This is a genomic window from Paenibacillus shunpengii (genome assembly GCF_042684905.1).
In the GTDB taxonomy this organism is placed as follows: domain Bacteria; phylum Bacillota; class Bacilli; order Paenibacillales; family Paenibacillaceae; genus Paenibacillus; species Paenibacillus shunpengii.
The window spans coordinates 1-115,343 of sequence record NZ_JBHUMJ010000003.1 but is presented as its reverse complement, the minus strand read 5'-3'; the positions used below and the strand labels follow the sequence as shown (position 1 = coordinate 115,343).

The following is a 115,343-nucleotide window of genomic DNA, read 5'->3' as shown; positions in this document are numbered from 1 at the left end:
TGGTATCGCATACGGGATAATGAAAATCGTCCGCCACATCGTCTTGAAGCGAATACCGTGCTGCTGAATGAGCAATGCGACCAGGATACCTCCAAAATACGTCGTTACCGTAGCCACAATCGCCCAGATAATAGTCCAGATCAATACGCCAAAGAAGGTATTGCTCCAAGCCGTCAGCGTAAAGAGATTCTTAAAGGTATCGAAGCCGACCCAATCCACAAGATTCTTCGGCGGGATATGGTCAGGAGCGGAATAATTCGTGAAGGCCATCAGGACCATGAACAAAATCGGTAATATAGTAAAAAAGAGCACACCGATGGTCGGAAGTGACAGCAGCAGATACGGGAAGCCTTTGTCCAGCAGCTGCTTTACCGTTTCGCGGAAGGATGGTGCCTGCTTCCCTTGATCACGGAGCTGTCCGATACGATGAGCATCCTTAATATTTCCAATGTAAAAAGCAATAAGAAGCACGAAGTATATCAATGCCACAAGCCCATATATCATCATGAATATGGAATGATCGCCCGGCACATTTTGATATAGTCGTCCTACCTTCTCCATTCTGGCAGGTGAATCTCCAAGTGTTACGAGCCCCCATAAATTGGCCCCCAGCTGTGTAATGATCAAATATAAACTAATGACTTCGACTAGAAAAAAGATTGCGCCTTTTACCCATTGTCTGTGATACCATTGCCCAAGCCCCATGAATACTGCTGATAAAATAGCGCCTGTGCGGGCATGGCTCCCCGAAGCCGACTGCGGCTTCCCGGTTGACATCATTGCCGGTGATTGTCCTCTACTCATGTATGGTCCCAGCCCTTCCTTCCGATAGATGGTATGGAGCCACCGCGAGAAACTCATGTTACTGAAGTCTCACGCGATGGCCTCTTTTCTTTTTCTACATATTAATCTACGTATTAAGAACCTGTTTGAATGTTGCTCTTCATTTGTTCTACCATGCTGTCCATCGCTGCTTTAGGATCTTTGTTGTTATTCCACAGCTCGGACAGAGCTGCTTCCATTGGGGACCAGAATTGTGCCATAGCCGGAATGGAAGGCATAGGAATGGAATTCTCGAATTGTGTAAGGAAGGCAGACGCAATCTCATCGCTCTTCACCGCTTCACTTGCTGCAGCTTCAGTATTTGCAGGAAGCGCACCTGTCATTTCAAAGTTCTTCGTTTGGTTCTCAGCATTTGTAATATAGTCAGCGAACAGTTTAGCCGCATTCGGGTACTTCGTATTTGCATTTACAAAATAGCTCTTCACGCCAGAGAACGGCTTCATCGGCTCACCATTAGGCAGGTTAGGATATACGCCAACTCCGAGATTAGCTACACCTTCCTTCAGAGAACCCACATCCCAAGGACCTGATACGTTCATCGCCAGCTTGCCTTCCGTGAACAAGGATTTACGGATGTCACCATTAATGTTGGAGGAATTAAGCGGCAGGATTTCTTTCAGACTTTGCAGGAAAGTCGCTGCTTCAATTCCTTGCTCATTGTTCAAGCCGATATCTGTAGGATCTGTACCATCACTTCCAAATACATAAGAACCATATCCGCCAAAGAACGGGAACGCGTTATAACCATTACCTACATCCCACATAATTGCGAATTTATTGCTCTTCGTATCATTAAAAGTGCTTGCAAACTCCTTCACACCATCCCAGTCAGCAGGAACAGCATCAATCAGATCTTTGTTGTAGAATACAGCCGTTGTTTCAACCGATTTTGGATAACCATATAAAATTCCGTCATATGTCAGAGCATTAACAGCCACTTCGCTGTTTCTCGCTTTGGTCTCTTCTTCAAACCAGTCATTTGGCATAATAACCCCTGCAGTAACCCCTTGACCAATCTGATCATGTACGCCTGCGAATACGTCAGCGCCTACACCAGCAGGTCCGTCCGTTACCATCTGGCTCATTGCCTTGTCAGCTCCAAGCTCAGTGAAGGTGACTTTGACTCCATGCTTCTCTTCAAATGCTTTCGCCACTTCTTCAATAAATGCTTTTTGATCGCCGCCATCCCATACGGTAAGCTCAGCGCCTTCTTCAGGAAGCAGCTCCTCTACTTCAGCAGGTGGTGTCTCTGCCCCAGGTGCTGGTTCAGTTTCGGCCGGTGCATTGTTACCGGTGCCGCATGCAGCCAAAAAGACCGTCATGGCAAGCGAGAGTGTCATAAAGCTAAATTTTTTACCTTTTTTCATGTGTAAATCATCCCTTCCCCTTTTTGTTCTGCATGCGCTTAACCCGATCAAGCCCCTGTTCAGAATTTTGGATTTCATACAAATGTTTGCGTTTTTGTTAATCTAGAAATTGTGCAAACGTTTGTCCCAATCGTAAGCATTTTCCTCTTTCAATAGGCACTTGACTCAAATTTCAGAGGTTATTGATAAGTTTCAGGTTAAGTAAGCGCTTTATCAGCAAGCTAATCATAACCGAGAATTCAAATTTGTTAAAACGTTTGCACATGTCGTTTTCAGCCAAATTTACTCATTTTATTCATACTTTCACCTTGTTATCTTCATTATCCGTTTCTATACTTCTATTTACTTGATTTATTACTATTTATACTTGTAAAACCTAGGTATTTTATACCAAAAATTTTTATTATGCCTTGATCAGGGGTAAATATATGGTGTGAGTTTCTAGGATTTATTACGGGGTATGTATTAAATCGACTTAATTTTGATGATGATCTCCACAGCGGGCAAAAAAATCTCATTTACAAACATGCAATTCATGGATTAACATAATCGGTAAAACGCAAACGGTTCCATGGAGGAGGTGAAATAAATGGCGGTAACGATCAAAGACGTGGCAAAGATGGCAGGGGTATCACCATCCACGGTATCACGTGTCCTGTCTGGGCACCCGAGAATCAGCCAGAAGACAGCCAGTAAGGTTCGTACGATCATGACGGAGCTGGGTTATCATCCGAACATGATGGCAAAAAGCCTCGTATCCAAAACAACCAAAAGTATTGGTGTCATATTACCCAAACCGGCAGAAGAGCTGTTCCTTAACACCTTCTTTATGGAGCTTATTCGTGGAATTGTATCCCAGGCCAACAAGTCAGGCTACGATATTGTGATCAGCTCGGGAGCCAATGAGCAGGAGGAAGTCGAAGCTGTTGGAAGACTGGTCCATGGCGGACGAATTGACGGTGCGGTACTACTTCACTCCAGGCAAAATGATCCCGTTGTAGAATATTTGCATAATCTGGACTTTCCATTTGTACTTGTGGGACGTAATGAACAGTATCAGGATGTATTATCAGTCGATACGGACAATGTACAGGCCGCCTATGATGCAACCCGTCATCTCATATCCTTCGGCCATGAACGAATAGGCTTTGTCAGCGGTCCAAAGAACCTCATTGTATCCAAAGACCGGATGAAGGGCTATAAGAAAGCCATGCATGAAGCGGGACTCTCTACCAAATCAGAATGGATTGTCGAAGATGATTTCCTGCAGGAGAGCGGGTATCGAGCAATGTCATTTTTCATGACGCTTCCCGAACGCCCAACCGCCCTTGTCGTCATTGATGATGTGGTGAGCTTCGGTGTTCTTCGCGGGTTAAATGAATTAGGCTATAAGGTCCCTGAGGACTTATGTATTGTCAGCTTTAACAATAATGCAGTCTCCGAGCTGTACAGCCCTCCACTGAGCAGTGTAGACATCGGGATATACCATCTTGGATATGTGGCATCACAGGCACTCATCCAGGCGATTCAAGGAGATGACAAGTCGCTGTTCTGCAAGCGCCACATCATTCCACACCGATTAATGGTTAGACAATCCTCCATGCACAATGTGATGAGAACCACATAATGATGTGTTGAAATTTGCGAAACAAATGAAGCCCTACCCAAAGAATCGGCTTCGGTTCAAACGTTTGCATAACGTTAACAACTTATTATTAATATTGAAATAGCGACATATGAGCAAACAACTTTATTTGCACTATTTTACTAATAGTAGCACAAAAAATAGTGTACCCGCAGTCCTCCCGGGCAGCGGGTAATTCGTGCAACAAATAACTACCATAATGACTAAACTTCCTCCTCTACTCCTTCTCTTCCGAGCCTTTCTTCTCGTTACGCTCCTCTTCATACTGGGTGCTGTTTCTGATCAGCTCAATTAATTCGAGCTTCATACTTTGCAGCGCATCCTCCTTGGGCATCGGAATATACCGGCTTAAGAGCCGCATATCTTCTTCGAACATCTCGATAATGCGGGCCATACTCTCTTCATCTCCTTGCTTAACTCCTGCCACGAGCCTTAGGAACTCATTCTCTGGGATATGCTCTGGATCGATTTTCTTTTCCATTTGTTCACCGCCTGCTGGCTTATATTCATTCGTTTGGATATTTCTGCTTCACTGTGACCTTCTATATAGAACAACCGGACCACTCGCTTGCCTGTCTCGGAGGGAATCAGCCCCAGCAGATATTCAACGTACAGCTTCGAGTCGACTTCCTGCTCAGGAGAGCTTGCAGACAAATGCACATGCTCCAGCATGATAGGTATCTCCCTGCGGCGCTCCGAGCGGGCCCGATAACCAAGACGCCAAGCGATACGTTTAAGCTCCTGTTGATAATACTGAACGGTCTGAACCATATTCATACCACCTTTCGATTTAGAAAAACAAGAACATGTGTTCTTATTTTTATGCACATTATAATCGATCCCCCTCTTTCTTCCAAGTCCCAAAAATAGAGTTCTAATCTCCTACCGCTTGAGTGTACAGCTGCTTGGCTGTTCTTTCTTGAATTTTCGCCATATCCTCGATGTAGAAAAATGTTTTAAAACTTTTTTTGTGTAATAGGTTGTAAAAAGAACGGTTAAAACTCCTTTATAAGTGAAAACAAATTCATAGCTCATTGCAAAAGGTACTATGAAATTGTTTCAAGGAACAACAAAAAAACATTGTAGGAGGATGAACATAATGAGCTGCAAACAAACCAATCTGCCTGTAGAAACTTTAACTGTACCGGGGAACATCAACATCGATATCGCTTCGGCTTCAAGAGGAGACGAACGACGTTTAATGGTGAGCGATAACCCCGAAACTCTGACTGCCGAGAGCTTCCCGGTTGAGTACGGAACACTGTGGCATGATGTTGTCCAAACATCAAAACGTTCCATGAAGCATCGTATATTTGGATGGCACTACAATCGCACGGGTGCTCCCGTTAAGCTGGGTGTTACGATTGAGAATAAAGACAAGGAACGGATTGAAGTACGTCATATTGAGAGAGATCTAGTCCTCGGACCGTCTACGGTCAGCTGGATTATAGATGTTGGGCAATGCATTGCTAAATCCTGCCTTGGCGGAACACTTGACCGGATCAAGCCCGTTGATCATAACAAATTTGGGACTGGGGTTGCACTTATCGAGGAATTTATTGTAGAGGAGGATGTACTCGCGGGATTTATCTATGAGTTCACAGTGGAGCATGCGGATGGAAAGGGAAGTCAGGATTATGAGATTCGTACCGTCGCATCCAAACTGCTGGACAAGGATCTGCGTGAAATTACGACAGAGCCTGTACCTCCCCGCCCAGCGCCTCAAGCACATCCTCGCGGCAGCTGGACATTCTCTGAAACAGATGCCGTTACCCCTGTATACCGGATAGGACAAAGTGCGAACTACCGCACATGTGCAGGAACCAAGCTCACGGGAGAAGCGCCCGCTGACCTGCTGTTTACCGCCGAGAACAGTACATTGCCGAACTCACTGACGAATCGCGGACAATTTGGTGCTGTCTATCAGGTGACCATTCCCATTCTGAATGAGACGGACAGTGAAGCGTCCGTACGTATACGTGTCAATCCTCGAGGCGGGGCCTTTGCTGGAGCTGCCCTGATTGATGGCAAGACCTATGGAATTCCGCTGCTGCGTAACAACACCCAGCTCAGCCCGATCGCGGATATTACGGTTCCGCCGGGTGAGAGCTCCTACAGCTTCAAATACATGACGGCAGGCAGTGCAAGCACGCCGCTTGGCATCTACGTAACCACCATTGTCTAGTTCAATGTCTAAGTGTGCCGATCGACGCATCTGAACAGAGATCAACACATCTACGTTCAAGTACTGCTCTTCCTCAATAGAAATCCTCCCACACACAAGAAAACGTACCCGCTGGCCAGCTCCTGGCTCCTGCGGGTACGTTTCCTTAGTTTCATTTCTGCATCTTACGATGCAGGGATAATAATTTTTTGTCCTATTTGCAGCTTATGCACATTGCTTATTTTATTTGCCTTGGCGATTGCATTCCAATCAACGCCATATTTCAGACCAATTCGGTACAGGTTGTCCCCTTTCTTGATGACATACACCCGTTCCTTGCCCGCTTCCGGTTTCACAGGCTTAGGCTCCGGCTTCGGTGCTGGAGTTGTCGGTTTTGGTTCCGCCGGCGTCTCTTCCGCTTCCGGCTCTTGAGCTTCTGGTGCAGCCGTGTCTGTACCGCCGGATAAATCTAGGGAATACTTGCCGAAGCCATCCTTATTGTCACCAAGATAAGTCATTGCGCCGCTTAGCTCCGCATCGGCAGTAACTATGCTGCTGGCTGCAGGAGAGGTATTGAAGATAATTTCCGGCGTACCGGATACCTTGGCGAATGACCAGTTTCCATCAGCAGACGGGTTAATCGTCTTGTTCTGTGCAATATAGTCAATAATGACTTGACGGCTCTCATCTGGAGCAGCCATAATAATACGCTTACCGTCCGGATTTGCCAACTTGCTGGAGCCTGCACGATAGTTATTTGTCGCTACAATAAATTTTTGCTCAGGATCGATCGCTTTGCCTTCGTATTTCAGGTTCTTGATCCGGTTTGAAGAGGCACTCACGACGTTGCCTTTGCTGTCATATTTCGCTGGCTCGGTCACATCAATCTCGTAGGTTACACCATCAATGACATCATAATTGTATGTCGGGAAGTCAACATTCACGAGTTCCTGCTCACCACTCTTAGATGGATCAATGGTATTGAACTGTCCTGCGGACCATTCCAGCCATTCCTTCACTTCTGCTCCAGTCAGCTCAACTGCATGAACGGTATTAGGGTATACATATAGGTCAGCGACATTCTTAATTGCGATTGTACCTGCCGGAATATCTGTGTAATAGTCCGGGCCCATGCGTCCGCCTGCCTTAAATGGAGCTCCTGCGGACAGAACTGGAATTCCCTCATACTCTGTGCCTTTTAGCTTGTTCTCAACATACCATTTCTGTGCATTGGTTACGATTTGAATGGATGGATCATCCTGTACCAGCGCAAAATAACTCGTGATCGGCGCGGTCGTTTCCCCTACCGGACCTCGCACGTATTCCACAGTTGCTTCGTGTTCCGCTTGTACCGCGGCCGCTATTTCTTTTTCTAATGCTGCAAGCGATTTAGCATTGGCTGAATCGTAGATTGGACGGGATACAGCTGCCGAATTGACTACCTCCCATTCTCCATTCACCTGCGTAAGCTCCAGATCAATGACTCCAAGATTATCTCCCCAAGCTCCCGGCTCAACGGCTGCAACACCATTAATCGTGCCTTTCTCCAGATCAACGCCCTTCATTCCTTCAAAAGCAGCACTAGGGAATATCTTATGGGCATGTCCGAACAGAATCGCGTCGATGCCTTCGACCTCACTTAGCGGAAGCACAGCGTTCTCCGCCATATCTGCTGGTGGATTCTCATCATAGCCCGTATGTGCCAAAGCTACGATCAGATCAGCCCCTGCCTCCTCAATCTCGGGGATGAACTTCTCAGCTGTTTTGACAATGTCCTTGGTGATGACTTTGCCTGTTAGGTATGCGCTGTCCCATTGCATAATTTGAGGAGTAACAAGACCGATGACCCCGACCTTAAGCGTGTGCTCCTTACCTGACTCATCCGTTACTTTCTTCTCAATAATCTCATACGGTTTATAATAATTCACATCATTGCTCTCATCCTTATCGCCGTCATCCTTGTAGATGTTAGCATTCACATAAGGGAAGTCTGCCCCTTTTAGCACCTGATCAAAAAACTCCAGTCCATAGTTGAACTCATGATTTCCAGGAGTTGCCGCATCATAATCAAGCAGATTCATTGCTTTATAGACCGGATGGACCTCTTCCCCCTTCAGCGGCTTAACCTTGGCTACATAATCACCCAGCGGCGTGCCTTGAATGAGATCCCCATTATCAAACAGCATGCTGTTCTTCGCTTCACTGCGTGCTTGCTTGATCAGCGTTGCCGTTCTTGCCAGACCATAGGTCTCAATGGCTTTATCCGTATAGTAATCATAGTCTATCAAGTTGGCATGAATATCTGTCGTTTCGAGAATACGAAGCTTAACCTTCGCGGCTTCCTCTGCGGAGACCGGTTGTCCTGGAATGGCAAAGAGCTGAAACAACAGGGCTGCCGTTGTCATCCCTGCCAATAATGTATTTCTCTTCTTCAAATGTACCCCTCCTGTATTAGGTCCTTCTTTAACCTTGCCACAGTTGCTGTCATCAAGCCTGACGACTGGAAGAAATAAACTGCTAAATGATATTTTATACCAATAATTAGATGTGTTAAAGAGAGAAGTTTTTGATCAGTGCACAATATTTATACTTATTTTTATTAAATACACACAAAAATGACTTTATCCTACAATGAGTAAGTAATGTAATTTGACATTACGATGTCGGTTATTTATGTATTTTGTCCCTGTACCCCTATCCATCCTGAGTCATCATCAAACAAAAAGAAAAGCAAGAGAAGCTCCATACCGCCTCCCTTGCTCTTCCATCAATACTCATATGGTCCTCTGCTGCTTAATGATCGCTGATCATACGACCCACCAGATTACGCTTCCCATACCTGCAATTCCTGACCCTTGCCCGTATACTCAATCCGTTTAGGCGTGATATCCAGGATGACGTAATTGGGATCATCAGGTCCTGTGAACCATTTTTCCATATTGTTATTCCACAGCTGCTTACGGAGTTCACCATTACGGCTCACTTCTGCTGTACCTTCGATCTCGAGCAGGTCCTTCGTTCCGCCTGATTCGTAGCCGAGCAGCAGGCTGACATTCGGATTATCCTCCAGCTCCTCTACTTTGTGGGTACAACGGTTGGTCGCCATATAAATGCTCAGACCGTCATTATAGACAGCCATATATCTCGCTTTCGGCTTACCGCCCTCCACCGTTGCAAGCGAGCAATACGGATTGTCCTCAATAGCTTGTATAATATGTTGTTCCAGATCTGTTTTATTCATCGCACTTCAGGTCTCCTTTCAAAAATACACTCTATTATTAGTGTACCCTGCTCCTGAAAGTTGAACCCATGGATTATATAAGTAAAATCTACTGAACAGGAAGGAGTCTCTCTCGATTTCCCATGTAAGGACGGAGCGCCTTCGGTATATAAATGCTGCCATCCTCCTGCTGGTGATTCTCGAGAAGTGGAATCAGGATTCTTGGCGAGGCCACGGCCGTGTTGTTCAATGTATGGCAATACCTCAGATGACCTTCGTTATCCCGATAGCGGATATTAGAGCGGCGTGCCTGAAAATCATGCAGGTTCGACGAGGAATGCGTCTCCCCATAGCTGCCCCGGCTAGGCATCCAGGTTTCAATATCGTACTGTTTATATGTCTTTTGCGACATATCGCCTGTGCACACTGCCACGACCTGGTATGGAAGCTCCAGCGCCTGAAGCAGCTCTTCTGCGTAGCCCGTTATTTCCTGGAGCACCTGCTCCGACACCTCCGGATCAGCCTCTGTTAGTACGACCATCTCTACTTTGGCAAACTGGTGCACCCGATAGAGCCCGCGCACATCACGTCCTGCAGAGCCTACTTCGCTCCGGAAGCTTGTCGATACGGCCGCTAGCCGAACGGGTGCTGCCACATCAATGACTTCCCCTGCATAATACGAGATGAGCGGAACCTCTGAAGTACCGATCAGGAATTTGTCCTCTCCTGCAAGCTCATAAGTCTGGTCTCGACCAGTTGGAAAAAATCCTGTGTTCTCCAGCGCCTCTTCCCGGACCATGATCGGCACCTCCATCGGCACGAAGCCGTGCTTCATCACGATATCCAGCGCAAGCTGCTGAACGGCACGATGCAGCAGGACTCCGTCTCCCTTTAAATAGTAGCTGCGCGAGCCGCCAACCTTGACGCCACGTGGAGCATCAATGAGCTCATGGAGCTCTCCAAGTTCCATATGGTCCTTGATCGGGAACAGAGGATCACTGACCTCTCCGACCTGTCTTACAATGACATTATCCTTATCGCTCTGTCCTCTAGGCGTGTCAGGAGATACCATATTCGGGACGAGCAGCCGCAGCGCATTATAACGTTCCGTCACTTCGGCTAGCCTTGCTTCTGCTTTTTCAATCTGCCCATTCAACTGCCGCACTTCTTCACGGGCCGCTGCTGCCTCCTCCCGATTCCCCTCTCTCATCAGCTGTCCTATTCTCTCCGAATCCATATTTCGCTGTTGCCGGAGCTTCTCCACTTCCGTAATCAGCTCTCGACGTACATCATCACATGTCAGCAGCTCGTCTATAGATACGTCTATCTTCTTCCAATCCGCTGCTTCCTGAACCTGTACAGCATGGTCCCTTATCCATTTCATATCCAGCATTGTCGTCACCCCTAAGTTAATTTGGTCAAGCTAAAAAAACATAGAGCGCCCTCATCCGTTGGGACGAGGAGCGCTCTATGCTCGCGGTGCCACCCAATTTATTGAAGCAGACCTCATGCGGTCAGCATTAGGTTCCACTTCAATCACTTTGGTTCCGCGATAACGGGCGGTGCCGATTAACTTAGGGGAAGGCTAGTGCCTTCCCTTGGCGAGAATACCTCCGAGTTGGATGCTCTTCACAGGCATTTTTTCACGTTTTCAATTAAAGGTATTATAATTTAGACATTTCCATATGACAATGATTTTATTCTTGATTATGCTGTACTTTCCAGCCAAGGAGGGCTATAATTAGCTTCTGAAATGTCCTAAACTTCATATTCAACCTCAAGGGGTGCTGGGTTAGCCGGCTGAGATAGTATCCGTGAAAGCGTGTTAGATACGTACCCTTTAAACCTGATCTGGGTAATGCCAGCGTAGGAATGGAGAGAATTCGAGTGTGCTGTTCTATTTTACTGACAGCCCTTAGCCCTTACGTCTGCATGCGTCCCTTATCCGGGACGCTTTTTTTATTATGGTCGCAAGAATGCCATTGCACTCTATCCGATCTCCCTTATCAGTATGGCTGTCAAGGAAGCCTCAATTGAAATTATAGGAGTTATTATGGAAATTTCGTCAAGAATAGGGGTAATTGAAAAGGAGAGAGAAACGTGTACAAAAAATTAGGAATGTTGTTACTGGCGGTACTCATGATGATCATCACTGCCTGCGGCAATAGCGGCACATCGAATGAGGAATCTGGTGCAGACGCGGAGGAGCCGGCAGCGAGCGATAGCCTCCGCGACATCAAGGTCGTCCTGGACTGGACGCCAAATACGAATCATACCGGCTTATATGCTGCAGTAAGTCAAGGCTTCTACGAGGAAGAAGGTCTGAATGTCGAGATTATTCAGCCCGGCCAGGCCGGTGCAGATACGATGGTCGCTTCCGGAGAGGTGCCTTTTGGCGTAAGCTATCAGGAAGGGGTCACCCAAGCACGGACACAAGGCGTGCCGATCGTATCCATTGCTGCTGTCATTCAGCATAATACTTCCGGCTTTGCAGCTCCTGCTGACCGTAATATTGAATCTCCGAAGGACTTCGAGGGTAAAACCTATGGAGGATGGGGCAACCCAATTGACTCAGCGGTTCTTGATACAATTATGGGTCTCGAAGGTGCGGATGTAAGCAAAGTGAACAATATAAACATGGGGGATGCAGATTTCTTCACCGCAACGAAGCGAGACATCGATTTTGCCTGGATCTTCTACGCCTGGACGGGTATTGAAGCCGAGCTTCGCGGGGAACCGATCGATATGTTCTACGTTAAAGACTATTCCGAGAAGCTGGATTACTATACACCTGTACTTATTACGAATGAGGCAACCATTGACGAGGATCCGGAGCTGGTCAAAGCCTTCATGCGCGCAACGACCAAAGGCTATGAATATACGATTGATCATCCGGAGGAAGCCGCGGCGATACTCAGCGAGGCCGTGCCTGACCTCGATAAAGAGCTTGTGCTTGAGAGTCAGAAATGGCTCAGTCCGAAATATCAGGATGATGCCGCTCGCTGGGGCGAGCAAAAAGCAGAGGTATGGCAGAACTATTCCGACTGGATGGTTGAGCACGAGCTGCTGGACCAGCCACTGGATGTCGAGAAAGCTTTTACGAATGAATTTCTGCCACAACAATAATTACTGAAGAAAGCGTTGGTGACCCATATGGCTCAAACATTGCTAAGTATTCAAGTCATTCCGAAGACACCGAATGGAGAAGATTCGATCCCTTATGTAGACCGTGCCATTGAAGTGATACAGCAATCCGGGGTGAAATATCAGGTCCATCCCCTTGAAACGACGCTGGAGGGCGAGCTTCCTGAGCTGCTCCAAATTGTGCAGAGAGTTCATGAGGTACTCGTTGAGGCTGGCAGCCCGAGCATTATTTCACAAATCAAGATTGCCCATTACCCAAGCGGAATCAGCATGGAAGGACTAACGGAGAAGTATCCATCATGAAGCGTGTTGTAAGAAGTGTGCTGCCGCCTGTCGCGGCGGTCATTCTCTTTTTGGCGGTATGGCAAATAGCCGTGCCGCTTTTTCACATTGAGAAGTGGATTCTGCCAAGTCCTGTTGATATTACCCGTGAAGCAGCTGCACAGGCTGCAAGTCTTACTGAACATACTTGGGCGACTGTACAGCTCACCCTGCTCGGCTTCGGCATTGGTGCTGCCATTGGTCTTCTGACAGCCATGGTGCTGCATCTGGTTCCATTTATGAAAACGGCCCTGTATCCATTGCTCATTCTTAGCCAGAATATACCTACGATTGCACTCGCACCGCTTCTGATGATCTGGTTCGGATTCGGTCTGCTGCCCAAGATCATCGTTATTACACTGGTCTGCTTCTTTCCGATCGCAGTATCTGCTATGGACGGACTGATGCAAACGGACCGCGCGATGCTGAGCTACATGAGAATGGCCGGGGCCAGCAAGGGGCAAATCTTCCGCAAGCTGGAGGTGCCTCACGCGCTCCCGTCCATCTTCTCAGGTCTCAAGATCGCAGCCACCTACAGCGTCATGGGTGCAGTCATCGCCGAATGGATCGGGACAGACAAGGGCATCGGCTATTATATGATGCTGCAAAAATCGGCCTATCGGACAGATCGGGTATTCGTCGCCATGGCTATCATCGTTCTCTTGAGCCTGCTCCTCTTCGCCATCATCGCTATGCTGGAGAGAGCACTCGTCCGCTATAAGACAGATGATCATAGAAAATCGGGTTCATAAGACGGTTTGAGTCGATGAATCTTGATCCAATTACGAAAGGAGGATATCCTAATGCATCCTTTATTAGAAGTGTCAGACATCCGCTTATCATTTCGTCAGAGAAAGCAGCAGCTTCATGTCCTTGATCACATATCACTTACGGTCGGCCAGGGTGAATTCGTCTCGATTATCGGACCCTCGGGCAGTGGAAAGAGCTCTTTATTTCAAATCATTGGCGGACTTCTACAGCCCGATGCAGGAACAATACGCCTGGATGGAGAAGTGGTAACAGGAACTCGTGGCAATATCAGCTATATGCCACAGCAGCCAGCCCTGCTCCCATGGCGGACCATCGCGGATAACATCAAGCTCGGCAGCGAGGTTGCCCCTGCTAAATTCCGCAGCAGACAAGGAGCAGATGACGACATTACCACGCAGCAATGGATTACTAAGGCTGGTCTGAGCGGCTTTGAAGATATGTATCCGCACAAGCTGTCAGGTGGAATGCAGCAGCGGGCTGCCTTTTTACGCGCGCTTTTAAGTCCACAGGAGCTTATGCTGCTCGATGAGCCGTTCAGTGCGCTGGATGCACTGACGAGAAGCGAGATGCAGGAGTGGCTGCTCGGAATATGGGAGCAATCGAAGCGTTCGGTGCTATTCATTACGCATAATATTGAAGAAGCGCTTCTGCTCTCAGATCGGATCTATGTATTTTCAAATCGCCCGGCAAACGTACTCCATGAGGTGAAGGTTCCATTCGTCCGTCCAAGACAGGAAGCGTTGACAGAGGACCCCCAATTCCTCCGCTTGAAGCGTGAAATATCTGAATGGATGCGGGAGGAAAGACGTAAACAGCCGGTGACTGCCGGCTCTTATCCGAACACGAAGTAAATCAAGCTAGGAGGTGATAAAGTAATGCAGCAGTCTGAAGAGGATTTAGCGCCTGTCATTGACTCGCATATTCACCTGGACCAGTATGAAGACGAGAAGCAGCCCTTGCGTCTGTCGTTCGCACAGCATCAAGTGGAGGCTGTAATTGCTGTATCCACCCATCTTGTCTCCTGCCAGAGAACGGAGAAATTAGCGGCCTCCTCTCCTTCAGTGATCTATCCTGCGTATGGATATCATCCTGAGCAGCCCGTCCCTTCTGAGTCGGAGCTAACAGCATTATTTGAGTGGATGGAAGAGCATCTGAACCACATGATCGCCGTAGGTGAAGTCGGCCTGCCCTACTACACGAGATTGGAAGCCGAAGCCGATGGTAAGTCTCTGGAGATGCAGCCTTACATCGATATGCTGGACAAGTTCATCGGGTTCGCCAAGAAGCACGATAAGCCGATCATTCTGCATGCAGTTTATGAGGATGCAGACATTGCCGTCGAGCTCTTGGAGTCTCATCGCTATGCCAAAGCGCATTTCCACTGGTTCAAGGGTGCAGAGCACACAGTCATGCGCATGGCGAAGAACGGATATTTCATCTCTTTTACACCAGACATCGTATATGAAAAAGAAATTCAGGATCTTGCCAGCATCTATCCTCACGAACAGATTATGGCAGAGACTGACGGCCCATGGCCTTTTGAAGGCCCTTTTGCTGCGCATAAAACACATCCCCGCATGGTCAAGGACGTAATCCGCGCTTGGTGTGATGTTACAGGAATGAAGCTGCAGGCAGCATTTGATTTATTTTATAACAATACCAAACGCTTCTATGGCATTTGAGACCCAAGTAGAAACAAGTCATGCATCTTACATATCAGCCTGCCCCTGAGGATTCAGGGGTTTTTTCAGCTTCATGCTGAAATGATCTTCTACATCTCTTTGTCCATTTCGTTCTCGTAATTCCCCTTTTCATGCAGCCATTATTTGAACTATTGTCGTAAACGCAGGAAAGAATTAAAATTTGAGAGCATGCAGCATATTGGCACAAGAAACAGCTGAAGGAATGGACCGTAACACATGCTCCGCTCACTTCCGTCTGATCTTATTCCATTTTGTCGCCTTCAAAAATGTAAGCACTTTCAAAAAATGAAAGGAAACGTGGATTATATGCTGGGCTCCCGTTACTTTAATACACTTCGCAGCCAAATATTTATAGGTTCTTTGATCGTTATGCTGCTCGTTCTCGGCTCCATCGCACTTATCGTATACAACCAAATATCTGTACTCCTCCGCAGCAACGCAGAGAGCCATATTCAGCAGACCGCTGTTCAGGCATCCGGCAAGCTGGATGTCCTTCTGAATCAGATTGAGAACTGGACATCCCAGGTGGCAACCGATGCCACTGTTCAGCGTGATCTGGCACTTGAGGCCGCAGGGCAGCACATCAGCTTCTCACAGCGGCAGCAGCTGCAGGAGGAGGTTCGCAAGCTTGAGGCGTATGCCACATCGATTCGTTCTATTGAAATATATACTGCCGATTATCGCAGAATGCTTCCGCTTGATGATGCGGAGCTTGATGATCGTGTGCCTGCGGGATGGATTACGAGGACGGATGAGGCTGAAGGCCGGCTTGTGTGGTTTGGCATTGATGCCAGAGATCCGGCCAGCGTTGTTGCCATTCGAAATATACGAATTATTAATCAATCCTACCAGGCGGCAGGATATGTCGTTGTTCGTATTGATAAGAGCTTCTTCCAGCTCACAGACAATGACTCCGGGAAGCTTGAATTCCTGAATTTGTTTGATCATGAAGGGAAGCCGATCTCCCTCGCAGCTATGCCAGGGGTGAGTCCTGATATCCATCTTCGGGAGCTGCAGTCCTCTGTAGAGCTGGATGGTGAGCCTTATATCACGGTTGAGCGGCAATCCGAGAAGACCGGCTGGAATCTCGTCATCTTGTCTCCTGCCGATTATCAGGCAGAGGGGATCAGCCTGCTACTCACCGTTATGATAGTTTCCGTGATCGGCGGGGCTTTGCTGTTCGTCATCCTCTCCTTCTTCCTGTCGACGATGATTACACAGCCCATTCTGAATATGATTAAGGTGATGAGGACCTCTAAGTTCGGCACGCTCAAACCTAGTAAGGTCACTTCCGCTACGCTTGAAATTCAAGAGCTAAGCAACACATACAATCAGATGGCGGACCGAATGAATGAGCTTGTTGAGGTCGTATATCAGAAGGAGATCCTGCAGAGCCGCACGGAGCTCAAAGCGCTGCAATCGCAGATTAATCCACACTTCCTGTTTAACACGCTGGAGGCACTGTACTGGGCTCTCGATGAAAAAGGAGAAGAAGAGCTTGGCGAGGTCGTCATTGCGATGTCCGGTCTGTTCCGGTATGTCATCAGCCGGGGCGATGATGACGAGTGGGTAACGATTGATGATGAGCTCAGCCATGTAGAACGTTATCTAACGATTATGGATATCCGCATGGGAGACAGACTCTCCTGGAGGATCACTTGTGACGAATCCATGAGATCTGTGCCGATCCCCAAGCTGCTGATCCAGCCGCTCGTGGAGAATGCCATTCTTCACGGACTGGAACAGCAAGTCGGTGCGGGAAGCATTGAAGTTCTCGTTGCTCCCTCCGACCGTGCGGGTTATATCGATGTCATGATCAAGGACAGCGGCCCCGGCATGAGCGAAGCGAAGCTTCGCTCCCTGTACACGGCTATGGAGGGGGGGCATTCCGCTTCCTCTAAGGGAACGGGCATCGGCATTGCCAACATCTACAGGAGACTAAAGCTCAGCTACAACCGGGAAGGAAGCGGACTTCACATTGCCAGCGATTTAGGCATAGGCACGGTTGTTACAATGACGATACCCAATGAACCAGGAGGTACTTTTTATCATGAAAAAGATACTTATCGTGGATGATGAGCCCAGAACGAGAGAAGGGATTCGCAAAACACTGGAATCCTGGTCTTCCGGGCAGCATGAGATTGAGACCTCGGCCAGTGCGGTGGAAGCCCTCGAGCGGCTTAAGATCAATAACGCGCATCTCGTCATTACGGATATTCGCATGCCCGAGATCAGCGGACTTGATCTGATTGAGCAGATTCATGACTCCCCTGTTCCACCCGTTGTCATTGTCATCTCAGGTCATGCTGAATTCGATTATGCACAGCGAGCGCTGAAATATGGTGTGGTGGAATATTTGCTCAAGCCGATTGACAAGAAGAAGCTGGTTTCTGCTGCAGAGCTTGCTCTTCAGCGTTATGAGGATCAGAACCAGATTAAGAAGATGAAGAAGCTCGTCGATCCGAAACTGATGGCGACCACGCAGGAAGAGCGCCAGTACAGCCTCCCTGTCCAGGAAGCGATTGATTATCTGGAGCAGCATTTGCATGAATCTGTCTCCTTACGCGATCTATCGGAGGTGCTCCACATGAACACAAGCTACCTGAGCGCCTTATTCAAGGAACAGACCGGGCTTACATTCAGTGATTATCTGACACGCAAGAGGCTTCAGCGGGCCAAGGAGCTGCTGCTAAATACCAGGCACTCTATCAATGAAATATCGGAGATGGTTGGATACCAGACCCCCAAATATTTTGTGAAAGTGTTCCGAACCGCCGAAAATGTAAGCCCCGGGAGATACAGACAGCACATGCTGGAGGGTTCAGAGGAAAAGATCCAATAAAAGTGGTATTTAACCCAAAACCTGTTACGTTATGCGCTTACAAAAGCTTTGCTACAATTCAACATAGAGACAAATAAAGCGGTTTCAATAACCGACTTAGATCATAAAGCAAAGGGGATGTAAACGTGTTTAAGACAAAAAAGAAGTGGTCATTCATGGCTGTGACTCTCTGCTGTGCTATCGCACTTGCAGGCTGTGGAAACAGTGAATCCGGCGGTAGTGCAGAAGGAACAGATAGCGGAGATAAAACAACGATTAATTTCATGCACTTGTGGCCGGAAGGCGTGTCTGCCGGACAGAACAAGATCGTAAATCAAATCATAGAAGACTACCAGACAGAGAACCCGGATATCACCATCAAGACAGAGGTTCTCGATAACGAGCAATACAAGAATAAGCTTAAGGTCCTCTCTGCTTCCAATGAATTACCCGATGTCGGCATTACTTGGGCAGCAGGCTTCATGACACCTTACGTCGAAGGCGGATTGTTTACCCCTATTGATGATCTGCTTGACGGCGAGCTGAACGGCAAGTTCGTAGAAGGAACGACCGAAGCCTTCAACATTGACGGCAAGACGTACGGACTTCCACTGGAGTTTAATATTACACCTGTGTTCTATAACAAAGCGATCTTTGAGCAGTATGGACTCGAGACTCCGCAAACCTATGAAGAACTAAAGGCAATCATTTCGACCCTTACCGAAAATGGAGTAGCTCCGATTGCACTGGGGAATAAGGACCGCTGGACGGGGTCACTGATTTATATGTTCCTTGCTGAACGCTTTGGCGGACAAGAAGCACTCGCCAGCGCCATTAATGGAGAAGGCTCCTTCACAGACGAAGGCCTGACAAAAGCGGCGGCAGAAGTACAGTCCCTTGTAGACAGCAATGCATTTATTAAAGGCTTTAACGGCCTGTCTAATGAAGAAGCCAAATCAGAGTTCCTGAACGGCAATGCAGCCATGTACATCATGAGCACATGGGAGCTTCCTAATTTTACAACGAATGAAGAAATTCCGCAGGAGTTCCGCGACAGCGTAGGATTCTTCAAGTTCCCTGAAGCCGAAGGCGGTAAAGGAAATGTGGACAGCTGGGTTGGCGGCCCTGGGGTTGGACTCTTCGTGTCGGAGAATTCAGAGGTCAAGGATGAAGCGAAGAAATTCGTTGAATACTTTGTATCCCAATGGGGTGAGCAATCCGTAACCGGTGCAGGCGTAATTCCTGCAACCAAGGTTGATACAGCATCACTTGAGCTTCCTCAGCTGTATATCGACCTGTTCAATGAAATGAACAAAGCAACCAGCATCACCTTGTATGCCGATGTGCAGATGCAGGCATCTGCTGCAGAGACGCATCTGAATCAAATCCAGGCATTGTTCGGCAAGGCCGTGACTCCTGAAGTATTCGCGGAAGAGCATGACAAAGCCATTTCCGGAAACTAACCAAACACAGCTTAGAATAATCACATAACAGGTGAACTGGCCCGGTCCTGTACCGGGTCAGCTCGTTATATAACGGAAAGGAGTTTGATTCCTATGGACAAAGTGATGTCTAACAAGAAAATCATTGCCCTATACGTGCTTCCAGCCCTGCTGCTGATCTTAACGCTTGTATATATTCCGATCATCTTGACCGGCTATTATGGTCTGCATGAGTGGAACGGCATTGGTGCCATGAAATTTATTGGATTCGATAATTATGCTAATCTGCTTCAAGATAAAACGTTTTGGGATAGTGCCTGGCACTCCCTGCTGCTTGCGATATTCTCCGGCCTGAGTCTCCTTGTCTACTTGGCTGTGGCGATGGTCGTGGCGGGACGCATCAAAGGAGCCAATCTATTCCGCAAAATTTATCTTGTGCCAATGCTCCTGTCATCGGTTGCAATTGCACAGCTATGGCTTCGGATGTACCATCCAACAAACGGTGTCATTAACAGCTTCTTAACCTCTATAGGCATTGATAACCCTCCTGCATGGCTGGCAGAGCCTTCACTTGTACTGATTGCGCTCTTCATCCCGATCCTGTGGCAGTATGCAGGTTTTTATATCTTGATCTACTACTCTGCACTGAAGAATATCCCTACTTCACTTGAAGAAGCGGCCAAAATTGACGGTGCTACCGGAATTCAAATTGCACTAAGAATCAAGCTTCCGCTCATTATGGAAGTGATCAAGGTTACCATCGTGCTTTCTCTAGTCGGTTCCCTTAAATATTTCGATTTGATCTACGTCATGACAGGCGGCGGACCCAATGGTTCTAGTGAAGTTATGGCCTCCTATATGTACAGTGAGGCGTTCAAATCCTACGACTTCGGCTACGGCAGTGCCATCGGCTTCTTCCTGCTCATTATCTGTCTTGTCGTGACCTGGATCATTCGTAAGCTGACAGCGACGAAAGATACGATTCAATACTCATAAGGAGGTAACCTTCATGATGCACACATCTGCTCAGATCGGCGGTACCGTAAAGTCCGGGTCCAGCATACTGAGAAAAATCGGCTATGCGCTGCTGTACATTATTCTCATCGGCGTGGCCGCATTTCAGCTGTTCCCGCTGCTATGGCTGCTGCTCTTCTCGCTTAAAAATAATCAGGAGGTCTTCAACCTGCCTCCCCTATCCCTCCCGCAGAATCCGAAGTGGGAGAACTACGCAAAGGTCTGGAATTCAGGTAATATCGATGTCTATTTCTTCAACAGTGTCTGGATAACGGTCGCGGCAACGGTCATCACGGTCGTGCTTGGAAGCCTTGTGACCTTCGCCATTACACGGATGAAATGGAAAGGCAGCTCTCTAGTGCTCGGTCTGTTCATGGTTGCCATGATGATTCCCGTTCACTCTACGCTCATTCCATTGTTCAGCATGTTCAACAAGGTGGGTCTGACCGACCATCCGCTGTCACTGGTGCTCTCCTATGTTGCATTTAATATGCCGATCACCATCATGATCCTGTTAGGCTTCTATTATGCGCTGCCTAAGGAAGTGGAAGAGGCTGCTATCATTGACGGCTGCAGCGTGAACCGCATGTTCTTCCGCATTGTGCTGCCAATGACAAGCTCGGTTATTGCAACGACAGGCATTATTAACATGATCTATAACTGGAATGAGTTCATCTTCGTCAACACCTTTATCAGTTCAGATCATTACAAGACGCTTACGGTAGGCGTGCAGAACTTTATTGGACAATACACGACAGATTGGGGAGCCATCGGCGCTACGCTGATGATCAGCATTCTGCCCATCCTCATAGCCTATATGTTCCTTAGCGACCGGATCGTGGAAGGTATGGCGGCCGGAGCAGTAAAAGGTTAACGGTGAGTTTTAAAAAAAGCTCCGAACCCTTCCGCATGGTGTTCATCCCATGCGAGGTGTTCGGAGCTTTTTTATGACTGAAGATATTATGAAATAGATTCGCTCTTATAGATAAAGTAATCAAAATCAGCTGGCAGGCTCTGTCCCGACGTATCCTGGCTGCGCATGCCGACGAACGCTCCTGTGAAGAAGCCGCCGCCCTGAATGTAATCATCAGACAGCTTATGAGATTGGAATTGCACCGGAATGGTCGTCCAGTCCTCTCCATTCCAAGAATAGGAGTACTCATAAACGTCATATTTTACATCTACACGGAGGTATACGTATTCTACCTCATCTGGAATGACAATTTCATTCCCCTGCAAAGGCTGGGAGAAGGAGAAGTTATCGCAAGCGACGAGCTCGAGGATTCTTCCCTTCTCCTCGTTCCATGTGATCTGGCAGGAAGTCCAGTTCTGCGTATTGTAATAGTTGCTGAGTCCTGCAGACTGCTGGAATGTCGTCGGATTAAATGCCACCTTGGTCTCTGCTGTGAACCGGAAGTGCTGCCAGCGTCTCGCGATAAATGCCTGTGTGAACTTCGATGAGAACGACTCTTTGCCGTACAGTCTTAAATGTCCCGGACGATCTGTGAGTGACATAATCTCACTTCCGAGCGGAATCCGCAGGCTTTGGAAATGCAGGTTCAGCACTTCGCTGTCAAAATCGTCCTTCTCCGGGAAGTCCGGACCCCAAATGACCTCTTCCATATTCGGCCCTTCAATCTGAAGCGAAGGCTGGTTGCCGCCGACTACGTAAGGCCATCCATCTCTCCATTCGAGACGCTGAATCGCCGTTTCGCGGCCGAGCGGACAGTATCCTCTTGGATCAAGCAGCGGTTGTCCTTCTCTCGAGAGTGGTCTGCCGGTCAGATGCACCAGGAACCATTCATCTGTATGGGTATGCACGATCGAGGAATGTCCTGCCTTCTGCAAAGGATTGCGCGGATGAGCAAAGGAAGATATAAGCGGGTTCTCCGGATGCACCTCATAAGGACCACGCAGGTCTTTGGAACGCGCAAGTGTCGAGCAGTGATCATACTTCGTTCCGCCTTCTGCCGTGAGCAGGAAGTAAGTACCGTCAATTTTGTATAAATGCGGAGCTTCTGTCAGCTTAATGTCGGTTCCCTTAAAAATAATCTCAGATTTGCCAATAAGCTTCTGCTGCTCAGGATCATATTCTTGAAGCGCGATACCATAGAAAGGGTGATTCGAGGCCCGTTGATCCCATACCATGTTAACCAGGTACTTCTTGCCATCCTCATCATGGAATAACGACGGGTCAAAGCCGGAGCTGTTCAGGTAGATCGGCTCAGACCACTCTCCATCAATCGTGTCACAGGTTACCAAGTAGTTATGGGAATCCTTCCACTGCCCCTCTGTCACTTTGACATCGGTGTAGATGAGCCAGAATTTGTCGTCATGATAGGACAATGCAGGTGCCCATATCCCTCCAGAGTCGGGATTACCCATCATATTCAGCTGACTCAAGCGATTAAGCGGTCTTGATACAAGTCTCCAGTTCTTAAGATCTCTTGAATGGTAGATTCCCACACCAGGAAACCACTCGAATGTCGATACGGCAATATAATAGTCATCCCCGGCACGGCAAATGCTTGGGTCCGGGTTAAATCCCGTCAAGATCGGGTTCTGGATTGTAGCCATCGATTATGCTCCTTCTCATTACGGTCCATGCTGTTGTTTCTATAGTTATCATTTACCCAACTTATTCAGCATGATATCCCCCGTATATTTTTAGTAGTATGCTATAATCATAGCAAGGTTTATCTCGTTTACCCATATCCAGAAGAAGTCACAATTTATCCAAATCGAGCAAATAAAAATCAAATTATAAAGAAGGTTAAGAAGGTGAATCCAGCATGAACAATAGCAACGAACGCAAAAACGAGCAGCCCAAACATCGGCTCAAGTTTCCGGCGGCAGAGCTTGGTCAGGACGAGCACAAGCGCACGGAATTTATGCTGCCGGATATGAATTCTACATTCCGTGTCTTTGCCGCCCATTACCGCACTGTAGACTCCAATTGGAGTTACCCTGCTCATTCGCATCCCTTTTTCGAGGTTAACCTCGTTCTATCCGGATCACAGCGTATGAAGGCAAACGGGCAGCCTTACCTTCAGCAGCCCGGCGACTTGATGCTGCTCATTCCTGGTGAGGAGCATGAGAGCTATGCAGCTTCTGCACAGGGAATGACCTATTATTGCATTCATTTTGACGTGGATGAGCCTGCATTCAGAGAGCTGCTATGTGCCCGAAGCGGTCCTTTCTTTGATTCGGGAAGTGAACTCAGCAAGCAGATCCGGCCTGCACTGGACAAGCTTATTATGCTTACCCTGGATGAAGCGGGTATGCGTGTACAATCACGAATGATGATCCTCTCGGCCTTGTTCGAGCTGTTTGGGGCACTCAGTCATGTGCTGTCCCAGGAAGAACACAGTACGCCTTCGCAGATTAACCCGACTGCGTCTTACGTAGCCTCCAGACTGGAACAGATGGTAGGAGATATTGAGAATGAGGATGGGGATGCCTTGGCGCATGATACCGTGGAGTCCATCGCTCAGGAGGTCGGCTATAGCACATCTTCGGTGAATCGGATGTTTTCCCGTGCGTTTGGCTTATCGCCAAGACAGTATATGTCCATGTTAATTCTTAAAAAAGCCAAGCTGCTGCTGATGGATCCCGATCTGTCCATCGAGGAGATCTCGATGAAGCTGGGATATAAGAACATCGCTCACTTCAGCAGACAATACAAGCGGTGGACGGATGAATCGCCCAGCCAGTTCCGTGCAAGATTTCATAAATAGGACAATAAATTGGCATACCGACCGTAGTAACTAATAGAAGGCACGCATTACAACTCAGAATTGTTCATTATAAAAAAGACACTGTCCGTTTAACGCAGGGACAGTGTCTTTGGTTCGAAGTATATACTTAACGCTTCATAAAGCCCTTGCTCTCAAGAAATGCCTTCAGCTGCAAACGGGCAGGCTGCGTCAGACGCTTCGCCATCATTTCAGACCATGTTGCGGTCTGCTTACCGGAGGAACGTTCTTGCATATAAGACGATAGTGTCTTGTCGTATTCCTTGACCTGTACCCTGGTCTCTTCACGGTCATATCCGTTCTTGTGAAGCACTGCAGGCAGCGGCAGGCGGGGCCGAAGCAGCGGCTCCTGATCCGGAACACCAAGGCACATACCGAACACGGGATATACCAGCTCAGGCAGACCCAGCAGCTCAGCAACCTCGGCAATTTGATTGCGAATGCCTCCAATATATACGATACCGAGACCGAGTGACTCGGCTGCAATCGCTGCATTTTGTGCAGCAAGCGCGACGTCAATCGTCGCCACCGTATAATTCTCCGTCGTATCCTCATAGGTCTCCTCGCCAGCTGCCTCCGAAACGGCCGCTTCGCGAAGTCGATACAAATCGGCACACCAGACAAGGAAGACCGGACATTCCTGAATATAGGCTTGGTTGCCGGCAAGCGAAGCCAGCTCATTTTTCAAGCCTGAATCTGTGACGGCGATAACGCTGTAGGCTTGCACATTACTGGATGAGGAAGCCATTTGAGCCGCAGCAATGATCGTGTTAAGCTGCTCATCCGTGACAGGCTCATTTTTGTATTTACGGATCGAACGATGATTCATTAACAGGTTAATCGTATCATTCACTACTTCTTTCACTCCGTTTTCTATGTAAATTTTCATAGGCGATAGTTACGTCTTTAAGTCTACTCCCTTGCCGGGACCCTTTCAAGGCAGGCCCCGGCCGTTCATATAAGCCTTTGATCACTCTGCATCACAATGATTATACAATTCCCGGTGCGGACAAAAGAATCGCGGCAATAAACACCAGCTGGAGCAATGTTCGGACAGGCAGTGTTGGAACGGGCCGCCCGCCAATCGTTAGCCTTTCATTCGCAGCCTTCATGTTGGCGGGGAACATGGCAGCCAAGAGTACGACCAAGCAAACCGCCGCCAGCGTAGAGAGAGCGGGAATTACGAGTCCAATTGCACCTGCGATTTCCAGCAATCCGGTAATTGTCACTACCCACTCAGGCTTTGGCACCCAGCTTGGCACCATCCTGACGAGATCACCACGCTTGCTCCCCCAATGGGCAGAAGCCCCGAGCAGAAGCATGATGCCGGATGCTGCCTGAAGGGCATGCTGCCAGCTGTCGAAGTAATCCCACCCTGCCAATCCTAAACATCTCAAGACGATGAATGAAACAATAAGAGCATAAAACGGTATCATACCCAGCTCCACTCCTTTTCATGATTCATATCAATTGATAATTATCCGACAGCTAATCCCTTTTCAACATGCTCTGGATCAACGATGTAAAATCATCCGCTCTGAACAACCCCGGAGCAATTCCAGGAATAGACGACCGCAGTCGTTGGCCGAGTGAAATAAGCACCAGCAGCTCTGCCATCCGGTTGGCATCGACCGAATCGTGAATGACACCTGCTTGCTGCCCGGTAACTATCCACTCCCGGGAATAGCGGAATGTCTGCTCATAAAAAGCCTGCAGCACCTCCGCAACCGCCGGCTCCTGCTCCTTGCCCAGCAAATACATCAGAATTTGGTTCGTTACGTTTTTTCCGTCCTCGAGTGCAGGAAAACTTTCCGCTATGCGGCTCATCGGCCCGTCAAACGTCTTCCCCCGCTCCTCTACTTCAGCCTCAAAACGGGCATGTGTTTCGGCCACAGCCTCCTGCAGAACCATTGCAAAAATTTCATCCTTCGTTTTTACATAATGGAAAATTGCCCCCTTGGATAGCTGTGAACGCTCCATGATGTCCTTCATTTTAATCGTCTCACACCCTTGCTCCCGCACAAGCTCCTTCGTTGCATCCAGCAGATTCCTGACCGTTTGCCTCTTCCGTTCCTCCTGCTTCACTGGCTTCCTCCTAATCGTTACATTGTAATAATTTGGTTATAATCTCATTATAAAAACCGACCATCGGTTTGTAAATTGTTTTTTTCATGCCAGTTTACCTTTGATTGATTCCCCCCACAAAGGATCCTCCGCACTGTGGAGAACCAGCCGACCGAATAACCTCTGTCTTAAGCGTAAGTAGAATGAGCAAGGAGGCTTGTTTTTCATGGATGATCTCTCCCTTCTTCAAGTATCTTCCGATATGCTTATCCGATTCTTAAGATTAAAATGAAATTGCTGATCAGGTTGAATCAACCGCCTGTTGTAGTCCATGCCTCTTCTGAGGAGAGGCAGCGTACAAGCGAAGGTACCCATACCCCAGCGAGTGTTTACACGCAGAGCGACTTTTGGCTTTGGATGCTCTGTTTTCACTTCGAGAAAATGCTTCGCATCCAAAACAACCCGGAGAGAGGCAGGCAATACAGGAGCGACTGGAACTTTTTGCGCGATTCCTAAGTCTAATGGGAAGAGAGGTGACGCACTTGGACTCAGATCATCAGATTTTATATAAACTCATGGACGAGTATGGCAACGACGTCTGGAATTACGCCTATTTTTTGACGAGAAACCGCGATCACGCAGATGATATCTCCCAAGAAGTTTTTATCAAGGTATATCAAGGGATGCATACATTTCGCGGAGACGCCTCTACGAAGACATGGCTGTTTACGATTACTCGAAATACCGCTTTTTCCTATCGAAGATCCCGCTTCTTCAAGCAGGGTCTGCTTGGCGGCCGGATCGCTTCATTGGATTATCCGGTGGAAGGCAGCAGCGCTGCAAAATACAGTACAAGCACCTCACCTTCTGCCGAGACGGAGGTTATGGAGCAGCAGTACGCTGATGCGATATGGGACATCATTATGGAGCTTCCCGACAAATTCAGGGAGGTTCTTGTGCTGTCATTAAAATATGACATGAAAATAAAAGAGATTGCAGAGCTGCTGAACATCTCGGAAGGCACCGTAAAATCCAGACTGTCCCGTGCCAAGCTGAAGGCGCAAAAAGAATTAAGGAGGCTCGAAGAATGACCGATCAACATGAAGACTGGCAGGAGCGATTGAAGAAGGGGCCTTTTACAGAGGAGCCTTTTACAGAAGAGCATAAGCAGCGAGTCATCCAAACGGTACAGAATCTGACTCCTCATTCTCAGCCTAAGCCACGACCTTGGCAGTGGAGACGTATACTTATCACTGTTGGTATCAGTGGAGCGGTACTCGCTTCCACATGGTGGCTTACACCCAATGGTGCTGTTACCGAGAACATAGCAAGTATATCGGATGAAGCGGCTGAGACCAGCCAAACCGAATCCATGGGAGCCGAGTTACATTCGTTCCCCAATCAGAAAAACAACGATAATGCCAGCTCCGAACGCACTTCTCCCTCCTCAGCTTCGGAGCAGTACAACCAGCAAGATGAGGCCGCAGCCGAGAAGGAAGACAGCTCCGGCAGCGCATCAGAGAATGTGGAAGAGCAGCTTATGACACAACAAGGCTCAGCAACGGGCACAACCGGCTCTGCCGAGAGTATGGCTGTCTCGTATTCCAGCTTCGAGGAGCTCTTAGCTGATTCCGTGCTGGCTGCCGAGATTGAAGTCTTAAATGCCAAATCAGACCCTTATGAAATTGAAGTTAAGGACGTTCTCTACTCCACAACCGGGGTTACACCCGGCGAGAAGATTAAGCTGAATTATACCGGCGTGAAGCAAGAGCACGAGCCTACCCGAGCTCAAGACAGCTACAATCCACTGTTATCGAGCGGAGACCATGCCATTCTGTTCTTACAGAAACGCGGAGATTCAGATTCTTATTATATTGCTGGAGTCTACCAAGGGAACTACATGGTGGAACAGGGTAAAGTCTCCTCTATAGGAGAAGTTCCAAGCGCCGAGGAGCTGGAACACATGAAGGAAGACAGCAGCACCTCACGGTTCGTCACAGATATGGAGCTATCGAAATTTAAAGAAATGCTCCAAACCATTGTCAAAAAGTAAAATAATGGACTGAACAAATCTTATGAATTCACTATTCATTTATCCGTTAGCGACTATTGAATAAGCTAAAAAATACCTGGTCATCTCCACAATGAGATGCCAGGTATTTTCTTTCTTTGCTTCGAGCTTGATTTTACAGCTTAATCCGCTGAAGTCTTAAGGCATTGAGCACAACAGAGATTGAACTGAGCGCCATAGCCGCTCCTGCCAGCCACGGAGCGAGAAATCCGGCTGCAGCAATCGGAATGCCAATGACATTGTACCCCAGTGCCCAGAATAGATTCTGCTTGATGTTCCCCATCGTTCTGCGGCTCATTAGAATCGCATCAGGAATGCTGTTCAGGTCGCCGCGCATAAGCGTGACATCTGCTGCCTCCATGGCAACATCCGTACCTGTACCCATTGCCATGCCAGTATCTGCTGTCGCCAGAGCCGGTGCGTCGTTGATCCCATCACCTACCATCGCAACTTTTTGACCAGAGGCTTGAAGCTTCTTAATCTCTTCTGCCTTTCCTTCTGGCAGCACCTCGGCAAGCACATGGTCGATTCCCGCCTCAGCTGCAACCGCCTCTGCAGTGCGCCGATTATCCCCGGTCATCATGATCACTTCAATCCCCATTGACTTCAGACGTTCAACAGCTGCCCGGGATGTGCCCTTAATCGTATCGGCAACCGCAATGGTTCCGGCATAGACGCCGTCCACGGCGATGAGCATAGCCGTTTTGCCAGCAGCTTCAAGCTCTTCCATTCCTATCTCAGCAGCGGAACGATCCACCTTGTGTGCATCAAGCAAGCGCCGCGTACCAATCAGCAGCTCATGCCCTTGTACTACAGACTTAATCCCGTAGCCCGGCACATTCTCAAACCGCTCAGCCTCCGGAACAGCGACACCTCGCTCCCCGATCCCTGTAACGATCGCGCCTGCCAATGGATGCTCCGAAGCCGCTTCTGCTGCTCCAACAAGAGACAGCAGCTCTACTTCAGATCGACCCTCAGCAATGATGACATCGGTCAGCTTTGGCTTACCCTCCGTAACCGTGCCCGTCTTATCCAGTACAACTGTCGCGATCTCCTGAGCACGCTCCAGGTGCTCTCCACCTTTAAACAGAATGCCATACTCGGCCGCCCTGCCCGAGCCTGCCATAATAGAGGTTGGAGTCGCTAATCCGAGAGCACAAGGGCAGGCAATGACGAGTACAGCGATTGCTTTTTCCAGAGCTGCCGCGAATTGGCCCTGCTCCACGAAGAAGAACCACACCACAAATGTCACTACCGCAATCCCTACAACGATGGGGACAAAGATACCCGAGATGACATCGGCGATTCGCTGAATCGGTGCCTTGGACCCCTGCGCTTCTTCAACCACCTTAATAATCTGTGAAAGCGCCGTGTCTGAGCCTACCCGTGTAGCTCTCACTGTGAGCACGCCATTTTTATTAATCGTCGCACCGGTTACGGAGTCGCCCACTTGTTTATCTACAGGCAGGCTCTCACCGCTCAGCATGGATTCATCTACAGAGGAATTCCCTTTCTCAACAATTCCATCCACAGGAAACTTCTCACCAGGCTTCACAATAAGCAGGTCGGATACAACAACATCTGCAGCCGGAATACTTATCTCCTGCCCGTCACGTATGACCATTGCCGATTGCGGTGCCAGCTCCATCAAACTGCGGATGGCCTGAGAGGATCGGCCTTTGGCCACACTTTCAAACCATTTGCCCACCAGTACCAGTGTAATCAGAATTGCACTGGTCTCGTAATACAGCTCGGCCCCATGATGGCCACCCTCCATTGTCCAGCTGATCGTCAGATACAGACTGTAGAAGTAGGCCGCCGACGTACCGAGGGCAACAAGCACGTCCATATTCGCACTCTTGCTGCGAAGAGCTGCATAGGCACCTTTATAGAACTGAAAACCGATAATGAACTGAACCGGTGTTGCCAGGAGGAGTTGAAACCAAGGGTTCATGAACAGCTCAGGCACATAAATCCACGAAGTGAATGAGAAATGGCCTACCATAGCCCACAATAATGGAATCGATAATATGGCAGATATGATCCATTTCCATTTTTTGCGCGCCATCTCCTTCTGCCTGATTGCCGTGATGTCTTCCTTCGATTTCTGCAGCAGAGCGCCATAGCCAAGCTGTTCCACCTTACGGACGAAATCCTCGGGCGCAGTCTCACTCCCATCATATTCAACGTGGGCTGTTTCCAAAGCGAGATTAACACTCGCACTCGTCACGCCAGGTATTCGGCTAAGCCCTTTTTCAATACGTGTCGCACATGCCGCGCAGGTCATCCCTGTAATGTCCAGATCTACCCGTTCCACTACCGTTCCATACCCGAGTGCTTCGACCTTGCTTCTAAGATCACTGACTTGAACGACGGCCGGATCATAACTTACAGAAGCTTGCTCTATAGCGAGATTAACATTTGCACTGTGTACACCCTCCATGCGTGATAGTCCTTTCTCAATGCGGGCAGAACAAGCAGCACAGGTCATTCCTGTAATATTTAACTTTGTATGCTTCTCGCCGCTTACGGTAGGCGAATTCATATGAATCATCCCCTAATACCCCTTAGGGGTATATAATTGATCTGAAAAAAGCAGACCAGAACGGACTGCTCTTCGCTCATTGTTCACTTCATATAATCCATTCTCAAATAGATTAAACCACGTCATAACCTTGATCTTCGATCGCATGCTTCACTTGATCCACAGTTACCTTTTGTTCATCATATTCTATCTTAACCGTACCGGAGGCCAAGTCCACTGTACCTTTTGCTCCGACGCTTTCTAGTGCACCTTCAACAGACTTCACACAATGCTTACAAGACATACCTTGTACATTCAACGTTACGTTACTCATATTCAATTCCTCCCATTTTCATTGTGATTTATATTATAATCCAGACTTTCAGCACCATCGGCAACAATACTACTTCATAAGCTTCTTAACCGTCACCAGCAGCTCGTCAATCACTTCATGCTCACCTGCCTGGATTCGATCAATGACACAGCTCTTCATATGCCCCTCTAACAGAAGCTTGCCGACACCGTTTAGTGCAGATTGAACAGCCGCAATTTGCGTGAGCACATCATCACAATAGGTATCTCTCTCAATCATGCCCTTTATACCGCGAATTTGACCCTCAATCCGGTTCAGACGGGTTGTCAGAATATTCTTCATTTCATCAGAGTGATGACTGTGCCTTACTCCTTCCTCTTGATGGCCTGAATGGGAATCATGGCAATGTACTGTGTTCTCACCTTCAACAGCTATCTTCTTAACATCCATTCACATGACCTCCTTCCATTCCTACACTCAATATATTATACCCCCATAGGGTATGTCAATACACCAATACACACTTCATCTGCGATTATTTTTAAAAAATTTGTAGGTCTATGTACCTTTTCATAAATATTTGAAGTGAATTTCTAGTCATAAGTCAGATAATGATTCAGAATCAGACAAGAAAATGGGTATCAGACAAATTAATCAAAAAAATTTCTAAATTTTTTTAAAATTCATGAAGGATTTACCAAATTGAAGTCGAATAACAATGCTACGATAAAAATTTGAAACTAACGGAGATTGATACATGGTCTATGATGGTATAATTCTAGGACTTATCGTAGGACTTTTCAGAGGCGGCTTTAAGCACGGTCTCATGCAGTTTGGACAGATCAAGCTACGAGGCGGATTAATTTTCCCGATATTGCTGCTTATCCAGTTTATCATTTTCCGTTTTCAAGGCAACGCAGATTGGCTTGCACCTGTTTCAGGATATTTCTTTATGTTCCTCTACATTGTAGGAATGTTCTTCTTGTGGGTGAACCGTCAGAACAAGGGATTTCTGATCATTCTGATTGGCGTATTCCTGAACTTTATCGTCATGGCTGTCAACGGCGGCCGTATGCCTGTCTCTTTAGAAGCTGCCCAAGTTCTCGGGCCTTACTATACAGAGCTTCTGACCAGCGGTGACGCTGTGTACAAGCATTACATGCTTGATGCCTCCACCCGCTTATCCTTTCTGGGAGATATTATCCCGCTCTCGAGTCCTTACCCTCGAACCCAAGTCATTAGTATCGGGGACGTTGTCATGAACCTGGGTATATTCCTGTACATCCAGAGTATTATGGTACCGCCGAAGAAGGATTCTGAAGATCAAGATCTCGCACCAAGTTTAAATACATCAAATTAAGACGAAGGAGGATACATACCATGAAAAAATCTAACATCGCCCGCATCATCATGAACGGGGTAATTGTTGCTTCTGTCGTTGTGGCATTGACTTCTGGATTTGCTTTCGGCTAGGACTTATCAGCTTTATTCTTTTTTCAAAACAGGCCACATAGCCTGTTTTTTTCTTTATACACGAATCTATTTCATCGATAATCCCAAGCCGCTCTAGTCGAGAGTATATCATTTTAGATTCTTCGTTTAATGAGTTGTGAAATTAATTCACACAGTCGTTTAATGTCATGATAAATTATATAAACATACGATGAATTTAATAGGAGAAATTAGATTTCATGACAACCTTTCTATCAAAAATAAAAAAAGTAGATATTAGCCAGTGGTATATCGCAGCTCTCTGCTTAGCGGGCATGATTACCTTCAGTCAATATAATGGCGGAGCCTTCTTCAGCTACTCACCGGAAGAATGGGTCACCTTATACATCATGCTGGGTGCCACGCTGATACTTAATAGCCTTACCTTTCGATTACCTCCCGAAGGAAATGTGATGTCGTTTGACTCTTCTATATACCTTGCATGCATTTTCATATATGGGGGCGAAATGGCATTAAGCGTGTTGCTTTTTTCGTTTCTATGTTATTTGATCTACAAACGAAATGTCCCATGGTGGAAGCAGCTAACGAACTTCACTCTGTACTCATTGATGATATCACTATCGGATACGGTATACGAATCTCTAGGCGGAACACGTGGCAGTGTAGATGATCAAAATCTCCCCGTGTATATGATTTCGCTTGCGGTATATTTTTCGGTCAATACATTTGGAATGTTCATGTACTACTACCTTTTATACAGGAAGGATCTGTACAACACACTCAAAGGTTTTGTCAAAGAGACTATGCTCGTGTATTTATGTATGCTTATTCTGTCTCTCGTCCTTACCGTGCTGATTGTGCATAATGGAGTGTTGGGCCTCATCCTGTTTCTAGGTTTGGCTATATTGCTGTCTCACGCGTTTCGACAACTGTTTAATATGTATCATCAGATTCTGAATCGTTCAAATTTGGATCAACGAACCGGACTGTACAATCACAGTTATTTTGAGAGCTCACTGGAGACAAGCATCGAGGAAGCACGCAAGAACGATACACCGCTCACTTTAGCGATGATTGATATCGATGATTTCAAGAAATACAATGACAGCTTCGGACACCTCAAGGGGGATACACTTATCAGCTTTTTGGGTTCTCTCCTCAAGGAGGAAACCAAAGGCACTCCTATCATTGCATCAAGATATGGCGGGGAAGAATTCACCCTGCTGATGCCTGGATATGCCATAGAAGAAGCGCGCTCATTCGTCGATCGAATTCGAAAAAAATTAAACGATACTCCTTTTGATGGTGTAGAAGTTTTTCCTCATAAATGCTTGTCCTTCTCTGCCGGTATTGCCGAATACGAAATTGAACTGTATGACAAATCCCAGCTGGTCGATTATGCGGATAAAGCGCTCTACTATGCGAAGAAGCAAGGCAAGAACACCGTGCATACTTACGGATGTAATATCGAGATGGAAGCGGATATTGATCTGGATCAAGAAATTCATTATATCGAGCAGCAGCTTAATCTGTTTATATATAAGGACATTGATACATTCAAGCATTCGAAGCGAGTATATAAGTATGCGCTTGATATGAGCGGACATCTTGCTCTGGAGAAGGAAGAGCGGCGAAATTTTATACTCGGGGCCTTAATTCATGACATTGGTAAGCTCGAAATCCCTTGGGGTGTGCTCAACAAAAAAGGCAAGCTGACCTCAGAAGAATGGGAAACTGTCAAACAGCATGTCACTTGGGGCAAAAAAATCGCCATGACAGATCATCGGTTCAAGGACCTGATCCCCTATATCGAGCTTCATCATGAACGGTATGATGGCAAAGGCTATCCCCACGGACTTAAAGGCAAGGAGATTCCGAAGTTGTGCCGAATGCTTACCGTAATCGATTCCTTCGATGCTATGACTTCAGAAAGACCATATCAGAAGACAAAGACGTTCGAGGAAGCCATTGTGGAGCTGCGTGACTGTTCAGGAACACAGTTTGATCCGAAGCTGGTGGAGCTGTTCATCTCTTACATCCAAATGCAAATGCCGAGATCAGAGTACATGGAGATGGGCAACACCACTGTCCTATCCAATTAACAGCCAGCTCAGCCCTTACGATATTAGAATTACCGATATACCCTGACATCAAAAAACCTATGTGATTCTACGAATAGCCGTAGTAATCGCATAGGTTTTTTTACATGTTAGAACAACAAGCTTCTAAATTAAATTATGATTTCTTTACATCCAGTTCATGAGAGGTTTGATGAAGCTCTTTAATCATTTGTTGTAAAAACATACTTTGCTGTCTCGTAATGCCCCGCTGATTCTCTCTAATCAGCATCCGTTCGATATTCTTCTTGAGTATTTCACTTCGACGCTCCAATACGGCTTGACTCATGCTTTTACTACACTCTCCTTCAATCCTTTTCTCTTTCTCTATACAAGTATATCGAATTGACCTTGGGTTAAGGAAGGGTGATTCTCTGTAATAATTTCATCTCAGAAGTGCTTAGCTGGTATTTAACGTACACCTTCTACTATAGGCATACAATTCCTCTTGAATGCTTGGGCATCTTAGGCTATAGTGTTCGTTCGTCTCCAGATTAAAGGTATAATAGAAATTAATTCACAACATGCCTAGAAGGAGACTGAAGCTGGCAATGAGCTATAAACAAATGAAATTGATGATCTTATTCATCCCAACCATTACCGTTGGTTTGTGGGAATATATACGTCACCAGTTTCTCATGCCCTATCTCTCAATGGAGGCAGGAAACTGGCTGACGCCGGTAATTATCTATCTCATCAGCGTCACTTTATTGAATAAATTGTTTACGATTATGGAGAAATCGCAGGCTGAGCTGGAACGAGAGAAGGCAGCGAAATCTGCGCTGGAAGCCAGGGAGCACCTGGCACGGGAATTGCATGATGGTATAGCCCAGTCGTTATTCCTTCTATCTGTCCAGCTTGATAAAGCCGAACGTAAACTGACAGGCACCCCTAACGAAGGCGAACTGCAGGATGTTAGAAAAACTGTACACGAAGTGCATCACTATGCCAGACAAGCGATCGCCCAGCTGAGAGTTCCTCATAGTGAAGAGAACAACGTCGATTCTCCTCAGCAGCTGCTCAGACAGATCGAGGACATGGTTGCAGACGGCAGATATGATTCCCGTATTCAATGGAAGCTCTCCGATGAAGCGCTCACGACCAAAGAACATATCGAGCTCATTGCCTGTATGCGTGAAGCCATTCTAAATATTCGCAAGCATGCCAATGCCAGCACAATCTCTATAACAGGAACAGGAAATAAGGAGCATTGGAAGGTGTCCATTACAGATGACGGAATTGGCTATACAGGTGATCCGGAACAGCGCAAAGGCCGGTATGGGCTTCGTATAACGAGAGGTCGTGCGGAAGAAATGGGCTGGAGATTTCACTTCAGCAACATGGAGGGCGGCGGAACCTGCATGCAGATTATCAAAGGAGAGGATGCTTCATGAACAAGACACGCGTACTGATCGTCGACGATTCAGCCCATGCCCGAGCTGCCATGGAGTCGATATTATCGGAGGAGCCGTTGTTTGATATTGTAGCTACCGCATCAAGCGGTGAAGAAGCACTGGTGTTGACCGAGGAATGGATGCCTGATCTCATCCTCATGGATATCCGTATGCCAGGGATGGACGGACTGGAGACCACACGGGCGATCAAGCAGCGCTATCCGTATGTGATTATTGTGATGGTTACGGTCTCTGATGATGTGACACATCTGTTCGAAGCACTCAAACAAGGAGCACAAGGATACCTGTTCAAGAACTTGTCCTCCTCAACCTGGCTGGAATATCTAAAGGCTGTCGTCAGTGACGAAGCCCCGGTTAACCCGGAGCTGGCCTACCGCATATTGCAGGAGTTCCCGAAGACCAAGAAGAGGGATGATGGCAGCACACCGCTGACCACCCGAGAACGAGAAATTCTGAACTGGGTTGCCTCCGGCAAGACCAATCGGGAGATCGCCGACCGACTTGGGATTTCGGATCAGACCGTGAAGAATCATCTCAAAAATATTTTACAGAAGCTCCAGCTGGAGAATCGTGTCCAGCTCACCAGGTATGCACTGGAGCAGGGCTGGATCGAACGTGATTTTGAGAACTGAGCTGTACATACAGGCCCCGTTCTCCGCCGCACGAATGCAGCTGCAGTCTCTTTTAAAAACAGCTGTTTCCTGAATGCAGGAAACAGCTGTTTGACTTATATCGCGACAAAATCGATTAGGCCAGTGCCAGCTGCAATGCGGTCAGAACAATCCCGATCATAAAACCGGTTACCGCACCGTTAATCCGAATCCACTGCAGATCCTCACCGAGCTTATCCTCCATCATCGCAATAAGGGTTTTGTTATCCATTTTATCGATATTTTCACGTACGAGCTGGCCGATCTTGGAATGATTACGCTCCAGCAAGGTTGTGACACTGACTACAATCTTCTGGTTGATGCGTTCCAGAAGCTCAGCATCCTCTTTCACCTCTGCAACGAGGGATGAAATGACCGGAATGAGCTGTTTCTCTACGTAACTTCCATCCTCCATATAACCCAGCATTTGTTCACGGAATTCCACCAGCTTCTTAAGCACAGCTGATTCTGCATCCCAGTTCTGAAGCATGGAATCCCTCCACTCTTCCAGACCGTTTGTCACTTTCTTGCTGTGCGCTAAACGCTGCACTTGTCCGCGAATGGCATTTAGTACACTTTGTCTGCGAGGGTGACCCTCATATTTCAGGTCCTGTACCTGATCATACAAGAAACGCTGAAGAATCCCTCCAAGCCGTTCCTCATTCAAATATCCCATGACTGCATTCAGAGCAAACTGCATCAGACCGTTAACCTGCAGGGAGTTCATCGCTCTCATCCCAATTTCGCCGAGTGTATACTGGGTATCCGGTTTAACGAGCCACTCCTCTGCCTGATCAAGCCCATAGTCCAGAGCCATTCGGTCATATCCCTTACTCGTAATGTACTGCTCTGCCTTTGACAGCAGCGGCTCTATCTCTACACGTCCAACCTGGCGCTTAATCTCCTCAGCAACAAGTGGAGCGATCTTCTCCAGAGGTAATGACGAAATGACGCGTTTGGCAAGCTTATCAATCGCCTCATGTGTTGTTGTCGTATGAAGCTCTTTCTCTGCCATCTCCAGGATCATTTGTGATACCGGCATTTCGGCAATCTTAGCTGCAATGCTGTCTTTGTTCAGCAGATTGTTCTCTACTGCAGATACAAGGGCCTCCGTAATTTTCTTGCGGTTCTTCGGGAGCAGCGCAGTATGCGGAATTTTGAGACCCAGCGGATGGCGAAAGAGTGCCGTTACTGCAAACCAGTCAGCAAGCCCGCCAACGAGTCCGGCTTCAAAGGAACCGACAAGCATTTTACCAACCGTACTATCTTGAAACGGCAGCGACGCCGCGAACCCAGCACCCATAATAACAAGCGACCATGCTGCGGCTTTTTTCGTCTGTTTAACCATTTGAATTAACTCCTTCAACGACTTAATCTATGTACAATACATGTGTATATCATGCGAATGGATAGCGCTATGTATAATATTCATCTTATCACCACAATTGTATTATTCCAAACTCTGGATATACAAAAAATAACGGGCCGACCTATGGTCGCCCCGTGTATGTGCTGAGTCTTTGCACGAATCTATTCCGCCCTATGGAGCCGGATATATCTCCAATCCGCTAAGGCTCAGCTTTAAACCTACGAGCTTGCTACTCTTTACGTTGGATCAGCCGGAAATCATCATAGTGGAATCCGGGTGCAACCACACAGGATACAAGCACCGGTTCATCTCCGAGCGGCCGTGCCATCTGCCATTGTCCGCCTGGCGCCAGCGCCTGCGGATGCTGTCCTGCTACAACGTCCGGACCAAGGATAAAGGATTCGGTCTGAGTGGGATCCCCTTCACCGCTGCCGCCGATGATAAGCTCGAGTGGACTGCCAGAGTGCCACATCCACAGCTCATCGGAATGAACGACGTGCCAATCCGAGAATTCACCCGGGTGCAGCAAGAAATAAATCGAAGTAGCCGCTGGGCGCGGCCCGGAGTATACGCCTGGCAGTACAGATTGAGGAATTTGGTATGCCGCCTTCCAGATCTCCTTGTACCAGCCACCTTCTGGATGCGGCTCCATGGAGAGCGCAGCAACCAGCGGCGATAGATTACGTTCTGTCATATTCGTTAACCCTGCCTTTTATCCAATAATTTCTAACAGCTTCGTTAATACTATAGAGTGTATCATACTAGAAAATGTGACTGCTCTCAAACAAATAGAATCACAGGCTGCTTCATTTCCATTCAATGATTCGGCTGCACAGCTGAGACAGCAGGCTTCCCTCATGGCTAATGACCAGTATACCCAGCTCGCGTTCTACAGCCATTTTCTTAACGGCATTCCAGATCTGAGCCTGAGTTACGGCATCCAGCATTGTGGTCATTTCATCAGCAATGAGAAATTTGGTGCCTGCTCCAAGTGCACGGGCTACACAAAAGCGCTGCAGCTCGCCGCCTGACAGCTCACCCGGTCTTCGTGCAAGCCAGGACTTTTCAATTCCTAGCGAATGCAGCAGCTCTGCATCATGCTGACCCGCTTCCTGCAGCACTTTATGCATGCGCCATCTCGGATTAATTGCGGATTCTGGATGCTGTAAGACCAACTGAACCGGAGCATAGCCTTTATATAAAGACAGCGGTGTGCCATCCAGAAGCACTACTCCCTCATCCGGCTCCAAATAGCCCGCCAGCAATCGAGCCAGTGTTGATTTCCCCGCACCACTCGGGCCGCGAAGTCCCACCATCTCTCCAGATGAAATAGACAGATGAACATTCCTCATACACCAATCCTGACGACGATCGTATCGAAATCCAAGGTTCTTCGCCTCAAGTTGCATGAATGCATCTCACCTCTCCGCCCCGCAGCTCTCGGAGCAGCGGAAGCTCTTCTGTACATTCCCATGTGGCCATTGGACATCGGTGGGCATACTTACACCCACTTGAATGAAGATCTCTGTCTAGCGTCAGCTGAGGTCCTGGGGGCATCTTAAAGCCATTATGCGGCAATGCGTTCCAGAGCGCCTTCGAATACGGATGTCTCAGCAGCTCCCCGCTGCCTGTAAAATCCTCCGGACGCGCGGTTTCTACATTGGTTCCTGCGTAAAAAACAACGAGCTCATCTGCGATTTGAAGCGCGGATTCAATATCATGGGTTATCCATAGAATGCCTGCCCCTTGGTCGGCAATGGAGCGAAAATGTCTCAGCGTCTCAGACAGTGCCTCCACATGAATGCCGGGCGTCGGCTCATCTGCAATAATCAGCTCCGGTTCGCCTGCCGTTGCAATGGATAACAGCACTCGCCTCGCCATACCGCCGGACAGCTCAAACGGATATCGCTCTTTCACATCGGTGGCCAAGCCATATTTGCGGAGAATCACACCCAGCCTCTCCTGCATAAGCTTCTTTCTCGCATGTATTCGGGAGGTGTTAGCGCCTTTCATCTTGATGGGGTCATTACGTTCATTACTTCCTTCAAGGCTGTAGCTTACCTGGGCGCCTACCTTCATCAGAGGGTCGAGGTATTGTACAGACTGAGGTACCAGCGCAAGACGGCGGCCTCGAAGCTCTGTTTTAGCGGCGTTATTCATTGGCGCACCCTTAAAATAAAGTGTTCCCCGAGTAATCGCATTGGACGGGAGAATGCCCAGAATCGCATGGGCCAGCAGACTTTTTCCCGACCCGCTCGCCCCGATCACTGCTGTAATTCGGCCTGCTTGGGCGGTCATACTCAGTCCATGGATGACCTCGGTCTCCTCGACCCGGAATAATCCCTTGCCGCGCGCAAATGAGACCGATAAGTTGTCTATTTTGAGCAAAGTCATATTAACCCCAGCCCTCTCTCTATCGTTCAAGTCTGATCGGTTCACTATAGCTTCTAATTCCGTGACCCAGAGTATCAAAAGCAAGCACCGTAAGAACGAGTGCCAGTCCGGGGAAGAAGGCGAGCCACCACATTCCTGCCGATAAATATCGCATCGATTCTGACAAGATAATGCCGATGGCAGGCTGCTGGGGTGATAAACCAAGACCTAGAAAGGTAATGGCTGCCTCATGCAATATCGCATGGGGGAACACGAGCAGCAGACCGACCAGCAGCTGCGGGATCAGATGCGGAAGCATATGATGCAGGGCAATATAGCCCTGTGACTTCCCCATTCTCCGAGATACCTGTATATAATCGGCTGATTTCAGCTGAAGCATGTCAGCACGGATCACTCGGGCCAGCTGCGGCCAGTGTGTGCATGCGATAGCGATAATGACTCCTTTGGCGCCGCCGCCGAAGACGAAGGCAAGCAAGATGAGCGATACCAAATGCGGAACGCTCATAAACAAATCAATAAACCAAGACACGGCCTGATCCATTCTTCTGTCCGCAGCTGCAAGCAGGCCGACCAGCAAGGCGATAAGGCTGGAGCAGGCTGCTGCCGTGAGCCCAACTTGTATGCTGTAAGCAAGTCCTTTCAAGGTGCGGTCCAACATATCACGCCCAAGCCAGTCCGTCCCGAACAAATGCCCGGCACCCGGTGCCAGGTTACGTTCCGATAGCGACGTATGGGCTGCCTGCTCTGGCAGGAATGAGCCCAAGAGCAGGACCGCAGCCAGGAATCCGGCACTTATTAGGATTCGAATCACATTTTTGCCTCGGGTATTCAGTGTTCGCCTGACTTCGGCAGGTGCAGAAGATCGTCGTTCCAGCTGCTGCATTTACACCGCCTCCTTTGTATCAAACCGTGGATCAATCCAGCGGTATAACAGGTCGGCAATGAAATTGCCGGTGAAGACAAACAGCGTGCTGCACAGAACAAGACCCAGCAGGAGAGGTACGTCGCCGCGAAGCCCTGCTTCAACCGTGGCTTGTCCCAGTCCGGGGTAAGAGAATACCTGTTCCGCCAATATGGCTCCGCCAAACAATTCACTAAAGGACGCAAATTGAAGCGTTACTGCAGGCAGCATAATATTACGCAGGCCGTGTCGCCGGAATAGCGTGAACCCCTGCTCTCCTCTTGCACGCGCATAGAGCACGTAATCTGAATCCAGCACGTCGATCAGCTTCTGACGTGTGTGAAGCGCAATATTTGCTACTCCCGCTACACTTAGTGTCAGAGCAGGGAGAATCATATGCCGCACCCGTTCTATAATGGTCACCTCACTGCTGAGCACCCCCGCAGGTACACCGAGACCAATGGGAAACCAGCCAAGCCAGACACCAAATACCATTAGCGCTAGCAGGGCAAGCCAGAAGGCGGGTGTGGAAGCGAGCACGTAGCAGTACCCTTTTACCACATGATCCAGCCAGCTTCCCTTATTCATTGCGGCTAACGAGCCGAGTGCAAACCCGAGGACACCCGAGATCGTCCAAGCAGCTCCCATCAGTGCAAGAGAAGCCATAAATCGGTGCTGGATCAAATCCAGAACCGGCTCCCGATAGATCATGGAAGTACCAAAATCTCCTTGCAAAAGGGATGACAACCACTTACTGTACCTGACCAGCGGCTCATCGTTTAATCCCCAGCGCTCTCTGATCTGCTCCAGCTGCTCAGGACTTACCTTCATGGCATCCGCACCTACATAGGCCATCACGGGATCAACCGGTGAGTACTCAATCAGCATAAAGGCAATGAAACTGACCGCGGCCAGGAGTGAAGCCAGCCGGAGCAATTTTTTCAATAGATATAACATCCAACTGCTAAATGGTCCTCGCTGCTGTCTGTCTTGCATTATTCCGATCCTTCCCAGAACCACTCTTCGATGTTAGAGGTAATTGGCCATCCGTGACCGTGCGGATGAATCTGCTGCTCGCCGATATTAAGCCCTTCACGCACCAGATAAATATGATCCACGTTAACGAGCCATGCCCATGGCGCGTCACCTTGGAAGCTAAAGCCTGTCGTTCCATCCCATAATGCCTTCTGCCAATACCCCCACGCTTCCTCTTCGTCGGTTGCCTTCATTGCCTTGTCCATCCAAGCATCGACTGTAGGATTGCTGTATTGTCCAGCATTGTAATATCCCACCCCGTTATTGGTACTGGAGTATAGATTGTAGGTTTCCAGCGGATCATGACTTCCCCACCCGAACAGCACCGGATTTGCGTACATCAGCTTCTGTACTTCTTCCCGGCTCTTCCCTTCGACCTCAATCTGAATACCCGCCGCCTTCACCATATCGGCTACAGTCAGGGCAATCGACTGTCTAGTCATGTCTCCGGCAAAATAATACAGCTTAAAGCTCGCTTCAAGCGTACCTTTCTCTACAATTCCATCCTTATCTGTATCATGCCATCCTGCTGCTTCCAGAATCCGCCTCGCTTCTGCCGGATCCCCGTCCGCAAACTGTGCTTCCTCACTGCCCCACGGCAGATCATCCGCTACAGAGTATGCCGGACGACCATACCCCTCCAGCACACCTTCCACCAGCGCCTCTCGGTCAATCGCCACATTCACAGCCTTCCGGATCGCCGCATCAGCGGTTACATCATTGCCGGTCATTATCCCTTCTGAGGTTGTCCCTCCTGCCGGATTGTACGGAAATACAATTCCACGATTGTCTACGGTTTTCACCGCTTCAAGCTTCATGCCCGGAACCTCTTGTCTAGTAAAAGCGGCCGGAATCGCTGCAACATCCACCGTACCAGCCTGCGCCGCAGCATAGGCCGCGTCTTCCTCCAGGAACAAGAAGGTCAAGCGATTGAAATACGGCTGTTCCCCGTAGTACTCCGGATTCCGCTCTACGATGACCTGCTGGCCCTTGTCCCACTGCACCAGCTTATACGGGCCCGAACCGATGGGCTGCTCCGCGTAGCTCTCATCATAAGCATGCTCAGGCACAATGCCGAGTGTAGTCAGAAGAGATATAAACGTTGACTGCGCTTCTTTTAAAGTGAACACTACCGTCGTATCATCCGCCGCCTCTACTTTCTCCATGTTGGTTAGATCAATGATGGACGCGCTCTTCGCGGCTGTCTCGAAGGTAAAGGCTACATCCTCTGCTGTCAGTGCCTCACCGTCCGAGAACCGAACATCCTCTCTCAGCTTGATCGTCCAGGTCTTGCCATCCTCGCTTACTGTATAGTCGGTTGCCAGATCATTCACCACATTAAGATCAGCATCCCTTTTAAGTAATGTACTTTGAAAGAGAGGAGAACCATATTGGCCCCACCCTGTTGTCGGGTCATATCCTGCCTCCGTCTCTGTACCGATGGCCAGAATCAGTTCGTCCCTCACTTCAGGGGCTGTATCCTGGCTTTGTGTGACTATATTCTCTTCCCCCTGGGTACAGCCTGCAAGAATGATTGAGAATGATGTTGCCATAACTAACATGGATTTTAATAAGCGAAGCTTCATTGGACCGTTCTCCCCCGTTTTTTGCATATATTTAGATATCGTGCTACAAATTTCACTAATTGTAGCACGATATTCAAACAGTCATCAACCATATTTTGGGCTAAAACCACTGGTGGCGTAATGAAAGTTGACATAAGTCAATCATGCGAGAAAAAATCAACTTGGAGAGAAATCATAAACCGAATAAAAAAGAGGATCCACATTCGCCATTAGGCAAATTGAAGATCCTCAACTGATATATAGACTGCAGCTATACCTTAAGAAGCACAGTTCTCACATTCAAAATAACGATTGGATGCGTCCATCGTTTTGAGCAGTTTACCCACGATGACATCCTCCAGGTCTGTAAATTCAAGATCAGCGATCCGCTCACGGACAGCTTCTTTTGCCTTCTCTTCAGACTCCTCTACCCAGCTGAATTCACCGCGGAAGCCAGTGGATTGTAGTTCATATTCGAATAGATAGCGGTTCATCTAATATTCCCTCCCATTTCTATATCGCAGCTTAAAAATACCAATATAATACAACAGATAGTGGCAACCTCTATTGTATACCCCTATATATAGTCTGTAAAGAGGGATAGCTGCTTAAATATGTGAATGGGCTTTCTCAGCATCATTAAACGTCACAGACAGCTCAGCATAGTGTACACCCTTCTGAACCTGGATCTGTTGATGCAATGAGCGAAGGCTGCTGACAGATCCGCGAACAGCAATGACTTCAAGACACTGATGATGATTTAGATGAACGTGCATATTTGAAATAATGTCTTGGTGATAATGATGCTGCAATTCCATAAGCTTACTCGGCAGCTCACTGGCATGATGGTCATAGACCATCACAATCACGCCGGCAACCTGCTCGTCCGAATGCAGCCTTGAAGGCTCGAGCATCGTTCTTCTAGCCAGATCACGAATGGCTTCCGAACGATTCTTATAGCCCTGTTCCAGTATATATTTGTCAAACTGCTCGATCAGCGGCGTTGGGAACGCTACACCGAATCGAGTCAGCTCTTCCTTATCATTCATAATGGACCCTCCTGTCCTTCAGTTAAGCATCATATGAACAGAAGTTTAACACAGGAGCTGGTTTTGAAATATAGAAATGAATCCTGACCGCTGACGGCCGCTTTATCTTCTCCGGATCAGCGAGCCGCTTCGTACGCCTGGGCCTGCTGATATTTGGCATTCTTCCTGCCCGCTTGAGACTCCGTAGACAATGCCGGTACTATCTGACCCTGTCACCATGAGCAGCCTTCCATCAGCTCCTAGTCCATCGATCTCAGACAGCTCTACACCACGGCATTGGTGCAGGCTGACAAGAGAGCCCTGATCCACCTTTGCTGTAATATGTGTCAGCTCCAGATGCTTGGCCTGAGAACATATAAACCCGTTTGCCGCGTGTACGTGGTAATTGTTCACACTTATATCTTCCACAGGCATTTCAGCGAGACCACTTACGTACATTGCAGTTTGGGCTCCGCTGCATACCACCTCACGAATGGAAATGTTACGAAAAATCGGCGTCCCCTCGCCCACGGCATAGATCTTCTCATCTCCTCGGCCCGAACCTTCCTTTCCCTCATAGAAGAGCGAGAAGGAAATGGCCTCCTTTGTGATATCAAGCATCCGGATCCGCTCAATGATAATATCCTCTACGATCCCGCCGCGGCCTCTCGCGCTCTTAAAGCGCAGACCGATATCGGTTCCCATAAACATGCAATCGGAGACTCGAACATGCCGAACGCCTCCGGACATTTCGCTGCCGATGACAAAGCCGCCATGCCCATGATAGACCGTAGAGTGGCGAATGGTCACATATTCAGTAGGGATGCCAAGCTCGCGCCCCTCTGCGTCTTTGCCTGATTTAAGACAGATGGCATCGTCTCCGACATCGAAGGAGCAGTACTCAACGAGCGCATGCCTTACTGAATCCAGATCGAGCCCGTCCCCGTTCTGTGCATACCAAGGATTCCTGACGTTTACTTGGCGAATCGTGACATGCTCACAGGCCCATGGGTGCAGGTTCCAGGCCGGGGAATTCTGAAAGGTAACTCCTTCCAAGAGCACTCGCTTACAACGGCGCAGACTGAGCAGATTAGGACGCAGATATTCATGAGCTGGCTCATAAGCTGCCTTATCCCGCACACCGGAGGTATGCAGTGCTTCTGTGAAGGACGCCCCGTTCATTGCCCGTTCGGACGGCCACCATATGGAATTACCCCCTCCACGCTCATTAACGGCACCACCGGAGGCGACGAGTGCTTCCCAGGCTGAAGCGGTGAGCTTGTTCTGCTTCACGGGTCTCCATGCGTCACCGCTTCCATCGAATATACCTTCCCCGGTTATAGCCACATCTGTGAGATTCTCTCCGTCCAGCGGAGATCTTGAGCGTATCGCCTGACGTCCTTCATAGCTTGATAGAATAAGCGGATAATCTGTATATTCTCTGCTAAACCGAACCAGTGCCCCCCGCTCTAAATGCAGCTCTGTTCGGCTCTGAAGCAGGATCGGCCCTGTCAGCCATATACCGGCAGGGATAATGACTCTGCCCCCGCCCGCCTGAGCACAGGCCGTCAATGCTGAATTAATATGATCCGTATTATCGTATAGACCATTGCCTATAGCACCAAAATCCACAATTTGAAATTCTCGCTGCGGAATATCCGGCAGTTCGACATGATACAGAGCAGCTTCGGTCCCATCGATCTCATGCACATTCAGTTCCTTCACAGGCATCAAATCTCCTTTGCTTTTATATTAATGAAGTGCAGGATTCCATCGCTCTCCCGTGATATATTCGCAGCTTCTCTACCATATTCCTTGCAAAAAAGATCATATTTTTTAAAATATTGCTTATTTATGTTTTAAGACCCATTTTATAGACAATGCCAGCACCTCAATTTCATTATTCCTAACAAGCAACTCACATTCATACAACAAAAGTACTAGATCAATTGCTACTTATGTAATGTTTCATGACAAATAGATTGCTCTACTCTTTGGTCTTATTGTATCATTATATTCATATTTCCTTTATATTCCTTAGATGGATGAGTAGAAATAGAAAAGGGCGGTGATCTCCCATTGATTGAGTTTAAAAATGTTAACAAACATTACGGCAGCTTTCACGTACTCAAGAACATCGACCTCCAGATTAAGGAAGGCGAAGTCGTCGTGATCATCGGCCCTTCCGGTTCAGGCAAGAGTACCCTGCTGCGCTGCATCAATCGTCTGGAGACGATATCTGGTGGAGAGCTGCATGTCAGCGGTGTTCCTCTGCATCAGCGCAAGATCGACATCAATAAATTCCGCAAAGACATCAGCATGGTATTTCAGCATTTTAATCTATACCCCCACAAGAAGGTTATTGAGAATATTACACTGGCTCCCATCAAGGTGAAGAAGGAGTCCAAGGCCGCTGCAGCTGAGACCGCGATGAAATATTTATCCCGTGTCGGTATTGCAGAGAAGGCGGACAGTTATCCCAGCCAGCTCTCCGGCGGACAGCAGCAGCGTGTAGCCATCGCGAGAGGACTCGCCATGGATCCCAAAATCATGCTGTTTGACGAACCCACCTCCGCACTCGATCCCGAGATGATCGGCGAAGTTCTCGATGTCATGCGAACATTGGCGAACTCGGGGATGACGATGGTGATCGTCACACATGAGATGGGCTTCGCCCGCGAAGTAGCCGACCGGGTTATTTTTATGGACGAGGGACAGATCGTGGAGGATGCTGCCGCAGAACAATTCTTCTCTAACCCTAGAGAAGAACGCGCACGCCAATTTCTCAGCCGTTTAATCCATCATTAATTCATAAATGATAAAAAAAGGGGTGTTTTTATTTATGAAAACAAAGAAGAGATTTAAAGGCTCCAAGCTCTCGCTCTTATTCATGCTTATGTTTGTTATTGTACTCGCCGGCTGCGGCAATGATGAAGCATCGCCAGCCACAGGCTCCTCAGGAACCTCAGGCGGCCAGGAAGCATCGGAGAATATCGATACTATCGCAGCGATCAAGGAACGCGGCAAGGTCATTGCAGGTGTTAAATACGACACCCGGCTGTTTGGATTGAAGGATCCTATATCCGGCAATGTCGAAGGCTTCGATATCGATATGGCCAAGGCGCTCGCCAAGAAGATACTCGGCGATGAGACAAAAGTAGAGCTGAAAGAGGTCACCTCCAAGACCCGGACACCGCTTCTTCAGAACGGCGAGATCGACATCATCATCGCGACGATGACCATTACCGAGGATCGCAAGAAGGAAGTGGATTTCAGTGATGTTTATTTCAATGCAGGTCAGTCACTGCTTGTAGCCAAGGGCAGCCCGATCACAGGGATCGAAAGCCTGAATGCGGATACGACAGTACTTGCAGTTAAAGGTTCAACCTCTGTTACAAATATCAAGGAGAAAGCGCCGGATGCCAAAGTACTCGAGTTCGAAAACTACCAGGAAGCCTTCACTGCGCTGAAAGCGGGCAAAGGCGATACGCTGACCACAGACAACTCCATTCTCCTAGGTATGATGCAGGATGATCCGAACTACGAGATGGTTGGAGACATCTTCACTGACGAGCCTTACGGCATGGCCATTCGCAAAGGCGATCAGCAAATGGTCGATACCGTCAACGAAATGCTTCAGGAGATGAAAGACAGCGGAGAATATGATGAGCTCTATGAAAAATGGCTGGGAACAAGTCCGCCAAGCGCGGAGTAACCCGTATAAACATCCTTTCGTAAGGGCGGCTCGGCCGCCCTTCTTTATTTGCAACTAAGAAGGAGGGAATCCGATGCCAGAAATTGATATAAGTGTGCTATGGCGATACTGGGATGATTTCTCGGCAGGCTTTCTGAATACGCTGAAGATCAGTCTCATGGCGCTTACCGGCAGCTTTCTGATCGGTGCCGTTATCGCCGTATTTCGCATTGCTCCCATCAAACCGCTCAACTGGTTTGGTGCGGCCTATGTTGAATTCATACGTAATATTCCACTGCTTGTGACGATATTCTTTTTCTATTACGGGCTCTCATCTGTAGGACTCAATCTGGATGGCTTTGTATCCGGGACACTCGGTCTGACCATCTACACCTCTGCCTTTGTGGCCGAATCCATTCGTGCAGGGATTCAATCCGTACCCAAGGGGCAGCTGGAGGCTGCACGCTCTTCAGGTCTCAGCTACATCCAGACGATGGTGCATGTCGTTATGCCTCAGGCTGTTCGGATCGTGCTTCCCGCCATGGGGAACCAGTCCATCAATCTGGTGAAGAATTCTTCCATACTGGCTGTCGTTGCAGGACTTGATCTGATGTATTTTGCAGACAGTGTCAATTCAGCTACCTTCCAGACGCTATCGGTCTATACCGTTGTTGCTATTCTCTATCTCGTGATCACACTTCCGTTAAACTTCCTTGTCCATTACTTGGAGAAACGCTTGAATCAGCGCGAGATCCGGAATACAACCCACAAACCGCGTTCACGCAAGCTGTCAAGAGGACTGGACAGGCCGCTTAACTAGCTTCTTCAGACGTGAAAGGAGGAGGACAAAATGGATTTTGCAGGCGCTTATACCTGGCCCTATATACGATTTCTTCTTGAAGGCTTCATGCTGACATTGCAGGTCGCCGGTGTCGCCATCCTGCTCAGCTTTGTCGTTGGCATCATCCTAGGCACCATTCGATATACGAAGTTTCCCGTTATTTCGCAGATCGTTGCCGTGGTCGTGGATACGATCCGCAACCTCCCGCTCTTTCTCATCATTCTGGTGTCATACCTGATCCTTCCTCAGTTCGGCATCAACATGTCCGTATTCTGGGCTGCTGTATTCGGACTGACGATATTTGAAGGCTGTATGATCGCTGAGATACTCCGCGGCGGACTTAATTCCATTGATAAAGGGCAGATTGAGGCAGCGCGTTCCTCGGGTCTCAGTTATTTTCAGACACTGCGTCTGATTACGCTCCCGCAGGCTCTGCGCCGAATGGTGCCTCCCCTGCTCAGCCAGACCATATCTTTGCTGAAGGATACTTCACTTGCTGTTGCCATCTCCTTGCCGGAGCTGATGAATCATGTACGTATTGTCGGAGGCCAGAATCCAGATTTCTACCTTCCGATGATTGTTTTTGCCGCAATGCTTTACTTTATCGTCAATTATTCACTATCACTCTTTGCCCGGAGACTGGAGACCCGCGTCGACGCTTAATCGTCTTATGGGTACAGGCTGGATAAGTGAAACTGCACCCCGATTGTTAGATACTCACTAACAGTTGGAGGTGCAGTTTTTATATGATTAAATAGACTTTGAACTGTATCCACTAGTTAGCATAGGAGGATCAATCATTTTGAAGAAAAAGAAATGGATCTTATCGTTTATTTCCTTGTTTATTATCATTTACATTGCATTCGGCTTTTGGATAGCGAGTGATACCAAACTAATTTTAGAAAAATCTCTTGAATCTGATGATGATTATACCGAATACATGAGCCAATCATTTTTTGATAACACCAATTTAACAGCAAGAGGCGATACTTCAAGCCGTTTTACATATCATCCTGAAAATCATAAAATAGGCACTGTTTTTCCACTACATTTCTTCTTCATTTCAAAAGTATTTGTAACGCATGAATACGATCAGCCTGACTTCGGATTTCGTGAGACACTCACAATAAATCTAAAGCTTATGAACGGGCATTGGTATGCTTTAAACGTTAAATTTAATCCGTAGCGGCTCAGGCAACCCCATACCCTTCTTCAAGTCAAACAAAGCGCAGATCATCCTTTTTTCTCATTTCCACACAGAACCTGAATATCCTATTCATAAGGATTGCCAGGTTCTTTTGTATGCATCGTCTTGAAGATGTCGATACTTGCAATAAAAGGAGGCTGCCTTGACGTGAACACCTTGTTTATTGCCCTGTTTATTATTCTACCCTTCATTCTGAGTGCCCTTTCTCTGCTCTTCAAGCCGATACAGAGAGTGCTGCACTTCATTGCCTTGTTCTGTTTCTATGCTGCAGGGGTGTGCCTGCTGATCTCTGTTTATCACACGAATATGAGCGGCATGACCTTCACGACGCAGATTCATCACATCCTGCTCGACCCGCTGTTCGTCATTCCTGCGGCTTATCTTGGAATCTACATTCCATTCCTAATCATTACGTACCTTCTGATCCCCAAAAAGAAATGACCATTGGCACGGATTATTAAAAATAATTCAACAAAATACAGATTAACAATTGCAATTTGATGAGAAAACATGCATAATAAAATCATTGATAATGATTATCATTATTGTAGGTTGTCTTCGTGACAAACTGCAAATTTCTTATATAAAGGGGACTCTAAGACAGAATGAAAGCATCGGTAACCAAAACAACACTTCAGCTTGATGATTATCTGGACCTGCTTAATCTGGCGGTGTCCATTGGCGACGAGAAATGGCAGAAGGAAATTATTCGCAAATTGTCTTATACTTACCCTGCAAAAGCCGCTACCCATATGAAGTAACTCATACTTAACGCACATATAGAATCGAGAGCCTGCTGTCGATTCTTATCCAATTCAAAGACACCCATTCCAGAGCGGCGGGTGTCTATTTCATTTATCCAACGATTATTTTATAGTCTGCAAATTTTCGAAGAACACACATGATTCGAAGGGCAGCCGCAAATTTCATGCAGCTCCTTCAGCTCACGAATGAGTATTTTCCCTTGGGTCACTTCAATGATCCCTTGATCCTTCCATCCGCTCAACGTCTTCGTCACATTCTCACGTGTCGCCCCAATCATCTCAGCAAGATCGGCATGGTTCAGCTTTTTCATAATTAGAATTCCTTCCGGCGTCGCTTTACCATAACTGTTGCTCGCTCTCACCAGCATCGATGCCAGCGCTCCCGCCTTGCCGTTCATTAGCAAATCGCGCAGCTTAAGCTGCGTAATCCGCTGCATCGTTCCCATCCACCGAATGAACTCCAGCGCTATATTTCCGTTCTCACTAAGGAGCTTCTCCAGATCATTCATCATGATGACCCCGACCACGCCGCTCTCAACCACTTCCGCCCCTTGCCCGTAGACTTCACCGTCTACACCGCCGAACTCCCCTAGCAGATCGCCGGCATGCATGAAGGACAATATGATCTGCTTCCCGTCCTCGCTCATCTTGGTCATCTTGATCCGACCAGATTTGACATAATAAATCGCTTCTACATCGTCACCTTCGTAATACAATATTTCTCCGGCTGTGATTGTCTTGGGCTGCATGATGCTTAGAAGGGCTTCTTTAACCAACGCCTCTCCTTGAATGTCCGTTCCGCCAATACCACTCACCGTCGCCACACGTCTCCTTTGATTAAGTACGATTGTCATCTCCATCCGCCTCCACTCGCTCTTTGATTCTATTGTACCGTGTGCGGGACCGGGCTGTGATCAGGGAAACACCTGATTTTTGAAGTGAATTCCCCCTAAATTCATCCATTATTTCTCTAAGTGAAGTTTTTCACTGCCGCCGTATACATTTACGGTAATGATTAATGTATGAATCCACTTCGTTCATCATTAGAATAGTCAAGTTAATTCGTATAGATGTGAAAAAAACAAAAAAAGGATGTGATGACCCATGCACCGCTTAACCCTATTGGACGAAGAGGCTTTAAACCGTTTGCATCAAAATTTAACCTCCGACTTTACTGCGATCGTGCTTCTCACAAAGCCTGGGGGCAAGCTTAGGGTCATTTCAAGCATAGGCCGTCGCAGCGAACGCACGAGCAAGCTGGCCTTCCGCCCAAGCCAAGGAATAGCCCAGCATGTATTTAAGTATGGGCGTAAATATATAATTGATGGATCCAGTCTGGACCTGTCCGGGCTCCGCCAGACCTGCCCCCTCCTCCTCGCTGAGCGGCTGAAGAGCATCATCGCCGTACCGATCCTGCATTACAAACTACCTGTCGGTCTGATCATTACCGGCCATCGTTCTAACTACACTTTCACCGACACCGATATTAAACGAGCACAGAATGAAGCCAATGTTATTTCTCAATCTGTAAACGCGTTTTATCCTGTATCTCCCTAATCATTCACACACCTCTGTATATAAGAGCATGTTGATATGGATTCGTCTGTGCAGCGTTTTCCTGTGTGTAGTAGAATGGTAGTTAGATGACACTGTCAGGGAAACGGAGGAGAGTCTATTGATTAGGATCGTGATTGTAGATGACCACGTCGTCGTTCGTTCCGGACTCAGCGCACTGCTGAACGGCAAACATGATATCGAAGTGATCGGCGATGCTGCAGACGGTGATGAAGCCATTACCAAGACAGAGGAGCTGAGGCCTGATGTCGTGCTCATGGACTTCAGCATGCCTCCAGGTAAGGATGGTCTCACCGCAACAACAGAGCTGAAGAAGAAAATGCCCGATGTCCACGTCCTTATTCTTACCATGCATGATGATGAAGAATATTTGTTTCGCGCCATTCAGGCAGGCGCATCCGGATATATTTTGAAGAGTGCACCGTATGAGGAGCTGATCACCGCTATTCGTTCTGTTGCGGAAGGCAGCGCATATCTATATCCCAGTGCAACGAAGAAGCTGATGCAGGAATACTCTGAAATGTTACGCCGGGGAGATACAGACGGACCGTTCGAATCTCTATCTGAGCGGGAAAAAGAAATTATGGCCTGGATTGCCAAGGGCTACTCCAATAAAGAAATTGCCGAGCATCTCGTCATCAGCGTGAAGACGGTCGAATCTCACAAGAGCAACCTAATGGATAAGCTTGGCTTGAAGAGCCGGCCAGAGCTGGTCAAGCTCGCCATGAAGAAGGGACTGCTCTCTTATGACTGATCAGCAGCAGAGCTTTACCACCCCGTTTGGCAGCTATTCAGTTGATACATTACTGACCGAAGTGGATCGGCATATCGAGGAACTCACTGTCAAAACAGAGCTGAAAAGCGCGCTTCGCGAGCTCAGCGACCTGAAGCTCGCGCTCGACGAGTCTTCAATCGTTGCCCTGACCGACCAGAGGGGAACGATTCTGTATGTCAACGATAAATTTTGCGAAGTGTCCAAATTTTCCAGAGGAGAGCTGATCGGTCAGGACCACCGGATTATCAACTCAAAATATCACAGCAAGGAATTTATGAAGGACATGTGGCGGACCATCGGTCAAGGTAAAGTATGGCATGGCGAGCTACGGAACATTGCGAAGGATGGCAGCATTTACTGGGTGAACACAACGATTGTCCCGATCTTGAATGAACAAGGAAGACCCAAGCATTACCTCGCTGTGCGAAATGAGGTTACCAAGCTCAAGGAGGTTGAAGCCGAGCTGCAATCTATGATGAGCAAAGTGATCAGCATCCAGGAGGAAGAACGCAAACGCTTCTCACGAGAGCTTCATGACGGTCTCGGGCAGAGCCTCTACTCCCTCGTCATCCAGATTGATCAGCTTGCTTCGAGTCAGAGCGAAGGGCCGAATGACCTCGGGCCTCTGCGGGATCAAGTCACTTCCATTATTGAAGAGGTTCGAGGACTTGCCTGGCAGCTTCGCCCCTCTGTGCTCGATGATCTCGGTGTCGTTCCTGCCATCCGTTCTTATATTGAGAATTATCGTAATTACTACGGGATCGAAGTTACCTTCGAATGCAGTCTGCACCGTCGTCTGCCCCATCATCAGGAAATCGCTGTCTATCGGATCATTCAGGAGGCGCTCACCAATACGGCGAAGCATGCCGATGCATCCGAAGCCAGTGTCAGTATTAATGACAGCGCTCATGGGCTGACGATTGTCATTGCTGATCAGGGCGAGGGCTTCAATCGAGAAATCCCTGGAGCCGGCGTCGGTATGTTCAGTATGGAGGAGCGCGCACGAAGCGCGGGCGGAACCCTATCGATTGAAACGAGTATTGGCGAAGGCACGAGGATTACGTTGTCCTTCCCGAATAAATAGAACAAATGAAAGACATGCTGCTCGCAGCATGTCTTTCTGCATCCACATACATCCTTGTATCCTTATACAACCTTGCATCCTCATACATCCTTATGTCCTTATATGTGTTAAGACCTCCTTCTCTTCTGTTCTCACCTTCCCTCTCTCTGTCAGCTTGTTATCTGATTTAATTGGTTAGGAGCCATACACTCACTTATTTGGTTGCCGCAATTTGAGGAGCAGCTACCTTATTCTTCACGCCTGCGTCCCCTTTGACGAACAAGAACAGCACCCCTCCGATGAGCAGAAGAACGCCGGATAGATAGAATCCTACCTCAATGTTCCCTGTAACGTCTGACAAGTAGCCTGTAATATACGGCGCAAAGATCGAGGAGAGCATGCCTGCAAAGTTAAAGAAGCTGTAAGCTTTAGAATACATATGAGACTTCGTGTTATCTGCTACAAAAGAGATCAGAATCGGATCCAAAGCCAGCTTGCCTACGAAACCATAGATGATTAGTCCAACAATCATGAGCGAATAATTTTCAACATAAGGAATGACAAATTGGCATATTGCACCGAAGAATACGAGGATAAGAATAAGCGGCTTCTTGTTCTTCGCCCGATCGGACAAATAACCGAACAAGATCGCTCCCGGAATCGAGGCCCACGGAACCAGCGAGGCAATGATACCCGTCTCGGAGCCCTCAAGACCGCGTGACTCCTGCAGATAGAATGGCAGCCAGGTCATCATTCCGAAGAAGCCGTAGAGTGAGCAGAAGATGAGAACATACGTTAGAATGTGATTTCTAGTGAAAAGATCGCGGATATTCCCCTTCTCTGCCGGTGCTGCGGTTTCCGATTGAACCACTTCTTTGCTGCGGTCGTCTTTGACGAATACAGCAATCGCAATGGCCACGAGAATCGTCAGCACTCCGAATAGATAAAAAGTGAACTGCCAGCTCATGCCGAGCTCGAAGGTAAAATAACTGGAGGCGATAAAGCCAAGGGAGATGCCGAGTGCCATGCCGCTGTTGATCAGTGCCGAGGATACGCCCCGATACTTCTTGGGGATCGCATTAGCTGATATACCGTACTGGGGACCGTAATAGGTTCCTTCTCCAAGCCCGGTAATTGCGCGTATAACGAGGAATACAATAAAGCCGGGAGCAAATCCACTGAGAATGGTACCAATTCCAAACAGGATGTAGCCGGCTACAAGCACCTTCACTCTACCGAAGCGGTCTGCCAAATAGCCCGAAGGAATCTGCATTGCAGCATAAGTAATAAAAAACACCGTCGACATTAGACCCAGCTCTGTGTTATTTAATCCCCAATCCTCCCCAATGACACCCATGACCGGAGATAAAATATTGCGATCTGCGTACATAAAAGTCCAGCCTAATGCAAACAAAATGATAAGTACCACAGGATTACTTGTCTTCAAGGATTTCATCACAAATCACTCCCTAATATAGTATGTAAATTTTAATGACACAAAAATATATAAATGGGCTAATTTTCGAGCTAAAACCTCCTTATCATTAAAAAAATGCAAACAATAATAATGAAGTCGAGATACAAGTGTCACTTAAACTAACATGTTGAAAGAATATCATGACCTTTTCATAGTAGTCAACAACGTTTTGAAAGCAACAGGAATATAAAATGAACATTTCGAATAAAAATTATTGACTTATCTTTCGAAAAGTTTTTAAATAGGCAATGTGAGTTACATAAAGATGGTTTTGGAATGAAATAATGTGCTTTCAGCTTACATCATGTAAGAAAGGTGGTTTTTTGAAGTGAGTGAGGAATTTTATGTAAAAAAGAACTCAACAGAGATTCCGCATATGCACAGTCTCGATGAGATAGATCGCAAAATATTAATTGCACTGCATCAGAACAGCCGGATTTCCTATACGGATCTAGGGCAGCAGATCGGACTATCGCGCGTAGCCGTCCAAGCTCGAATTAACGCACTCGCTGAGAAGGAGATTATTGAACGCTTTACAGTTGTCATTAATCCGGTCAAGGTGGGGTTGTCCGTGTCCGCCTTCTTTAATGTGGACATTGAGCCCATGTATTTAGATGAAGTAGCTGAGCGGCTCGATCAAGAGCCTGCTGTAACAAGCTTGTACCATATGACAGGTCCGAGCACGCTGCACATGCATGGTATTTTTGCGGATATGGAAGAGATGGAGCAATTTCTGCTTGAGAAATTATACAAAATGCCCGGGATCGTCAAAGTCGAATCCCAGCTGCTGCTCAAACGCTACAAGAGCCGCATGGGCATGCGCTTATAGGAGGGAACACCTACGATGGACTTACAGCCTTACAAGGAACTTGCGATTGGGATGGCCAGAACAGGCGTGCTTGGCTATGGAGGCGGCCCGTCCGTAATTCCGCTCATTCGCTATGAAGCAGTGACCAGATACAAGTGGATGGAAGATGAAGAATTCGGGGAAACACTCGCGCTCGCGAATGCACTTCCCGGTCCAATTGCCACCAAGATGGCAGCGTATCTTGGATACAAGAAGAAGGGCGTGCTTGGCGCTATTATCTCTGTACTCGCTCATATTTTGCCTTCAAGCATCGCGATTGTCGCTCTACTCGGTGTCATGTATACCCTGAAAGACTCGAAATACATAGCAGGCATGATTGCCGCCGTACGTCCTGTAATTGTCGTCATGCTTGGAATTATGGCTTACGAATTTGCGACGAAGGCCTGGAAAGGGCTGGGCAAGGGGTTCGCGATATTGTTCGGCGTGCTCGCGTTTGTCCTGCTTCAGCTGCTTCAGGTTCACCCGGGTATTGTCGTCATCCTCTTCCTCGGCTATGGCATGCTCCATTTAAATCTGGTGCAGAAATACAAGCGGAATAAACAGAACGATAAAGGAGTGTCTTAAGCGATGGAACGTTTGCAAACATGGTGGGAACTATTCTGGGGCTTCTTTGTCGCGAATGTACTCGGTTACGGCGGAGGACCTGCCTCCATTCCGCTCATGCAGGAAGAGATCGTTAATCACTATAACTGGATGACGAATGAACAATTCGGTGACGTCCTTGCGATCGGGAATGCCCTGCCGGGTCCAATAGCGACGAAAATAGCAGCATTTGTCGGCTATCAAGTCGCCAGCTGGCCGGGGTTTATTATTGCGACCTTCGCTACCGTCGTTCCTTCAGCAGCAGCCCTGATCCTTCTGCTCAGTCTCCTGAATAAATACCGTACCTCGAATGTCGTGAAAGGCATGACACTGCTCGTACAGCCTGTAATTGCTGTATTGATGATCCTGCTGACATGGGAGATGGGTGTCGTCTCTGTCGAGGTCATCAACTTGTGGCAGACGCTCGCTATAGCTGCGATCGCGCTATGGGTACTGACCAAGACCAAGATTCACCCTGCGCTTGTCATTCTGGCGTCTTTTGCATATGGTGCACTGGTCATATCTCATACGATATAATGTAAGGTATAAAAAAGAGGCGCTCCGGTCTCCTGCTCCCTATGGGACAGAACTCCGGCAAACGCCTCTTTTTTATAATCAATTCATTTTATTATAGAATCTATAAACTACTCTGTAACAATAACGCTGACCTTCGTCTTCTCTCCAGCAAAATCAACGGTAATTGTTGCTTTACCTTTACCTGTGGCCTTAACCACGCCATCCTTCACCGTAGCAACAGTGATGCGGGAGGATTTCCAGAGGGCAGGCTTGGACACATTGGCTTCCGTACCATCTGCATAAGTAGCTGTAGCGATGACGCTGGCAGATTTGCCTTTTTTCAGCTCCAGCACAACCTCATCGGTTTGCAAATACTTGAGTGTATCGACATCGAGCGGAATGCTGACCGATTTGGTTCCGTATTTGCCTGTGATTTTGGTCTTGCCATATCCTACAGCTGTTACTTCTCCCTTGCTGACCGACGCTACTTTGTAGCTGCTTGCCTTCCATTCAGCAATGTCAGTGACATCGCGGGAGGAACCATCGCTCAGGAATACCGTGAGCGTAATCTCCGCTTTGTCTCCTGACTTCATGGACAGAGATTCCACCGAAGCCTCAATCCGATCGATATCATCCACTTCTACCGATACCGTAATCTTCTGCTCGCCGTACTCTGCCGTAATCGTGGACTTGCCTTTGCTGTATGCCGTAACGAGTCCTTTCTTCACATCGGCAACGCGAGCGATGCTTGATTTCCATATTGCATCATTACTTACATCCTGTTCATTTCCATACTGATCAGACGCCGTCAGCTTGATTTGATAAGTTTCTTTGGACAATAGAGCAACAACAGGTACATCGGCGGACAAGCCGCTTGCCAGGCCTACTTCTACAGACATCGTGTACGACTTACCGTCATACTTTGCCGTAATGTTTGCCTTACCTGTTGCAACGCCTGTAATCAGCCCCTCCGACGAAACCCCAGCGACCTTCTCATTACTGGAGCTCCACTCTGCTTCCTCATTGATGACAACCTCACGGTTATCTCCATCGAGCGCATAAGTGGCGATCAAGTTCGCCTGCAGTGTACCCGCTTCAGGTAACGCGCCTTTCTTATTTTGAAGCTCTACCTTGGTCGGGATATCGACACTGATTGCAACTTGGACGGTTTTGCCGCCATAAGAGGCCTTGATCGTTGCTTTTCCTGATTTATAAGCATGTACGTTACCTTTAGACACATAAACGATATCTGGTTCACTGGAAGTCCAGTCTGCCTTGCCTGTAACCTCTTCCGTTGTACCATCCAGGTAAGTTGCATTCAGCTTAAAAGCATGCGTGCCGCCTACCGTCATCCCCAGTTCTTCTTCCATGATATCCAGATATCTTGCCACTTCAACGTCTACCGGAATTTCGATGCTGCGATCTCCGTACTTGGCTGTAATTGTAGCTGAGCCAGAAGCATTGGCATATACTTTGCCATTAATGACATCAACTACTTTTTCATTACTGGATGTCCATGTCGCATGATTGGTAACAACCGTTTCCTTGTCGTCTGGATATACTGCCGTCAGGCTCAGATTGTCTGTATCTCCAATCTTCATAAACAGACTCGGCTTGTTCACGGTCAGCTTACGTGTCTTATCGACATCTACTTCCAGCGTTGTTGTCTTGGTTCCATACTCCGCTGTAATCGTCGCTGTTCCAGCCTTGTAAGCAACCACTTTGCCCTGATAAGCATCTGCTACCTTCTCGTTGCTGGAGGACCATACGGCCTCTGTGGTTACATCCTTGGTTGATCCGTCCGGATAGGTAGCAATCAGCTCCACTGTCTGCTCTTCTGTTAGAAGCAGGGATAACTTAGCGTAATCTTTAACTTCAATGCGTCTTACAACTTCTACATTCACATCAAGCGACACACTTTGCTTGCCCAGCTTGGCTGTAATTGTTGCCGTACCCGCAGATAAGCCTCTTATGCTTCCGTTAATGACTGTAGCTACTTTGCCATCCGAGGACGACCATTCCGCCTTATTCGACACCGCTTCCGTAGTGTTGTCACTATAGATGGCTGTAAGCTCTATCTCCTCTGTGTCCCCGATGCGAAGATCCAGACTTTGTTTATCCTTTGTCAATGCCTTTACTTTCTTCGTTACTTTGACTTCAACTGCCTGGGATTCTCCTTCATAAGCAGCGACAATTGTCGCTGTTCCCTCTCCCTTGGCTGTGATCGTTCCGTTATATACCGAAGCGACTGTACTGTCTTCACTTGTCCAATCTGTATTCACCGTTACATTGCTCGACTTACCATCACTGTATACGGCTGTCGCCGTAAGCGTAATCGAATCTTCCATTTCCAGATTCACTGTGTTCGTCGATAGCACAAGTTTGCTTAGTTCAGCATCTGCAGCAGAGACGCTCTTCATGGAAGTCAGTCCTGTCGTTGATAGAATCAGGAGCAGTGCCATAAATACCGTGAACACTTTTGCATAGCTATGCTTTAACATGATTTCCCCCCAAATATGAATAAAAGTATTGTCTTCTCTTATGTCGGTCAGGGGTGAGCAATTAATTAGTTTTATAAGTCTTTTTTATGTAATGAATTCACTTCAATCTCCCTATGTGAAGAGTGTGCCGCGAGGTGCAGACGGCTGGAGCATGGAATACGACAATACAAAGCATACCTGGGGCAGGATGTCGCATACGTTACAGGAGAGGAGGGAAGTACATATGTCATTTGACTATATAGGATATTGGGAGAACACTTACAAGAACGGGGGCAACTCCGGAGCTGGCTCGTACGGGATGCTGGCTGAATTCAAGGCAGAGGTCATTAATCGAATCATTGCATTGCATAAGCTTATGCGCGTTATTGAATTCGGCTGTGGAGACGGCAATCAACTGAGCTACATGGACTATAAAAAGTATCTCGGGCTGGACGTATCCGCCTCTTCCATTCAGATGTGCGCGAAACGATTCGCTTCCGATCCTTCCAAGAGCTTCATGTTATACAACCCAGGCTCGTTTCTCAATCAGGGGTTTATAGAAGCCGACCTTGCTGTATGTCTGGATGTGCTGTATCACATTACCAACGAAGAGGACTACATCAGCACGCTTCGAGATCTGCTCAGCGTATCGGCCGATTGGGTGATCATCTATACGCGAATAACGAATGCCCATTCTGCCTCGGGAGTAGAAACCATTCAGGATCGAAACATATTTGATTACTTGGCGGCATTCCCGGAGTACAAGGTAGAGGAGATCATTCCACAGCGTTATCCGGACTTATCCTCTGCTGATTTTTTGCTGCTGCGAAAGGCTTGAGCACTTTTGTTTTGAAAAAATTATAATTTTGTCTCTTTTTACTAACATTTGATGTGTATAATAGCTAATGATGCCATTATTAATTAAGGATCTTCATCCATCGCACGCAAATGAATAGGTAAAAGGAGTTTATTATGCTACAAAAGTTAGTGTTCTGGACCGTGGGCGCCGCTGTCATCATCAGCATCGTGGTGCTGTCCATTTATTTCAACAGCGGAATTGTTCCACAGGATACGATTCAATAGTACACAAGATCATTGGCCGCTGAAAAAGGCTGCGAGAGCATAGGTTTCTCTGCAGCCTTTTTTGATTTTATTTAATTATGCAGTTCTTCATTATTTATTGGAGGTCATGCTCTCCTGCCCGCATTTCAAACTCTAGCCTGCAATGTGTTTCAAGCTCTGCAGATGGAGCATTCCTATGTGCAAGGCAGGTCGTATAAAAAGTAAACGGATGTCCATCATGATCCACATGATCAGTAGAGTACATGGACACCTCCAGCAGCTCCGGATCATAGCTTAACTGAAGCACGGCCCGCGTCCCATACCAATACACTGTTCCTTTTTCCACAATTACCGGCTTAAAGCGGCTGATCAGCCGCTCCTCAAAATGCTTCTCCTCGCCACTCCAGATGAACCGATCTGTCAGCTCTATCGTGACCGTGTCCTCGGCAGGAGGACAAATCCACTGTGCATAACGGGTATAGCGAGCAAGCCCTGCATCGGGATAGGCCTCTGTCAAATCCAGCTCTACCTCAAGCCCGAGCTCATTCGTTCTCTGCATGATGGTTCTGGCGCGATATTCATTACCGCTTCCTTGCATAACCCTGTTAATGACAGGAACATTGTGCCCGCCGGACGATATGTTAATGATCTGCTCTCTTCCTGCTTGAAAGTATGCCTGAGTATACATCCCTGCACCAAGGTCACACAGGATATTCTCTCCGCCTCCATGCATTATAAATTGACCCAGATCATTATGATTATGCGGCTCTCCGTTATGCCCGCCTTTGATGGCAAATCCATAGGCTAGAGGTCTCTTCTCATGCTCATGCTTATGCTTATGCTCATGCTCATTCTGATTCGCTCCCGATCGCTCAGCGCGGCAGATCCACCATCCGAGTTCGTTGAATACACTGACATTCGAATGAGAGGAATTATGCTCCTCCACCTTCATCGAGAGTTCCACGACCTGAGCCTCTTCTCCAGCTGTCCACAGTCCATTTCGCAGCACATGCGCCCATCGCCTCACGGGATCACTTAGCAATCCCGGTACAGCGTCATAAGGAACGACTCGCGATCCAGTCCGCTCCATTAGACGATGAAGCAGACCTGTGGGGAGCACCTCCTTCTCACCACTATCGGAGAAATTGACATACACACCTTGAGACAGGTGAATTCGCTCTGGGAAACCGGCTATATTGCGGGGGTGGGCTGATGCCAGCAAATCCAGCCCGCCATTCGTCCGCTCTCTCAGCATTTCCGAAAAATAAGTGTAGTACCCAAAGCCGTACACCCAATATCCCAGTCCCTCCGCACATCCCCCATCTGCTCCATAGCCGCTAAGAAAGGATTCAAGCGATGCACAGACCTGCTCAATGGCAGCTGCAAGCTCGTCTGCATCATCCATGAGTAAGAGTGCAGCCATCCCGCTCCCTCCTGCACATACAGCCGACCAGTTGTGATCGGCCCGCCTCCAGAAGAAGGGCTTATTCTGTATGAACACCGGTTCAAGTACCCGCTGCCGTACTTCTCTTCTGATGCGCTCTGCTATCCGGCGATCCAATACATCTTCATACATATATAACAGCTCAGCGAGTGTCTCCGCCGTCTCGGCAGCAAACAGATCCACCTCTGACACCGGATCGCTCTCTGCCGGAAGGTGGGCAGTCAAGCACCAGGTGTACTCTCCGCAGACATCCCAGAGAGCATCCTCCAGAGCAGCTAGATATGCCCGCTCTTCATCGCTGTTCGCTGCTACAGCTGCCTGAATTCCTAGAGCCGCAAGCCTTGCTCTGCGTTCAAAGTATACGTCCTCATAGCCTTTACGCGCGCCTGTCTCTGCAAACTGGCGGAAGTTAGAATAGGTGAGCGGAGGCAGCGGCTCCTGCATGGCGACCCGTGCCGTTTCGGCAATCTGCTGCCAGTACAGACTGAATTCAGGCCTATCTGTCGTCTCCTGCAGCTGTGCCTTCCAATCTGCTGTCCCTAGCAGGGAGGCCGGCTGTTTGCTGCTGTGGACCAAAGCCTCTCTGATCTGGCTGCTGTCAACGTTCAAGTATGGAGGCCTGTCGCCTGTCAGTTCAACATTCTTCATATCGATCCTTACCACCTTTGCATAGGATAGTATGTATTCGTTTACATTTTTTAATTGATATCGTCAATGAATTAAGACCTACAAAAGGGTTATAAAATGAGTTATACTGTGGTAAGAATAAGTAAGGAGCCGTGCTGGAACACGACTCCACTGTACAATAACTGCATAAAGAGCAGTCGGCCACACAGTTAGGTCGAGAATAGACCGTTACCCTGCCGAGGGCGGTCTATTTTTTCATGTAGGAAAGAAGCGCCAAAATGAACATACCGAACATGAACATTAAGGAAAGTGCATCTTTAACCTCCACGGGCATCACCTCCCTTCTGGGAGACTAGCCGACCGCCCTTCTAGCCGTATACTGTACTAGCAAATTATAGCATAAAAGGACAATTAAAAATCCAGATTTATACATAAATCAGATCATCTACCGTAAACTACTCAAAGAACAGCTCATCCACCATAAGGATCAGCTGTTCTTTAATTTTATGGAACTTTTTTTCATATAACAGAGTCCAATTTTAAGTATCCTGATAAGCAATTCAATGAAATGGGGTCTTCAATTTGAGAAAACAAGCACTACCGCTCTTTGTACTGCTGATGCTTACCGTATCCGGCTGTACTACGAATGCAGAGCTGGAACCACCTCAGCCTGAGATTCAGACACCGAAGGAATCACCTGCCGATCAGGAAGTCATCAACCTGCACGGACAAGTTACAGGGCTGTATTACCTTGAAGAATTTCTGAATAAAGAACGCTCTTCTCAGAAGATTGTATCTTACACCATTGAAGGTGATCCAATTTATCACACCCTAACACACAAGGAGGACGGTACAATTCAGGTGGTCTATGATCCAACCCAGGATGCCTACGGTTCAAACGAAATCAGTACATTCAGCTGTAATGCCCTGCAAAAAACAGATACAGACGAATCCTTAGTCTATTCCCTCTCGCTGTGTGATAACGGAAATTTAAGTGAACCCATCATCCAGCTTGATTACCAGCTGGGCATTTGGAATCACTGGACTTTCGGCTGGAATATGGCCTGAATCAAGGAAATGTGATCGATACAGAGAAGAAGCAGATTACAGCCAATTTAGAGAACGGAGAGTCTGTTACAGCGAGTGATGTTCATCTGAATATAAAGACCCGAACGCAAATCTATAAAGAAATGGTCAAGCATGGGGCATTTTCCGCGAGCAGCGAGGGAACTACAACTTGCACCAAGACACCATTTGAGAGCTACAGCCTTATCGTAAAATTCAGGGATGAAACTTATCATCACGAATGGAATGGATGTGATAAGACACATCAGGATCTGACACGATTAGCTGAAAAAATCACTGGCCTGATCGATACCTACTACGAATCAAACATAACTTTGGGGAAGGTATCCATGCATAAGGCGTCTGAGCCGCAACAAGCGGAACAACTGTCTCTAAGCACTGAAAAGAGTGAATACTTGCGCGGAGAAAGGGTGACCTATATCATTGCGAATCACTCTGAAGAGTACAATCTCACTTACAGACTAATTAAGAAAGTTACAATTTACGATCCAGAAGAACGTGAAAACAAGAGGAATCTTGCCATGATCAGCAATTCATTTCACCTAAAGCCGCTTAATTCCCTGTAAAGCCTTAATCTAACAAACCAGCCTTCCTGATCGCAGTACTCGGGGAGGTTATTCAAGTTGGCAAAAAAATCAAAAGTGCTCCTTTTGTTTTGCTATCCTTATAGACAAAGGAGGGCCTGACCTTGAGTACCCAGCACACCATTCAACAAAGCATCGACTATATGGAAGCACATTTGGAGGATCCACTGTCACTTGAGAGCATCGCTTCTCATGTTGGCTTCTCCCCCTATCACTTTCACCGTATGTTTCGGAGACAGGTTGGGATGAACGTAGCCGATTATTTACGAAGAAGACGGCTGTGTTACGCAGCCCAGCTGCTGCTATACTCCGATGCCTCCATTATCGATATTTCATTGCACTGTCATTTTGAGAGCCAGGAGTCATTTACAAGGGCTTTTAAGAAGCTCTACGGTATGCCGCCTGGCCGTTATCGCAAATTATTTATGCTTCACACCTATAACCGTGAACAAGGAGAGAATCCAATGAAGGAACAGATCGCTTCACCGATTAAGGGCTGGTTTATTAGCGGGAGTCACCCCCAGGACTATGAAATGGGCATCGACCGGAATACGGTACACCAAGGAAGCACCTCTGGTTATCTAAAAGCCCGGACTCCCATGGATGACGGCGCCTTCGCTACGATGATGCAGCAATTCAAGGCAGACAAATACACAGGGAAAAGAATGCGCTTCTCCGGATTTGTCAAAACCGAAAATGTAAAAGAATACTGCGGGCTGTGGATGCGTGTAGACAGCCACTCAGAGGATGTGCTCCAATTCGACAATATGAATGACCGCCGCATTACGGGAGATACACACTGGAATCATTATGCGATCGTACTCGATGTCCCTGAGGAGAGCGGCACCATCTCGTTCGGAGTCCTGCTTATGGGTGAAGGGAAAGTATGGGTCGACGGTTTTCAATTTGAGGAAGTCGATCTCAGTGTGCCAACCACGAGTTTAAAGCTTGACTACGCAATGAGTGACGAACCGACTAATCTTTCTTTTGAGGAGTAAAAAATAGGAGCCCTCCTGAGGTGGAGGGCTCCTTCTTGCGTTTATTTCTTATCTATCTTTTTCGAATCGTAAATTCAAAGGACAGATCCTGCGCAGGATCGATCAGATACTCATCCAGCACTGGCGCACCCCAGCTGTCATCCCCGCCGACACCCATCTGGCGTCCAGCAATAGTCACGACCGTATGATGCACATTCGGCAGCTCGTAATGATGCGTCGCATTCTCCAGCTCGAATGCAGTGAACGGCGAAATGTTGGCTTCCACCGGCTGCGTATTCGGAGCTGTGATCTCGATCCCTTGTCCGAGCTCATTCGTAATCGCAACACGTCTTACACCCGTGCGGTTACCAGACTCCTGCGGTACCAAATAAGCCGCTACGTTGTCCTCCGCTCTGTTCTGGAAGCGGCCAAGTCTCGCTCCATAGGCACGGTCAATGTAATTCTCCTCTGGTCCCTGAGCATAATAGTCCAGATTCGCATAATCAGCCGGCACCTTGAAGGACAATGCAAAGATCGGGAATTTAGGCAGGCCAGCTGCCCCTTTATAATCCGACTTCACTTTGATACTGCCATCTGCAAATACGGTGTAGGCAACCTTGACGCTGACTTCATCCGATACACTGAGTCTATACGTATACGCTACAGTCGCCTGATTCGCTTCCTCGCTCAGCTCCCACTTCACACATCTGCGGGAGAGGCTGGCTGCATACCAGGCAGAAGATTCGAAGTGGAGACCTGCTCCCTTGTCATTATCTGTCATCGCTCTCCAGAAGAGCGGCGCTGGCGGTGCGGAGATCATCTCGCGTCCTCCATAATTCACAGAGATCAGCGTACCTGCTTGCTTCGAGAACATGATCGAGAAGCTTCGGCCATGCACACCAATGTTCACGTCACCTTCAACTACACGGAATTCACTGCATGCTGCAGGCGCTGTGGCTGCTTCGGCTGCTTCTTCTACTTGGAAGATATGCTGTCCAAAGGCCACCTCAAAGCCTGCTTCGGCCCACAGCTCTTCTTCTCTCAGTACAAGCGATACATCTACCGTGTATACCCCTGCTTCCGTTTGCTCTGGCAGATCAAGACTTACATACTGCTCTTCGCCAGGAGCAACAGATACGCTCTCTTCACTGCGGAACAGCTCTACACCTTCCCGCTTCAAGCTGCATACGAGGTCAAACTGATCTGTATTCACGAACAGATTCTCATTCTTCACCGTTACACCCTTCGCGTCCGGCAGCAGCTTCACGTTCTGATACACGAACTTCACTTCCTGCATCTTCGGCGACCATCTGCGATCCGCATAGACGATCCCGTTACCCGAGAAGTTATAGTCGGTTGAACGGTCATCGAAGTCACCGCCGTAGGCCATGAATTCCTTGCCGTAGCGGTCTTTCTTCACAATCACCTGATCCATGTAATCCCAGATGAATCCGCCTTGGTACATTGGGTACTTCTCTTCCAGCTCGGTGTATTTTACAATGCCGCCAACGGAGTTCCCCATCGCATGCATATATTCACAGCTGATATACGGCTTCTGCGGATCTGCATTCAAGTACTCTTCGATATCCGCCACTTTCGCATACATCCGGCTCTCCATATCACTCGCTGCATCATAATCCCGATTGTGGAATACACCCTCGTAATGAACGAGACGTGAAGGATCGCGGTCGCGGAAATAATTCGAGACGTTAACGATAACTTCACCTGCATAAGATTCGTTGCCGCACGACCAGATCAGGATGGACGGATGATTCTTGTCCCGCTCTACCATCGACACGGCCCGATCCATAACGATATCCTGCCACTCCGGAAGATTGCCCGGAACGTTCCAGGACGGCTCAACTGCACCCATCTTCTGCCACGAGCCATGCGTCTCCAGATTCATTTCATCAATAACGTACACACCATATTCATCACACAGCTCGTACCATAGCGACGCATTCGGATAATGAGAAGTACGGACGGCGTTCATATTCCCCTGCTTCAGCGTCTTAATGTCCCAGAGCATATCTTCCTTCGTAATGCTGCGTCCTCTGTGCGGATTGAATTCGTGACGGTTTACGCCCTTGAATACAATACGTTTGCCATTCAGATGCATCACTTTATCCTTCATCTCGAACTTGCGGAAGCCAACACGCTGAGGTACAACTTCCACCAGCTCACCTGTCGCATCATAGACCGAGATGTACATCGTATAGAGATTCGGTGCCTCTGCACTCCATAGCTCAACCACGCCTGCATTCAGCGTCAGGCTTAAGGATTGCCCCGGTGAGCTCACATCGCCGAGAGCCGTAACCTGACCTGCTTCATTCTTCAGCTCTACGGCTACCTTGGATGCGGGAGCTCCGCTTAGCTTCACATCGACGGTTAGCGTTCCCTGCTCATAACGCTCATCCAGATCCGTATGAACAAACAGGTCCTGAACATGAACCTCAGGTACAGCGTACAAGTAGACATCCCGGAAAATACCCGAGAAGCGCCAGAAGTCCTGATCCTCCAGCCAGCTGCCTGTACTGCGCTGATACACTTCAACCGCGAGCTTGTTCTCTCCGTCCGTAAGATAAGGCGTCAGATCAAATTCACTTGGAGTGAAGCTGTCTTCACTGTAACCGACAAATTCACCGTTCAGCCATACATAGAAAGCGGATTCAACCCCTTGAAAAGAGATAAATACCGGGCGCTTTCCCCACTCCTTAGGCACTTCAAAATATTTCACATAGCTTCCCACCGGATTATGCTCCTCCGAGATCATCGGCGGACGAAGATGCTCATGTCCATCCCACGGATACATCGTATTGACATATTGGGGCTTCCCGTATCCCTGCAGCTGGATATGTCCTGGCACCTCAATAGCATCCCAGCCTCTTACAGAGACTTCGGTCTTGTAAAAATCAGCCTGTCGCTGTGCCGGATTGACAGCATAGCTAAATTTCCAGCTGCCGTTCAGGCTATGGCGGAGCGGCATCTCCAAGCGCTGCTTCGCTTCCTCCAGCGTTTCATAATAATAGTGATCGGAGTGAGTCGGCACCCGATTCACCGAAAATACGTTTACGTCAGACAGCCAGGCAAGGCTCGGTTTCTGTTGATGCGTCATTCGTATGATTCCTCCTGTCATAAAATGAAGAGGACTGCTGATATTCCAAGATTGTACTCTTCGAGTATGCAGACAGTCCTTCTTCCGTTTCATCCTTGCATAAGGGATATATGATAATCCTCATTTAATAATTATTTAACGGACCCCGTCATTCCTGCAACAAAATGCTTTTGCATCAAGAAGAATACGATGGCCGTCGGCAATGTTGTAATAACAATTGCGGACATGATCAATCCGTAGTCCGGAGCGTACCCCGATCCGAGATTGGAGATCAGAAGCGGCACTGTCATATTTTCCGGTGATTGAAGCACGATGAGCGGCCACAGGTAGTTGTTCCAGCTGTTCAGGAACGTAATGATCGCTGCTGCTGCATACGTCGATTTCATCGTCGGCATATACACTCGGAAGAACAATCCAAGCTCTGTTAATCCATCCATACGCCCTGCTTCGAGCAGATCCTTCGGAAACATCTTCGTGCTCTGACGGAAGAAGAAGATCAGGAACGCCGTTGTAAAGGTTGGCAGGATAACAGCCGCCGCTGAGTCGATACCGAAGAACGGTGCTACGTTGGATACCTTCGCAAACATTTGATACAAAGGCACCATTATTGCGGCAAACGGAATCATCATGGACGCAAGCAGGATGTTAAATACGACATCCTTGGCTTTGCTGCGGTAAACCTCAAATCCATAACCGGCTGCCGATGCAACGAGCAAGGACAGAATGGTTGTGATGATGGAGATTTTGGCCGAATTCCAGAGCGCCTGCCACATATCTACGCTGTTGAATAAGTTCGTAACGTTCTCTATAAGATGGGACCCCGGCAGCAATGTTCCCTTCGTAACATCCACGGACTGGTTTGTTGCGCTTACGATCATCCATATGAACGGGAAGATAGAAACAAGGGTGGCGATAATAAGGAACAGGTACGTAAAAAAGCGTTTCGGCTTGATCATTTTTTATCGCCTCCAATCTTGTTCTGAATGATAGTAAGCAGTACAACCATAACCACGATGGAGTAGGATACTGTTGCTGCATAGCCGAAGTCCGGCGTGTATTCAAAGGATAGGTTATAAATATATTGCGAGATGGACATGGTCGAGTTACCCGGTCCGCCCTTCGTGATATTGACGACCTCATCAAACAATTGAAGTGTACCAATCGTAGAGGTAATCCCTGTGAACAGGATCATCGGTTTGAGCAGCGGAATCGTAATTTTGAAGAACTGGGTGAACGCATTCGCCCCATCAATTCGCGCAGCCTCGTACACCGATTTGTCGATGTTTTGCAGGGAAGATAAGTAAAAGATCATGTTATAGCCTGTAAAGCGCCACGTAATAGCGATAATAATTGTAACCTTTGCCCAGAACGGATCTGTAATCCATTGAATCGGCTCAGAGATCAGATGGAAGTTCATCAGCATTTTGTTGACGATTCCGTCTGCACCGAACATGTATTTAAATACGACCGAGTAAGCAACGAGAGATGTTACCGTCGGCAGGAAGATTGCTGTTCTGAAAAAACCTTTGAATTTCAAATTCTCATCATTCAACAAAACGGCGATAAAGATCGCCAGTACGAGCATGACTGGAACCTGAATAATCAAGTAAATAAACGTATTTTTTACCGCTGTAATGAAGTTAGCATCACTGAACAACCGGATGTAGTTGTCAAATCCGACAAAATCCAGATTCATTCCCCGGCCGGATTTAAACGACAGGATCAACGCCTGAATCATCGGATAGAAATAGAAAATACTGATTGCCAGAACCGGTATCAATATAAAGAACCAGCCCGCTAAATTCGTGCGATTGTGACTGACTAAACTTTTGCGGCCTGAGGTCAACTTCGCAGGTTTCACGCCACTCCACTTCCTTCCATAACTAAGCTTCTATTTATCTAGGCTATCTTATCTGTTCTTTAGAAAACCCCTGCCCCTTCTCCTCTAAAGAGCAATCCTCTTAAGAAGCAGCGTAAAGAGCAAGGGTTTGTTGTTATTCCAGCTTTGTGAGAATTTTTAGATTAACGAATTTGCGTTTCTGCTTGAGTCTGAGCATCCGCCAGAACAGCATCTAGATCCTGTCCGCCTAGGTAGCTCTGCATCGCGACAACCAAAATGTCTTCAATTGCATACGTGTTCAGACCATAGTTCACATTCGGAATTTGTTCTGTCCAAGCTGCAAAATCGGATACGACTTTTTGATTCTTGAAGAATTCATCCTCAGCTTTGTACGCTTCACCTTCTGCAGCGGCTTTAAGTGTACCGATAACACCTACATCTGTGTTCAAGGTTTGATACAGATCCACATCAGATCCAAAAGTTTGCTTCAAGAATTCTGCTGCTGCTTCTTTGCCATCGACATTCATGACATACCAGGAGCTTCCTCCAAGGTTAGATGCATGAACAGATCCTTCAACACCAGGAAGCGTAGGAAGTGGAGCTACTGCCCATTGACCGGACTGAGATGCCTCGGCTTTGATGGATGGTGTAATCCAGTTACCTGTAGGCACAGATGCAACTTCTCCACTATTCATTCCACCAACAAATTGGCTCCAGTCTGAAATAACTTTGACGATACCGGAATCCATCAATTCTTTATAAGTCTCAAATGCCGTCTTCATAGCAGCGTTATCAGCAATCGCTGGAGTTGAGCCGTCTTCAGCGGTATACCAGCTGCCTGCAGATTGGATCATCATACGAATGATGCCCAGATCGTTAGGGTCTTGAGTCAGCATCGCTTTGCCTGTCTTCTCTTTCACATCTTTACCGATTTCAATGTACTGCTTCCAGTCGATATCCTGCAGATCTTCAAGCGTATAGCCTGCCTGCTCCAGATAGTCGGTTCTGACATACATGCCGGTTACACCCGAGTCAAACGGTACGCCATACTGCTTGCCGTCTACACTCGTTGGGCCGATCTTATAATCTGCAAAGTCCTCTGCATTGATCACATCGGTCAATTCATAGAAAGCATCCGGGTAGGATTGAAGGAAGCTCTGTGCTCTATAGTCTTCAATCAATACAATGTTTGGAAGTCCTTTTGTCGATCCAGAGTTAAGTCCCGTGTTCAGCTTCTGTACAATGTCATTCTGTGCATTTTCAACGATGTTAACTGTCAAGTCCGGATTAACCTCAGCATAAGCTTCTTTTGCTTTATTCATTGCCGCAATATTGAATGCCGGGTCCCAAGCCCAAACGGTAATTTCATTCGTTTCTGCGCTTTGGCCTGAGTCGGATTCTCCTCCTCCACCGCCACAAGCGGTCAGCAGCACTGCACTTGCCAGCATAACAGACAATAATTTTTTCAAAAAAATAACCCCCTCAAGGCTTGTAAATGAGATACTGAAAAACTGAAAATAAAAGATGGAAGCGTTTACTCTTGCTATGCTCCCATCTTATCACTCTTGTATGCGTTTTCTTTAGAACTATCTTTGCAAGCTTTTGTTCTTTTATTGGGTGTTCGCAAGAGTACAAGAGTCTCTGTCAGGTAATATATTTAGCTTTTTGCAATATTTTTATGACAGCCTGTACTCATTTCTTGTGGTTTGGGATTTTTTTCATGAGTTTAAGTATCAATAGGAAATAAGCGGCAGACTAATTCTCACCTTGGTTCCTTCCCCGAGCTTGCTTGTAATTTGGACCCCATAGTCTTCTCCGTACATAATTTTGATCCGCTCATCCACATTTTTGATCCCGATGCCTGAGAATAGCTTACGATTCCGCTTGGTCTGCGGGAGCTTGGTCTCTGGAAGCCCGCTTCCATCCTCACGGACTGGACGCTCCCGAACAGATTCCATTTCCATTCCGTCCCCATTATCCACGACCTCACAGATCAGCTGTTCATGCTGACTGGATATCATAATGAGGATGCTTCCTTCCCCTTTGTGATTAAAAGCATGAAAGAATGCATTCTCGATAAAAGGCTGAATAATGAGCTTAGGCACCTCGTAATCCATGACATCCGGCTCGATAAAATAGTTCACGCGAATTTTGTCTCCGTAGCGAACATGGTTAATATACACATAGTTTTTCAGTGTCTCGATTTCCTGCCTCACCGGAATGGTGGATTCCACGTCGCTTACCGTATTTTGCAGCAGCGTAATTAAAGAGTTAATCGTCTCTGCTGCCCGTTCACGGTCTCCCTGCTGAACCAGAAATTTAATGGACGCGAGCGTGTTGTATAGAAAATGAGGATTAATCTGCATCTGCAGCGCCGCGAGCTCGGCATTACGCTGCTGCTTCTCAGTCTGAACAAGTCTGTCCACATAGTCATTCAGCTCGTCCAGCATAAAATTGAACGCATTTCCGAGCTCCCGCGCCTCCAGGCTGCTGGTCGAGACATCAACATAATTGCTGAAGCCCTTTGTCGGAATACCCGACATTTGATGAATAAGCCCTCGCAGAGATCTTGTCATTTTTCTAGTCATAAAATACACGATAATGAGGGATATACCCACAATTCCCAGGGTGGTCAGTGTTAACGCTCTTACATTAACCATCTGTCCGATGGCAGCATCCTTATCGATTAGATTGACGAGATAGAAATCGAACTCAGGTAAGTATTCGGAGAATAAGATGCGGTCATCACCCAGCAGATCGGCGTTCTTACCTAGCTCCCCACTGCGCTGGTCGGCAACGACTTTGGTCAGCAGTGCCTTATCCGTCATTCCAATCAGCTCCTGCTGATTGCTGGAGATCACTAATCCTTCATCGTTCATCAGGAGCACATCATTTCCATCACTTGTGAAGTTGGCATAGAAAGGCTTAAATATACTGTCTCTGATCATGACGTACATTGTTCCATAAATCTCATCCGAGCCATGATGATACAGCGCCTTGGAAGCAACCAGAACAGGCTCCTTCCATGTGCCGGACTGACTGTCATCATGGTAGAGCTGATATACAATCTTGTGAGGATCACGAATCGTTCTTTCTGTAATCGGATGATCTTCAAGCTCTGCTGCTGTCGCGGACCAATACCACGGATCTGTCGTATAGCTGCGTCCATTGGCGCCCAGTACCATAATACTGACTTCATAAGCGCTTAAGTTAGAGCTGATCGTCTTCATTCGCTGTGTCATATTGAATGTCTGCATTGCCAAAGACACTGAATCCGTATCTCCATTCGTCAAATAGTTACGTATCGTTCCGCTCTGACTAACTAAGTTCGTGGTGGTAGCCACGGCGCCGTTATAGGATTCAAGATTCGACTTCATCTGATTAAGCAGCTTCGTATTCGTAATGCTGAAAGTCTGCAGGAAGAGCTGCTCCGACATCCTTATCGTTATTGCCAGTGTGAGTACAGATACCGCAATAAGACTGATCAAGGTCACCAGGAACAGCTTGACAAACAAGCTTTGATTATTGAACATTTTCATGTGTCTCAATCCTCTTTTGCAAATTGCTCTCTGCGGTAGGTGCTTGGTGACAGACCCGTAAGCTTCTTGAACACTTTTGTAAAATAGCTCTGATCTGAGTACCCTACCTGTGCACTGATTTCGGAGATGGACTCCTCTGTTGAAGTCAGCAGCTCCTTGGCTTTTTGAACACGGATCTTATTCAGATACTCGCTGAACCCCTCATTATTATGAGCTGAGAAATAACTCGACAAATAGGATGGGTTAAAATGAAATTGCTTCGCTACTTCAGTCAGCGTAATCGGCTCCCTGTAATGCTCCTGAATATAGCTCAGCAGCATCGCCATATTCGGATTTACCGCAGTGTTGGTTTCGCCGATCACCTGCTCGGCTTCATGAATGAAATCAACAATGCGCTGGATCGCATCCCGGGCATATGCTGCCTCATCAATTCTGCGGAAGAACTCATATTTGCTCTGCTCGAGCCGCTCTGTATCATATTTCAGCTTTCCGAGTGTATTTGTTACATTGAAAATAAAGTTGCCCAGATAGGCTTTGAATTCGAAAATATCCGTTCGATAATCCATGGATTTGAGATGAATGTGCTCCAGAAATCCGGCGAAACCTTTCTGAAACTGCTTCCGCTTCAGCTGCTCTGTCAGCTCTCCCATGTCGAGGTCTGCTGTCACCTGAGGCAAGTCCGGCAGATCCCCTACATAGATAAAATGCTTATCCGGCATATAGAAGGAATACCGTGCAAGCGACAAGAACTGATTCCGATACACCGCTCCTAACTGATAAAAATCCGTAAACCGCTCCGTCATGACCATATGGACGCCGGATTTTTGTTCCGGCGGCAACTGCCCTATTCCTCCTCTAACGTCCATAATGAGACTGTTCCAAATCTCAGAGTTCATGTTCAGTATATATAGGGCCTGGTCCTTCATATTCAAATGGATGCTTGCCGTATCAGCAATCTGTGAGATCATGGTTTCTACCATCTGAATCAAGCTGGACCTCACTTCCTGCACTGCGATGTGCTTCAAATCCATGCCTATAAGGACGTAGCTATCCCCTGGCAGGACAGAATTCAGCACTCCGGGTGGTAGCTCCGCTTCATAACCTGCGATCAGCTTCTCAGCCGCCTGTTCGATATATCTCTCCTCGGCAGGTTCTTCGAGTGCGGTTTCCTGTAATTCCGCAATCCGGGCTGCCGTTTTATTCAGAATACTGAGCAGATATTCGGCTTCCAGCTTTGGTTTTAATATATAATCCGCTACACCGCTCTGGAAGGTGGATCTAACGTATTCGAATTCACTAAAACTGCTGAGAACGATAACTTCCATCTTGGGATGCCGTTCCTTCACAATTTTCACGAATTTCTCACCATCCATGATGGGCATCACAATATCGGTCAGAATAATATGAGGTTTAACTTCCTCCACAAGATCAAGCGCCTCAAGTCCGTTCGCAGCCTCGCCGACAATTCGAAATCCGGCCTGTTCCCAGTTCATTAGATGCTTAATGCCCTGCCTTACCAGCATTTCGTCATCAACGATCATCACTTTGCATAGGGATTTCAAAATTTTATACCTCCTTTAAATACAAAAAAGCCCAGCTAATCCGCCAGGCGCCCGTTCTTTTGGGACACGTGTATCTTAGATCTGCAGAAAATGGTTATTGAAACGCTTCCGTGCATTTGTTTTATCTATTGTAAAGATGATATCGTACACAAACAAGCTTAAGTCACGAACGAATTGATTTCTATGTAGGCAAATAAAATAAGCTAAGATGATATTTCATGCAAATACCTTCTTAGCTTATACAGCTCATTTCTATCATATCGCTATACACTTGGTTTAATACTCGCAATGATGGGTTTTGAAATTTTAACAGACCGTTGTCAGACGCTGTCCACAACTAATGCGCCGCTCTCGTCATTCCTCCGCCCTGGTAATCTGTCTCATCTTCCTTAATCTGCACCCCTTTGCTTCTGGCTGCTTCAAGCAGGTCGGCAGCATCGTCCCGGGGCTTGTACCCGATCAGCGTTTCCAAATATCCGATATCATAATAATTATCGGTATTTGCCGAGGTGCCGTACAAGCATAGAAACTTATGCTCATCCGAGGCCTCAATGCATTTCTCAGCTAATTGCACCATATCCCGCTCCGAAATCCAAATGTGGGCAGCTCTTTCCGAATGCGGACGGTCATCACCTGGAAAATTGCCGATTCGAATGTTAATGGAGGAAATCCCATGCCGATCTGCATACAATCTCCCGAGCAGCTCAATATAACACTTGCTTAATCCGTAAAAGCTGTCAGGCCGATAAGGGTCTGTTACCTCTACTTCTTCATCCACTTTATAGAAACCGGTCGCATGGTTCGAGCTTGCAAAAATAATCCGTCTCACTCCTTGCTTGCGTGCCGCTTCGTACAAATGATAAGCCCCTGTTACATTGATGGGCAGCACTTTGCCCAGGAAATCTTCTTCATCCTTCGCCCATGCAATATGAAGCACGGTGTCTACACCTTCAGTAAGAGCAAGCAGCTGTTCCGCATTGGTAACATCCAGCGGTTTAATGCCCTGTTCCTCATTTGCATTCAGATCTGCGGCAATAATGTTATACGCCCCTGTTGCCTGTAACCCTTGGACAAGACACCCTCCAATTCTTCCTGCCGCCCCTGTGATGAGTATATTCCGTCTATTCGTCATTCCTTCCTTCCACCCTTCGTAAGATTATTTCCCGGGATATAATGAGGAGTTCTGCTATACCCAGTATTAACCTAAAAACAAAAAACACATGCACCATAATTTCAATTGTACATGTGTTCTTGATGGGATTAATTCAAATACCTTAATTACAAAGTGTTATAGCCGTTCGGTGCATAAGGCTGAAGCTTCTCAAGCCAGCTCGCCTCCAGCTTCTTCAGCGCATCCTTCGCATCGTAGAAGGGATTACCCTCCGGCACCTTCAGCTTCTCGAGCACTTCAATCTCGAAAGCACGCTCACCAAGCTCTGCCCACTCCTGCTGCAGCCCGCGATTACGGTGACTACCCATGTTCAGCATAAATTGCTGACCGTTGATAGATTTCAAATTCGGTGTGCTGGCGACGTAGAGCTTACCGTTCTGCTTATTGCGAATTTGGTAAACCCCTGCCTCGATCTTCACTTCTTTGGCCTGCTGCTGTAATTCCTCTCTCCGGTTCATCTTCTTATCCTCCGCTCCTACAGAATCAGCCAACACATAACGGCTTCCATCTTCTTCTCTGCTCAGAATTCCGTAATCCACCATATATCTGCGAATCGTCACATAATCCTCATATACTTGTTCGAGTATACGGTTGACCTCAGGCTCCGTGTACACGGCCCCGGGTACGAAGCGCTTAGCAAGCTCGTTCATTACAATGATGCGATGCTTCTCCTGCATGGAAAAGGTCTTAAGCGGCCCATCCACTCCATGAGGGAAGTATTTCTTAAGCACCTTGTCTTGTTCGGATGTGGTAATGCTGTACCTGTCATCATCGTGACCGGCACGTTTGCTGATCGGTGCCGCAAGCTCGGCAGGGCGATTCGGATCATGCTCATTCAGCAGCTCCATGACCGCGAGCAGCACCTTGGCCTGACGCTCCTTCTCCTTCAACACAAAACGATGATTGCGTATGGTTGATGTGGACCCTGTACCAAGCTCCTTCTGAATGTCAGCATCCTTCTTGCCTTCATAGAATTTCGCTAACAGCTTACGTTGTATATCCGAGAGTCCGCTCACACTCTTATCCAGAGATATCAAATATTCAAACACAGACCCATGCTCCTGCTCAATATGGATCTGAACATATCTGAATGCTTCATACAAGATACCATCAACTGGATAAATTACTCCCTTCTCAACCCGTTTGCCGCAGCATACACAGATGAACTCGAGATCGTGCTCCATATATCCACGCTTGATATCCACAAGCCCCGCATCATCCATATAAGCTTTATTCACTTCCATATCATTCGCACTCTCCATCACATTTTATATAGATATAGTATTATTATGTTTGTTTATTGTCAAACAAATATATATATTGTCTATATTATATCATTTCATCCATGAATCGAGATTAAATCTGCAGCTCACTCCTCTTCGTACAGTCAGAATGATACGAACATCAAAAAAAAAGCAGGACCATGAGGGTAAACTCCCTTCATAATCCTGCTTATTCATCTGTTTCAGCCAAGCGCCAGCTTGCCCATTACAACCCGGCGGCCCGCTCCTGTAGCGGAAGGCACATTGTTTGGTATGCCGTGAATACATTCGTTACCGAGCAGTGCAAAGATCAGCGCTTCTTTTGCATCGTCATCTATTCCGAACGAGCTTGCCTTGGCAACGGTCCGGCCAGGAAGCAGTTCACTCAGCATAGATAGAAGCACCTCGTTATGTGCACCCCCGCCAGATATGATGATTTCGTCGATTTTGTATTCAGGGAATACCCAGCGTTTGTAGCTATCTGTAATAGATTTTGCTGTGAACCATGTTGCCGTAGCTACGATATCCGCTGAGGACAATCCACGTTCCCCTGCACCCGCTAAAAAGGCTGCCGCATATGCCGCCCCAAATTGTTCACGTCCAGTGGATTTAGGCGGCATTAGTGAGAAATAAGGATGCTGCATCATTTCACTCACCCATGCTTGATCCGGTGTTCCCTCAGCTGCCCATTTCCCATTCTCATCATAGGCAAGCTTTCCTCCGGACAATTCGAGCACAACTTGGTCGATAATCATGTTACCCGGCCCCGTATCATAAGCCGTTACTTGATCAGCTGTGCAGGCTGCAGGAAGAATCGAACAATTCCCGATCCCTCCGATGTTTTGTAAGATCCTCCCCCGCTGTGGATCACCGAATAGAATCAGATCTCCATAAGAAACCAGCGGAGCACCCTGCCCTCCGGCCGCCATATCGGCTGGTCTGAAATCACCCACAACCGGTCTTCCGGTTCGGGCTGCGATGACCGACAAATCCCCAAGCTGTAAGGTGGAGCGTGCAAGCGACCGTCCCGCATCTTCCTTCGGAATATGCCATACCGTCTGTCCGTGCGAGCTGATGAAGTCCACTTCATCCATAGCGATGCCTGCTTGATGGCATACAGCGTGAGCAGCAGCGGCAAATTGGTCCGCAAGCAGAAAATTCATAGAACAAATGTCTTCTACATTAGAATGTTCAATCGTACACAGCGCTTTGATCCGCTCTCTAAATTCTTCTTCATACGGGAGCTGTACATAGGCAAGCAGTCTGGATGCTGTGCTCAGTCCGCTCCCTTTGATTCGAACCAGCGCTGCATCCACACCATCCAGCGATGTGCCTGACATGAGCCCGATGACCAGACTCTCTGCTTGGAAGCCTGTAATGCGGATCATCGTGATGAGCTGCCTGCCGTCAGCTCATCACTAAGGGTGACGGGCAGCTTGCCCATGAACGGAATCAAACCAAGCAAGGCACTTGCCACGCTTCTCATGGCGATTGGCCTGCTCTCATAAGCCGCAATGTATACTTTAATATCGGGAAACGCCATAAGGTCATAGGGATTGCGTGTAGCGACCACCGCAAGCGGCTTGCCCGTAGCCTGCAGCTGTTTCACCAGCTCTGCTTGCTCAGAATAGAAGTGAGCATTATAGGTAGCGATCACAATTTGCTCAATATCCGGGCTTGCTGCTGCGGTGATGACCGATTCGCTCTGCTCAGCCACCTCTGCTGCCGCTATGCTAAGGTCTTCTACATGAATTCCCTGCTCGATCAGCGCAGCACCAAGACTCAGCTGATCCTTGATCTTCTCATCGGCAATGGTCATCGCTGAGGATGCAACTGTCACAGCAAGCACCTTCTTGCCAGACAGCGGAAGCATACCCGCATCATCACGAACGAGTGTCACGCTGCGTTCACTGATTCGGCGAGCGATATCTCCATGCTCTGCAAGCCCGACGCCCGCTGGCAAGCCGTTCGCGTCGATAACGGGTGCAGCCTGCACCTCCTCAGGGAAGCTGCCATCCTCCATCATGATGCCGCGCCGGATCTTCAGTGACAGCAAACGGCGGACTGACTCATCGATCCGCTCTTCAGCAAGCCTACCCGATAGCACAGCCTGTTCAATCGCTTGATATGCTCCAGTGAGCAGCTCATGGGTATGACTGATCAGCACCAGATCGGCTCCGGCTTCGAGCGCCATCACCGAAGCCTCCACGGTGCCGTAGGTATCGGCAATGGCATGCATCTCCATACAGTCGGTCATGATCATTCCCTCATAGCCCAGCTGATCTCTCAGCAGCCCTGTAAGTACAGAGGAAGACAGGGTTGCCGGCTTCTTCTCCGCTTCGAGCGCCGGAAAGTAGATGTGAGCAGACATAATAAAGTCCACTCCCTCTTCAATCGCCTTCACGAAAGGTGTCAGCTCCAGTCCTTTCATTCGCTCCAAGTCATGGGGAACCATCGGCAGATCCAGATGCGAGTCGGCTGCTGTATCGCCATGTCCAGGGAAATGCTTCGCACAAGCAGACACACCGGCATCCTGATATCCCCGAACCGCCTGAGCACCATACTCGGCCACCATCTGTGCCGACTCACCGAAGGAGCGAACCCCAATCACTGGATTAAGTGGATTGTTGTTTACATCCAGAACGGGTGCAAAATTCAAATTAATGCCGAGCGCACTTAATTCCTTGCCACTGGCCAGGGCCGCTTCATAGGCATCGTCACTTGCGCCTGCAGCTGCAATTGCCATATTACCAGGGAATAAGGTGATTCCATCCGCTATACGAGCCACCATTCCGCCTTCCTGATCAATGGATATCAGCAGCGGCAGCTGGCTGGCCTCCCTCGCAGTGGTTTGCAGCTGATGAGTAAGCTGAGCTACCTGTCCGGGACTCTCTACGTTCCGGGCAAAATAAATAATGCCCCCAACAGGATGCGCCTTGATAAATTTTGCAAGCGGCTCAGTCAACTCAGGACCCGGAAGTCCGCACAACAGCAGTTGACCGATTTTTTCCCGCAGACTTAAACGAGCAAGCAGTGCTTCTACATTGGAATTTGAATTCATATTCTCAGCTCCCATAGATCAGATAAGATGCTCTTCTCTCACGCCATTTCTCTTCATCCTGATGCCAATTCGCCATGATCTGCCGAAGTCCTTCTTCGTCCCGAACCCGTTCTCTAATTTCCCTTCCCCCCGTGAGGAGATCAATAAAATAACGGCCGCCGCCTGGAGGAGGCGGGGTCCATTCAAAGTGCTGAGGGTACGAGCGTGCAATTTCGTGCAGCAGCATCAGCCCTGTCTCTACTGCTATGAATTGGTCTCTATCCGTAATGAACAGCCGAACGCCCCCGCACAGTGCGCCTTGATGCTTGGAATATACCGGTGAAGCATATGCGGGATGAATATGGACACCCGGAAGCTGATGCACTTCCATTTGCCGTGCAATTCGTTCGCCGTCCATCCAAGGTGCCCCTATCCACTCAAAGGGTCTGGTCGTGCCTCGTCCTTCAGACACATTCGTCCCTTCAAACAAACAAGTCCCTGCATAGACCTCAGCCGTTTCGGGTGAGGGAATATTTGGTGACGGCATCATCCATGGCTGCCCCGTCTCGGCATAGGTCATGGATCGCCTCCAGCCTTCAAGCCTGACGACATCCAGCTCGCATCCGCTCCCCTCTTCCTTGTTCCGCATCAACGCAATCTCTCCAATCGTCATCCCATAGCGTATTGGCATATGCCAGGCACCCACAAAGGATTCATAGCCTTGCTGCAGTATGCCTCCTTCTACCTTCATTCCCCCCATTGGATTGATTCGATCAAGAACAAGTAGTGACTTTCCGCTGACAGCACAGGCATCCATCATATAAAAGAGAGTCGATAAATACGTATAGAAGCGCACCCCTGCATCCTGCATATCAAAAATAACCGTATCCACCTGTTCCAGCATTTCCGGCGTCGGTTTCTTCTGCTTGCCATACAGGCTGAATACGGGAATCCCTAGCACCGGATGCATCTCATCCTCGAACGGAACTCCTGCCTGACGCTCACCGTACAGCCCGTGTTCTCCCGCAAACAAGGCGGTCAGCCGGCTGTTCTCAAGCTGTGCACATACCTCGATCGTCGTCCTGAAATCAGCAGTTATGCCTGTAGGGTTCGTAACCAGCCCTATTCGTTTGCCTTCAAGAAATGGATGCGATAATTCGGATAACCGATCAGCTCCGGTAAGCACATTTGCCTTCATGCCAACCCCTCCCTTGGTTATAGAGAAGGCGCAGGATATCACTCCCTGCGCCTTCATTGTTATTTTTGCAGCAAGCTTCTCTATTTAACAGAGCCTGCCGTTACCGCCTGTTCATTCCACTCATCTGCGGCAGGCTCTTCTTCCTCAATTAAATTAGCAGTCACCTTATGCATATAAATTCCCATCATTCCGTTAAACAGCACGAGGAAGCCGACTGCCGTCAGAGCGAGCAGCACAGTAAGACATACCGTCTGGAAGAAGGCGCCGACGGTGTACCCCGGATGTCTGAGGAGCAGCTTGACACTTTCCCCCATTGCCTTGAAGATCCCCAGCTCCTTCTGCAGAACGAGCTGGAACGTATGGAATTGAGAGATCAATGCCATGATCACAAAATAAGTCTGGAACACAGCGATAATGGTATAGAGCATGCCGTCTTTGCCGCCGTAATACCACCAGGTGGACCAGAGAATGAATACGAGCAGTGATACGAACAGCCCCATGACAACCGCGGGGAAATATCCTTTTCGCACGCCGTCAGCCAAGTCCTTGAGCCCGTTTCTTCTGCTCTTACGCTCCATTTTATGATGGAACACATGCAGTACACCAAAGAACAGCGGCATATAAATGAAAGGAATGACAAACAAGGCAGCCGTTATGGGCAGCAGCAGTACCGTGGGAATGAGTATTAGTGAACTGAGTACACTGTACAAGGCAACGGGAATGATCTCCCGATAAATCTCCGCTCCCGTCTTGACCAACACCTCACTCAGCTTACGCATCGCATTTCACTCCTTGTTCTCTTCGATCTGGCATGAACCGTTTCAATTCAGCCTAATTCTTTGTTCTGTCTCCGGATCAAAATAATGGGCCTTATGCAAATGGAGCAAGAAGTTCTTGGACATGCCCGTATAAGCTGTCGTTTCGGGATTAACCTTCGCTGTAACCAAACGGCTTCCAATATGAAAATAGATCAGGTTCTCCGACCCAAGATGCTCAACGACATCGATCTTCGCCTCAATCTTGTGATATTCATTCAGACTCGGCGCAATGTCTTCTCCATAGATATGCTCTGGGCGGATGCCGAGCACCACCTTCTTGCCATGGTAACCTGCAAGCCCGGCAGCTACCTCATCTGTAAGCGTCAGCTCAGCCCCTTCGATGCGAATTCTGTTGCCCTCCACGACAGCATCAATGAAGTTCATCGCTGGAGATCCGATAAATCCGGCAACAAACATATTTTGCGGATTCGCATACAGCTCCGTCGGGGAGTCAATCTGCTGGATAATACCGTTGTTCATGACTACAATTCGCTCCCCGAGGGTCATCGCTTCTACCTGGTCATGGGTAACATATACAATCGTTGCTCCAAGCCGCTTGTGAAGCTCGCTAAGCTCTACCCGCATCTGAATGCGAAGCTTGGCGTCAAGGTTCGAGAGCGGCTCATCGAACAGAAACACCTGCGGGTCCCGGACGATGGCCCGGCCGACAGCCACACGCTGGCGCTGACCGCCGGACAGCTCTCTCGGCTTACGTTCAAGCATATGTGTGAGTCCCAAAATACCGGCGGCATTTTCCACCTGCTGATTAATATACTCTTTATCCTTCTTCAGATTGCGAAGACCAAAAGACAGGTTCTCCCGAATCGTCATGTGAGGATAGAGTGCATAATCCTGAAACACCATGGCAATGTCCCGGTCCTTCGGATGCAAGTCGTTGACGACCCTCTCACCGATGAGAATATCGCCGCTCGTCTGCTTCTCTAGTCCTGCAATCATTCGAAGCGAAGTGGTCTTTCCACAGCCGGAGGGACCAACGAACACGACAAATTCTTGATCCTCAATAACGAAGTCGGAGCCCGCTACTGCGGTAAAGGTCCCTTTTTTGTCATCACTAAACTGCTTGCGTACTTGTCGAAACTCCACCCGTGCCATAGGTATTCCTCCTTTCACGTATCAGCCTTTAACGGCTCCAATAGTAATGCCTTGCAGGAAATAGCGCTGCAGGGAGAAGAACAGAATAATCATCGGCAGAGCGCCCACGGTCGCTCCCGCCATCATGGCGGCAAAATCGGACGCATCGCCGAACACGAAGGAAGCAAGCCCGACCTGTATAGTCCGCATATCGCTTGAATTCGTAATGAGGAACGGCCAGAAGAACTCATTCCACGAGGCAACGAAGCTGAAGATCGCAAGGACGGCAAGTCCCGGCTTCGCCATCGGCAGTATGACCTTCCAGAAGATCCCGAACTCGCTGCAGGCATCAATCCGTGCCGCATGAATAAGTGAAGTGGGAAGGGAGGACATATACTGCTTCATGAGAAAGATGTTTCCCACACTGACCGCCGTTGGCAAGATGATCGCTGTATACGTGTCTCCGATGTTAAATACATTGACCATAAGTATATACAGGGGAATCAGCGTAACCTGCGCAGGAATCATCATCGTGCTGAGCAGGACCCAGAAGATCGCTTTGTCCCCCGGGAACTTGAGCTTGGCGAAGGCATAACCGGCGAGCGAAGCGAAGAACACGTTCGTAATCGTGGTAATCGCTGCGATAATAAACGAATTCCATAACCAGCGCCAGGCATCTGTTTTGCCAAAGAACCGCTCATAAGGCGTCATCGAGATCACTTCAGGAATCATCTGCGGCCGAAAAGTAGCCGACACCTTCGTATCCTGAACAGAGCCGACCAGCATCCAGTACAGCGGAATGATCGTTACAATCGCCCAGAGTAAAATAATAACGGCTGCCAGAATGAGCAGGACCGATTTTTTTTGTAGTTTCATCGTCATACATCACACCCCCTCTATAGCTGCCTTTAATATTCAACATCACTGGAGAAGTATTTAAACTGGATTATGGAGATGACCACGATGATAAGAGCAAGTACGAAGGACTGAGCCGAAGCCAGACCAAACTCATAGAATACGAAAGCGGTCTGATAGATCAAATAAGCGATTGTCGTTGTCGCAAAATTCGGACCCCCCTGGGTCATTAGATACACCGAAATGAAGACCTGGAACGACCCGATTACACCTGTAACGAGCAGATAGAGCGTCGTTGGTTTAAGCAGGGGCCACGTAATCTTCGTAAATTTGGTCCATGCACTGGCATGATCAATATCTGCCGCTTCATAGAGCGACTTCGGAATGCCGCCCAGAGCGGCCATGTAGAGAATGATCCCTGCCCCATGGGAGCCGAGCCAGCTCATGAGGATGAGCGAGAAGAGTGCTGTACTGGATTGTCCCAGCCAGATTACAGGATCAAGCCCGAACCAGCTGAGGAATCTGTTGAGAAGTCCGACTTCGGTTGGATCAAATATAGCCAGCCACACCACGGAGATTGTCACGCCGGAGGCAACAGCCGGCAGGTATAGCGTTGCCTTGAAGAAGGTCTGCCACTTGCTCTTCATTTGAAAGATCAGCACAGACAAGACGAAGGTAATGATAATGTTGACCGGCACGGTTCCCAGTGTAAAAATAACGGTGTTTCGCATCGACTTCCAGAATGTAGCGTCCTGGAACAACCGGCTGTAGTTATCCATCCCTACCCAGGTGGAATTCATAATGCCATACTCCTGAAAGCTCATAAAAAAAGCATGACCTACGGGATACAGTGTAAATACGAGGAACAAGAGAACCGGAGCTAAGATGAAGAGATAAGCCCAGCCATATTCCTTAATCGCTCGCATTGGGCTTTGGCGGGAAGGTGTCCTTTTTGGCGCAAGTGATGTCTGCATCGTTCTCTCACCCCTTGTGTTTGTCGTAGAATTGACCATTCCTTCTAGCGAAAAAGGCTCCTGAGGACTTCGTCCTCAGGACAGCCTCCTCTGCAGATGACGCTATTTATTTGAGCATTTGCTCTGCCTTTGCCTTGAAGTCCTCCGCAATTTGCTCAGGTGTCTTCTCGCCGGAGAACAGGGCTTGAATGTTTGGCTTGACGACTTGTTCCTTGAACTGCTTCTGCTGCGCAGACTTGTCAATGTCGAGTGAGAGGGTTACCGGAATTTCGATATGCTCTGCCATCATATTCGCGGCTTCTATGGTGTCCGGTGTGCCCAGGCCCTTGCCTTCAAAGTACTCAGCTTGTGAGTTTCGAACGAAAGGAAGTACAAGCTCGTTAGCCGAGTTCCCTGCTTTGGCGCCGCTCAGTGCCTCCATCACAAGGAACGTGTTCTTGGCATGCTGCTCGCCCTTGTCATTCTTTTGCTTGAAGGCAACATAACCTTCTCCGCCCATGGTTGTCTTAGGCTCCGCCCCGTCGTTATGAGGTACGGGAAGCAGTACAAATTCGATTTTTTCGCCTTGGACCGTGCCGGCATCAATATCTTTGTTACGGTTCTGAATCATGACATCGTAATAGGGAAGTGCTTTGGAGATGATTGCCGCTTGCCCGGCATAGAACATATCCGTTCGTTTGGCGGGAGCGATAGCTGCGGTTTCTTTCGGCATATAGCCTTGATCAATGAGGTTGTCTATGAAGGTAAGGGTGTCTAATATACGATGGTCATTCCACTGAAATTCGCCGCTGGCGTTAAGCACATCGGGCATTCCGTTATTGCGTGTCAGCATTTCGATAAAATCTAACGAGGTTCCGTCTGTGACGAGCGCATACTGCGTGGTGCCGTCAGGAGCCGTACCTGTAAGCTTGGCCGCCGCCTCGTTAAATTCACTCCAGGTCCAGCCCTCCTGCTGGATCTGCTTCCAGTCGATTCCCGCTTCCTCCAGGATGCGCTTATTGCCGCCCCAAGCCCACTGGAATTGATAGAGCGGCAGTCCATACTGTTTGCCTTGAATTTGGCCAAGCTCTAGTGTGCCGGGCACGTAGTCATTCTTGATCTCATCGGTCAGGTAAGAGTCCAATTCAAGCGCAAGCCCTGTCTTCACATAAGCGCCATCGACACTGTGAAAATACAGATCTGGCGGATTACCTGCATTCAGAGCGACGTCAAACTTCTTAGGCCCCTCTGCCCATGTAAGCATTTCGTACTCAACCGTAATATGGGGATGCTCCTGATTAAAATCAGCGATAAGCTCCTTCAGCTCATCTTCGTATGTGCCATGAACAGGGTAAGTCCACACGGTTACCGTATCCTTGGCATCGGCATCGACGGTCTCCGCATCACTCCCTGAATTGCCGCCGCAGGCTGTCACGATGAGCATCATCATAGCGATCATAAGCGCAAGCGGTTTTTTCATATACACTTCCCCCTTTTTCGCATCGCATCTAAGAATCTACTTGAACATCTCTTCTCCCTTAGCCTTAAACTCGGCCGCTATCTCTTCGGCTGTCTTCTCACCTGTAAATAACGCCTGAATGTTCGGCTTCATTACCTGTTCCTTGAACTGCTTCTGCTTCGCTGCCAGCGCTGAATCAAGCGAGAGAACAACCGGCTGCTCCATATGCTCTGCCATGATACGGGCTGCCTCCAGCGTTTCCGGCGTGCCCAGACCCTTGCCTTCAAAATATTCAGCCTGTGACTTTCTAACAAACGGCAGCACGAGCTCATTGGCCGAATTCCCGGCTTTGGCACCACTCAGCGCTTCCATAACGAGGAACGTGTTCTTGGCATGCTGCTCGCCCTTATCATTCTTTTGCCTAAAAGCTACGTAGCCCTCGCCGCCCATCGTTGATTTCTGAGGAGCATCCTTATGATGTGGGACCGGCAGCAATACGAATTCAACCTTGGCACCTTGCACTGTTCCTGCATCAATATCCGCATTCCGCTGCTTGATGAGCACATCGTAATATGGAATTGCCTTGGAGATAATGGCCGCCTGCTCTGCATAGAACATTTCTACACGTTTCGCAGGAGCAATGGCTGCGGTCTCTTTGGGCATATAACCTTCTGTACGAAGGGTCTCCAGGAATTTAAGTGTCTCCAGAATTCGGTCATCATTCCACTGGAACTCACCTTCCGCATTCAGCACATCCGGCATGTTGTTATTGCGGGACAGCAGCTCCATAATCTCCATCGTCTGCCCTTCAGTTACAAAGGCATATTGCGGAGATCCGTCAGGAGCAGTCCCCATCAGCTTAGGTGCGAGCTCCAGGAATTCATCCCAAGTCCATCCCTCCTGCTGGATCTTCTGCCAATCGACTCCGGCTTCCTCAAGAATACGTTTGTTGCCGCCCCAGCCCCATTGGTACTGATAGATCGGAAGCCCGTATTGTTTGCCTTGAATCTGCCCGAGCTCAAGCGTTCCCGGGTAATAATCCTCCTTGATCTCAGGCGTCAGATAATCATCCAGCTGAATAGCCAGACCAGAATCGACGTAACTTCCATCTACACTGTGAAAATACAGATCGGGCGGATTGCCCGCATTCAGGGCAACATCAAATTTCTTGGGGCCTTCAGCCCAGGTGAGCATCTCGGTCTTGACGGTAATATTCGGGTGCTCCTTATTAAAATCAGCGAGGAGCTCCTTCAGGTCCTCTTCATACTTGTTATGAACAGGATATGTCCAGACTGTCACCGTATCCTTGGCATCCGCGCTTTGCTCGCTGCTTCCTCCCCCGCCGCTGCAGGCTGTCACCGCAAACATCAGAATAGAGGTCAGCATAATCCATGTCTTACGCATTAGCACCTATCTCCCCTCGTTCGTTCCACGTAAAGGAACACCGTAGATTAGACTACCTTCTCAGGGCCCGCCTGCTCTCCTCCAGATATTTGACCGACTGCTCGTAATTCTTGCTGGCTACACAGAGATACAAAATATCAATCAGATTAAGCTGAGTCATCCGGGAACCCATCGCACCGCTTCGAATCTCACTCTCTGTGGATGATGTGTATAGAGGTACGGTCGCCAGCTTGCTCAGCTTGGAATGGCCGTACTTGGTCATGCTGATCACTTCTGCCCCCCGCTTCCGAACCAGTTCGGCGACACGAAGCACTTCTTCCGTTTCACCCGAATAGGAAATGCAGACGGCTACATCTTCTTCTGTCATTGTGACCGCTGATGTGAGCTGCTGATGCGGATCAGCGAAGGAGAAGCTCATCTTGTTAATTCTTAGAAATTTCTGCTGTGCATCCATAGCTATCAGATTGGAAGCTCCAACGCCAAAAAAATAAATACGCCTTGCCTGATCCATTAAAGAAACGGCTCGCTCAACCATCGCCTCGTCCATAATCTTCAGCGTATCCCGGATGGACTGAATATTATTGTTCGATACACTTCGGATCATCGCAGATACACTGTCATTCGGTCTGATCTCCTGATAGCCTGCCTGCTCATCCGACCCCTGCAAGTCACCAGCCACCTTAATTTTCAGGTCCTGATAACCTTTGAAGCCGATCGTTTTGCATAGGCGGATGATCGCTGCCTGACTTGCACCGCTCTTCGCTGCCAGCTCGGCAACGGAGAGCTCGATGATCTCGCCAGGCTGCTGCAGAATATAAGCCGCAATCTTACGCTCCGAAGGATTCAGTGTTTCATAGGCTTCCTTGAGACGAACCAAGCCACCATTCATGAGAGCAGTTCCACCTCCATTTCAATAAAATATGTACTAATAGGTTAGATAAACTAACATAATCGGTTCTCTATCCTTCCAAATATGCTTGGATTGATATTATTATATGAGGTATGAAATATAATTTCAATAATAATTTATTTACTTAAAATTTTATTTTACATTCTGGAAATTATGACCTATACTTAATAAAAAATGAGAAGGGGTGAAGCGATGAATGTCTTTATTGGCGTGGATGGTGGCGGTTCCAAAACCGAAGTAGTAACCATGCTCGAAGATAAATCTATTCTCGCTCAATTCGATGGCGGGGCAACAAATCCCTATACAACTTCACCTCTTGAAGCTGCTAATGAGCTCAATCGATTACTGGAAACAACATTCACGTTTATTAATGAGCGCTCAATTATGTGTAAAGGAATTTGTCTTGGTATGTCAGGTATACAATCGGATGAAGAGAAGAGCACACTTATTAATCAGGTCAGACAATGTATGAAGCACAGATCTCTCTCCTTTCCGATTACCGTTTGTACAGAGGGCGAGATATCTCTCATGGCAGCATCAGGGGAGCATACAGGTGTGCTCGTGATCGCCGGAACAGGCTCCATTGTTTATGGATTCACAAGAGAGGGAAGCATTCACCGTGCAGGAGGCTGGGGGCATCTCCTTGGCGATGAGGGCAGCGGTTATCAGATTGGTCTGCAGACCCTTCAAGGGATCATGAGAAGTTATGACCGAATCGCCCCACCTACCTTGCTGACTTCCCTCGTTCAAGAAGCCTGTCAATTAAACGAGATCACAGAGCTCCGCACCTTCATCTATCAACAACCCTTCAGTAAGAAGAGCATCGCTTCTTATGCTAAGCTGTGCATCCGTGCCGCTGAGGAAGGAGATCCGCTTGCAATCAGCATACTTAGATCTCAGGCCGCAAGTCTGGCCGACACAACTACCGCTCTGCTGCATTCTCACCCTGATCTCCAACAAGAAACTGTAGCTGCAACCGGTTCTATCTTTCTCCACTCCTCCATATATAGAACGCACTATAAGGAATGCTTAAGTAAGATCTTTCCCCACCTTCATATGGTTACAGGTTCAGCAGACAGACCGCCGGCTTACGGCGCAGCCCTGATAGCACGACAGCGGTTCTTCTACCCCGATCAAGGAGCCGATGGACTCGTATAGTATGGTGTAATCCCGAGTGAATTTGCCTTTCCGTTACTTACAAACAAAGGTTCATTAATATAGAAAAGCTTGCAATCAAGATGCCCCGTATATATACGAATAGCACAAATCACTTTCTATTCTAGAATGGGGGCCAGGAGCGAAGGAGGCCGTACCTTATTATGAATCATCTAAGCCATAAACTTAGCCAGTTGATTACTGAACAGCCCAATCCGAGAACAGATCATATTGATCAGCTGGATTCCATTGAAATCATGAAGCTCATTAACGATGAGGATCAGCAGATCGCCAAGGTAATCAGGCCACTCATACCCGATATTGCAAAGGTTGCCGATTGTATAGTGGAGAGCTTTGAACGAGGTGGACGTTTATTTTATGTCGGTGCCGGTACCAGCGGCAGAATCGGCATCCTCGATGCATCTGAGTGTCCCCCCACCTACGGTACGGATCCATCACTGGTTCAGGGGGTTATCGCAGGCGGCTTCGAGGCCGTCCGAACACCTGTGGAAGGTGCGGAGGACAGCGAACAAGGGGGCAGCGAAGATATGAAATCCCATCAGGTCGGCCCCAATGATGTTGTCATTGGCATTGCCGCGAGCGGCAGAACACCTTATGTACTGGGTGCCATGAAGGAAGCCCGCGCTCTGGGCGCTCTTGTAGTCGGACTGTGCAATAACCCCAATTCGGACATGAAACCGCTGGCAGACTATACGATTGAAGCCGTAACCGGACCCGAAGTCATCATGGGTTCTACCCGAATGAAGTCCGGGTCCGCACAGAAGCTGATTCTCAATATGCTGACGACCACAGCCATGATCCGCTCCGGTAAAGTATACCGGAATTTGATGATTGATCTTAACCCTTCCAATGAGAAGCTGGTCGATCGTGCCAAACGTATCATCAAGCTGGCAACCGGAGCCTCCGAGGAGCAGATCAAGGATGCCTATATCGAATCAGATGGCCATGTCAAGACCGCCATTGTTATGATTATGACCGGTTCAGACGCATCCTCAGCGAGGAAGCTGCTCCTTTCATCCAAAGGCTATGTTCGTAAGGCGATTGACAGCAATCCCACTTCATAAGAAAAGAGCGCCCCTCTATCCTTAGCACTAAGGAATAGATGGGGCACTCTGTCATTTCAATCTACAATTTGAAACGCTGAATAATCTCCTGAAGCTCATCCGCTATATTAGATAAAGTTACTGCAGAAGAAGCGACCTCCTGCATGGCTGCCAGCTGCTCTTCCGAAGCCGCAGACCCTTCCTGTGCGCCAGCGGATATCTGATCCGAGATCGCTACAGCGACCTCAAATGATTCTCCGACATGGGCCATAGAGGCATCCATCTGCTTCGAGGCTGAGGATACTTCCTCCATCTGAGCCGCAACCTCTTGAATGGAGTGCAGAATCACTCTGAACCGCTCGCCTGCCTCCTGGACTGTAGCGATCCCTTTCGTAATTTCTTTAGATGCCGTGCCCATCGATGCTGTCGCAGCTCCTGTTCCCTGCTCCATTTCATGGGTCAATTTAGCAATTTGTGCTGCAGAAGCGGCCGACTGCGCTGCCAGCTCCTTCACTTCGTTCGCTACAACAGCGAATCCCCGCCCATGCTCACCTGCTCTTGACGCTTCAATTGAAGCATTCAGCGATAAAATATTCGTCTGTTTCGCGATATTCGTAATGACTTCAACAATCTTACGTATCTCTAATGATTTATCTCCGAGCCCTTGAATCACCTCATTGAGGTCACCCGCTGAAGCACCGATCTGATCCATTTGATGCTTCGCTTGATCGATACTCGCCATACCGGCCTGGGACTCTTCAGATACCTGCTTGGCTGCCAGAGTCACTTCTCCAGCTTGGTTTGTAATAGCTCTTACACCGCGGGACATCTCTTCAACGAGCTGCTTGGCTTCGCCAAGGCTTTGATTGGATTGAATCGTCCCCGTTGCCGTCTCCTGCATAATTGTGGCCAGCTGTTCTGTTGCCTTTGTTGTCTGCTCGGAGCTTGCTGCCAGCTGCTGAGAGGACGCTGCAAGCTGATGCGACGTTTCACTCACTTCTCCGAGTACGGATCGGAGGGAGCTGGTCATTCTATTAAACCCTTCCGCCAGAATGCCGTATTCGTCCCTGCGCTTCACGGTCAGATCGATGGTCAGATCCCCATTTCCAATATCACGGGACGCTCTGACCATTGCCTGTATCGGGCGATGCAAGCTGCGAATCATCAGTACCATAAGCCCCATTCCCACAATGGCAGAAATACCAAGCACGACGATCAGTGCGTTAAGGATCGGACGAGAGGCTTCTTCCACTTCGGCATAGTCCATTTCTGCAACGAGCTTCCAGCCTGTAGCTCCATGCGTGCTAAAGAATGCATATTTCTCCGCATTTCCTATGGTATAACTCAGGTCCCCGTTATCCTGTGCCAACACCGAATTGGATAGCGTCTCCAGGGCACTGGTTCCTGCATTAAAACGGGAATGCACAAGATAATTTCCATCACCATCTACCAGATACACGATACCTGTTTCTCCAATATGTACATCATTCACTGTAGAAGTCAGTGCTGCCAGACTGATCTGCATACTTGCTACCCCTTGACCATCGGATAATACTTTGGCCAACGTTACAACTACATTACCTGTCGAGCTCGATTTATAAGGCTTCGTTACGATAACCTCTTCACTGCTTTGAGCATCCTGATACCAGGGCTGATCTGTCACAGATTCATTCATTCCATACATTGGGGCTTTCATTTGCTGGTCTCCGCGAGACGATACGATGACGAGAGATTCAACCTGAGGGTTGGCATCCTTCAAATCATCAAGCAGCCGCTGGGCCTGTGGACTTTGATTGGCAATTTGCGCCGCATTCGTCTGTCTTGCAAGCAAATTGATATTTGCCTTCTGACTGTCAATCAAGGAGTCAATCTGCTTGCTGACAAGGGCAAGGGATTGCTCCATTGTCTCCTGATCCGACTTCCGAATCTCTGAATCAGCCGTATGATATGAAACCCAGAAGATCGCTATACTAGGCAGGAACAGGAAGAATAGAAATGCTGCAATCAACCTTACTCTAAAAGACAACAAGCTCTTCTTTTCTTTGCTAACCTTTTCATTTCTTGAATTCTCATTACTGCTATCTTCCTTGTTCTTATTTGCTTCGCTTTTGTTAGCCAGCTTCACTTTTGCTAAGCTTTTTTTCAATAATTCCTTCATAAAGAAAAAGCCCCCCTTTCTACAAAATGTGTAATTTATGCAGCTTGTTAATGCATCACTGAAGATGACGCCAACTGCATACTGTCTATAAAAAAAGACAGAACATCTTATCTATCGGCAAGTGGAGGCTGAGATTTTATACATTTTCTGAAATTTTTCATTTTAGTTTACATTCAATGTAAGATAACAGCTTGCTAAGCAGATACGTCAGTATAAAATAGATCAGCGCAGCTGTTAAGTACGGCTCCCAGATCGCATAATACTGACCTCTCATCGCGTTGCTCCAGAACATAATTTCCTGAACAGAAATGATCGCAAGCAGCGAGGAATCCTTGACCAGCACGATGAATTCATTACCAAACGCCGGAATCATGCGCTTTATAGCCTGAGGCATGATGATATAACGCATCGTCTGGTAGCGGTTCATTCCGGAGGAATAGGCTGCTTCAAACTGACCTTGATCGACGGATTGAATTCCTGCTCGATAAATCTCTGCCATATACGCGGCAGAATTCAGCGTCATGGACAAGATTCCCGCCGTGATTGCATCCGTGCTCCCATAGAACATCGGCACAACACCGAAGTGAACAATCAGAATTTGAACATAAAAAGGCGTTCCTCGAAAAAAGTTGATATACAGGCTCGCAGGCCAGTTCAAGTACTTCGGCTTCGCCATTTTTCCGAATGAAATAAACAATCCCAGGACAGCACCAAGCAGAATGGAAACGATGGAGAGCCCGATCGTCAGAAGCATGCCTCTCAGTATCAATGGCAGATACTCCACGATAATATCAAATCTAAAATTATCCATGAGCTGCACTCCCTTAATTTAATGGGCAGCAAGAAAAGCATGCGCCGCACATACCGCCGACCCATGCTTCCCGGTTCCTGCCTGTGCGCTTACTCTGCTGCCTTATCCAATTCTTCCTTCAATCGGGTCAAATCCGGCTCATTTCCAAACCACTTTTTGTATACCTCAGCATATTTCCCATTATCAATAACTGCCTTGATTGCAGGATCAAGCTTTGCCTTCAGCTCCGACCCCTTAGGATATAGAATCCCGTAATATTCGGAATCAAAGTTCTCCGGATCGAGGATGCTCTCGAATGCTTTATCCGGATTGTTCTTCATGTACTCCTGCACAATCGCTACGTCCGCCACCGCAGCATCCACACCGCCGCTCTCAAGCTCCATGAAGGCAAGGACATTGCTCTCAAATTTCTTAAGGCTGCTGTTACCCTGGCCCATGATCTCTGTCATCAGTGTATCGGCCGTTGTAGCACCCTGAACCGCAACCTTCATATCCTTCAGATCCATTGCACTCGTTATGCCGGCTCCTTCTTTAAACAGAATCATGTTCGTCGATTCGAAATAGGGCAGGGAATAATCATACGTTGCTTTACGCTCTTCGGTGATGGATACACTAGATATGCCCGCAGCAAATTCTGTCCCCTGCTGGACACTAGTCAGCATCGCATCCCAGCCTGTATTGCTGAGCTCATATTCAATGCCTGCTTCAGCCATCACTTCTTTAAGAAAATCAATGTCAAAGCCGGTAATCTCACCCTTATCCATAAATTCCATAGGAGCATATGCCGCATCCGTCGCTATTTTGACAGTCTCGGGTGATTCCTTTGCTTCTCCAGCTCCTCCCGCTCCTGTCGTAGCAGTCTCTTCATTGCCACAGGCCGACAAAACTATCACTAGAAAAGCAATTAACATAACACCGAATCTCTTAATCATATGAACCCTCCCTATAGGAATCTAGTAATATAAACAGATTCTATCAACAGTTCCATAGATTAACAATACATTTTATTGCATGCGTCAATAAACATAACATATCAATATAAGTTCCATTATGATGAAGCTCACAAAAAGCCTCGCTGAGGAGTCAGGAGGCTTTTGCTTCTCTCTATATTTAAAGCTAGCATAGTGAACCTGTATCATTCTGAATGGTGTGTCTGTTTATTCATTCGTATTTGTATCATTTCTACTCTACTGAATTAATTTCATAAATACCTCTTAATGAAGATGAAATTGATTCACTGCTGTACGTAACCTTTCTCATCACTTAAGTGGTTCCAATTCGGACACCCATCTGATTAATCCAGCGGCGGTAAGCGACCGATAACAGATCGGCTTTATGATTCAGCTCTGCCTGCAGATCCAGCGGCAATAACTCGGGCTTCTGGGTTTCAATAATCCACTTGTCCTGCTCGAATACGGTATCCTGAAAATCAATAAACTGCTGATCATCCACCTCATGCGCATAATTGCGAGATACCGGCATATACACGATACACTCCTGCTCTGACACCGGCAGCACAGTCAGCATAATCCAGAGCGTCTGCCCCGTTGCCTGATCTCTCTTGGATAAACGGGCCGCAAGCGGTCTAAACACCTCCTTTACATAGATATAAGTGGTCCCCTCACGATGATCTGACCCGGAATGGGCAACCGGCTGGAAGATTGGCACATCTCCGGTATACACCCGATCCGGTTCTTTGAACACCTCAAAGTCCGGCAGCTCCGAATAATCCGGGTGACCAAGCAGACCGCCATGTACATACATCAGATGGGCAAAATCCGTAAAATTCTCAATGACTCTCGTCCCTGCAGCCTTCACATGATAAGGACCACATACGAGCGGCCGATATTCCGGATTCTCAAATTCCTCGAAGCTGGGCAAATCCGCCCTTGGCTCACCGATACACACCCACACGATACCGAATTTCTCCTGGCAATGATATTTGGTTGCCTTCGCTCTTGGCGGAATACGGTCATCCTTTCCTTGAGCAGGGATACATACGCATTTGCCGTCCGAATTGTACTGCCATCCATGATAAGGACAGACCAGATTTTCATTCTTGTCTACCCAGCCTTTGGACAGCATGGCTCCGCGGTGAACACAGAGATCACGCAGTGCATGCACACCTTTGCTTGACCGGTAAACAGCGACCCGCTCCTCCAGCACGATGACAGATACTGGCTTGTCAGCAAGCTCATGTGAACCACATACCGGATGCCATTCATTCTCTAGCACGGTATCTGACAAGGCGGATGAACCTAACGGTTTAAGCAGTTTCTGATCAATCATTGTAATCCCCTCCTAAATTTTCATATTCTTTCTGCCTATTCCATCACCACTACTCATTTTGAACTGAAATCTCTCCGCTCTTCAGGGCGTCGATCGTAGCCTGAACCTGATCCTTAATTTCCTGAGTCATTTTCTCCTCGAACCCATGGTAGGGACTCATGTATACCGCACCGTCTTTTACGCCTAGGGACATCGGCTCTGCCTTCATCGTTCCCTCCATGATGGATTTGATCGTAGCGGTCATCGCTGTTGGATAATCTTGAATCACACTGGTAATGACGGTGTCCGGAGCAACGGGGTTTAAATCTTCATTGGACCCGATGGCAAGTACACCCTCCTGCTTAGCAGCATCAATACCGCCCATTCCCGCTTGGTTTGCATTGGTCATAACGACATCTGCACCCTTTTCGATGAGGGAGATCGCAGTCTCCTTGGCCTTAGCGACATCCTCACTGGAACCCGTCATGGTCGTCAGGACGTTAATACCAGGAACAGCCGCCTTCGCACCTTCTTCGAACCCTTTGACAGAATTCGTAATTGGCGGAATCTCCTGCCCGCCGATCGCCGCTACTGTCCCCGATTCAGACATCAAAGCCGCTACCGTTCCCATCAGATATCCCTGCTCCCGATTATTGATACTGATGGAAGCGACATTTGGACTTTGACTCACCGTGGCACTGGTGACCAGAAACCAAGTGTCTGGATACTCCCCGGCGACAGACATCATAGGTTCTGCGAATTCAAATCCATGACCGATAACGACATCATATCCATCTGTCCCATACCCACGAATAAACTCCGCCATATCGGACTGGGCAACCTTCTCGGAATACTGCACTTCCGCACCAAGCTCACTCTCAATCTGCTTAAGCCCCTTATACGCTGTGGCGTTCCATCCGTTATCATTTACCGGGCCCGGCGTAAGCAGAGCGACCTTAAGCGGCTGATTTATTTCTGTAGCAGCCGTACTGGAGCCTGCCGCTGCCTCCTCGCTCTGCCCGCTTTCTGCAGCACCACCGCACCCTGCGAGCAGAACAACAGCAAGAATCAACGTACACAACAAGTGGAATCGTCTATTCAACATTTTGGTGAATCCCCCTTTGATTGATTTAATCTATCATCCCGGCCATGCTGCGGCCGATTCGTTCTCGCGTTGCCTCTTCCCTGCTCACCATGTCCACAATTCGGCCTTTGAATAGAACAGCGATTCGGTCTGAGAGTGACATCACCTCTTCAAGCTCCGTAGAGATGAGCAGAATGCCAACTCCCCGATCTCTCTCGGCCAGGAGCCGCTTATGTACATACTCCGCAGCTCCTACATCCATTCCGCGGGTTGGCTGCATCGCGATGAGGAGCTTTGGATTCAGCATCAGCTCTCTGGCAAGAATGACTTTTTGCTGATTGCCTCCTGACAGCTGACCGGCCGCATGCTCGCTCGAGGGTGTTCTGATATCAAACTCCTGCACAGCTTGTTCAGCAGTCTTCCTAATCGCTCCTTTTCGCAGCATGCCGAATTTGCTGAAGATGGGTGACTTGTACTGCTTAGCAATTAAATTCTCGCCAATGCTCATGGGCAGCATGAGCCCTTCCTTGTGCCGATCCTCGGGAATGTAACCTACACCTTGCTCGGTCATGTATCGGGGATGCAGACGCTGTACAGGCCTGCCGTCAAGCTTGACCTCTCCACTCGACAGCTCCGCTAGACCCATGAGTGCCTCACTCAGCTCACGCTGGCCGTTGCCGTCTACACCAGCAATGCCGACAATCTCCCCTTCCTGAACCGTGAGTTTGATATCAGATAACACGGGTACCTGGCTCCGCACCACCGATAGATCCTGCACCTCGAGCAAGCAGCGCTGACTATTGGTATAAGGACTATGCTTCAGTGCTGTGACCTCCCTTCCAACCATGAGCCTTGCCAGCTCCGCAGGAGTTGTTTCCTTCATGGCCATAGAGCCTTCCCATTGTCCGGCACGCAGCACAGTCACCTGATCACAGACCGCCTCCACCTCCTGCAGCTTATGGCTTATAAAGACGATCGTTTTCCCTTGCTCCTTCAGCGACCGCAGAACAACGAACAAATCCTTAACCTCCGGTGGAGTAAGCACGGCGGTTGGTTCGTCCATAATGATGAACTCTGCGCCGCGGTATAACGTCTTCACAATTTCAACACGCTGCTGCTGACCGACAGATAATTCACTGACCCGCTTTGCGGGATCTACATCAAGACCGTAGGCATCTGAGATCTTCTTAATCTCTGCACAAGCTCTGCGAAAATGAAACCAAGGACTTCGGCCCTCCTTCAGCCCAAGCACCACATTCTCTGCCACGGTCAATGCCGGTATCAGCATAAAATGCTGATGGACCATACCGATTCCGATCTCCATCGCCTGTCTGGGTGAATCAAAATTGACTTGCTTACCTTTAAACAGAAGCTCTCCCTCATCAGGATGAAGAAGGCCTGACAGCATATTCATCAGCGTGCTCTTCCCTGCACCGTTCTCGCCCAGGATGGCATGGATTTCGCCATACTTGATGCGGAGATCAAGACGATCATTGGCTGTGAACGATCCAAACCGCTTGGTGAGTCCTCTGGTTTCCAAAATATAATCATCATGCTCGGGGGACGAGTATCTCTGTCCAACCGAAGGCTGTTCTATAGGCTCAGAAGTGTGTGACTGCATTAGTTCATCTCCTCCTTCCGTGTATCAATCATCCAGGCACTGCTCATGCATGACGATTGGCTGCACTTTTATAAGGTTTGCCTGTCGCAGCCGGCTGTCTTGCCTTACCTGAGAACCAGGCCAGCGCAAGCATGGTCAGAAGATAAGGAAACATCAGCATGAACTGGTAAGGAATCTCGATGCCGAAGGACTGAATACGAAGCTGTAGTGCGTCAGCCCCTCCGAATAATAAGGAAGCTCCCATCGTCCCCGCGGGTGTCCAGCGGCCAAAGATTACAGCCGATAGCGCAATAAACCCTCTGCCCGCTACCATATTCTCCGTGAATTGATTCAGAATGCCGAGTGACAGTGCACAGCCTGCAAGACCTGCGAGCATACCGCCAATGAGACAGCAGGTGTAGCGAACCCGATGCACCCTGACCCCGAGCGTATCTGTCGCAAGCGGGTTCTCGCCTACAGCGCGGACTGTCAGTCCCCAGCGGGTTCGGTATAAGACAACACTTGTGATCGGAACCAGTAAAAATGCGAGGTAAGCCAGCAGGTTTTGTTCAAATATAGCGGGGCCGATCCAGGGTATACTTTGAAGAAAAGGAATATGAGGTACGGGAACCGCATCCACTTGAATCGTTTCTGTACCCATACCCAGAAGACTCCTGCCAAAGACTGTGGTCAAACCAAGACCTAGGAGATTCAGCGCTGTGCCGATGATGACCTGGTCCGCGCCGGTCGTTACGGTCAAGAATGCAAAGATGATGCCAACCAAGCCGCAGACCAGAACTCCAGCAGCCAGCCCGGCCCATACATTACCGCCATAGTACGCACCCACCACTCCAGCCAGTGCCCCGATCAGCACCATGCCCTCCATGCCGATGTTCAGAATCCCACTTTTGGACATGAACAGCACACCAATTGCGGCCAGTAGCAGGGGTATGGAGAGCCGGATTGCAGCAGCCACATAACTGATCCATAGCTCTTCACCCATTTTTTCCGCCTCCTGCCTTGGACAGAGACACCTTGCCCGGATGAGCACCAGCATGCGCCCCTTCGAGTTTGTGCAGCATCCAATTTGTAATTTGACGTTTGTATTTGCCAAACCAATATCTGTTACATACTACGATGATAATCATCAGCGCCTGAATGACGAGCACGAGCGAGGTTGAAGCACCGGTCACTCGCTGCATTGCATTCGCTCCGCTCTTCATCCCTCCGAACAATAGTGCCGATACCATATTGCCGAGCGGATGCGTATTTCCGAGCAGTGCCACCGCAATTCCCTCATAGCCATAGCCTGGTGAGAAATTTTGCAATAGCCTGTGCTGAACGCCGGCAATTTCGATGTATCCGCCGAGCCCGGCCAGCCCACCGCTGACGAGCATCACCATAACCATGTTCCTTCTCACCGGCATCCCCATGACTTTGGCCGCCTGTCCGTTAAGTCCTGTGGAGCGTATCTCATAGCCCCAGGTCGTCCTGTGGAGCAGGAAATACATAAGAACCGCAACGACAATGGCGATGATAAAACCATAGTGCAGCCTGGACCCGAGCAGTGTCGGCAGAACCGAGCTATCCGGAAGGGGGGCCGATTGAGGCATACTCCCATTCGGATCCTTCAGAGGGCCTGTGACCATATAGCTGATCAAATAAATTGCGATATAATTCAGCATAATGGTGTTAATGATCTCGCTTGCTCCCCGCCCTACCTTAAGCAGTCCGGCGATGCTGCCCCAGATTGCTCCGCCAAGACAGCCGCACAAGAGAGAGAGCGGTAAATGCAAGAGAAACGGAGTATCTGCCGGCATAAGCAGGGCAGCCATCGCCCCTGTAAGGGCTCCAATGTAGATCTGACCCTCCGCTCCAATATTGAACAGCCCGCTTCGATAAGCAAAGCTGTAGCTCAGGCCCGCAAACAAGAGCGGAGTTGCTTTTACCAGAGTCTCTTTGATACTGTTCACACTGCCTGCTGCCCCCTGCCAGATCAGCCCGTATGCTTCGAGCGGTGATACACCCGCCGCAGCCATCACAAGCCCTCCTGCAACCAGGGCCAGCAGAATGGCAAACGCATAGAAGATAAGCTCCATCCCCCACTCTACGCTTCTGGTCACCCACCTTCGATGTGACATTCCATCCCCTCCTTCTATAGAAGACGTAGTTAGCTGCGGACACTGTAAACAGGATAACGGTTCATCAGCTTCTCCCTTAACCGATCCACCCTTGCCTGTGCCCGCCTGATGATCTCCTCCTCATCAACGAGCGTGCAGCGTCCAGCTTCCACAACTATCTGTCCATTTACAAGCACCGTATGAACATCGTTCCCATTGGCGTTATAGACGAGTGCAGAGGAATAACGATGAATTGGGGCAATATGGGCTTTTTGCATATCAATAATGACGATATCTGCCTTCTTCCCGGGCTCAAGCGAGCCCAAATCCTTCTCTCTGCCCATCGCCTTGGCTCCGCCGCGGGTACCCATTTCGAGTACCTCCATGGGAGGGAGCATCGTGGAATCCAAATGATGCACTTTATGCAGACATGCCGTGAACTTCAGCACTTCAAGATTATCCTGACAGTTGTTACTGCCCGGTCCATCTGTACCTAGCGCAACATTGATGCCTGCCTTTCGCATTTCAGGCACCCTTGCAACGCCGGAGGCAAGATACATATTAGATACCGGACAATGAATAACGGATGCCTGGTGCTTAGCAAGGAGTTCAAGCTCGCCGTCATCGAGCCATATTCCGTGCACCACCTGAGTCCTTGGACCAAGCATGCCGACTGCTTCGACCAGCTCCAGATTCCGAAGTCCAAACCGGGACAGCGTATTGTCAATCTGATCACTCGTTTCGGCGACATGAATATGCGTGATCAAGTTCCGGTCCCGGCTGAATTTGGCCGCCCGTTCAAGGAACGGTCTGGAGCAGCCGTACAAATTTAATGGACCCATAGCAATCTCGATCCGTCCTGTTCCTTCCCCCTGCCAGCGGTCTAGCAGCGCTGCTGTACGCTCGAAGATGACGTCCTCCTCTTCTCTCAGCCTCGGCTCGTAGCTTAGGTCCACTCCCCCGCGAGCCAGATGTCCGCGGATCCCTGATTCCACCATGGCCCGGAGTACATTCTCCGTATTCTCCTCGTAGGTATGAATATAATGGTGATCCATGATGTATGTAGCGCCTGACTTTAAATTTTCGATACATCCAATCAGTGCTGCCAAATAAAAATCCTCTGCCTCCATAGCAAGCGATCCCGGCCAAATCACCTGCCGCAGCCACTCGGACAAGGGATGGTCATCTGACACGCCGCGAAGAAAGGTCTGAAATAGATGCGTGTGGCCGTTAATGAGACCGGGGATGACCGCTTTGCCGCCAGCGTCTATTTTGTGATCTGCCTCCAGCAGATGGCGGATACTCCCTTCCTCCAGAGGCCATGCTCCTGTCTCTACAATTTGGTCATGCTGGATGTATACATAGCCCGGAGAATACACTTCATTGTCCGCATTCATCGTCAGAATCGTGCCATTATATATAAGCGTTGTACTAATGATGATCACTTCCTGCCTAATGTTAGTATTTGTTACATTTCTGTGAATTGATCTCATCATAAAGGATTGAATATTTCATTGTCATTGGCTATAGTAGACTAAAACATTTTAATTTGTTGGTTAAGTTAACCATTTAATTGTAGTAACCTAACGTATATCTAACATATTATGTTTGAAAAAGTGAGCGTTTTCGCTTCCTCACTATTTCTAGCTATTAAGAATCTTCACGCATGACTCAATCCTTCAACAGGATAGCATTCTGATAAAATTCTGATACAGAAGTACTCCTCATGAATCGAAACCTTCGGAGGTAATCTATGAAAATATCCGATTTGCTCGACATTCCCATGCTCGCCAGCTCCCGGGTAACCGCCGGACGCGAGGGACTTTATCGTGATGTGTACTCAGTCAATATGATGGACTCGCCCGACATCTTCGAATACCTCAAGCCTAATGAGCTCCTCCTTACCACCGGATATGCCATCAAAGACAAGCCCGAGATATTAACACAGCTGGTCACAAGGATGGCTGAGCTGGGCTGTGCCGGACTTGGCATTAAGACAAAGCGGTATCTTGATCACATTCCTGAAGAGGCCAAAGAGGCCGCGGACCGTCTTCAGTTTCCACTACTGGAGCTGTCGCTCGACTGCGCGCTCTCCGAAGCGCTGCATCAGCTGCTGGCCCGTATTATGGAATCCCGAACAGAGGAGATGAGATATGCACTTGAGAGCCACCGATACTTCTCCGACATTCTTCTGGAAGGCAAAAGCCTTCAAACGATTCTGGAGGAGCTCGCAAGGCTCCTCTCCTATCCCGTACTTCTTGTGAACCGCAGCTTGGAGCCTTTTGCTACATCATCCGGATTTGGAACTGCCTACTCCTCGCTCCTGCAAGATATCTCGAACTGGCTGCCATCTATGCTGCATGGGGCCCGCTCTCCCAGCATCCCGCTGCCACCCGGCAGTGCTGTTCCTTTTTCCTATTTGCTTCAGTATCCGATCCAGACTGATCAGTCCCAAGGATACCTGCTGTCCTTTACGAATCAGAATCCGGTCAGCACGCTCTCCTTGCTCACACTCGAGCAGGCAGCGAACGTAATCAGCTTTGATCTGCTGAAGCGCCAGGCTGTCAAGGAACGCTCCCGCCGCTACAAGAACGACTTCTTCGGCGACCTTGTGGATGGACTGATCTCAGACAAGCAGGACCTGATTCATCGCGGGCGCCGATATGGACTCAGTGAACAGCGCTCGTATTACTGTGTTGTGCTGAAGAAGGATGCCCCTCTCCGCAGCCACAATAGCTTCAGCTCCTATTCACCATTGCTGCCGAGTGACTCCATCAGAGGGCGCACAGCTTCAATGAAGGAAGATCTGTATGAGCTCGTGAAGGGGGAAGCTAAGGCGAGCGATTTCTCATTCATTCTTTTTTCCAAAAATGATGCCGTCGTCATGCTGCTTCCAGTGAATACCCTCGAGGAAGCGGCCCCAGACGAGCACCAGCTGCCTGAACGTCTTCTCGCCTCACGCTTGAAGCAGATGATTCATTCGCTCTGGTCTCAGCATGAAGTATCGCTGTCCGTCGGGGTCAGCAATACTGCAGATGAGCTGTCTCAGCTGCCGCGAGCTTACCAAGAAGCACTCGATGCATTGCAGACGGGTCTGCACAGCCAGCAGCAGCGCTACGTGCAGTTCTATCATGTCAAGGAGTTATCTGACCTGTTGCGGATGCTTCCGCAGGAGGACCTGCAGGAGTTTATCAAAGAAACGTTCGCACACTTGCTCTTTCTGGAGGACAAGGAACGCGGAGAGCTCTTGAAGACGCTGCGGAGTTTTTTGGATAATCACTGCCATATTGCCGATACGGCCAAGCAATTGTACCTCCACCGAAATACGGTGATTTATCGGCTGGACAAATGTGAGCAGCTGACAGGCCGCTCTCTGCGCCTGCCTGCCAACAGCCTGCGCTTTAGAGCAGCGTTTTTGATGGAGGAGTTATTAAATTAATGCACCATTATATGGGTTGTTTACCAACTTTCAATCCTATAAAATGAAACCAGTGTGGTTAGATCCATTACATAAGGTCATAATCAGAATTGGAGGCTTACTTACAACATGATTAGATTCAGCACGTCTGTTCATAAAATATCGATGTTTAACCGAACATTATCAGCTATACTTGTCACCTCTGCATTACTATCACAGTCAGTAGGCATTTCGCCGGTTCAGGCTGCTTCCGCAGCTTCTGTTGCTTCCGCCGTGACCAAGCCAGCTTCCATTACAGTCGACAGCCAGTCCGTCACGTGGGAATACGCCCCTTTTGTTGAGAAGGGAACGACCTACGCTCCCCTTAGACAGGCGGCCGCTGCTCTCGGCGGGCAAGTGAAATGGAACCAAGCCAAACAAACGGTGGAAATTTATGATCATGGCGATACCATTACACATCGTGCAGGAACCAACGTTATTCAAATCAATGAAGTTCGGCTCATGCTCCCTGCCCCATCCAAGAACATGAGCGGCACACTTATGATTCCGCTTCGTTCTCTCTCGGATGCGATGAAAGCAGGGCTGCAGTTAACGAATACCTCTTCCCAGATGATCATCACCCTGAAATCAGATTCGTCGACGATCATGAGTAGTGAATCGGCAGCGATTGACCAGTATCTTAAGGAAGCAGGGTATTCAGGCATTGCACTCATTGCAAGCAACGGAGACATTCAGTTGAGAAAAGGTTACGGGTTATCCGACCACAATTCCCTTGTTCGCCCGGATCAAAAATCGCGCATTGCCTCCATCACCAAAGGCTTTACAGCCGCAGCGATCATGCAGCAGGTTCAGCAGGGAAATATTTCGCTTGAAGACCCTGTTTCCAAATACGTATCCGGAATTGACCGCGGTAATGAGATTACCATTCATATGCTGCTCTCACATACTTCCGGGCTTCCTTCCAATTTTACGCGCGCGGAAGGAATTACTATGGAGGATACACTGGCGGAGATTCGTACGAAGAAGCTGATGGCAGAGCCAGGTGCTGAATACCGGTACAGCAATAACGGATACATTTTGCTGGCTGCTATTCTGGAGCGTGTGTCGGGCAAAGAGTACGGCGTATATCTCCATGAGCAGTTCTTCAAGCCGATTGGCATGAAGGATACAGGTACGGCAACCCCTTCTACCAAAACGATCAAAGGCTATACGGATCAGAAGGGTACATGGGCTGAGGCCAGCTATTATGTTTCCCAATCCGGAACCGGTACGCTGTATTCTACAGTCGATGATCTGCTGAAATGGGATCAGGCTCTGCGAGGAAATAAGGTGCTGTCGGAGGAAATTCAAGAGACCATGTACACGCCATATTCTGATCGAAACTATGGATACGGCTGGATGGTCAGTGAAACAGAAGAGGGTACGGTCGTATTCCATAACGGCAGCGGTACAGGCTACTCCACAGGTATTTCACGCAATCTGGATAACGGCATAACGGTCATCCTGCTCGGCAACCATGCTGGAATGGATATGACAGGCATGCTCAACCATATTCAGGAGATGGCTCTCAAGTAATAGACGTTAATTTCAGGTCAGACCAACGAAGAGAGGTGTCACTCGTGTTTCATAAACCACAGAAGGATCATATTGAGATCATCGGAAGCATAGCCGATCAGCATATGGATAGTGCAGCAAGAGCAGATGAGCAGAATGAGCTGAACTACGCACTAATAGAAGATCTGCTGTCAGCAGGCTACCACACCTATTCTGTTCCCAAGGAGTATGGAGGACTCGGCGTATCTCTCTCTGATTTCTTACAGTGTCAGGAGCGTATCGCCATGGTGGATGCTGCAACAGCTCTCGCCATTGGATGGCATCATATTACGGTATTCAACGTAGGTCAGAATCAGCTATGGGATGAAGCAGCCTTTCATGCTTTATGCAGAGCCGTTGTATCGGAAGGTGCCTTGGTTAATGCAGCAGATTCGGAAAAAGCGACGGGAAGCCCTTCACGTGGCGGGAAGCCGCAGACCTCTGCAGAGAAGACTTCGGATGGCAATGGCTATGTGCTGACAGGGCGGAAGACATTTACGTCGCTATCGACGGCGCTGCATTATTATGTCGTATCCGCCACAGATACGGTGACTGGTGAAGTAGGTGAGTATCTGGTTCATAAAGATAATCCAGGTGTAAGTATTGAGCCCACCTGGAACATGACAGGCATGCGCGGGACGGCCAGCCATGATCTTGTGCTGAACCAAGTGCAGCTGCCTGAAAATGCGCTGGTTCGAAGACGCCCTGCAGGGAAGAAATCCATTCGTCCCAACGCCTACTTGCTTAACATTCCAGCCGTATATCTTGGGATCGCCCAAGGAGCAAGGAGAGAAGCACTTCGTTTCGCTGCGGCATATCAGCCGAATAGCCTGACCCATCCCATTATCGAGCTGCCTCACATTCAGCACAAGATCGGGCAGCTCGAGATGGAGCTGACGATAGCCCGGCATTTTTTGTACAGTGTAGCGGCTAGATGGGAGCAGCTGGAGCGGCCTTTGACAGACAGCGACTTGGCCCGAATCGCTCCCGATCTTGGCGCAGCCAAGACCTTTGCCGTTCAGAACGCACTCTCTATTGTGGATACAGCCATGCGAATCGTCGGAGTTCACAGTCTGGCCAGCTCCCACCCGCTCTCACGCATGTATCGTGATGTAAGATTCGGACTCCATAATCCGCCGATGGACGACGCTGTTTATCAGATGCTGGCCAATCGCGCCATCAGTGAAGTTCCCTTAAGCTAAATTTTTAAATGAAAAAAGAAGCTACGAAACACTGCCTTCCGCCTAAAGCTGGCATGTGATTCGTAGCTTCCTATCATTCTTCTCACCTGATATTATTTTCTATTAGATATAGCTGGCAGCAACACCGTAAGCTTATCCTGATTTTTGCTCATATTACTAGTTTTCACTACCAACCTAACCTGAACCTTCTACTCATCCCATATTTTTATTTAATTTGGCCGTTTCGTATTTATCCCAGCCCACCATATTCTCTAAAATAATGACTAGCACTACTCCTATCACAAGTCCATTGGACAACAGGGGCGTAAGCAGCGGAGGAAAGTCTCTAAAAGCAGAGATCGGTATGTTCATGATGCTTATTCCAACAAGCACAGGCAGTGCCACCCGATAGATGGTCTTCGGATTAAATACCGCACCTTGGAACGTGCGAATGGCCGTACCGAACATTTGAAGATACGCGGCAAACAGTACCGCATTTCCGACCGTTAGAGGCAGCTGGGCCAGCCATCCGCTTAACGAAGGGAACACCCCGACAATAATGAACATCAGAGATCCAGCTAGTAGAGCCGCACGCCGGAGAACCTTTGTATTCTCTAGAAATCCGATCGAGGACGCAAATGTGCCAAAGGGAATCAATCCCAGGCATCCTCCGAGCACCGAGAATAGATTGGTGAATATAAATGCCCTTTTGTACTGCCCCGAAGTTGCTGTTCGATTGAATAATTTCCCTGCAGCGGTTAGGCTCGTTAACGTATTCGTCATGTTCACAAGTCCGGCAAGCAGCCCAACCATTATAATCCCCGGCTCTAATCCAAAATTACCCCAGGGCATCCACTGCCATAATGCATCACTGCCTGCCGAGCCCCCTGTAGAAGCAGCAGATGCGGCCGATCCCGAATTCTGACCAAACAACAATGTATAGGCTATCCAGCCAAACACAATTCCCCCAAGAAGCGAGAATTGTCCCCATTTCCCTTTACCTTTGAGATGAATAACAGCGACTACCAGGATAATCACTAGGGATAGACCTGCAAGAGGCAGATTCCATGTACCGTTCTGATCATAGCCGATCATACCTTTGAAGAATGTATTAGCCAACTGAAATGTAAGCAGCAACAGATACACGCCCATTACGATCGGGGTAAACACACGCTGCAATATGCGAATAAATCCGCACATCGCCAAAATAATGACCATCACACTCGACAAGATAAACCCGCTCATCAAACTCGACGCTACTGTTGCGAGATCCATTCCCATTGCGGGAGCAGACGCACAAATACTAAGCACCACACCCCACCACACGCCGGCAGGTCCATCCATGAGTGCATATCGGTGCCCCCATATAACCTGGACGATACATAGCAGCCCCGTCAAAATAAAAGAACGCTGCATCGAAGCAGCTATTTCTTCAGGCGGTAGCCCTAACGCATGACCAATCGATAGCGGCACCATCACGGTATTCGTAAACAAAAAGAAGAGCCACTGCACACCGGCAAGCAGCACATTCCATGAAAACCTCGATCTGAGCTCAACGCGAGATACTTTCGATCGCAGGTCAGAAATTGTAGTCTTTGATCTTAACTCAGCACGCGTTGTCTGATTCTTGTCATGGTCGAATTCGTTTTTTTCTCCGATCTTATCGAGCATTGTATTCGATGCCTTGTTTAGATGATTCTCTTTATCTTTCATTTCCCATCTCGATGTGGGTGTCTTCTCTGTACTCATTATTAAACCAGCTTTCAAATTTCAATATATCTAATATCCTTGTTGAATCTCACTCATATTTATGTTGTAATCGTTAGTCCTTCTATTTAGCACCAGCATTCTCCAGGATTGCAATTATATCCGTGTAATTTCGGCTCTTCGCATGCGCCAGGGGCGATACACCTTCTCCATCAGCCAGGTTCACATCTGCACCATGTTCAACGAGCAGCTTCACAATTTGAGTATGCCGTTCTCCGCCATCTCCTAGAATAACCGCCTCTAACAGCGCAGTCCATCCGAGATTGTTGATATGATCAATATCTACATCCGAATGCTCAAGCAGATATTCGACAATCTGAACATGGCCTCGATCAGCTGCCGGTATTAATGCAGTGCCTCCGAACCGATTCGTAAGTGTTGTATCTGCACCTGCTTCAACCATCAGCTTCACAATCTCCGGTCTGCCTTCAGCTCCAGCATAGAGAAGCGGGTTATCGCTGCGCTGATCTCTCAGGTTCAAATCTGCCCCTTTCTGGATAAGAGCCTCTACCGTATCAGGCTTATTACCATAAGTCGCTGCAAGGATCGCCGTTCTTCCTCGTTCATCCGTAACATTAATATCAATACCTTGCTCCAGCATGGTAAGAACCTTGTCCGTATCTCCAAGCTCTGCTGCATTTATAAAATCCGTAGAGTTCACTTGATCATCCTCCTGACTATGATTCTTATTGTTATTTTGCTGTGCTCCTGCGTTGGGAGAATCCTCAGATTCGATGGCGCGATCAGCTGTGCCCGAATTCATAGATTGATCTGCTTCTGTATCAGAAGCCGTTTGTGCATCATGCCGGGATTTTTCTGAATCTCCATCCATTGCACAGCCTGCGATCAACGTCATCATAACTAATATTGATAAGGAAGTCTGTAATAACCTCACATCATCCCTCCACCACTGTGCTATGTTTTTATGGTATCATGGGGAATACTATATTAAAAATATTTAAAACCTTGCTAAAGTATAGGATTATCATATAGATAAGGATGAGGATTTAACGGATGGATATTAAGCAGCTACGTTATTTTATTGCTTTGGCAGAAGAATTGCAGGTTACCTCAGCAGCGCATAGACTTCATATGTCACAGCCTCCTCTGAGCCAGCAGCTGAAGCTGATGGAAACAGAACTCGGTGTCCCTTTGTTCTATCGGAACGGGAGACAGTTAGAGCTTACTTCCTCGGGAAAGACGTTATATGAGCATGCGTTAACCATCACCCGCTTGATGGAAGAAGCTACTGCAGAGGTGCAGGAATCGGGTCTTGGAGTCAGAGGAAAATTGTCCATTGGCATCAACACACTGTCAGATGAGAAGCTGCCAAAGGTACTGAGTACTTTTCGCACCCTCTATCCGAAAGTTACTTTTAAAATTCAACAGAACGAAACCAACACACTTGCCAAACTAATCAAAGAAAGAACACTGGATTTAGCCATAATACGCCTCCCCATAGCACTAGAGGAGTTTGACTATGAAGTGCTTGGCACGGAGCCTCTATATTTTGTAACTGGAGCCCATCAAGCAAGCACAGATCAGTTAGACCATGAATCCGTAGATTCCATTCCTTATGAGAGGGTGTCGGAGTATCCTTTAATCCTGCCAAGTACAGAAGGACTGGGCTTATATCACTTGATCCTGGATCAGTTTCACAGTCGAGGCCTGTCGCCTGTAATCATAGGAGAATGCTCTGATATTGGAATGCTCGTTGAACTCGTCGCCTCAGGATTCGGCTCTTCGATTCTGCCTAGAAGCTCCTTGCATCGATATAAAGGTGAACGAATCCTCACTTATCAAATTGCGGGGCCTCAGGAAACATCTAGTTCAGCCGTCATTTGGCTCAAGCAGCATTACCTTAGCAAAGCCGCTCAGAAGCTCATTGATCTGTACAAGACTTTGTGATTCGCTTGTGGAATAACAATTATGCGTAGTAAACCATCGCAGTATTATAGTGACGAAACAGACATAGTTAAGTTAATTTGTAATATATTCTAATGCTGTGCACAAAAAAAGCCTTCCGCATAAAGCGAAAGGCTTTTCTTAAGTAAGCGGGTGATGGGAATCGAACCCACGCTACCAGCTTGGAAGGCTGGAGTTCTACCATTGAACTACACCCGCAAAATATATAAAATCGGGATGACACGATTTGAACATGCGACCCCCTGGTCCCAAACCAGGTGCTCTACCAAGCTGAGCTACATCCCGTTACACAGATTAAGAATGATAATGGCCTGTTATCATTTCATAAAAGTGGCGCGCCCTGAGAGATTCGAACTCCCGACCTTTTGATTCGTAGTCAAACGCTCTATCCAGCTGAGCTAAGGGCGCGTATTATGGAGCGGAAGACGGGAATCGAACCCGCGACCCTCGCCTTGGCAAGGCGATGCTCTACCGCTGAGCCACTTCCGCAAAACATATGGTGCGGTCGAGAGGACTCGAACCTCCACGGCTGTTACACCACTAGAACCTGAATCTAGCGCGTCTGCCAATTCCGCCACGACCGCATATGTTATTTAAAAAAGTGAGCCATGAAGGACTCGAACCTTCGACACCCTGATTAAAAGTCAGGTGCTCTACCAACTGAGCTAATGGCTCTCATTAAAATGGCTGGGGATATAGGATTCGAACCTATGCATGACGGAGTCAAAGTCCGTTGCCTTACCGCTTGGCTAATCCCCAACAGTGATAAGGAGTAAATAATGGGGCGATCGATGGGACTTGAACCCACGAGTGCCGGAGCCACAATCCGGTGCGTTAACCCCTTCGCCACGACCGCCATATTTTTAAAAAAACTGGTGGAGGATGATGGATTCGAACCACCGAACCCTTACGGGAGCAGATTTACAGTCTGATGCGTTTGGCCACTTCGCTAATCCTCCATATGAAACTATGGTGCCGGCGAGAGGACTTGAACCCCCAACCTACTGATTACAAGTCAGTTGCTCTACCAGTTGAGCTACACCGGCGAATTGATTACCAAAACTGTATTCCAAATCAGAAGTAAACAATGAAATGGCGGAACTGACGGGATTCGAACCCGCGATCTCCTGCGTGACAGGCAGGCATGTTAGGCCTCTACACCACAGTTCCATGTAATTTAATTGCGGGGGCAGGATTTGAACCTGCGACCTTCGGGTTATGAGCCCGACGAGCTACCGAGCTGCTCCACCCCGCGATATTAAGAATGGAGACTGAGGGGATCGAACCCCCGACCCTCTGCTTGTAAGGCAGATGCTCTCCCAGCTGAGCTAAGTCTCCATATAAAGTGACCCGTAGGGGATTCGAACCCCTGTTACCTCCGTGAAAGGGAGGTGTCTTAACCCCTTGACCAACGGGCCTTACTAAAAGTATTACTTGTCCAATAAGTTAGTGGCGGAGAAAGAGGGATTCGAACCCTCGAGACGCTTGTGACGCCTACACGATTTCCAATCGTGCTCCTTCGGCCAGCTCGGACACTTCTCCGTGAGAGCTAAGTCCCTGAGAGCAAATGAATGCTCTCAGGATATTGGACTCCCCGAACAGGACTCGAACCTGTGACAACTCGATTAACAGTCGAGTGCTCTACCAACTGAGCTATCAGGGATCAATGGTGGAGCCAAGCGGGATCGAACCGCTGACCTCCTGCTTGCAAGGCAGGCGCTCTCCCAGCTGAGCTATGGCCCCAAAATAAAGGAATGTTAAGTTAAATGGTGGGCCCTAGTGGACTCGAACCACCGACCTCACCCTTATCAGGGGTGCGCTCTAACCAGCTGAGCTAAGGGCCCTAATATTTAAAAATACTGTACAGGGCAAAAAAATAACCCTTAGGGTTTGCTTGGCGGCGTCCTACTCTCCCAGGACCCTGCGGTCCAAGTACCATCGGCGCTGGAGGGCTTAACGGTCGTGTTCGGGATGGGTACGTGTGGAACCCCTCCGCTATCGCCACCAAACATGATTTTTGCGCTGTGATATCTTCGGCGAATCATCACCAGCAAAATATCAATCCTTAAAAAGGACATGCAGCTTCAAATCTTTACAAGGATTTACTCCCTGAAAACTAGACACGAAACAATTCACGATTTATGCTTATGCTTTCGAAGCAAGTTTTCTTCGAAAACTCTTAGGATAAGCCCTCGACCGATTAGTACTGGTCAGCTCCATGCATTGCTGCACTTCCACCCCCAGCCTATC

The 115,343-nt window shown here is 48.2% G+C and carries 101 protein-coding genes, 18 tRNA genes, 1 rRNA gene and 1 riboswitch (1 of these 121 running past the window's edge); of the genes, 42 read left to right on the top strand and 78 right to left on the bottom strand.

Translation table 11 applies throughout. The features are described from left to right. A protein-coding gene (locus tag ACFSVM_RS14930) for a carbohydrate ABC transporter permease (protein WP_047911639.1) crosses the window boundary here: on the bottom strand, positions 1 to 777 show its 5' portion. Its footprint begins 564 nt before the window's first position; 777 of the gene's 1,341 nt are visible here — the first part of the coding sequence; it begins with the start codon at positions 775 to 777; its stop codon lies off the left edge, out of view. 140 nt (positions 778 to 917) lie between these two features. Next, positions 918 to 2,210, bottom strand: coding sequence for a sugar ABC transporter substrate-binding protein (locus ACFSVM_RS14925; RefSeq protein WP_083656114.1), 1,293 nt, complete (start codon positions 2,208 to 2,210; stop codon positions 918 to 920). A 589-nt stretch (positions 2,211 to 2,799) separates the two neighbouring features. Between ACFSVM_RS14925 and ACFSVM_RS14920 the strand changes: the two genes are divergently transcribed. After that, a complete protein-coding gene (locus ACFSVM_RS14920) occupies positions 2,800 to 3,837 on the top strand; it encodes a LacI family DNA-binding transcriptional regulator (protein WP_076314856.1) in 1,038 nt (345 codons plus the stop codon). A gap of 235 nt (positions 3,838 to 4,072) precedes the next feature. Here the strand turns inward: ACFSVM_RS14920 and ACFSVM_RS14915 are convergent, their stop codons facing one another. Together ACFSVM_RS14915 and ACFSVM_RS14910 are read right to left on the bottom strand one after the other, a co-directional pair. Further along, on the bottom strand, positions 4,073 to 4,336 hold the full coding sequence (locus ACFSVM_RS14915) for a hypothetical protein (RefSeq protein ID WP_076314857.1): 264 nt from the start codon (positions 4,334 to 4,336) through the stop codon (positions 4,073 to 4,075). Further along, a complete protein-coding gene (locus ACFSVM_RS14910) occupies positions 4,288 to 4,626 on the bottom strand; it encodes an RNA polymerase sigma factor (protein WP_090725804.1) in 339 nt (112 codons plus the stop codon). Before ACFSVM_RS14910 ends, ACFSVM_RS14915 begins: the two co-directional genes overlap by 49 nt. 328 nt (positions 4,627 to 4,954) lie before the next feature. Between ACFSVM_RS14910 and ACFSVM_RS14905 the strand changes: the two genes are divergently transcribed. Beyond that, a complete protein-coding gene (locus tag ACFSVM_RS14905; protein ID WP_379263112.1) occupies positions 4,955 to 6,040 on the top strand; it encodes a hypothetical protein in 1,086 nt (361 codons plus the stop codon). A 164-nt stretch (positions 6,041 to 6,204) separates the two neighbouring features. On the opposite strand, the gene ACFSVM_RS14900 is transcribed toward ACFSVM_RS14905, so the two are convergent. From ACFSVM_RS14900 to serS, 3 genes are all read right to left on the bottom strand, one after another. After that, positions 6,205 to 8,454 (bottom strand): bifunctional 2',3'-cyclic-nucleotide 2'-phosphodiesterase/3'-nucleotidase, encoded by a 2,250-nt coding sequence (locus ACFSVM_RS14900; protein ID WP_379263110.1) that lies wholly within the window; start codon positions 8,452 to 8,454, stop codon positions 6,205 to 6,207. Between the two features lie 389 nt (positions 8,455 to 8,843). Next, positions 8,844 to 9,260 carry a pyridoxamine 5'-phosphate oxidase family protein gene (locus ACFSVM_RS14895; protein ID WP_076314860.1) on the bottom strand — a complete coding sequence of 139 codons (417 nt, stop codon included), beginning with the start codon at positions 9,258 to 9,260 and terminating at the stop codon, positions 8,844 to 8,846. A gap of 88 nt (positions 9,261 to 9,348) precedes the next feature. Next, complete coding sequence (gene serS, locus ACFSVM_RS14890) at positions 9,349 to 10,632, bottom strand: serine--tRNA ligase (RefSeq protein ID WP_379263107.1); 1,284 nt, start codon at positions 10,630 to 10,632, stop codon at positions 9,349 to 9,351. A 377-nt stretch (positions 10,633 to 11,009) separates the two neighbouring features. Next, positions 11,010 to 11,129: riboswitch (TPP riboswitch) on the top strand. 228 nt (positions 11,130 to 11,357) lie between these two features. Here serS and ACFSVM_RS14885 point away from each other — a divergent pair. The 10 genes from ACFSVM_RS14885 to ACFSVM_RS14840 all read left to right on the top strand — a co-directional run bounded on the left by ACFSVM_RS14885 (position 11,358) and on the right by ACFSVM_RS14840 (position 21,329). Further along, complete coding sequence (locus tag ACFSVM_RS14885; RefSeq protein WP_379263416.1) at positions 11,358 to 12,365, top strand: ABC transporter substrate-binding protein; 1,008 nt, start codon at positions 11,358 to 11,360, stop codon at positions 12,363 to 12,365. 27 nt (positions 12,366 to 12,392) lie between these two features. Beyond that, positions 12,393 to 12,686, top strand: a complete 294-nt coding sequence (locus ACFSVM_RS14880; protein ID WP_076314862.1) for a thiamine-binding protein — start codon at positions 12,393 to 12,395, stop codon at positions 12,684 to 12,686. Further along, positions 12,683 to 13,456 carry an ABC transporter permease gene (locus ACFSVM_RS14875; protein WP_076314863.1) on the top strand — a complete coding sequence of 258 codons (774 nt, stop codon included), beginning with the start codon at positions 12,683 to 12,685 and terminating at the stop codon, positions 13,454 to 13,456. Before ACFSVM_RS14880 ends, ACFSVM_RS14875 begins: the two co-directional genes overlap by 4 nt. A 51-nt stretch (positions 13,457 to 13,507) precedes the next feature. Continuing rightward, complete coding sequence (locus ACFSVM_RS14870; protein WP_076314864.1) at positions 13,508 to 14,326, top strand: ABC transporter ATP-binding protein; 819 nt, start codon at positions 13,508 to 13,510, stop codon at positions 14,324 to 14,326. A 24-nt stretch (positions 14,327 to 14,350) separates the two neighbouring features. Beyond that, on the top strand, positions 14,351 to 15,157 hold the full coding sequence (locus ACFSVM_RS14865; protein ID WP_076314865.1) for a TatD family hydrolase: 807 nt from the start codon (positions 14,351 to 14,353) through the stop codon (positions 15,155 to 15,157). Positions 15,158 to 15,463: 306 nt separating this feature from the next. Further along, entirely contained in the window at positions 15,464 to 17,254 is a 1,791-nt protein-coding gene (locus ACFSVM_RS14860; RefSeq protein WP_256209807.1) for a sensor histidine kinase, read from the top strand. Then, positions 17,229 to 18,020, top strand: coding sequence for a response regulator transcription factor (locus ACFSVM_RS14855; protein ID WP_076314867.1), 792 nt, complete (start codon positions 17,229 to 17,231; stop codon positions 18,018 to 18,020). Before ACFSVM_RS14860 ends, ACFSVM_RS14855 begins: the two co-directional genes overlap by 26 nt. A gap of 155 nt (positions 18,021 to 18,175) precedes the next feature. Continuing rightward, positions 18,176 to 19,462: an ABC transporter substrate-binding protein gene (locus ACFSVM_RS14850; RefSeq protein WP_379263414.1), complete on the top strand. Its 1,287-nt coding sequence runs from the start codon at positions 18,176 to 18,178 to the stop codon at positions 19,460 to 19,462. A 93-nt stretch (positions 19,463 to 19,555) separates the two neighbouring features. After that, on the top strand, positions 19,556 to 20,437 hold the full coding sequence (locus ACFSVM_RS14845) for a carbohydrate ABC transporter permease (protein WP_076314868.1): 882 nt from the start codon (positions 19,556 to 19,558) through the stop codon (positions 20,435 to 20,437). A 13-nt stretch (positions 20,438 to 20,450) separates the two neighbouring features. After that, a complete protein-coding gene (locus tag ACFSVM_RS14840) occupies positions 20,451 to 21,329 on the top strand; it encodes a carbohydrate ABC transporter permease (protein WP_076314869.1) in 879 nt (292 codons plus the stop codon). Between the two features lie 86 nt (positions 21,330 to 21,415). On the opposite strand, the gene ACFSVM_RS14835 is transcribed toward ACFSVM_RS14840, so the two are convergent. Then, positions 21,416 to 23,032 (bottom strand): glycoside hydrolase family 43 protein, encoded by a 1,617-nt coding sequence (locus tag ACFSVM_RS14835; protein WP_090725810.1) that lies wholly within the window; start codon positions 23,030 to 23,032, stop codon positions 21,416 to 21,418. Positions 23,033 to 23,247: 215 nt separating this feature from the next. On the opposite strand from ACFSVM_RS14835, the gene ACFSVM_RS14830 reads away from it, so the two are divergent. Next, the gene (locus tag ACFSVM_RS14830) at positions 23,248 to 24,192 is read left to right on the top strand and encodes an AraC family transcriptional regulator (RefSeq protein WP_090725812.1); all 945 of its coding nucleotides are present in this window, start codon (positions 23,248 to 23,250) and stop codon (positions 24,190 to 24,192) included. 127 nt (positions 24,193 to 24,319) lie between these two features. Here the strand turns inward: ACFSVM_RS14830 and nfsA are convergent, their stop codons facing one another. The 3 genes from nfsA to ACFSVM_RS14815 form a co-directional block, all read right to left on the bottom strand. Further along, the gene (nfsA, locus tag ACFSVM_RS14825; protein WP_379263101.1) at positions 24,320 to 25,063 is read right to left on the bottom strand and encodes an oxygen-insensitive NADPH nitroreductase; all 744 of its coding nucleotides are present in this window, start codon (positions 25,061 to 25,063) and stop codon (positions 24,320 to 24,322) included. A 136-nt stretch (positions 25,064 to 25,199) separates the two neighbouring features. Beyond that, complete coding sequence (locus ACFSVM_RS14820; RefSeq protein WP_090725814.1) at positions 25,200 to 25,646, bottom strand: DoxX family protein; 447 nt, start codon at positions 25,644 to 25,646, stop codon at positions 25,200 to 25,202. Between the two features lie 52 nt (positions 25,647 to 25,698). After that, positions 25,699 to 26,295 (bottom strand): TetR/AcrR family transcriptional regulator, encoded by a 597-nt coding sequence (locus ACFSVM_RS14815; RefSeq protein WP_076314872.1) that lies wholly within the window; start codon positions 26,293 to 26,295, stop codon positions 25,699 to 25,701. 512 nt (positions 26,296 to 26,807) lie between these two features. On the opposite strand from ACFSVM_RS14815, the gene ACFSVM_RS14810 reads away from it, so the two are divergent. Together ACFSVM_RS14810 and ACFSVM_RS14805 are read left to right on the top strand one after the other, a co-directional pair. Next, positions 26,808 to 27,365 carry an RNA polymerase sigma factor gene (locus tag ACFSVM_RS14810; protein WP_305954052.1) on the top strand — a complete coding sequence of 186 codons (558 nt, stop codon included), beginning with the start codon at positions 26,808 to 26,810 and terminating at the stop codon, positions 27,363 to 27,365. Beyond that, positions 27,362 to 28,327 (top strand): hypothetical protein, encoded by a 966-nt coding sequence (locus ACFSVM_RS14805; protein ID WP_379263098.1) that lies wholly within the window; start codon positions 27,362 to 27,364, stop codon positions 28,325 to 28,327. The genes ACFSVM_RS14810 and ACFSVM_RS14805 overlap by 4 nt, the downstream gene beginning before the upstream one ends. Positions 28,328 to 28,460: 133 nt before the next feature. On the opposite strand, the gene ACFSVM_RS14800 is transcribed toward ACFSVM_RS14805, so the two are convergent. From ACFSVM_RS14800 to ACFSVM_RS14790, 3 genes are all read right to left on the bottom strand, one after another. Beyond that, positions 28,461 to 30,890 (bottom strand): heavy metal translocating P-type ATPase, encoded by a 2,430-nt coding sequence (locus tag ACFSVM_RS14800; RefSeq protein ID WP_379263096.1) that lies wholly within the window; start codon positions 30,888 to 30,890, stop codon positions 28,461 to 28,463. Positions 30,891 to 31,002: 112 nt separating this feature from the next. Beyond that, a complete protein-coding gene (locus ACFSVM_RS14795) occupies positions 31,003 to 31,203 on the bottom strand; it encodes a cation transporter (RefSeq protein WP_379263094.1) in 201 nt (66 codons plus the stop codon). A 69-nt stretch (positions 31,204 to 31,272) separates the two neighbouring features. Further along, a complete protein-coding gene (locus ACFSVM_RS14790) occupies positions 31,273 to 31,632 on the bottom strand; it encodes a metal-sensitive transcriptional regulator (RefSeq protein ID WP_076314876.1) in 360 nt (119 codons plus the stop codon). 307 nt (positions 31,633 to 31,939) lie between these two features. On the opposite strand from ACFSVM_RS14790, the gene ACFSVM_RS14785 reads away from it, so the two are divergent. Both ACFSVM_RS14785 and ACFSVM_RS14780 read left to right on the top strand, forming a co-directional pair. Continuing rightward, a complete protein-coding gene (locus ACFSVM_RS14785) occupies positions 31,940 to 32,542 on the top strand; it encodes a DUF5317 domain-containing protein (RefSeq protein WP_076314877.1) in 603 nt (200 codons plus the stop codon). Between the two features lie 331 nt (positions 32,543 to 32,873). Continuing rightward, a complete protein-coding gene (locus ACFSVM_RS14780) occupies positions 32,874 to 34,736 on the top strand; it encodes a bifunctional diguanylate cyclase/phosphohydrolase (protein ID WP_076314878.1) in 1,863 nt (620 codons plus the stop codon). Between the two features lie 133 nt (positions 34,737 to 34,869). Here the strand turns inward: ACFSVM_RS14780 and ACFSVM_RS14775 are convergent, their stop codons facing one another. Then, on the bottom strand, positions 34,870 to 35,040 hold the full coding sequence (locus tag ACFSVM_RS14775; protein WP_170862498.1) for a hypothetical protein: 171 nt from the start codon (positions 35,038 to 35,040) through the stop codon (positions 34,870 to 34,872). A 262-nt stretch (positions 35,041 to 35,302) separates the two neighbouring features. Here ACFSVM_RS14775 and ACFSVM_RS14770 point away from each other — a divergent pair, with 262 nt between their 5' ends. Further along, positions 35,303 to 36,145: a sensor histidine kinase gene (locus tag ACFSVM_RS14770; protein WP_090725818.1), complete on the top strand. Its 843-nt coding sequence runs from the start codon at positions 35,303 to 35,305 to the stop codon at positions 36,143 to 36,145. After that, entirely contained in the window at positions 36,142 to 36,798 is a 657-nt protein-coding gene (locus tag ACFSVM_RS14765; RefSeq protein WP_090725820.1) for a response regulator, read from the top strand. The genes ACFSVM_RS14770 and ACFSVM_RS14765 overlap by 4 nt, the downstream gene beginning before the upstream one ends. Positions 36,799 to 36,913: 115 nt before the next feature. Here ACFSVM_RS14765 and ACFSVM_RS14760 read toward each other — a convergent pair whose 3' ends face one another. The 10 genes from ACFSVM_RS14760 to ACFSVM_RS14715 all read right to left on the bottom strand — a co-directional run bounded on the left by ACFSVM_RS14760 (position 36,914) and on the right by ACFSVM_RS14715 (position 46,833). Further along, positions 36,914 to 38,164 carry a DUF445 domain-containing protein gene (locus tag ACFSVM_RS14760; protein WP_076314881.1) on the bottom strand — a complete coding sequence of 417 codons (1,251 nt, stop codon included), beginning with the start codon at positions 38,162 to 38,164 and terminating at the stop codon, positions 36,914 to 36,916. A 250-nt stretch (positions 38,165 to 38,414) separates the two neighbouring features. Continuing rightward, complete coding sequence (locus ACFSVM_RS14755; RefSeq protein ID WP_076314882.1) at positions 38,415 to 38,879, bottom strand: cupin domain-containing protein; 465 nt, start codon at positions 38,877 to 38,879, stop codon at positions 38,415 to 38,417. 112 nt (positions 38,880 to 38,991) lie between these two features. After that, positions 38,992 to 39,594: an ABC transporter ATP-binding protein gene (locus tag ACFSVM_RS14750; protein ID WP_090725822.1), complete on the bottom strand. Its 603-nt coding sequence runs from the start codon at positions 39,592 to 39,594 to the stop codon at positions 38,992 to 38,994. Beyond that, complete coding sequence (locus tag ACFSVM_RS14745; RefSeq protein WP_076314884.1) at positions 39,584 to 40,579, bottom strand: ATP-binding cassette domain-containing protein; 996 nt, start codon at positions 40,577 to 40,579, stop codon at positions 39,584 to 39,586. Before ACFSVM_RS14745 ends, ACFSVM_RS14750 begins: the two co-directional genes overlap by 11 nt. A gap of 19 nt (positions 40,580 to 40,598) precedes the next feature. Next, a complete protein-coding gene (locus tag ACFSVM_RS14740) occupies positions 40,599 to 41,462 on the bottom strand; it encodes an ABC transporter permease (RefSeq protein ID WP_076314885.1) in 864 nt (287 codons plus the stop codon). Then, complete coding sequence (locus tag ACFSVM_RS14735) at positions 41,463 to 42,437, bottom strand: ABC transporter permease (RefSeq protein WP_177178778.1); 975 nt, start codon at positions 42,435 to 42,437, stop codon at positions 41,463 to 41,465. Positions 42,438 to 42,475: 38 nt separating this feature from the next. Then, the gene (locus ACFSVM_RS14730) at positions 42,476 to 44,101 is read right to left on the bottom strand and encodes an ABC transporter substrate-binding protein (RefSeq protein WP_076314886.1); all 1,626 of its coding nucleotides are present in this window, start codon (positions 44,099 to 44,101) and stop codon (positions 42,476 to 42,478) included. 257 nt (positions 44,102 to 44,358) lie between these two features. Further along, positions 44,359 to 44,574 carry a hypothetical protein gene (locus tag ACFSVM_RS14725; protein ID WP_076314887.1) on the bottom strand — a complete coding sequence of 72 codons (216 nt, stop codon included), beginning with the start codon at positions 44,572 to 44,574 and terminating at the stop codon, positions 44,359 to 44,361. A 114-nt stretch (positions 44,575 to 44,688) separates the two neighbouring features. After that, positions 44,689 to 45,129 (bottom strand): nickel-responsive transcriptional regulator NikR, encoded by a 441-nt coding sequence (nikR, locus tag ACFSVM_RS14720; protein WP_076314888.1) that lies wholly within the window; start codon positions 45,127 to 45,129, stop codon positions 44,689 to 44,691. Between the two features lie 102 nt (positions 45,130 to 45,231). Continuing rightward, a complete protein-coding gene (locus tag ACFSVM_RS14715) occupies positions 45,232 to 46,833 on the bottom strand; it encodes a glycoside hydrolase family 28 protein (protein ID WP_371264575.1) in 1,602 nt (533 codons plus the stop codon). Between the two features lie 354 nt (positions 46,834 to 47,187). Between ACFSVM_RS14715 and ACFSVM_RS14710 the strand changes: the two genes are divergently transcribed. The 7 genes from ACFSVM_RS14710 to ACFSVM_RS14680 all read left to right on the top strand — a co-directional run bounded on the left by ACFSVM_RS14710 (position 47,188) and on the right by ACFSVM_RS14680 (position 51,611). Beyond that, the gene (locus tag ACFSVM_RS14710) at positions 47,188 to 47,916 is read left to right on the top strand and encodes an amino acid ABC transporter ATP-binding protein (protein WP_083656122.1); all 729 of its coding nucleotides are present in this window, start codon (positions 47,188 to 47,190) and stop codon (positions 47,914 to 47,916) included. Positions 47,917 to 47,950: 34 nt separating this feature from the next. Next, the gene (locus ACFSVM_RS14705) at positions 47,951 to 48,823 is read left to right on the top strand and encodes a glutamate ABC transporter substrate-binding protein (protein WP_090725828.1); all 873 of its coding nucleotides are present in this window, start codon (positions 47,951 to 47,953) and stop codon (positions 48,821 to 48,823) included. A gap of 73 nt (positions 48,824 to 48,896) precedes the next feature. Beyond that, positions 48,897 to 49,622, top strand: coding sequence for an amino acid ABC transporter permease (locus tag ACFSVM_RS14700; protein WP_090725830.1), 726 nt, complete (start codon positions 48,897 to 48,899; stop codon positions 49,620 to 49,622). A 30-nt stretch (positions 49,623 to 49,652) separates the two neighbouring features. Further along, positions 49,653 to 50,306, top strand: coding sequence for an amino acid ABC transporter permease (locus ACFSVM_RS14695; protein WP_076314893.1), 654 nt, complete (start codon positions 49,653 to 49,655; stop codon positions 50,304 to 50,306). Between the two features lie 139 nt (positions 50,307 to 50,445). After that, entirely contained in the window at positions 50,446 to 50,829 is a 384-nt protein-coding gene (locus ACFSVM_RS14690) for a hypothetical protein (protein ID WP_090725832.1), read from the top strand. 168 nt (positions 50,830 to 50,997) lie between these two features. Next, positions 50,998 to 51,291 (top strand): hypothetical protein, encoded by a 294-nt coding sequence (locus ACFSVM_RS14685; RefSeq protein WP_083656124.1) that lies wholly within the window; start codon positions 50,998 to 51,000, stop codon positions 51,289 to 51,291. A 164-nt stretch (positions 51,292 to 51,455) separates the two neighbouring features. Continuing rightward, positions 51,456 to 51,611, top strand: coding sequence for a hypothetical protein (locus ACFSVM_RS14680; RefSeq protein ID WP_177178771.1), 156 nt, complete (start codon positions 51,456 to 51,458; stop codon positions 51,609 to 51,611). Positions 51,612 to 51,721: 110 nt separating this feature from the next. Here the strand turns inward: ACFSVM_RS14680 and ACFSVM_RS14675 are convergent, their stop codons facing one another. Beyond that, positions 51,722 to 52,468 (bottom strand): Crp/Fnr family transcriptional regulator, encoded by a 747-nt coding sequence (locus tag ACFSVM_RS14675; RefSeq protein WP_177178772.1) that lies wholly within the window; start codon positions 52,466 to 52,468, stop codon positions 51,722 to 51,724. Positions 52,469 to 52,718: 250 nt separating this feature from the next. On the opposite strand from ACFSVM_RS14675, the gene ACFSVM_RS14670 reads away from it, so the two are divergent. The 3 genes from ACFSVM_RS14670 (at position 52,719) to ACFSVM_RS14660 (ending at position 55,048) form a co-directional block, all read left to right on the top strand. Further along, complete coding sequence (locus tag ACFSVM_RS14670) at positions 52,719 to 53,171, top strand: GAF domain-containing protein (RefSeq protein ID WP_090725836.1); 453 nt, start codon at positions 52,719 to 52,721, stop codon at positions 53,169 to 53,171. 118 nt (positions 53,172 to 53,289) lie between these two features. Continuing rightward, positions 53,290 to 53,943, top strand: a complete 654-nt coding sequence (locus ACFSVM_RS14665; RefSeq protein WP_076314896.1) for a response regulator — start codon at positions 53,290 to 53,292, stop codon at positions 53,941 to 53,943. Next, positions 53,936 to 55,048 carry a PAS domain-containing sensor histidine kinase gene (locus tag ACFSVM_RS14660; protein ID WP_076314897.1) on the top strand — a complete coding sequence of 371 codons (1,113 nt, stop codon included), beginning with the start codon at positions 53,936 to 53,938 and terminating at the stop codon, positions 55,046 to 55,048. The genes ACFSVM_RS14665 and ACFSVM_RS14660 overlap by 8 nt, the downstream gene beginning before the upstream one ends. Before the next feature lie 193 nt (positions 55,049 to 55,241). On the opposite strand, the gene ACFSVM_RS14655 is transcribed toward ACFSVM_RS14660, so the two are convergent. Beyond that, complete coding sequence (locus ACFSVM_RS14655; protein WP_177178780.1) at positions 55,242 to 56,474, bottom strand: MFS transporter; 1,233 nt, start codon at positions 56,472 to 56,474, stop codon at positions 55,242 to 55,244. A gap of 406 nt (positions 56,475 to 56,880) precedes the next feature. Here ACFSVM_RS14655 and ACFSVM_RS14650 point away from each other — a divergent pair, with 406 nt between their 5' ends. Genes ACFSVM_RS14650 through ACFSVM_RS14640 form a run of 3 tightly spaced genes read left to right on the top strand, consistent with a single transcriptional unit; the run spans position 56,881 to position 58,491 of the window. Further along, positions 56,881 to 57,333, top strand: coding sequence for an Lrp/AsnC family transcriptional regulator (locus tag ACFSVM_RS14650; protein WP_076314962.1), 453 nt, complete (start codon positions 56,881 to 56,883; stop codon positions 57,331 to 57,333). A 15-nt stretch (positions 57,334 to 57,348) separates the two neighbouring features. Beyond that, the gene (locus tag ACFSVM_RS14645; protein ID WP_076314899.1) at positions 57,349 to 57,936 is read left to right on the top strand and encodes a chromate transporter; all 588 of its coding nucleotides are present in this window, start codon (positions 57,349 to 57,351) and stop codon (positions 57,934 to 57,936) included. A gap of 3 nt (positions 57,937 to 57,939) precedes the next feature. Beyond that, on the top strand, positions 57,940 to 58,491 hold the full coding sequence (locus ACFSVM_RS14640; RefSeq protein WP_047912475.1) for a chromate transporter: 552 nt from the start codon (positions 57,940 to 57,942) through the stop codon (positions 58,489 to 58,491). A 107-nt stretch (positions 58,492 to 58,598) separates the two neighbouring features. On the opposite strand, the gene ACFSVM_RS14635 is transcribed toward ACFSVM_RS14640, so the two are convergent. Continuing rightward, on the bottom strand, positions 58,599 to 60,971 hold the full coding sequence (locus ACFSVM_RS14635; protein ID WP_090725838.1) for an Ig-like domain-containing protein: 2,373 nt from the start codon (positions 60,969 to 60,971) through the stop codon (positions 58,599 to 58,601). 223 nt (positions 60,972 to 61,194) lie between these two features. Here ACFSVM_RS14635 and ACFSVM_RS14630 point away from each other — a divergent pair, with 223 nt between their 5' ends. Further along, positions 61,195 to 61,788 (top strand): class I SAM-dependent methyltransferase, encoded by a 594-nt coding sequence (locus ACFSVM_RS14630; protein WP_090725840.1) that lies wholly within the window; start codon positions 61,195 to 61,197, stop codon positions 61,786 to 61,788. Between the two features lie 339 nt (positions 61,789 to 62,127). Here ACFSVM_RS14630 and ACFSVM_RS14625 read toward each other — a convergent pair whose 3' ends face one another. Both ACFSVM_RS14625 and ACFSVM_RS14620 read right to left on the bottom strand, forming a co-directional pair. Then, complete coding sequence (locus ACFSVM_RS14625; RefSeq protein ID WP_090725841.1) at positions 62,128 to 64,104, bottom strand: heparinase II/III family protein; 1,977 nt, start codon at positions 64,102 to 64,104, stop codon at positions 62,128 to 62,130. Positions 64,105 to 64,330: 226 nt separating this feature from the next. Further along, positions 64,331 to 64,411, bottom strand: coding sequence for a putative holin-like toxin (locus tag ACFSVM_RS14620; RefSeq protein WP_305954055.1), 81 nt, complete (start codon positions 64,409 to 64,411; stop codon positions 64,331 to 64,333). Positions 64,412 to 64,665: 254 nt separating this feature from the next. On the opposite strand from ACFSVM_RS14620, the gene ACFSVM_RS14615 reads away from it, so the two are divergent. The 3 genes from ACFSVM_RS14615 to ACFSVM_RS14605 all read left to right on the top strand — a co-directional run bounded on the left by ACFSVM_RS14615 (position 64,666) and on the right by ACFSVM_RS14605 (position 66,751). Further along, a complete protein-coding gene (locus ACFSVM_RS14615; protein ID WP_090725843.1) occupies positions 64,666 to 65,151 on the top strand; it encodes a DUF4362 domain-containing protein in 486 nt (161 codons plus the stop codon). Then, a complete protein-coding gene (locus tag ACFSVM_RS14610; protein ID WP_090725845.1) occupies positions 65,115 to 65,735 on the top strand; it encodes a hypothetical protein in 621 nt (206 codons plus the stop codon). The genes ACFSVM_RS14615 and ACFSVM_RS14610 overlap by 37 nt, the downstream gene beginning before the upstream one ends. A 122-nt stretch (positions 65,736 to 65,857) precedes the next feature. Beyond that, positions 65,858 to 66,751, top strand: coding sequence for a helix-turn-helix domain-containing protein (locus ACFSVM_RS14605; RefSeq protein WP_090725847.1), 894 nt, complete (start codon positions 65,858 to 65,860; stop codon positions 66,749 to 66,751). A 52-nt stretch (positions 66,752 to 66,803) separates the two neighbouring features. On the opposite strand, the gene ACFSVM_RS14600 is transcribed toward ACFSVM_RS14605, so the two are convergent. The 18 genes from ACFSVM_RS14600 to ACFSVM_RS14515 form a co-directional block, all read right to left on the bottom strand. Then, positions 66,804 to 69,845 carry a glycoside hydrolase family 2 TIM barrel-domain containing protein gene (locus ACFSVM_RS14600; protein ID WP_090725848.1) on the bottom strand — a complete coding sequence of 1,014 codons (3,042 nt, stop codon included), beginning with the start codon at positions 69,843 to 69,845 and terminating at the stop codon, positions 66,804 to 66,806. Positions 69,846 to 69,976: 131 nt separating this feature from the next. Beyond that, positions 69,977 to 70,801, bottom strand: a complete 825-nt coding sequence (locus tag ACFSVM_RS14595; RefSeq protein WP_177178773.1) for a carbohydrate ABC transporter permease — start codon at positions 70,799 to 70,801, stop codon at positions 69,977 to 69,979. Further along, complete coding sequence (locus tag ACFSVM_RS14590; protein WP_076314964.1) at positions 70,798 to 71,691, bottom strand: carbohydrate ABC transporter permease; 894 nt, start codon at positions 71,689 to 71,691, stop codon at positions 70,798 to 70,800. Before ACFSVM_RS14590 ends, ACFSVM_RS14595 begins: the two co-directional genes overlap by 4 nt. 176 nt (positions 71,692 to 71,867) lie before the next feature. After that, positions 71,868 to 73,154, bottom strand: a complete 1,287-nt coding sequence (locus tag ACFSVM_RS14585; RefSeq protein WP_090725850.1) for an ABC transporter substrate-binding protein — start codon at positions 73,152 to 73,154, stop codon at positions 71,868 to 71,870. A 264-nt stretch (positions 73,155 to 73,418) separates the two neighbouring features. Continuing rightward, the gene (locus ACFSVM_RS14580) at positions 73,419 to 75,224 is read right to left on the bottom strand and encodes a cache domain-containing sensor histidine kinase (protein ID WP_090725852.1); all 1,806 of its coding nucleotides are present in this window, start codon (positions 75,222 to 75,224) and stop codon (positions 73,419 to 73,421) included. Positions 75,225 to 75,229: 5 nt separating this feature from the next. Beyond that, positions 75,230 to 76,786 (bottom strand): response regulator transcription factor, encoded by a 1,557-nt coding sequence (locus ACFSVM_RS14575; protein ID WP_090725854.1) that lies wholly within the window; start codon positions 76,784 to 76,786, stop codon positions 75,230 to 75,232. 337 nt (positions 76,787 to 77,123) lie between these two features. Beyond that, positions 77,124 to 77,918, bottom strand: a complete 795-nt coding sequence (locus ACFSVM_RS14570) for an NAD-dependent epimerase/dehydratase family protein (RefSeq protein WP_090725856.1) — start codon at positions 77,916 to 77,918, stop codon at positions 77,124 to 77,126. A 146-nt stretch (positions 77,919 to 78,064) separates the two neighbouring features. Continuing rightward, positions 78,065 to 79,201: a DUF2087 domain-containing protein gene (locus tag ACFSVM_RS14565; RefSeq protein WP_076314910.1), complete on the bottom strand. Its 1,137-nt coding sequence runs from the start codon at positions 79,199 to 79,201 to the stop codon at positions 78,065 to 78,067. A gap of 221 nt (positions 79,202 to 79,422) precedes the next feature. Further along, entirely contained in the window at positions 79,423 to 80,607 is a 1,185-nt protein-coding gene (locus ACFSVM_RS14560; protein ID WP_090725858.1) for an anhydro-N-acetylmuramic acid kinase, read from the bottom strand. Then, complete coding sequence (gene nagZ, locus ACFSVM_RS14555; protein WP_379263077.1) at positions 80,604 to 82,280, bottom strand: beta-N-acetylhexosaminidase; 1,677 nt, start codon at positions 82,278 to 82,280, stop codon at positions 80,604 to 80,606. The genes ACFSVM_RS14560 and nagZ overlap by 4 nt, the downstream gene beginning before the upstream one ends. A gap of 4 nt (positions 82,281 to 82,284) precedes the next feature. Further along, on the bottom strand, positions 82,285 to 83,457 hold the full coding sequence (locus tag ACFSVM_RS14550) for an exo-beta-N-acetylmuramidase NamZ family protein (RefSeq protein ID WP_076314912.1): 1,173 nt from the start codon (positions 83,455 to 83,457) through the stop codon (positions 82,285 to 82,287). A gap of 80 nt (positions 83,458 to 83,537) precedes the next feature. Continuing rightward, entirely contained in the window at positions 83,538 to 84,236 is a 699-nt protein-coding gene (locus tag ACFSVM_RS14545) for a hypothetical protein (protein ID WP_090725862.1), read from the bottom strand. A gap of 42 nt (positions 84,237 to 84,278) precedes the next feature. After that, positions 84,279 to 85,388: an ABC transporter ATP-binding protein gene (locus tag ACFSVM_RS14540; protein WP_076314914.1), complete on the bottom strand. Its 1,110-nt coding sequence runs from the start codon at positions 85,386 to 85,388 to the stop codon at positions 84,279 to 84,281. A 21-nt stretch (positions 85,389 to 85,409) separates the two neighbouring features. Continuing rightward, positions 85,410 to 86,243: a carbohydrate ABC transporter permease gene (locus tag ACFSVM_RS14535; RefSeq protein WP_076314966.1), complete on the bottom strand. Its 834-nt coding sequence runs from the start codon at positions 86,241 to 86,243 to the stop codon at positions 85,410 to 85,412. 32 nt (positions 86,244 to 86,275) lie between these two features. Continuing rightward, a complete protein-coding gene (locus ACFSVM_RS14530; RefSeq protein WP_076314915.1) occupies positions 86,276 to 87,196 on the bottom strand; it encodes a carbohydrate ABC transporter permease in 921 nt (306 codons plus the stop codon). A gap of 106 nt (positions 87,197 to 87,302) precedes the next feature. Next, positions 87,303 to 88,655, bottom strand: a complete 1,353-nt coding sequence (locus ACFSVM_RS14525) for an ABC transporter substrate-binding protein (protein ID WP_090725864.1) — start codon at positions 88,653 to 88,655, stop codon at positions 87,303 to 87,305. Positions 88,656 to 88,691: 36 nt separating this feature from the next. Then, positions 88,692 to 90,038 (bottom strand): ABC transporter substrate-binding protein, encoded by a 1,347-nt coding sequence (locus tag ACFSVM_RS14520; protein ID WP_090725865.1) that lies wholly within the window; start codon positions 90,036 to 90,038, stop codon positions 88,692 to 88,694. A gap of 52 nt (positions 90,039 to 90,090) precedes the next feature. Further along, positions 90,091 to 90,927 (bottom strand): MurR/RpiR family transcriptional regulator, encoded by an 837-nt coding sequence (locus ACFSVM_RS14515; RefSeq protein WP_076314918.1) that lies wholly within the window; start codon positions 90,925 to 90,927, stop codon positions 90,091 to 90,093. A 213-nt stretch (positions 90,928 to 91,140) separates the two neighbouring features. On the opposite strand from ACFSVM_RS14515, the gene ACFSVM_RS14510 reads away from it, so the two are divergent. Both ACFSVM_RS14510 and murQ read left to right on the top strand, forming a co-directional pair. Then, the gene (locus ACFSVM_RS14510) at positions 91,141 to 92,106 is read left to right on the top strand and encodes an N-acetylglucosamine kinase (RefSeq protein WP_177178774.1); all 966 of its coding nucleotides are present in this window, start codon (positions 91,141 to 91,143) and stop codon (positions 92,104 to 92,106) included. A 161-nt stretch (positions 92,107 to 92,267) separates the two neighbouring features. Beyond that, positions 92,268 to 93,188: an N-acetylmuramic acid 6-phosphate etherase gene (gene murQ / locus ACFSVM_RS14505; protein WP_090725869.1), complete on the top strand. Its 921-nt coding sequence runs from the start codon at positions 92,268 to 92,270 to the stop codon at positions 93,186 to 93,188. A 61-nt stretch (positions 93,189 to 93,249) separates the two neighbouring features. On the opposite strand, the gene ACFSVM_RS14500 is transcribed toward murQ, so the two are convergent. From ACFSVM_RS14500 to ACFSVM_RS14460, 9 genes are all read right to left on the bottom strand, one after another. After that, positions 93,250 to 95,325, bottom strand: a complete 2,076-nt coding sequence (locus ACFSVM_RS14500) for a methyl-accepting chemotaxis protein (RefSeq protein WP_076314921.1) — start codon at positions 95,323 to 95,325, stop codon at positions 93,250 to 93,252. Positions 95,326 to 95,482: 157 nt separating this feature from the next. Then, a complete protein-coding gene (locus tag ACFSVM_RS14495) occupies positions 95,483 to 96,136 on the bottom strand; it encodes an amino acid ABC transporter permease (RefSeq protein WP_090725871.1) in 654 nt (217 codons plus the stop codon). Between the two features lie 89 nt (positions 96,137 to 96,225). After that, positions 96,226 to 97,068 carry a basic amino acid ABC transporter substrate-binding protein gene (locus tag ACFSVM_RS14490; protein ID WP_076314923.1) on the bottom strand — a complete coding sequence of 281 codons (843 nt, stop codon included), beginning with the start codon at positions 97,066 to 97,068 and terminating at the stop codon, positions 96,226 to 96,228. Between the two features lie 331 nt (positions 97,069 to 97,399). Further along, positions 97,400 to 98,425, bottom strand: a complete 1,026-nt coding sequence (locus ACFSVM_RS14485) for an aromatic ring-hydroxylating dioxygenase subunit alpha (RefSeq protein ID WP_090725873.1) — start codon at positions 98,423 to 98,425, stop codon at positions 97,400 to 97,402. A gap of 49 nt (positions 98,426 to 98,474) precedes the next feature. Beyond that, positions 98,475 to 99,509, bottom strand: coding sequence for a BMP family protein (locus ACFSVM_RS14480; RefSeq protein WP_090725875.1), 1,035 nt, complete (start codon positions 99,507 to 99,509; stop codon positions 98,475 to 98,477). Between the two features lie 25 nt (positions 99,510 to 99,534). Then, entirely contained in the window at positions 99,535 to 101,109 is a 1,575-nt protein-coding gene (locus ACFSVM_RS14475) for an ABC transporter ATP-binding protein (RefSeq protein WP_083656130.1), read from the bottom strand. A gap of 43 nt (positions 101,110 to 101,152) precedes the next feature. Then, on the bottom strand, positions 101,153 to 102,091 hold the full coding sequence (locus ACFSVM_RS14470; protein ID WP_379263068.1) for an ABC transporter permease: 939 nt from the start codon (positions 102,089 to 102,091) through the stop codon (positions 101,153 to 101,155). Further along, positions 102,084 to 103,229, bottom strand: coding sequence for an ABC transporter permease (locus ACFSVM_RS14465; RefSeq protein WP_379263066.1), 1,146 nt, complete (start codon positions 103,227 to 103,229; stop codon positions 102,084 to 102,086). The genes ACFSVM_RS14470 and ACFSVM_RS14465 overlap by 8 nt, the downstream gene beginning before the upstream one ends. A gap of 29 nt (positions 103,230 to 103,258) precedes the next feature. Then, positions 103,259 to 104,653, bottom strand: a complete 1,395-nt coding sequence (locus ACFSVM_RS14460; protein WP_379263064.1) for an amidohydrolase family protein — start codon at positions 104,651 to 104,653, stop codon at positions 103,259 to 103,261. A gap of 308 nt (positions 104,654 to 104,961) precedes the next feature. Here ACFSVM_RS14460 and ACFSVM_RS14455 point away from each other — a divergent pair, with 308 nt between their 5' ends. The 3 genes from ACFSVM_RS14455 to ACFSVM_RS14445 all read left to right on the top strand — a co-directional run bounded on the left by ACFSVM_RS14455 (position 104,962) and on the right by ACFSVM_RS14445 (position 109,421). Next, positions 104,962 to 106,647, top strand: coding sequence for a PucR family transcriptional regulator (locus ACFSVM_RS14455; protein ID WP_379263062.1), 1,686 nt, complete (start codon positions 104,962 to 104,964; stop codon positions 106,645 to 106,647). A 108-nt stretch (positions 106,648 to 106,755) separates the two neighbouring features. After that, complete coding sequence (locus tag ACFSVM_RS14450; RefSeq protein WP_090725883.1) at positions 106,756 to 108,201, top strand: serine hydrolase; 1,446 nt, start codon at positions 106,756 to 106,758, stop codon at positions 108,199 to 108,201. A 44-nt stretch (positions 108,202 to 108,245) separates the two neighbouring features. After that, on the top strand, positions 108,246 to 109,421 hold the full coding sequence (locus tag ACFSVM_RS14445) for an acyl-CoA dehydrogenase family protein (protein ID WP_256209810.1): 1,176 nt from the start codon (positions 108,246 to 108,248) through the stop codon (positions 109,419 to 109,421). A gap of 192 nt (positions 109,422 to 109,613) precedes the next feature. Here ACFSVM_RS14445 and ACFSVM_RS14440 read toward each other — a convergent pair whose 3' ends face one another. Beyond that, a complete protein-coding gene (locus ACFSVM_RS14440) occupies positions 109,614 to 111,149 on the bottom strand; it encodes a uracil/xanthine transporter (RefSeq protein ID WP_256209811.1) in 1,536 nt (511 codons plus the stop codon). An 82-nt stretch (positions 111,150 to 111,231) separates the two neighbouring features. After that, positions 111,232 to 112,062 (bottom strand): ankyrin repeat domain-containing protein, encoded by an 831-nt coding sequence (locus ACFSVM_RS14435; RefSeq protein ID WP_371264576.1) that lies wholly within the window; start codon positions 112,060 to 112,062, stop codon positions 111,232 to 111,234. Positions 112,063 to 112,181: 119 nt separating this feature from the next. On the opposite strand from ACFSVM_RS14435, the gene ACFSVM_RS14430 reads away from it, so the two are divergent. Next, positions 112,182 to 113,075, top strand: a complete 894-nt coding sequence (locus ACFSVM_RS14430) for a LysR family transcriptional regulator (protein ID WP_076314931.1) — start codon at positions 112,182 to 112,184, stop codon at positions 113,073 to 113,075. Positions 113,076 to 113,220: 145 nt separating this feature from the next. Here the strand turns inward: ACFSVM_RS14430 and ACFSVM_RS14425 are convergent. The 19 genes from ACFSVM_RS14425 to rrf form a co-directional block, all read right to left on the bottom strand. Continuing rightward, a tRNA-Gly gene (locus tag ACFSVM_RS14425) sits at positions 113,221 to 113,291 on the bottom strand. Between the two features lie 13 nt (positions 113,292 to 113,304). Then, positions 113,305 to 113,378: transfer RNA gene (locus tag ACFSVM_RS14420), tRNA-Pro, on the bottom strand. A 46-nt stretch (positions 113,379 to 113,424) separates the two neighbouring features. Further along, positions 113,425 to 113,501 (bottom strand) — tRNA-Arg (locus tag ACFSVM_RS14415). Between the two features lie 6 nt (positions 113,502 to 113,507). Continuing rightward, positions 113,508 to 113,582, bottom strand: a tRNA-Gly gene (locus ACFSVM_RS14410). Positions 113,583 to 113,590: 8 nt separating this feature from the next. Then, positions 113,591 to 113,677: transfer RNA gene (locus ACFSVM_RS14405), tRNA-Leu, on the bottom strand. Between the two features lie 18 nt (positions 113,678 to 113,695). Continuing rightward, positions 113,696 to 113,768, bottom strand: a tRNA-Lys gene (locus tag ACFSVM_RS14400). Positions 113,769 to 113,777: 9 nt separating this feature from the next. Further along, a tRNA-Gln gene (locus tag ACFSVM_RS14395) sits at positions 113,778 to 113,852 on the bottom strand. 21 nt (positions 113,853 to 113,873) lie between these two features. Continuing rightward, positions 113,874 to 113,949, bottom strand: a tRNA-His gene (locus ACFSVM_RS14390). 17 nt (positions 113,950 to 113,966) lie between these two features. Then, positions 113,967 to 114,052 (bottom strand) — tRNA-Tyr (locus tag ACFSVM_RS14385). An 11-nt stretch (positions 114,053 to 114,063) separates the two neighbouring features. Beyond that, positions 114,064 to 114,139: transfer RNA gene (locus ACFSVM_RS14380), tRNA-Thr, on the bottom strand. A gap of 47 nt (positions 114,140 to 114,186) precedes the next feature. After that, positions 114,187 to 114,263 (bottom strand) — tRNA-Asp (locus ACFSVM_RS14375). 11 nt (positions 114,264 to 114,274) lie between these two features. Further along, positions 114,275 to 114,348, bottom strand: a tRNA-Met gene (locus ACFSVM_RS14370). Between the two features lie 10 nt (positions 114,349 to 114,358). After that, positions 114,359 to 114,431 (bottom strand) — tRNA-Val (locus ACFSVM_RS14365). Between the two features lie 8 nt (positions 114,432 to 114,439). Beyond that, a tRNA-Glu gene (locus tag ACFSVM_RS14360) sits at positions 114,440 to 114,511 on the bottom strand. Positions 114,512 to 114,543: 32 nt separating this feature from the next. Further along, a tRNA-Ser gene (locus ACFSVM_RS14355) sits at positions 114,544 to 114,635 on the bottom strand. Between the two features lie 48 nt (positions 114,636 to 114,683). Then, positions 114,684 to 114,756: transfer RNA gene (locus tag ACFSVM_RS14350), tRNA-Asn, on the bottom strand. 4 nt (positions 114,757 to 114,760) lie between these two features. Then, positions 114,761 to 114,836: transfer RNA gene (locus tag ACFSVM_RS14345), tRNA-Ala, on the bottom strand. A gap of 24 nt (positions 114,837 to 114,860) precedes the next feature. Continuing rightward, positions 114,861 to 114,937: transfer RNA gene (locus tag ACFSVM_RS14340), tRNA-Ile, on the bottom strand. Positions 114,938 to 114,985: 48 nt separating this feature from the next. Next, positions 114,986 to 115,102: ribosomal RNA gene (rrf, locus tag ACFSVM_RS14335) — 5S ribosomal RNA — on the bottom strand. Positions 115,103 to 115,343 lie beyond the last annotated feature (241 nt).

Coding starts and splice junctions, on each gene's coding strand:
- ACFSVM_RS14925 (WP_083656114.1), bottom strand. CDS start 2,210: ATGAAAAAAGGTAAAAAATTTAGCTTTATGACACTCTCGCTTGCCATG.
- ACFSVM_RS14920 (WP_076314856.1), top strand. CDS start 2,800: ATGGCGGTAACGATCAAAGACGTGGCAAAGATGGCAGGGGTATCACCA.
- ACFSVM_RS14915 (WP_076314857.1), bottom strand. CDS start 4,336: ATGGAAAAGAAAATCGATCCAGAGCATATCCCAGAGAATGAGTTCCTA.
- ACFSVM_RS14910 (WP_090725804.1), bottom strand. CDS start 4,626: ATGGTTCAGACCGTTCAGTATTATCAACAGGAGCTTAAACGTATCGCT.
- ACFSVM_RS14905 (WP_379263112.1), top strand. CDS start 4,955: ATGAGCTGCAAACAAACCAATCTGCCTGTAGAAACTTTAACTGTACCG.
- ACFSVM_RS14895 (WP_076314860.1), bottom strand. CDS start 9,260: ATGAATAAAACAGATCTGGAACAACATATTATACAAGCTATTGAGGAC.
- serS (WP_379263107.1), bottom strand. CDS start 10,632: ATGCTGGATATGAAATGGATAAGGGACCATGCTGTACAGGTTCAGGAA.
- ACFSVM_RS14885 (WP_379263416.1), top strand. CDS start 11,358: ATGTTGTTACTGGCGGTACTCATGATGATCATCACTGCCTGCGGCAAT.
- ACFSVM_RS14880 (WP_076314862.1), top strand. CDS start 12,393: ATGGCTCAAACATTGCTAAGTATTCAAGTCATTCCGAAGACACCGAAT.
- ACFSVM_RS14875 (WP_076314863.1), top strand. CDS start 12,683: ATGAAGCGTGTTGTAAGAAGTGTGCTGCCGCCTGTCGCGGCGGTCATT.
- ACFSVM_RS14870 (WP_076314864.1), top strand. CDS start 13,508: ATGCATCCTTTATTAGAAGTGTCAGACATCCGCTTATCATTTCGTCAG.
- ACFSVM_RS14865 (WP_076314865.1), top strand. CDS start 14,351: ATGCAGCAGTCTGAAGAGGATTTAGCGCCTGTCATTGACTCGCATATT.
- ACFSVM_RS14860 (WP_256209807.1), top strand. CDS start 15,464: ATGAAAGGAAACGTGGATTATATGCTGGGCTCCCGTTACTTTAATACA.
- ACFSVM_RS14855 (WP_076314867.1), top strand. CDS start 17,229: ATGAAAAAGATACTTATCGTGGATGATGAGCCCAGAACGAGAGAAGGG.
- ACFSVM_RS14850 (WP_379263414.1), top strand. CDS start 18,176: ATGGCTGTGACTCTCTGCTGTGCTATCGCACTTGCAGGCTGTGGAAAC.
- ACFSVM_RS14845 (WP_076314868.1), top strand. CDS start 19,556: ATGGACAAAGTGATGTCTAACAAGAAAATCATTGCCCTATACGTGCTT.
- ACFSVM_RS14840 (WP_076314869.1), top strand. CDS start 20,451: ATGATGCACACATCTGCTCAGATCGGCGGTACCGTAAAGTCCGGGTCC.
- ACFSVM_RS14835 (WP_090725810.1), bottom strand. CDS start 23,032: ATGGCTACAATCCAGAACCCGATCTTGACGGGATTTAACCCGGACCCA.
- ACFSVM_RS14830 (WP_090725812.1), top strand. CDS start 23,248: ATGAACAATAGCAACGAACGCAAAAACGAGCAGCCCAAACATCGGCTC.
- ACFSVM_RS14820 (WP_090725814.1), bottom strand. CDS start 25,646: ATGATACCGTTTTATGCTCTTATTGTTTCATTCATCGTCTTGAGATGT.
- ACFSVM_RS14805 (WP_379263098.1), top strand. CDS start 27,362: ATGACCGATCAACATGAAGACTGGCAGGAGCGATTGAAGAAGGGGCCT.
- ACFSVM_RS14800 (WP_379263096.1), bottom strand. CDS start 30,890: ATGAATTCGCCTACCGTAAGCGGCGAGAAGCATACAAAGTTAAATATT.
- ACFSVM_RS14795 (WP_379263094.1), bottom strand. CDS start 31,203: ATGAGTAACGTAACGTTGAATGTACAAGGTATGTCTTGTAAGCATTGT.
- ACFSVM_RS14790 (WP_076314876.1), bottom strand. CDS start 31,632: ATGGATGTTAAGAAGATAGCTGTTGAAGGTGAGAACACAGTACATTGC.
- ACFSVM_RS14785 (WP_076314877.1), top strand. CDS start 31,940: ATGGTCTATGATGGTATAATTCTAGGACTTATCGTAGGACTTTTCAGA.
- ACFSVM_RS14780 (WP_076314878.1), top strand. CDS start 32,874: ATGACAACCTTTCTATCAAAAATAAAAAAAGTAGATATTAGCCAGTGG.
- ACFSVM_RS14775 (WP_170862498.1), bottom strand. CDS start 35,040: ATGAGTCAAGCCGTATTGGAGCGTCGAAGTGAAATACTCAAGAAGAAT.
- ACFSVM_RS14770 (WP_090725818.1), top strand. CDS start 35,303: ATGAGCTATAAACAAATGAAATTGATGATCTTATTCATCCCAACCATT.
- ACFSVM_RS14765 (WP_090725820.1), top strand. CDS start 36,142: ATGAACAAGACACGCGTACTGATCGTCGACGATTCAGCCCATGCCCGA.
- ACFSVM_RS14760 (WP_076314881.1), bottom strand. CDS start 38,164: ATGGTTAAACAGACGAAAAAAGCCGCAGCATGGTCGCTTGTTATTATG.
- ACFSVM_RS14755 (WP_076314882.1), bottom strand. CDS start 38,879: ATGACAGAACGTAATCTATCGCCGCTGGTTGCTGCGCTCTCCATGGAG.
- ACFSVM_RS14750 (WP_090725822.1), bottom strand. CDS start 39,594: ATGCAACTTGAGGCGAAGAACCTTGGATTTCGATACGATCGTCGTCAG.
- ACFSVM_RS14745 (WP_076314884.1), bottom strand. CDS start 40,579: ATGACTTTGCTCAAAATAGACAACTTATCGGTCTCATTTGCGCGCGGC.
- ACFSVM_RS14740 (WP_076314885.1), bottom strand. CDS start 41,462: ATGCAGCAGCTGGAACGACGATCTTCTGCACCTGCCGAAGTCAGGCGA.
- ACFSVM_RS14735 (WP_177178778.1), bottom strand. CDS start 42,437: ATGTTATATCTATTGAAAAAATTGCTCCGGCTGGCTTCACTCCTGGCC.
- ACFSVM_RS14730 (WP_076314886.1), bottom strand. CDS start 44,101: ATGAAGCTTCGCTTATTAAAATCCATGTTAGTTATGGCAACATCATTC.
- ACFSVM_RS14725 (WP_076314887.1), bottom strand. CDS start 44,574: ATGAACCGCTATCTATTCGAATATGAACTACAATCCACTGGCTTCCGC.
- nikR (WP_076314888.1), bottom strand. CDS start 45,129: ATGAATGATAAGGAAGAGCTGACTCGATTCGGTGTAGCGTTCCCAACG.
- ACFSVM_RS14705 (WP_090725828.1), top strand. CDS start 47,951: ATGAAAACAAAGAAGAGATTTAAAGGCTCCAAGCTCTCGCTCTTATTC.
- ACFSVM_RS14700 (WP_090725830.1), top strand. CDS start 48,897: ATGCCAGAAATTGATATAAGTGTGCTATGGCGATACTGGGATGATTTC.
- ACFSVM_RS14695 (WP_076314893.1), top strand. CDS start 49,653: ATGGATTTTGCAGGCGCTTATACCTGGCCCTATATACGATTTCTTCTT.
- ACFSVM_RS14680 (WP_177178771.1), top strand. CDS start 51,456: ATGAAAGCATCGGTAACCAAAACAACACTTCAGCTTGATGATTATCTG.
- ACFSVM_RS14675 (WP_177178772.1), bottom strand. CDS start 52,468: ATGACAATCGTACTTAATCAAAGGAGACGTGTGGCGACGGTGAGTGGT.
- ACFSVM_RS14670 (WP_090725836.1), top strand. CDS start 52,719: ATGCACCGCTTAACCCTATTGGACGAAGAGGCTTTAAACCGTTTGCAT.
- ACFSVM_RS14660 (WP_076314897.1), top strand. CDS start 53,936: ATGACTGATCAGCAGCAGAGCTTTACCACCCCGTTTGGCAGCTATTCA.
- ACFSVM_RS14650 (WP_076314962.1), top strand. CDS start 56,881: ATGCACAGTCTCGATGAGATAGATCGCAAAATATTAATTGCACTGCAT.
- ACFSVM_RS14645 (WP_076314899.1), top strand. CDS start 57,349: ATGGACTTACAGCCTTACAAGGAACTTGCGATTGGGATGGCCAGAACA.
- ACFSVM_RS14640 (WP_047912475.1), top strand. CDS start 57,940: ATGGAACGTTTGCAAACATGGTGGGAACTATTCTGGGGCTTCTTTGTC.
- ACFSVM_RS14635 (WP_090725838.1), bottom strand. CDS start 60,971: ATGTTAAAGCATAGCTATGCAAAAGTGTTCACGGTATTTATGGCACTG.
- ACFSVM_RS14630 (WP_090725840.1), top strand. CDS start 61,195: ATGTCATTTGACTATATAGGATATTGGGAGAACACTTACAAGAACGGG.
- ACFSVM_RS14625 (WP_090725841.1), bottom strand. CDS start 64,104: ATGAAGAATGTTGAACTGACAGGCGACAGGCCTCCATACTTGAACGTT.
- ACFSVM_RS14600 (WP_090725848.1), bottom strand. CDS start 69,845: ATGACGCATCAACAGAAACCGAGCCTTGCCTGGCTGTCTGACGTAAAC.
- ACFSVM_RS14595 (WP_177178773.1), bottom strand. CDS start 70,801: ATGATCAAGCCGAAACGCTTTTTTACGTACCTGTTCCTTATTATCGCC.
- ACFSVM_RS14580 (WP_090725852.1), bottom strand. CDS start 75,224: ATGAAAATGTTCAATAATCAAAGCTTGTTTGTCAAGCTGTTCCTGGTG.
- ACFSVM_RS14570 (WP_090725856.1), bottom strand. CDS start 77,918: ATGACGAATAGACGGAATATACTCATCACAGGGGCGGCAGGAAGAATT.
- ACFSVM_RS14565 (WP_076314910.1), bottom strand. CDS start 79,201: ATGGAAGTGAATAAAGCTTATATGGATGATGCGGGGCTTGTGGATATC.
- ACFSVM_RS14560 (WP_090725858.1), bottom strand. CDS start 80,607: ATGATCCGCATTACAGGCTTCCAAGCAGAGAGTCTGGTCATCGGGCTC.
- nagZ (WP_379263077.1), bottom strand. CDS start 82,280: ATGAATTCAAATTCCAATGTAGAAGCACTGCTTGCTCGTTTAAGTCTG.
- ACFSVM_RS14550 (WP_076314912.1), bottom strand. CDS start 83,457: ATGAAGGCAAATGTGCTTACCGGAGCTGATCGGTTATCCGAATTATCG.
- ACFSVM_RS14545 (WP_090725862.1), bottom strand. CDS start 84,236: ATGCGTAAGCTGAGTGAGGTGTTGGTCAAGACGGGAGCGGAGATTTAT.
- ACFSVM_RS14540 (WP_076314914.1), bottom strand. CDS start 85,388: ATGGCACGGGTGGAGTTTCGACAAGTACGCAAGCAGTTTAGTGATGAC.
- ACFSVM_RS14535 (WP_076314966.1), bottom strand. CDS start 86,243: ATGAAACTACAAAAAAAATCGGTCCTGCTCATTCTGGCAGCCGTTATT.
- ACFSVM_RS14530 (WP_076314915.1), bottom strand. CDS start 87,196: ATGCAGACATCACTTGCGCCAAAAAGGACACCTTCCCGCCAAAGCCCA.
- ACFSVM_RS14525 (WP_090725864.1), bottom strand. CDS start 88,655: ATGAAAAAACCGCTTGCGCTTATGATCGCTATGATGATGCTCATCGTG.
- ACFSVM_RS14520 (WP_090725865.1), bottom strand. CDS start 90,038: ATGCGTAAGACATGGATTATGCTGACCTCTATTCTGATGTTTGCGGTG.
- ACFSVM_RS14515 (WP_076314918.1), bottom strand. CDS start 90,927: ATGAATGGTGGCTTGGTTCGTCTCAAGGAAGCCTATGAAACACTGAAT.
- ACFSVM_RS14510 (WP_177178774.1), top strand. CDS start 91,141: ATGAATGTCTTTATTGGCGTGGATGGTGGCGGTTCCAAAACCGAAGTA.
- murQ (WP_090725869.1), top strand. CDS start 92,268: ATGAATCATCTAAGCCATAAACTTAGCCAGTTGATTACTGAACAGCCC.
- ACFSVM_RS14500 (WP_076314921.1), bottom strand. CDS start 95,325: ATGAAGGAATTATTGAAAAAAAGCTTAGCAAAAGTGAAGCTGGCTAAC.
- ACFSVM_RS14495 (WP_090725871.1), bottom strand. CDS start 96,136: ATGGATAATTTTAGATTTGATATTATCGTGGAGTATCTGCCATTGATA.
- ACFSVM_RS14490 (WP_076314923.1), bottom strand. CDS start 97,068: ATGATTAAGAGATTCGGTGTTATGTTAATTGCTTTTCTAGTGATAGTT.
- ACFSVM_RS14485 (WP_090725873.1), bottom strand. CDS start 98,425: ATGATTGATCAGAAACTGCTTAAACCGTTAGGTTCATCCGCCTTGTCA.
- ACFSVM_RS14480 (WP_090725875.1), bottom strand. CDS start 99,509: ATGTTGAATAGACGATTCCACTTGTTGTGTACGTTGATTCTTGCTGTT.
- ACFSVM_RS14475 (WP_083656130.1), bottom strand. CDS start 101,109: ATGCAGTCACACACTTCTGAGCCTATAGAACAGCCTTCGGTTGGACAG.
- ACFSVM_RS14470 (WP_379263068.1), bottom strand. CDS start 102,091: ATGGGTGAAGAGCTATGGATCAGTTATGTGGCTGCTGCAATCCGGCTC.
- ACFSVM_RS14465 (WP_379263066.1), bottom strand. CDS start 103,229: ATGTCACATCGAAGGTGGGTGACCAGAAGCGTAGAGTGGGGGATGGAG.
- ACFSVM_RS14455 (WP_379263062.1), top strand. CDS start 104,962: ATGAAAATATCCGATTTGCTCGACATTCCCATGCTCGCCAGCTCCCGG.
- ACFSVM_RS14450 (WP_090725883.1), top strand. CDS start 106,756: ATGATTAGATTCAGCACGTCTGTTCATAAAATATCGATGTTTAACCGA.
- ACFSVM_RS14440 (WP_256209811.1), bottom strand. CDS start 111,149: ATGAGTACAGAGAAGACACCCACATCGAGATGGGAAATGAAAGATAAA.
- ACFSVM_RS14430 (WP_076314931.1), top strand. CDS start 112,182: ATGGATATTAAGCAGCTACGTTATTTTATTGCTTTGGCAGAAGAATTG.